This is a genomic window from Stenotrophomonas sp. YJH_SMC_54 (genome assembly GCF_059368435.1).
On the sequence record NZ_JCAFRS010000002.1, the window covers coordinates 53,917 to 169,259 of the forward strand.

94 protein-coding genes, 3 tRNA genes and 1 pseudogene (1 of these 98 running past the window's edge) are annotated in these 115,343 nt (G+C 66.1%); 33 read left to right on the plus strand and 65 right to left on the minus strand.

The genetic code is table 11. The features are described 5' to 3' along the window. Together AC5P5S_RS02610 and AC5P5S_RS02615 are read left to right on the plus strand one after the other, a co-directional pair. Positions 1 to 114, plus strand: partial view of a hypothetical protein gene (locus AC5P5S_RS02610; RefSeq protein ID WP_033835141.1) — the final stretch only. The gene continues 150 nt to the left of window position 1, outside the view; 114 of the gene's 264 nt are visible here — the last part of the coding sequence; its start codon lies off the left edge, out of view; the stop codon is at positions 112 to 114. A gap of 10 nt (positions 115 to 124) precedes the next feature. After that, complete coding sequence (locus tag AC5P5S_RS02615) at positions 125 to 1,684, plus strand: PepSY-associated TM helix domain-containing protein (protein WP_005414066.1); 1,560 nt, start codon at positions 125 to 127, stop codon at positions 1,682 to 1,684. Between the two features lie 129 nt (positions 1,685 to 1,813). Here AC5P5S_RS02615 and AC5P5S_RS02620 read toward each other — a convergent pair whose 3' ends face one another. Then, the gene (locus tag AC5P5S_RS02620) at positions 1,814 to 2,206 is read right to left on the minus strand and encodes a VOC family protein (protein ID WP_005410442.1); all 393 of its coding nucleotides are present in this window, start codon (positions 2,204 to 2,206) and stop codon (positions 1,814 to 1,816) included. 90 nt (positions 2,207 to 2,296) lie between these two features. Then, a complete protein-coding gene (locus tag AC5P5S_RS02625) occupies positions 2,297 to 3,487 on the minus strand; it encodes a glycoside hydrolase family 18 protein (RefSeq protein WP_005410443.1) in 1,191 nt (396 codons plus the stop codon). A gap of 397 nt (positions 3,488 to 3,884) precedes the next feature. Here AC5P5S_RS02625 and AC5P5S_RS02630 point away from each other — a divergent pair, with 397 nt between their 5' ends. Continuing rightward, on the plus strand, positions 3,885 to 4,691 hold the full coding sequence (locus AC5P5S_RS02630) for a hypothetical protein (protein ID WP_495276287.1): 807 nt from the start codon (positions 3,885 to 3,887) through the stop codon (positions 4,689 to 4,691). 127 nt (positions 4,692 to 4,818) lie between these two features. Here the strand turns inward: AC5P5S_RS02630 and pnp are convergent, their stop codons facing one another. The 27 genes from pnp to AC5P5S_RS02765 all read right to left on the minus strand — a co-directional run bounded on the left by pnp (position 4,819) and on the right by AC5P5S_RS02765 (position 32,797). Beyond that, on the minus strand, positions 4,819 to 6,927 hold the full coding sequence (gene pnp / locus AC5P5S_RS02635; RefSeq protein WP_005410444.1) for a polyribonucleotide nucleotidyltransferase: 2,109 nt from the start codon (positions 6,925 to 6,927) through the stop codon (positions 4,819 to 4,821). 151 nt (positions 6,928 to 7,078) lie between these two features. After that, the gene (rpsO, locus tag AC5P5S_RS02640) at positions 7,079 to 7,339 is read right to left on the minus strand and encodes a 30S ribosomal protein S15 (RefSeq protein WP_005410445.1); all 261 of its coding nucleotides are present in this window, start codon (positions 7,337 to 7,339) and stop codon (positions 7,079 to 7,081) included. A gap of 172 nt (positions 7,340 to 7,511) precedes the next feature. After that, positions 7,512 to 8,420: a tRNA pseudouridine(55) synthase TruB gene (gene truB / locus AC5P5S_RS02645; RefSeq protein WP_005410446.1), complete on the minus strand. Its 909-nt coding sequence runs from the start codon at positions 8,418 to 8,420 to the stop codon at positions 7,512 to 7,514. A gap of 107 nt (positions 8,421 to 8,527) precedes the next feature. After that, the gene (rbfA, locus tag AC5P5S_RS02650) at positions 8,528 to 8,911 is read right to left on the minus strand and encodes a 30S ribosome-binding factor RbfA (RefSeq protein WP_005410447.1); all 384 of its coding nucleotides are present in this window, start codon (positions 8,909 to 8,911) and stop codon (positions 8,528 to 8,530) included. 172 nt (positions 8,912 to 9,083) lie between these two features. Beyond that, positions 9,084 to 11,729: a translation initiation factor IF-2 gene (gene infB, locus AC5P5S_RS02655; RefSeq protein ID WP_062606468.1), complete on the minus strand. Its 2,646-nt coding sequence runs from the start codon at positions 11,727 to 11,729 to the stop codon at positions 9,084 to 9,086. A gap of 92 nt (positions 11,730 to 11,821) precedes the next feature. After that, positions 11,822 to 13,333 carry a transcription termination factor NusA gene (gene nusA / locus AC5P5S_RS02660; RefSeq protein ID WP_005410449.1) on the minus strand — a complete coding sequence of 504 codons (1,512 nt, stop codon included), beginning with the start codon at positions 13,331 to 13,333 and terminating at the stop codon, positions 11,822 to 11,824. A gap of 4 nt (positions 13,334 to 13,337) precedes the next feature. Further along, on the minus strand, positions 13,338 to 13,928 hold the full coding sequence (gene rimP / locus AC5P5S_RS02665) for a ribosome maturation factor RimP (RefSeq protein WP_005410450.1): 591 nt from the start codon (positions 13,926 to 13,928) through the stop codon (positions 13,338 to 13,340). A 366-nt stretch (positions 13,929 to 14,294) separates the two neighbouring features. Further along, positions 14,295 to 14,371: transfer RNA gene (locus tag AC5P5S_RS02670), tRNA-Met, on the minus strand. Between the two features lie 82 nt (positions 14,372 to 14,453). Then, positions 14,454 to 14,530 (minus strand) — tRNA-Met (locus AC5P5S_RS02675). Positions 14,531 to 14,659: 129 nt separating this feature from the next. After that, positions 14,660 to 16,120: an NADH-quinone oxidoreductase subunit NuoN gene (nuoN, locus tag AC5P5S_RS02680; RefSeq protein WP_049397768.1), complete on the minus strand. Its 1,461-nt coding sequence runs from the start codon at positions 16,118 to 16,120 to the stop codon at positions 14,660 to 14,662. Between the two features lie 15 nt (positions 16,121 to 16,135). Beyond that, complete coding sequence (locus AC5P5S_RS02685) at positions 16,136 to 17,644, minus strand: NADH-quinone oxidoreductase subunit M (RefSeq protein WP_005410452.1); 1,509 nt, start codon at positions 17,642 to 17,644, stop codon at positions 16,136 to 16,138. 23 nt (positions 17,645 to 17,667) lie between these two features. Next, positions 17,668 to 19,827, minus strand: coding sequence for an NADH-quinone oxidoreductase subunit L (gene nuoL / locus AC5P5S_RS02690; protein WP_005414069.1), 2,160 nt, complete (start codon positions 19,825 to 19,827; stop codon positions 17,668 to 17,670). A gap of 7 nt (positions 19,828 to 19,834) precedes the next feature. Beyond that, complete coding sequence (nuoK, locus tag AC5P5S_RS02695) at positions 19,835 to 20,140, minus strand: NADH-quinone oxidoreductase subunit NuoK (protein ID WP_005410454.1); 306 nt, start codon at positions 20,138 to 20,140, stop codon at positions 19,835 to 19,837. Then, a complete protein-coding gene (locus AC5P5S_RS02700; protein WP_010486441.1) occupies positions 20,137 to 20,793 on the minus strand; it encodes an NADH-quinone oxidoreductase subunit J in 657 nt (218 codons plus the stop codon). The genes nuoK and AC5P5S_RS02700 overlap by 4 nt, the downstream gene beginning before the upstream one ends. Positions 20,794 to 20,802: 9 nt before the next feature. After that, positions 20,803 to 21,291, minus strand: a complete 489-nt coding sequence (gene nuoI / locus AC5P5S_RS02705; RefSeq protein ID WP_005410456.1) for an NADH-quinone oxidoreductase subunit NuoI — start codon at positions 21,289 to 21,291, stop codon at positions 20,803 to 20,805. Between the two features lie 4 nt (positions 21,292 to 21,295). Continuing rightward, positions 21,296 to 22,390 (minus strand): NADH-quinone oxidoreductase subunit NuoH, encoded by a 1,095-nt coding sequence (nuoH, locus tag AC5P5S_RS02710; protein ID WP_005410457.1) that lies wholly within the window; start codon positions 22,388 to 22,390, stop codon positions 21,296 to 21,298. Beyond that, on the minus strand, positions 22,387 to 24,621 hold the full coding sequence (nuoG, locus tag AC5P5S_RS02715) for an NADH-quinone oxidoreductase subunit NuoG (protein ID WP_062606465.1): 2,235 nt from the start codon (positions 24,619 to 24,621) through the stop codon (positions 22,387 to 22,389). Before nuoG ends, nuoH begins: the two co-directional genes overlap by 4 nt. Then, on the minus strand, positions 24,618 to 25,958 hold the full coding sequence (gene nuoF / locus AC5P5S_RS02720) for an NADH-quinone oxidoreductase subunit NuoF (protein ID WP_062606463.1): 1,341 nt from the start codon (positions 25,956 to 25,958) through the stop codon (positions 24,618 to 24,620). Before nuoF ends, nuoG begins: the two co-directional genes overlap by 4 nt. A gap of 4 nt (positions 25,959 to 25,962) precedes the next feature. Beyond that, complete coding sequence (gene nuoE / locus AC5P5S_RS02725) at positions 25,963 to 26,490, minus strand: NADH-quinone oxidoreductase subunit NuoE (RefSeq protein ID WP_005410460.1); 528 nt, start codon at positions 26,488 to 26,490, stop codon at positions 25,963 to 25,965. A gap of 97 nt (positions 26,491 to 26,587) precedes the next feature. Then, positions 26,588 to 27,895: an NADH-quinone oxidoreductase subunit D gene (locus AC5P5S_RS02730; protein ID WP_005410461.1), complete on the minus strand. Its 1,308-nt coding sequence runs from the start codon at positions 27,893 to 27,895 to the stop codon at positions 26,588 to 26,590. Then, positions 27,892 to 28,641, minus strand: coding sequence for an NADH-quinone oxidoreductase subunit C (locus tag AC5P5S_RS02735; protein ID WP_005410462.1), 750 nt, complete (start codon positions 28,639 to 28,641; stop codon positions 27,892 to 27,894). Before AC5P5S_RS02735 ends, AC5P5S_RS02730 begins: the two co-directional genes overlap by 4 nt. 33 nt (positions 28,642 to 28,674) lie before the next feature. After that, positions 28,675 to 29,229 carry a NuoB/complex I 20 kDa subunit family protein gene (locus tag AC5P5S_RS02740; RefSeq protein ID WP_005410463.1) on the minus strand — a complete coding sequence of 185 codons (555 nt, stop codon included), beginning with the start codon at positions 29,227 to 29,229 and terminating at the stop codon, positions 28,675 to 28,677. Then, positions 29,220 to 29,576 carry an NADH-quinone oxidoreductase subunit A gene (locus AC5P5S_RS02745; RefSeq protein WP_005414075.1) on the minus strand — a complete coding sequence of 119 codons (357 nt, stop codon included), beginning with the start codon at positions 29,574 to 29,576 and terminating at the stop codon, positions 29,220 to 29,222. Before AC5P5S_RS02745 ends, AC5P5S_RS02740 begins: the two co-directional genes overlap by 10 nt. A gap of 111 nt (positions 29,577 to 29,687) precedes the next feature. Continuing rightward, positions 29,688 to 29,772, minus strand: a tRNA-Leu gene (locus AC5P5S_RS02750). Positions 29,773 to 29,823: 51 nt separating this feature from the next. Beyond that, entirely contained in the window at positions 29,824 to 30,261 is a 438-nt protein-coding gene (gene secG / locus AC5P5S_RS02755; RefSeq protein WP_005410465.1) for a preprotein translocase subunit SecG, read from the minus strand. A 31-nt stretch (positions 30,262 to 30,292) separates the two neighbouring features. Next, positions 30,293 to 31,048 carry a triose-phosphate isomerase gene (tpiA, locus tag AC5P5S_RS02760; protein WP_005410466.1) on the minus strand — a complete coding sequence of 252 codons (756 nt, stop codon included), beginning with the start codon at positions 31,046 to 31,048 and terminating at the stop codon, positions 30,293 to 30,295. 771 nt (positions 31,049 to 31,819) lie between these two features. After that, entirely contained in the window at positions 31,820 to 32,797 is a 978-nt protein-coding gene (locus AC5P5S_RS02765; RefSeq protein WP_049459874.1) for an isopenicillin N synthase family dioxygenase, read from the minus strand. Between the two features lie 152 nt (positions 32,798 to 32,949). Between AC5P5S_RS02765 and AC5P5S_RS02770 the strand changes: the two genes are divergently transcribed. The 4 genes from AC5P5S_RS02770 to galE all read left to right on the plus strand — a co-directional run bounded on the left by AC5P5S_RS02770 (position 32,950) and on the right by galE (position 37,954). Next, positions 32,950 to 34,833, plus strand: coding sequence for a DUF3413 domain-containing protein (locus tag AC5P5S_RS02770; RefSeq protein WP_062606185.1), 1,884 nt, complete (start codon positions 32,950 to 32,952; stop codon positions 34,831 to 34,833). Positions 34,834 to 34,850: 17 nt separating this feature from the next. Continuing rightward, positions 34,851 to 35,996, plus strand: coding sequence for a glycosyltransferase family 4 protein (locus AC5P5S_RS02775; RefSeq protein WP_005410469.1), 1,146 nt, complete (start codon positions 34,851 to 34,853; stop codon positions 35,994 to 35,996). Then, on the plus strand, positions 35,989 to 36,846 hold the full coding sequence (locus AC5P5S_RS02780; RefSeq protein ID WP_005410470.1) for a polysaccharide deacetylase family protein: 858 nt from the start codon (positions 35,989 to 35,991) through the stop codon (positions 36,844 to 36,846). The genes AC5P5S_RS02775 and AC5P5S_RS02780 overlap by 8 nt, the downstream gene beginning before the upstream one ends. Before the next feature lie 67 nt (positions 36,847 to 36,913). After that, on the plus strand, positions 36,914 to 37,954 hold the full coding sequence (galE, locus tag AC5P5S_RS02785) for a UDP-glucose 4-epimerase GalE (RefSeq protein WP_062606183.1): 1,041 nt from the start codon (positions 36,914 to 36,916) through the stop codon (positions 37,952 to 37,954). 168 nt (positions 37,955 to 38,122) lie between these two features. On the opposite strand, the gene glmM is transcribed toward galE, so the two are convergent. From glmM to trpB, 5 genes are all read right to left on the minus strand, one after another. Continuing rightward, a complete protein-coding gene (gene glmM, locus AC5P5S_RS02790; protein ID WP_005414080.1) occupies positions 38,123 to 39,484 on the minus strand; it encodes a phosphoglucosamine mutase in 1,362 nt (453 codons plus the stop codon). Next, complete coding sequence (accD, locus tag AC5P5S_RS02795; RefSeq protein WP_005410473.1) at positions 39,484 to 40,359, minus strand: acetyl-CoA carboxylase, carboxyltransferase subunit beta; 876 nt, start codon at positions 40,357 to 40,359, stop codon at positions 39,484 to 39,486. The genes glmM and accD overlap by 1 nt, the downstream gene beginning before the upstream one ends. A 396-nt stretch (positions 40,360 to 40,755) precedes the next feature. Next, complete coding sequence (gene trpA, locus AC5P5S_RS02800) at positions 40,756 to 41,565, minus strand: tryptophan synthase subunit alpha (protein WP_024958316.1); 810 nt, start codon at positions 41,563 to 41,565, stop codon at positions 40,756 to 40,758. Position 41,566: 1 nt separating this feature from the next. Beyond that, complete coding sequence (locus AC5P5S_RS02805) at positions 41,567 to 42,247, minus strand: hypothetical protein (RefSeq protein WP_062606181.1); 681 nt, start codon at positions 42,245 to 42,247, stop codon at positions 41,567 to 41,569. Next, entirely contained in the window at positions 42,244 to 43,461 is a 1,218-nt protein-coding gene (gene trpB, locus AC5P5S_RS02810; RefSeq protein ID WP_005410476.1) for a tryptophan synthase subunit beta, read from the minus strand. The genes AC5P5S_RS02805 and trpB overlap by 4 nt, the downstream gene beginning before the upstream one ends. A gap of 96 nt (positions 43,462 to 43,557) precedes the next feature. Between trpB and AC5P5S_RS02815 the strand changes: the two genes are divergently transcribed. After that, the gene (locus AC5P5S_RS02815) at positions 43,558 to 44,445 is read left to right on the plus strand and encodes a LysR family transcriptional regulator (RefSeq protein WP_062606178.1); all 888 of its coding nucleotides are present in this window, start codon (positions 43,558 to 43,560) and stop codon (positions 44,443 to 44,445) included. A 47-nt stretch (positions 44,446 to 44,492) separates the two neighbouring features. On the opposite strand, the pseudogene AC5P5S_RS02820 reads toward AC5P5S_RS02815, so the two are convergent. From AC5P5S_RS02820 to prmB, 10 genes and pseudogenes are all read right to left on the minus strand, one after another. Further along, a pseudogene (locus AC5P5S_RS02820) lies at positions 44,493 to 44,702 on the minus strand (peptidoglycan-binding protein); the annotation flags it as partial. A gap of 4 nt (positions 44,703 to 44,706) precedes the next feature. Then, complete coding sequence (locus AC5P5S_RS02825) at positions 44,707 to 45,396, minus strand: hypothetical protein (protein WP_081113743.1); 690 nt, start codon at positions 45,394 to 45,396, stop codon at positions 44,707 to 44,709. 280 nt (positions 45,397 to 45,676) lie between these two features. Beyond that, positions 45,677 to 46,333: a phosphoribosylanthranilate isomerase gene (locus AC5P5S_RS02830; RefSeq protein ID WP_005410480.1), complete on the minus strand. Its 657-nt coding sequence runs from the start codon at positions 46,331 to 46,333 to the stop codon at positions 45,677 to 45,679. Beyond that, positions 46,330 to 47,100 (minus strand): tRNA pseudouridine(38-40) synthase TruA, encoded by a 771-nt coding sequence (truA, locus tag AC5P5S_RS02835; RefSeq protein WP_012480891.1) that lies wholly within the window; start codon positions 47,098 to 47,100, stop codon positions 46,330 to 46,332. The genes AC5P5S_RS02830 and truA overlap by 4 nt, the downstream gene beginning before the upstream one ends. A gap of 32 nt (positions 47,101 to 47,132) precedes the next feature. Next, positions 47,133 to 47,495, minus strand: a complete 363-nt coding sequence (locus AC5P5S_RS02840; RefSeq protein WP_005410482.1) for a VOC family protein — start codon at positions 47,493 to 47,495, stop codon at positions 47,133 to 47,135. Positions 47,496 to 47,521: 26 nt separating this feature from the next. Then, on the minus strand, positions 47,522 to 49,582 hold the full coding sequence (locus tag AC5P5S_RS02845; RefSeq protein ID WP_024958310.1) for a FimV/HubP family polar landmark protein: 2,061 nt from the start codon (positions 49,580 to 49,582) through the stop codon (positions 47,522 to 47,524). Between the two features lie 150 nt (positions 49,583 to 49,732). Continuing rightward, a complete protein-coding gene (locus AC5P5S_RS02850) occupies positions 49,733 to 50,761 on the minus strand; it encodes an aspartate-semialdehyde dehydrogenase (protein ID WP_062606177.1) in 1,029 nt (342 codons plus the stop codon). A 91-nt stretch (positions 50,762 to 50,852) separates the two neighbouring features. Then, on the minus strand, positions 50,853 to 51,890 hold the full coding sequence (locus AC5P5S_RS02855; protein ID WP_062606175.1) for a 2-hydroxyacid dehydrogenase: 1,038 nt from the start codon (positions 51,888 to 51,890) through the stop codon (positions 50,853 to 50,855). Next, on the minus strand, positions 51,883 to 52,986 hold the full coding sequence (gene aroC / locus AC5P5S_RS02860) for a chorismate synthase (RefSeq protein ID WP_005410486.1): 1,104 nt from the start codon (positions 52,984 to 52,986) through the stop codon (positions 51,883 to 51,885). Before aroC ends, AC5P5S_RS02855 begins: the two co-directional genes overlap by 8 nt. After that, a complete protein-coding gene (gene prmB, locus AC5P5S_RS02865; protein WP_005410487.1) occupies positions 52,983 to 53,912 on the minus strand; it encodes a 50S ribosomal protein L3 N(5)-glutamine methyltransferase in 930 nt (309 codons plus the stop codon). Before prmB ends, aroC begins: the two co-directional genes overlap by 4 nt. A gap of 123 nt (positions 53,913 to 54,035) precedes the next feature. Between prmB and AC5P5S_RS02870 the strand changes: the two genes are divergently transcribed. Beyond that, positions 54,036 to 54,686, plus strand: coding sequence for an SCO family protein (locus tag AC5P5S_RS02870; RefSeq protein WP_062606173.1), 651 nt, complete (start codon positions 54,036 to 54,038; stop codon positions 54,684 to 54,686). Continuing rightward, positions 54,683 to 55,525, plus strand: a complete 843-nt coding sequence (gene asd / locus AC5P5S_RS02875) for an archaetidylserine decarboxylase (protein ID WP_005410489.1) — start codon at positions 54,683 to 54,685, stop codon at positions 55,523 to 55,525. The genes AC5P5S_RS02870 and asd overlap by 4 nt, the downstream gene beginning before the upstream one ends. A 91-nt stretch (positions 55,526 to 55,616) precedes the next feature. On the opposite strand, the gene AC5P5S_RS02880 is transcribed toward asd, so the two are convergent. Then, the gene (locus AC5P5S_RS02880) at positions 55,617 to 55,964 is read right to left on the minus strand and encodes a ribonuclease E inhibitor RraB (protein WP_005410490.1); all 348 of its coding nucleotides are present in this window, start codon (positions 55,962 to 55,964) and stop codon (positions 55,617 to 55,619) included. A gap of 22 nt (positions 55,965 to 55,986) precedes the next feature. Beyond that, the gene (locus AC5P5S_RS02885) at positions 55,987 to 57,591 is read right to left on the minus strand and encodes a transglycosylase SLT domain-containing protein (RefSeq protein WP_062606171.1); all 1,605 of its coding nucleotides are present in this window, start codon (positions 57,589 to 57,591) and stop codon (positions 55,987 to 55,989) included. 122 nt (positions 57,592 to 57,713) lie between these two features. Here AC5P5S_RS02885 and AC5P5S_RS02890 point away from each other — a divergent pair, with 122 nt between their 5' ends. Then, positions 57,714 to 59,219 carry a helicase HerA-like domain-containing protein gene (locus AC5P5S_RS02890; protein WP_012480897.1) on the plus strand — a complete coding sequence of 502 codons (1,506 nt, stop codon included), beginning with the start codon at positions 57,714 to 57,716 and terminating at the stop codon, positions 59,217 to 59,219. A 79-nt stretch (positions 59,220 to 59,298) separates the two neighbouring features. After that, positions 59,299 to 59,805 (plus strand): transcription elongation factor GreB, encoded by a 507-nt coding sequence (gene greB / locus AC5P5S_RS02895; RefSeq protein ID WP_062606169.1) that lies wholly within the window; start codon positions 59,299 to 59,301, stop codon positions 59,803 to 59,805. A 157-nt stretch (positions 59,806 to 59,962) separates the two neighbouring features. Here the strand turns inward: greB and AC5P5S_RS02900 are convergent, their stop codons facing one another. Beyond that, positions 59,963 to 60,799: a DUF3025 domain-containing protein gene (locus AC5P5S_RS02900; protein ID WP_062606166.1), complete on the minus strand. Its 837-nt coding sequence runs from the start codon at positions 60,797 to 60,799 to the stop codon at positions 59,963 to 59,965. Further along, positions 60,796 to 62,157 carry a 30S ribosomal protein S12 methylthiotransferase RimO gene (gene rimO / locus AC5P5S_RS02905; RefSeq protein ID WP_062606164.1) on the minus strand — a complete coding sequence of 454 codons (1,362 nt, stop codon included), beginning with the start codon at positions 62,155 to 62,157 and terminating at the stop codon, positions 60,796 to 60,798. Before rimO ends, AC5P5S_RS02900 begins: the two co-directional genes overlap by 4 nt. A 204-nt stretch (positions 62,158 to 62,361) precedes the next feature. Here rimO and AC5P5S_RS02910 point away from each other — a divergent pair, with 204 nt between their 5' ends. From AC5P5S_RS02910 to AC5P5S_RS02920, 3 genes are read left to right on the plus strand one after another with little or no spacing between them, the layout of a single operon-like run. Further along, a complete protein-coding gene (locus AC5P5S_RS02910) occupies positions 62,362 to 63,033 on the plus strand; it encodes a dienelactone hydrolase family protein (protein ID WP_024956336.1) in 672 nt (223 codons plus the stop codon). Then, positions 63,030 to 63,452 carry an HIT domain-containing protein gene (locus AC5P5S_RS02915; RefSeq protein ID WP_005410497.1) on the plus strand — a complete coding sequence of 141 codons (423 nt, stop codon included), beginning with the start codon at positions 63,030 to 63,032 and terminating at the stop codon, positions 63,450 to 63,452. The genes AC5P5S_RS02910 and AC5P5S_RS02915 overlap by 4 nt, the downstream gene beginning before the upstream one ends. Positions 63,453 to 63,467: 15 nt before the next feature. After that, positions 63,468 to 63,635 (plus strand): LiaI-LiaF-like domain-containing protein, encoded by a 168-nt coding sequence (locus AC5P5S_RS02920; protein WP_005410498.1) that lies wholly within the window; start codon positions 63,468 to 63,470, stop codon positions 63,633 to 63,635. Positions 63,636 to 63,741: 106 nt separating this feature from the next. On the opposite strand, the gene dcd is transcribed toward AC5P5S_RS02920, so the two are convergent. Both dcd and apbC read right to left on the minus strand, forming a co-directional pair. Beyond that, positions 63,742 to 64,314 (minus strand): dCTP deaminase, encoded by a 573-nt coding sequence (gene dcd / locus AC5P5S_RS02925; protein ID WP_005410499.1) that lies wholly within the window; start codon positions 64,312 to 64,314, stop codon positions 63,742 to 63,744. Positions 64,315 to 64,392: 78 nt separating this feature from the next. Continuing rightward, complete coding sequence (gene apbC, locus AC5P5S_RS02930) at positions 64,393 to 65,247, minus strand: iron-sulfur cluster carrier protein ApbC (protein WP_005414099.1); 855 nt, start codon at positions 65,245 to 65,247, stop codon at positions 64,393 to 64,395. 213 nt (positions 65,248 to 65,460) lie between these two features. On the opposite strand from apbC, the gene AC5P5S_RS02935 reads away from it, so the two are divergent. The 5 genes from AC5P5S_RS02935 (at position 65,461) to AC5P5S_RS02955 (ending at position 79,479) form a co-directional block, all read left to right on the plus strand. Continuing rightward, a complete protein-coding gene (locus AC5P5S_RS02935) occupies positions 65,461 to 68,268 on the plus strand; it encodes a TonB-dependent receptor plug domain-containing protein (RefSeq protein WP_049451980.1) in 2,808 nt (935 codons plus the stop codon). 361 nt (positions 68,269 to 68,629) lie between these two features. Further along, entirely contained in the window at positions 68,630 to 71,452 is a 2,823-nt protein-coding gene (locus AC5P5S_RS02940; RefSeq protein ID WP_062606161.1) for a TonB-dependent receptor domain-containing protein, read from the plus strand. A gap of 403 nt (positions 71,453 to 71,855) precedes the next feature. Beyond that, the gene (locus tag AC5P5S_RS02945) at positions 71,856 to 74,942 is read left to right on the plus strand and encodes a TonB-dependent receptor (RefSeq protein WP_024956339.1); all 3,087 of its coding nucleotides are present in this window, start codon (positions 71,856 to 71,858) and stop codon (positions 74,940 to 74,942) included. A 202-nt stretch (positions 74,943 to 75,144) separates the two neighbouring features. Further along, the gene (locus tag AC5P5S_RS02950) at positions 75,145 to 77,247 is read left to right on the plus strand and encodes a M13 family metallopeptidase (RefSeq protein ID WP_062606190.1); all 2,103 of its coding nucleotides are present in this window, start codon (positions 75,145 to 75,147) and stop codon (positions 77,245 to 77,247) included. A gap of 222 nt (positions 77,248 to 77,469) precedes the next feature. After that, positions 77,470 to 79,479 (plus strand): M13 family metallopeptidase, encoded by a 2,010-nt coding sequence (locus AC5P5S_RS02955; RefSeq protein WP_005414105.1) that lies wholly within the window; start codon positions 77,470 to 77,472, stop codon positions 79,477 to 79,479. 130 nt (positions 79,480 to 79,609) lie between these two features. Here the strand turns inward: AC5P5S_RS02955 and AC5P5S_RS02960 are convergent, their stop codons facing one another. Then, a complete protein-coding gene (locus AC5P5S_RS02960; protein ID WP_049459373.1) occupies positions 79,610 to 82,633 on the minus strand; it encodes a TonB-dependent receptor in 3,024 nt (1,007 codons plus the stop codon). 318 nt (positions 82,634 to 82,951) lie between these two features. Here AC5P5S_RS02960 and AC5P5S_RS02965 point away from each other — a divergent pair, with 318 nt between their 5' ends. After that, positions 82,952 to 83,446, plus strand: coding sequence for a VOC family protein (locus AC5P5S_RS02965; protein WP_049459374.1), 495 nt, complete (start codon positions 82,952 to 82,954; stop codon positions 83,444 to 83,446). 76 nt (positions 83,447 to 83,522) lie between these two features. Continuing rightward, on the plus strand, positions 83,523 to 85,106 hold the full coding sequence (locus AC5P5S_RS02970; RefSeq protein ID WP_062606189.1) for a phytoene desaturase family protein: 1,584 nt from the start codon (positions 83,523 to 83,525) through the stop codon (positions 85,104 to 85,106). Between the two features lie 139 nt (positions 85,107 to 85,245). On the opposite strand, the gene AC5P5S_RS02975 is transcribed toward AC5P5S_RS02970, so the two are convergent. The 7 genes from AC5P5S_RS02975 to AC5P5S_RS03005 form a co-directional block, all read right to left on the minus strand. Beyond that, positions 85,246 to 85,920, minus strand: a complete 675-nt coding sequence (locus AC5P5S_RS02975) for a rhomboid family intramembrane serine protease (protein ID WP_005410509.1) — start codon at positions 85,918 to 85,920, stop codon at positions 85,246 to 85,248. A 93-nt stretch (positions 85,921 to 86,013) separates the two neighbouring features. After that, entirely contained in the window at positions 86,014 to 86,442 is a 429-nt protein-coding gene (locus AC5P5S_RS02980) for an MGMT family protein (protein WP_371105605.1), read from the minus strand. Continuing rightward, positions 86,349 to 87,269 carry a DMT family transporter gene (locus tag AC5P5S_RS02985; protein WP_012480911.1) on the minus strand — a complete coding sequence of 307 codons (921 nt, stop codon included), beginning with the start codon at positions 87,267 to 87,269 and terminating at the stop codon, positions 86,349 to 86,351. The genes AC5P5S_RS02980 and AC5P5S_RS02985 overlap by 94 nt, the downstream gene beginning before the upstream one ends. Before the next feature lie 118 nt (positions 87,270 to 87,387). Then, positions 87,388 to 88,746 carry a glutathione-disulfide reductase gene (gorA, locus tag AC5P5S_RS02990; protein WP_005410512.1) on the minus strand — a complete coding sequence of 453 codons (1,359 nt, stop codon included), beginning with the start codon at positions 88,744 to 88,746 and terminating at the stop codon, positions 87,388 to 87,390. Next, on the minus strand, positions 88,743 to 89,993 hold the full coding sequence (locus AC5P5S_RS02995; RefSeq protein ID WP_012480913.1) for an NAD(P)/FAD-dependent oxidoreductase: 1,251 nt from the start codon (positions 89,991 to 89,993) through the stop codon (positions 88,743 to 88,745). The genes gorA and AC5P5S_RS02995 overlap by 4 nt, the downstream gene beginning before the upstream one ends. Before the next feature lie 3 nt (positions 89,994 to 89,996). Further along, entirely contained in the window at positions 89,997 to 91,241 is a 1,245-nt protein-coding gene (locus AC5P5S_RS03000) for a DUF418 domain-containing protein (RefSeq protein ID WP_024956344.1), read from the minus strand. A gap of 99 nt (positions 91,242 to 91,340) precedes the next feature. Further along, positions 91,341 to 91,823, minus strand: a complete 483-nt coding sequence (locus tag AC5P5S_RS03005; RefSeq protein WP_012480915.1) for an FKBP-type peptidyl-prolyl cis-trans isomerase — start codon at positions 91,821 to 91,823, stop codon at positions 91,341 to 91,343. A gap of 73 nt (positions 91,824 to 91,896) precedes the next feature. On the opposite strand from AC5P5S_RS03005, the gene AC5P5S_RS03010 reads away from it, so the two are divergent. Next, positions 91,897 to 92,475 carry a C40 family peptidase gene (locus tag AC5P5S_RS03010; RefSeq protein ID WP_012480916.1) on the plus strand — a complete coding sequence of 193 codons (579 nt, stop codon included), beginning with the start codon at positions 91,897 to 91,899 and terminating at the stop codon, positions 92,473 to 92,475. Between the two features lie 131 nt (positions 92,476 to 92,606). Continuing rightward, on the plus strand, positions 92,607 to 93,380 hold the full coding sequence (locus tag AC5P5S_RS03015; protein WP_005410517.1) for a C40 family peptidase: 774 nt from the start codon (positions 92,607 to 92,609) through the stop codon (positions 93,378 to 93,380). 341 nt (positions 93,381 to 93,721) lie between these two features. Here AC5P5S_RS03015 and AC5P5S_RS03020 read toward each other — a convergent pair whose 3' ends face one another. Further along, a complete protein-coding gene (locus tag AC5P5S_RS03020; protein WP_005410518.1) occupies positions 93,722 to 95,056 on the minus strand; it encodes a dicarboxylate/amino acid:cation symporter in 1,335 nt (444 codons plus the stop codon). A gap of 153 nt (positions 95,057 to 95,209) precedes the next feature. Here AC5P5S_RS03020 and AC5P5S_RS03025 point away from each other — a divergent pair, with 153 nt between their 5' ends. From AC5P5S_RS03025 to AC5P5S_RS03045, 5 genes are all read left to right on the plus strand, one after another. After that, entirely contained in the window at positions 95,210 to 96,916 is a 1,707-nt protein-coding gene (locus AC5P5S_RS03025; protein ID WP_062606158.1) for an alkaline phosphatase, read from the plus strand. After that, complete coding sequence (locus AC5P5S_RS03030) at positions 96,913 to 97,458, plus strand: WG repeat-containing protein (protein WP_062606151.1); 546 nt, start codon at positions 96,913 to 96,915, stop codon at positions 97,456 to 97,458. The genes AC5P5S_RS03025 and AC5P5S_RS03030 overlap by 4 nt, the downstream gene beginning before the upstream one ends. 540 nt (positions 97,459 to 97,998) lie before the next feature. Continuing rightward, complete coding sequence (gene tilS / locus AC5P5S_RS03035; protein ID WP_171956661.1) at positions 97,999 to 99,285, plus strand: tRNA lysidine(34) synthetase TilS; 1,287 nt, start codon at positions 97,999 to 98,001, stop codon at positions 99,283 to 99,285. A 36-nt stretch (positions 99,286 to 99,321) separates the two neighbouring features. Continuing rightward, on the plus strand, positions 99,322 to 99,582 hold the full coding sequence (locus tag AC5P5S_RS03040) for an exodeoxyribonuclease VII small subunit (protein ID WP_005410522.1): 261 nt from the start codon (positions 99,322 to 99,324) through the stop codon (positions 99,580 to 99,582). Then, positions 99,572 to 100,450: a polyprenyl synthetase family protein gene (locus AC5P5S_RS03045; protein WP_005410523.1), complete on the plus strand. Its 879-nt coding sequence runs from the start codon at positions 99,572 to 99,574 to the stop codon at positions 100,448 to 100,450. The genes AC5P5S_RS03040 and AC5P5S_RS03045 overlap by 11 nt, the downstream gene beginning before the upstream one ends. Before the next feature lie 81 nt (positions 100,451 to 100,531). On the opposite strand, the gene AC5P5S_RS03050 is transcribed toward AC5P5S_RS03045, so the two are convergent. Together AC5P5S_RS03050 and pmbA are read right to left on the minus strand one after the other, a co-directional pair. Then, positions 100,532 to 100,906: a DUF4870 domain-containing protein gene (locus tag AC5P5S_RS03050; protein WP_005410524.1), complete on the minus strand. Its 375-nt coding sequence runs from the start codon at positions 100,904 to 100,906 to the stop codon at positions 100,532 to 100,534. Positions 100,907 to 100,993: 87 nt separating this feature from the next. Then, positions 100,994 to 102,361: a metalloprotease PmbA gene (pmbA, locus tag AC5P5S_RS03055; protein WP_062606147.1), complete on the minus strand. Its 1,368-nt coding sequence runs from the start codon at positions 102,359 to 102,361 to the stop codon at positions 100,994 to 100,996. Between the two features lie 68 nt (positions 102,362 to 102,429). On the opposite strand from pmbA, the gene yjgA reads away from it, so the two are divergent. Continuing rightward, a complete protein-coding gene (yjgA, locus tag AC5P5S_RS03060) occupies positions 102,430 to 103,017 on the plus strand; it encodes a ribosome biogenesis factor YjgA (RefSeq protein ID WP_062606145.1) in 588 nt (195 codons plus the stop codon). Between the two features lie 41 nt (positions 103,018 to 103,058). Here the strand turns inward: yjgA and tldD are convergent, their stop codons facing one another. From tldD to AC5P5S_RS03080, 4 genes are read right to left on the minus strand one after another with little or no spacing between them, the layout of a single operon-like run. Next, positions 103,059 to 104,504, minus strand: a complete 1,446-nt coding sequence (gene tldD / locus AC5P5S_RS03065; RefSeq protein ID WP_062606143.1) for a metalloprotease TldD — start codon at positions 104,502 to 104,504, stop codon at positions 103,059 to 103,061. Positions 104,505 to 104,564: 60 nt separating this feature from the next. Further along, positions 104,565 to 108,425, minus strand: a complete 3,861-nt coding sequence (locus AC5P5S_RS03070) for a YhdP family protein (RefSeq protein WP_062606141.1) — start codon at positions 108,423 to 108,425, stop codon at positions 104,565 to 104,567. 30 nt (positions 108,426 to 108,455) lie between these two features. Further along, a complete protein-coding gene (gene rng, locus AC5P5S_RS03075; RefSeq protein WP_005410529.1) occupies positions 108,456 to 109,943 on the minus strand; it encodes a ribonuclease G in 1,488 nt (495 codons plus the stop codon). Next, positions 109,936 to 110,544: a Maf family nucleotide pyrophosphatase gene (locus tag AC5P5S_RS03080; RefSeq protein WP_005410530.1), complete on the minus strand. Its 609-nt coding sequence runs from the start codon at positions 110,542 to 110,544 to the stop codon at positions 109,936 to 109,938. The genes rng and AC5P5S_RS03080 overlap by 8 nt, the downstream gene beginning before the upstream one ends. Positions 110,545 to 110,675: 131 nt before the next feature. Here AC5P5S_RS03080 and AC5P5S_RS03085 point away from each other — a divergent pair, with 131 nt between their 5' ends. The 3 genes from AC5P5S_RS03085 (at position 110,676) to AC5P5S_RS03095 (ending at position 115,312) form a co-directional block, all read left to right on the plus strand. Continuing rightward, positions 110,676 to 111,413, plus strand: a complete 738-nt coding sequence (locus AC5P5S_RS03085) for an SIMPL domain-containing protein (RefSeq protein WP_005410531.1) — start codon at positions 110,676 to 110,678, stop codon at positions 111,411 to 111,413. 213 nt (positions 111,414 to 111,626) lie between these two features. Then, a complete protein-coding gene (locus AC5P5S_RS03090) occupies positions 111,627 to 112,277 on the plus strand; it encodes an energy transducer TonB (RefSeq protein WP_062606139.1) in 651 nt (216 codons plus the stop codon). Between the two features lie 197 nt (positions 112,278 to 112,474). Further along, positions 112,475 to 115,312 carry a TonB-dependent receptor gene (locus AC5P5S_RS03095; RefSeq protein ID WP_005410533.1) on the plus strand — a complete coding sequence of 946 codons (2,838 nt, stop codon included), beginning with the start codon at positions 112,475 to 112,477 and terminating at the stop codon, positions 115,310 to 115,312. Positions 115,313 to 115,343: the final 31 nt, after the last annotated feature.

Consider the following 115,343-nt stretch of genomic DNA (forward strand, 5'->3'; position numbering starts at 1 on the left):
CTGTGGGCGTTCAGTTTCCGCAGCGCGCTGCGCGCCTGGCTGGTGCTGGGTGGCAGCGCCGCTGCCGGCTTCGCCATGCTCGGGCTGCTGCGCCTGACCGGCGCGGTGCAATGAGACCTCTCCCATGAAGTTCAGTTCGCAGACCCTGCGCACGTTCACCACCCTGCATACCTGGGTCGGCCTGGTGGCCGGCTTCGGCCTGTTCGTGGCCTTCTACGCAGGTGCGCTGACCCTGTTCCATCACGACCTGCCACTGTGGCAGACCCCGGGAGCCGCCACCGCACTGCCCGCCGGGCTGGACGATGCGCAGTACCTGCTGGAAGACGTGCTGGCTGCGCATCCGGAGGCACGCCGCCACGTCGGCATGACCTTCCCCGGCGCCGAACACCCGCAGCCGCTTGCGTACTGGCAGGCCGATGACGGCAGCTGGCGCTATGCCTGGCCCGGCCAGATCGCCGGCAGCCCCACACCACCGCAGACCGGACTGGCCGAACTGGTCAACGAGCTCCATTACAGCCTCGGCCTGCCCGTGGCCGGGATCTACGTGATGGGCATTGTCAGCCTGCTGTACGGCATGGCACTGCTCAGCGGCCTGGTGATCCATCTGCCGAAGCTGCTCGGCGACCTGTTCGCGCTGCGTCCGGGCCGCAACCTGAAGCAGCTGTGGCAGGACGCGCACAACGTGATCGGCGTGCTCAGCCTGCCTTTCCACCTGATGTTCGCGGTGACCGGTGCCCTGCTCTGCCTGGTGTTCGTGCAGATGGCCCTGCTCAACCCGTTGATCTACGACGGCAAGGCGCTGCAGGCGGTGCCGACGGCGATGGACACCGCGCCCGTGCGCGATGCCAGTGGCATTCCGGCACCGCCGGGCAGCCTGCGCGTGCTGCATGCGCGCGCGCTTGAAGTCGCCCGCGCACAGGGCGTGGCCAACTTCGAGCCGGCCTACCTGAAGCTGGCCAATGCCGGCGATGCCAATGCCACCATCGAGATCACCGGCGAATCCACCGGTACGCTCGGCCCGCTTGGCGCGGTGGCGCTGGACGTGGCCACCGGCGACGTTCTGGCCTCGCAGCTGCCGGGCCAGCGCGACGCCAACCACGCCACGCTCAGCGCCGCCTACGCGCTGCACTTCGGCGAATTCGGCAACGGCGTGGTGGTCTGGCTGTACTTCCTGCTCGGCCTTGGCGGTGCGTTCCTGTTCTATTCGGGCAACCTGCTGTGGATCGAGTCGCGGCGCAAGCGTCGCCAGCCGCAGCAGCCGCGCGCCGGGGTGAACATGGCGCGGGCGACGGTCGGCGTGTGCATCGGCCTGTGCGTGGCGATCTCGGTCGCGTTCGTCACCGCGCTGGTGCTGGAGCGGCTGGCGCCGACGGCGGTCGATCGCGGCATCCGCTGGGCCTGCTTCGGCAGTTGGGCGGCCTGTGCGCTGTGGGCCGCGCTGCGACGCCCGGCGCAGGCCGCACGCGAGTTGCTGTGGGCGGCGGCGATCAGTACCGCGCTGGTACCGGTGCTGCACGGCGCACTCAATGGTGACTGGCTCTGGCGCGCCGCCGCGCGTGGCCACTGGCCGCTGTTCTGGGTCGACGCCATCGCGCTGGCCATGGCCTTCGGCTTTGCCCGCCTGGCAGTGGCCAGCCAGCGCCGCGCCCGCAACGGCGATCCCAACAGCGTCTGGGCCAACTGAACCTTCGCCGGGCATGCCCCGGCGCTACCTACCGTTGCGCGCAACGCCCCCTGTAGCGTCGAGCTTGCTCGACAGCTGTTGATTTCGCGCCAAGCACCGTCGAGCAAGCTCGACGCTACCCAAGCAGGATCATGCCTCGCCGGGGTAACGACTCACTTCGATCAGGTTGCCATCCGGGTCGCGGAAATACACCGATTCGATCGGCCCCAGCGCGCCGGTGCGCGCAACCGGCCCCTCCTCCACTGCAACGGACTGCGCCTGCAGGTGGGACAGCACATCGACTGTCGCCATGCGCGTGACCAGGCACAGGTCGGCACTGCCCGGCGTGGGCCGCAGCGCATGCGGCTGCAGCGGAGCACTGGCCGCATGCAGATTGATCTTCTGCTGGCCGAACTGCAGCGCGGTACGACCCGCGCCGAAGCGCACGACCTGCATGCCGAGCACGCGCTGGTAGAAATCACAGCTGCGGTCGATGTCGGCGACGGTGAGGACCAGGTGGTCCAGGCGTTCAAGATGGATCATGCCCGCAGCGTAACGCTGCGGGCGTGGCCATGCTGTGCGGGGTTGGGCCAATGGCGTTGCGGCATTGCGCCGGGCATCGCCTGATGCAGCTCAATCGCCGATGCGCGCCTTCTGCCACGGGCCCAGCATGGCGTTGAGCAGGCTGGCCTGTTCGTCGTCGCCGGTCAGCTCCCACATGAACACCCCGGCCAGGCCCTGCTCGCGGGCGAACTGCGCACGCAGGCCGATCGAGCGCGGGTCTTCATAGCTGATGAAGATCTTCTGCCCGGCGTTGTACAGCCACGGGCTCTGCGCCTGCGGCTGCCAGTGTTTCGTCCAACCCGGCTGATCGAGATAGCGCGCCTTGATCACCCGCCAGTCGCCGGCATCGGCCGGCGCACTGTAGGACTGGTACAGACCATCCGCTGCATCGCCGGTGACCTTGAAGCCGCGCCCGTAGAACGGTACGCCCAGCACCAGCTTCTCGGCCGGCACGCCGTGCTCGCGGTAGTACTGCACCGCGCCGGCCACGTTGTTCCAGCGCCGCAGCTCCGGGGCCAGCGGATCGGCCGGCACTTCATGCAGCGGCGCATTGAAGGTCGACACCGCCGAGAAACCGGTGCCCATGTCGTAGCTCATCAGGTTGATGAAATCGAACACCTTGGCCAACGCCGGCAGGTCGTAGCTCGCTGCTGGATCGTAGGGGCCATCGGTCTGCAGGCGACCGGCGGCCAGCGCGGCGGTCAGCAGCATCGGCTGTCGCTCCTTGCGCCCGTGCGCGTCGAGTGCCACGCGGAACGCCTGCGCGAGCCGGGTCAGGTTGGCGCGATCCTGCGGGCGGTGCGCCAGCTCCTTCGGTCCGCCACTGACCGGGAACTCCCAGTCGATGTCCACGCCATCGAAGCTGCCGGCATGGCGGTCGAAGAACAGCGCCATGCACGAGTCGACCAACCGCTTGCGGCTGGCCTCGGTCAGCGCTGCATCGGAGAATCCACCTGCGCCCCATCCGCCAATTGAGATCAGCGTGCGCAGATGCGGGTGCGCCTTCTTCAGCTCGGCCAGCGCAGCAAAATTCTTCGGCGCTTCGGCGCCGACCGTGCAGCGGCCGTCCTCGATGGTGGAGAACGCGTAGAACAGGTGGGTGAGGCGCTCGGCCGGAATGCTCGACACCGGGTAGCGCGCGGCCGAGCCGCCGGGGTAGTAGGCACCGAAGATCGGCGGCTGTGCGGGCGCGGCATGCAAGGCAATGGGCAGGGCGCCGGCAATCAGCACGGCAAGGACGGCCACGGTCTGGCGGAACATGGGATCTCCCGGTTCGAAGGCGCAGCCACGTTAGCAAACGGATGGGGCTGTGGGACGGTTGTCGCGGCATGTCGTCCAGTGGACAGGCACGCCGCATCCCTTGACGACATCGGGGCAGACATGCGATTGCCGTCATGCACTGCAGCAGGACACACACCGACGCCGGTCTCCCATGCATCGGCTAAGGTAGCCGCGGACCTCCAACCGTGCATGGACATGAGCACCGACCACAACGACATTGACGACGGCGACCTGCTGGACGACGAAATCCTCGACGAACACCAGGCACTGGAGGCACGCGCCTACGCCGTCTTCCGCGAGGGCGACCTGCAGCAGGCAGTGGCCGCTGTTCGGCGAGCTGATCGCACTCGCTCCCGAAGTGCCGTATCTGCATTACATGCGCGGATTGGCGCACAAATACCTGCGCGACTGGGCTGCCTCGCTGCAGGACAACCGGCAATCAGAACAGCTGCGCGGCGAGTTCGATGAAGCCACCGCGTGGAATGCCGGTATCGCCGCCACCGGCGCCGGTGACTGGGCCGAAGCGCGCCACCAATGGGCCCGCTGTGGCATCACCCTGCCCGAGGGCGAAGGTCCGATCGAGGGCAACTTCGGCGTGGCCTGTGTGCGCTTGGCACCGTGGTCCGATGCCGAAGTGGTGTATATGAGCCGCATTGATCCGGTGCGTGCACGCATCGACAACGTACCGCTGCCCGAAAGCGGCTTCCGCTTCGGCGACATCGTGCTGCACGACGGCGCATCAACCGGCCATCGCACCTACGGCGAGCGCCAGGTGCCGGTGTTCAACGCGATGCAGCGCCTGCAGGCATCGGACATGACGACCTTCACCGTGTTCGTGCAGTGTGATTCGGCCGATGACATCGCTGCCCTGGAGGCCATCACGCTGCCAGGCATCGGCATGGTCGAGGACTGGACGGCCACCGTGCGCCGGCTGTGCCGCCGCTGCAGCTACGGCACGCCGCACCAGCATGGTGATGAGGCGCTAGATGAAGACCAATGGAGACGCGAACGTGACCTCGGCGTGGCCGCACAGGGCCGGGCTGCGGTGGAAAAGCTCATGGCGGTGTGGGTCGCTGCAGCCCCCAGCCGGGTGCTGGAGGCCATCGAACAGCGCGAGCACCCGATGAGCGCCCCGGAGCCAGGCCAGGTCTGGTGGCTGGGGGAGGACGAAGAAGGCGCGTAAGTGCAAGGACCAACGGTCCTCATCCACAGGATTCCAGGCAAAGAAAAAGCGGGCCGAAGCCCGCTTTTTCATTTGCGAAAGCGTGAGGACCAACGGTCCTCACCCACCGCACAATCAGCAATACCGATTACTCGGCGCTGGCGGCGTCGCCTTCTTCCACGGCCTTCATCGACAGGCGGATACGGCCCTGCTTGTCGACTTCCAGCACCTTGACCTTGACCACATCGCCTTCCTTCAGCACGTCGCCGACCTTCTCGACGCGATCGCTGGAGATCTGCGACACGTGGACCAGACCGTCCTTGCCCGGCAGGATGGTGACGAACGCACCGAAGTCCATGATCTTGGCGACCTTGCCTTCATAGATGCGGCCCGGTTCGACGTCCGAGGTGATCTGCTCGATGCGGGCCTTGGCGGCCTGCGCAGCGATGGCGTTGACCGAAGCGATGACGATGGTGCCGTCGTCCTGGATGTCGATCTGGGTGCCGGTTTCCTTGGTGATGGCCTGGATGGTCGAACCACCCTTGCCGATCACTTCGCGGATCTTGTCCGGGTGGATCTTGATGGTCAGCAGGCGCGGCGCGTAGTCCGACAGCTCTTCACGCGGAGCGGTCAGGCCGTGGGCCATTTCGCCCAGGATGTGCAGACGGCCAGCCTTGGCCTGCTGCAGGGCCTGCTTCATGATCTCTTCGGTGATGCCTTCGATCTTGATGTCCATCTGCAGGGCGGAAATGCCCTCAGCGGTACCGGCGACCTTGAAGTCCATGTCGCCCAGGTGATCTTCGTCACCCAGGATGTCGGACAGGACGACGAAGCGCTCGCCTTCCTTGACCAGGCCCATGGCGATACCGGCCACCGGAGCCTTCACCGGCACGCCGGCGTCCATCAGGGCCAGCGACGAGCCGCAGACCGAGGCCATCGACGAGGAACCGTTCGACTCGGTGATTTCCGAGACGACGCGGATGGTGTACGGGAAGGCTTCCAGCGACGGCATGACAGCCAGCACGCCGCGCTTGGCCAGGCGACCGTGGCCGATTTCGCGGCGCTTCGGGCCCATCATGCGGCCGCACTCACCCACCGAGAACGGGGGGAAGTTGTAGTGGAACAGGAAGTTTTCCTTGTACTCACCGGCAACGGCGTCGATGACCTGGCCGTCACGGGCGGTGCCCAGGGTGATGGTCACGATGGCCTGGGTTTCGCCACGGGTGAACAGCGAGGAACCGTGGGTACGCGGCAGCACGCCGGTCTTCACGGCGATCGGGCGGACGGTGTCCAGCGCACGGCCGTCGATACGGACCTTGGTGTCCAGCACCGAGTCACGCATGGTGCGGTATTCCAGCTCGCCGAATTCCTTCGACAGCTCGGCCGGGTTCCAGCCTTCAGCGGCCACGCGGCCAGCCAGGGTTTCGAACACGTCCTTCTTGATTGCCGAGATGGCGTCGCGGCGCTGCAGCTTGTCACGCACCTGGAAGGCTTCGCCCAGGCGCGGGCCGATGGCTTCCTTCAGGGCGGAGATCAGCGCGTCGTTCTTGGCCGGGGCTTCCCAGGTCGACGGCTTGGTGCCGGCTTCGACGGTCAGCTCGTTGATCGCGTTGATGACCTTCTGCATCTCGCGGTGACCGAAGGTCACGGCGCCCAGCATCACTTCTTCGGACAGCAGCGCGGCTTCGGATTCAACCATCAGCACGGCGTTGGAGGTACCGGCGACGACCAGTTCCAGCTGCGAGTCAGCCAGTTCGCTGACGGTCGGGTTCAGGATGTACTCGCCGTTCTTGTAACCGACCTTGGCAGCGCCGATCGGACCCATGAACGGGGTGCCGGCCAGGGCCAGGGCAGCCGAGGCACCGATCAGGGCCGGGATGTCGCCGTCCACGTCCGGGTTCAACGACATGACCGTGGCGATGATCTGCACTTCGTTCTTGTAGTCTTCCGGGAACAGCGGACGGATCGGACGGTCGATCAGACGCGAGATCAGGGTTTCCTTCTCGGTCGCACGGCCTTCACGCTTGAAGAAACCACCCGGGATACGGCCGCCGGCGTAGAACTTTTCCTGATAATCGACGGTCAGCGGGAAGAAGTCCTGGCCTTCGCGCGCGCTCTTGGCGGCGACGGCGGTGACCAGCAGTACGGTGTCGTCCATCTTGACGATGACGGCGCCGCTGGCCTGACGGGCAACTTCGCCGGTCTCAAGCGTGACGGTGTGCTTGCCGTACTGGAAGGTTTTGGTGATTTTTGCCACGGAGGGTGTCCTTGGGGATGCTGTCTGCGAATTTGGACCGTCGGCGACCCTTGCCGCCAGCGGGTGGCCGGATCGTTCCGGCCTGAATCGGGGATTGCGGTACTACAAAACAAAACCGCGGCGCATCGCTGCGCCGCGGGGGATTCGTTGCTTAGCGACGCAGGCCAAGCTTCTCGATCAGGGCCTTGTAGCGCTCGACGTCCTTCTTCTTCAGGTAGTCGAGCAGGCTGCGACGGCGGTTGACCATCTGCAGCAGGCCGCGGCGGCTGTGGTGGTCCTTCTTGTGGGTCTTGAAGTGGCCGGTCAGCAGTTCGATGCGGGCGGTCAGCAGCGCAACCTGGACTTCCGGGGAGCCGGTGTCAGCCGAGCTGCGCTTGTTGTCTTCAATGACCTTCTGGGTGTCGATCGACATTTCTTTTTCTCTGTGATGCGTGGCCGGCAGGAACGCGCTTCGCGCACCGCCAGGCTCGCCGTGGACTACGAGGATGAAACCTGCGCCAGGCAGGCTGCCGGAAAACGGCCGCGAAATTGTAACGGTCGGGGGCTTCCGGGACAAGGACCGGGGCTGAACCGCCCGGGCCCGGTCAGAGGTTGAAACGACGCTGCGGGGCCAGCAGGCCGCTTTCGTCGACCTGGCCCAGGCCCTGGACAGCGTCGTCCGGACCAAACACCGCCACCAGGCCACGCGGCCAGGACAGATCGCGCTGGCGCTGGCCGACGCAGAAGCGGTGGGCCTGGTCGGCATCCAGGTCGACCCGCGGGTACTCGGCCAGGCCGGCCGCCAGCGGCAGCAGCAGCGCGTCCATGCCCGCCTCGTCACCCGCCTCGACCATCGCCCGCAACTGGTCCAGGGTGACCATCACCGGCTCACGGAACGGCTCGACCCAGAGCCGACGCAGTGCGCTGATGTGGGCACCACAGCCCAGCGCCTCGCCCAGGTCGCGGGCCAGGCTGCGGATGTAGGTGCCGGAGCCGCAGGTCACGCGCAGCCGCAACCGTTCCGGCTGCTGCTCCAGCACCTCGATGGCGTGTACCTGCACCTCGCGTTCGGGCGCTTCGATGACATCGCCGCGGCGGGCCTTCACATACAGCGGCTCACCGCCCTGCTTCAGCGCCGAATAGATCGGGGCACGCTGGCGGATGTTGCCGGTCAGCGCCGCCAGTGCGGCCTGCAGCGCTTCGGCACTGATGGCCGGCACCGGGCGCTGCAGCAGCACCTGGCCTTCGGCATCGTCGGTATCGGTGGTCTGGCCCAGCACGATCTCGGCGTCGTAGGCCTTGGCCGAGCCGAGCAGCAGGCCGGCGATCTTGGTTGCCTCGCCGAAGCACAGCGGCAGCAGGCCGGTGGCCAGCGGGTCAAGGCTGCCGGTGTGCCCCCCTTTCTCGGCGCGGAACAGGCGGCGGGCTACCTGCAGGGCGGCGTTGGAACTCATGCCGGTCGACTTGTCGAGCAGCAGGATGCCATCCAGGCGGCGGAACTGAATTCGGGTCATGGCAGAATTTTGTAGGGTCGAGCCATGCTCGACTGCCGCAGCGCGGTCTGCATCAGACATCGCGCAGCCGGAATGCAACAACGCCGGGCATGCCCGGCGCCACGCGGTTATTCTTCGTCGCTCTCGCGACGCTTCTCCGCGGCCAGCGTATCGGGCAGGTCGCGCAGGATGTTGTCGATGTGCTCACCACGGTCGACCGAGTCGTCGTAGTGGAAATGCAGCTCCGGCACGTGGCGCAGCTTCATCGCGCGTGCCAGGTCCATGCGCAGGCGGTAGCCCAGCTCCTTCAGGCCGGCCACGGCTTCGGCCGAACGTTCCGGCATCAGCGCGGTGACGAACACCTTGGCATGGGCCATGTCGCGGGTGATTTCCACGTCGGACACGCTCACCGAGGGCAACCCATGCTCGCGCACGGCGTTGTGCACCAGGGTGCCGAGTTCACGGCGCAGCTGGGCGGAGACACGGTCGGTTCGATGGAAAGTCTTGGGCACGAGGAGCTCTTGGTTCAGTTGTCGCCCGACCAACGGTCGGGCGCTACCTTTAATTCGATTGTCGCCCGACCAACGGTCGGGCGCTACCTTTAATTCGATTGTCGCCCGACCAACGGTCGGGCGCTACAGGTCCATGGTGGGGCCCGACCGTTGGTCGAGCCACCTTGCAGCATTACAGGGTGCGCGGCACTTCGATACGCTCGAAGCACTCGATCTGGTCACCCGGCTTGACGTCGTTGTAGGCCTTCACCGCGATACCGCACTCGGTACCGTTGCGGACTTCCTCGACGTTCTCCTTGAAGCGACGCAGCGATTCCAGCTCGCCCTCGAAGATCACCACGCTGTCGCGCAGCACGCGGATCGGCTTGTTGCGCCTGACCACGCCCTCGATGACCATCGAGCCGGCAACGGCGCCCAGCTTGGAGCTGCGGAACACGTCGCGGACCTCGGCGATACCGATGATCTCTTCGCGGATCTCCACGCCCAGCAGACCGGAGGCCACCTGCTTCACCTGATCGATCACGTCATAGATGATCGAGAAGTAGCGCAGGTCCACGCCGTTGGATTCGATGATGCGACGGGCCGAAGCATCCGCACGCACGTTGAAGCCGATGACGGTGGCCTTCGAAGCGGCCGCCGAGTTGGCGTCCGATTCGGTGATGCCGCCCACGCCGGAGTGGATCACGTTGATGCGGATGTCTTCGTTGGACAGCGCCACCAGCGCCTGGCTGAGGGCCTGCACCGAACCCTGCACGTCGGCCTTGATGACCAGGTTGAGGACCTGCTGGCCCTCGCCCTTGCCCAGGGTCGCCATGATGTCTTCCATGCGGCTGCCGGCGGTGGCGACCAGGCGCGATTCACGGCGCTTGGTCTCACGCTGCTGGGCAACGTCCTTGGCCAGGCGCTCGTCCTCGACCACCACGAAGTCGTCACCGGCTTCCGGCACGCCGGACAGGCCCAGGACCTGCACCGGGATGGACGGGCCGGCGAATTCCGGCTGCTTGCCGGTTTCGTCGAACAGCGCACGCACGCGGCCGTACTGGATGCCGCACACCAGGTAGTCGCCCTTCTTCAGGCGGCCCTGCTGCACCAGCACGGTAGCGACCGGGCCGCGGCCCTTGTCCAGCGACGATTCGATCACCACGCCCGAGGCGCGGCCTTCGTCGACGGCCTTCAGTTCCAGCAGTTCGGCCTGGATCGAGATGGCGTCCAGCAGGTCGTCGATGCCCAGGCCGGTCTTGGCCGAGATCTCCACCATCTGGGTGTCACCACCGAAATCTTCGGCCACGACCTGCTCGGACAGCAGTTCGTTCTTGACCCGCATCGGGTCGGCGTCGGACTTGTCGATCTTGTTGATCGCCACGATCAGCGGCACACCCGCCGAACGGGCGTGCTGGATCGCTTCCTTGGTCTGCGGCATGACGCCGTCATCGGCGGCCACGACCAGCACCACGATATCGGTCAGCTTGGCGCCGCGGGCACGCATCGAGGTGAAGGCAGCATGGCCCGGGGTATCCAGGAAGCTGATCACGCCCTTCGGCGTATCCACGTGGTAGGCACCGATGTGCTGGGTGATGCCGCCGGCTTCGCCGGTGGCGACCTTGGTGCGGCGGATGTAATCCAGCAGCGAGGTCTTGCCGTGGTCGACGTGGCCCATGATGGTGACCACCGGCGGACGCTGGGTGGCTTCGCCCTGGTTTTCACCGGTCGAGGCCAGCAGTGCGTCCTCGGCGTCGTTGTCGTTGGCACGGATCGCCTTGTGGCCGAGTTCTTCGGTCACCAGCGCGGCGGTGTCGTGGTCGATGGACTGGGTGATGGTGGCCATCACGCCCATCTTGAACAGCGCCTTGACCACCTCGCCGCCCTTCAGCGCGAGCTTCTGCGCCAGGTCGGCCACGGTGATCGTGTCGCCGATCGCCACTTCACGCACCACCGGTGCGGTCGGACGCTCGAAGGCGTGCGGGCCGGCATTGTTGCCACCGCGCGACATGTCGCGACGGCCACCGGCCTGGTTACGGCCGCCCGGCCGACCACGGGTGTTGCTGTTGTTGCTGTTGCCACGACGCGCACGGTCGGCAGCCGACAGGTGCATCTGGCCGGCGAAACGGTCGCCCGGGCCACGCTCGTTGCGCGGCGCGCTGCGGTTGTTGCGGTCGTCGTTGCGCGGCGGCGGCGGCGCACTGCGCGGCGCAGCCGGAGCGCCGGCCGGCGTGCGCGGCGGACGCGGCGCGGTTTCATCGATCGGAGCGCGCTTGGGCTTGGCGGCCGCCAGTGCCTCGGCAGCCTTGGCGGCGGCCGCAGCTTCCTCGGCAGCCTTCTTCTCGGCCTCTGCGCGTTCCTTGGCCGCAATCTCTTCCTCACGGGCACGGACGATGGCTTCGTCGCGCAGACGATCCTTCTCGGCCAGGGCCTGCTGTTCGGCGAGGTTGCGGGCGCGCGACTCTTCCAGCTTGCGCAGGATGTCGGCGCGCTCTTCGTCCGGCGTCATGGCGCGCGCACCATCCTTGACGTAGGTGCGCTTCTGGCGCACCTCGACATTCACGGTCGTCTTGCTGCGACCGGAATTGACCGTCACTTCCTGCTGCTTCCGGCGGTTGAGCGTGATCTTCTTTGCAGACTGATCGCTCTCTTCCGGGGCCTGCTCGGGCTTGCCGTGCGAACGACGAAGGAAGCCCAGGAGCTTCACCTTCTCGGAGCTGGTCACGACCTGGTCGGGACCGCTGAACTTCATGCCGGCACCGGCCAGCTGTTCCAGCAGTTTTTCGACCGGCGTGTTGACCAGTTCGGCAAGCTTGCGGATGGTGGTTTGCTGCGACATTCGGATCCTATGATCTTGTGGGCGCCCCCCCGCATCTGGAGGTGGCGCGGATTCTACGCCCTGAGCGGCTCAGGGCCCTGTTCATTGCCGGCTCATTCGCCGCGTTCCAGTCGGGCGATCTCTTCGGCACGGGCGGCCAGGATCAGCGCAGCGGCGCGCGCCTGATCCAGTCCTTCGATGCCGAAGTCCATGACCTCGTCGGCGGCCAGGTCGGACAGGTCCTCGCTGGTACGCACGCCGTGGCCGGCCAGCGCATATGCGGTGGCTTCGTCCATGCCCTTCAGGGACAGCAGGTCCTGCGCCGGCTGGCCGTCTTCAAGGCCTTCTTCGACTGCCAGGGCCTCATTGAGCAGCGCATCGCGGGCACGAGCGCGCAGCTCTTCGACGATGTCTTCGTCGAAACCTTCCACGGCCAGCAGTTCGCCGACCGGGACATACGCGATTTCCTCGACAGTGCCGAAGCCTTCGCTGACCAGGATGCCGGCGATTTCCTCGTCCACTTCCAGCTTGTCCATGAACAGCTGGCGGGCCGAAGCCTGCTCGGCCTCCGACTTGGCGGTGACCTGGTCCTGGGTCATCACGTTGAGCTGCCAGCCGGTCAGGCGGCTGGCCAAGCGCACGTTCTGGCCGCCCTTGCCGATCGCCTGGGCCAGGCGGTCTTCGGCAACGGCCAGGTCCATCGAGTGCTTGTCTTCATCGACGATGATCGACTGCACTTCGGCCGGCGCCATCGCGTTGATGACGAAGTTGGCCGGGTTGTCGTTCCACAGCACGATGTCCACGCGCTCGCCATTGAGCTCGTTGGACACGGCCTGCACGCGCGAACCGCGCATGCCGATGCAGGCACCGATCGGATCGGTGCGCTGGTCGTGGGCGAGCACGGCGATCTTGGCGCGGTCGCCCGGATCACGGGCGCAGGCCTTGATTTCCACCAGGCCCTGGCCGACTTCCGGCACTTCCAGCTTGAACAGCTCGATCATGAATTCCGGGGCGGCGCGGCTGATGAACAGCTGCGGGCCACGGGGTTCCGAACGGACTTCGGCCAGGTAGCCGCGCACGCGGTCACCGGCGCGCAGCACGTCGCGCGGAATGCCCTTGTCCTTCGGAATGAAGCCTTCGGCATTGCCACCGAGGTCGACATAGATGTTGCCGCGCTCGGCGCGCTTGACCACACCGGTGATCAGTTCGCCGACGCGATCCTTCCACGCATCCACGACCTGCTGGCGCTCGGCTTCGCGCACGCGCTGGACGATGACCTGCTTGGCGGCCTGGGCGGCGATGCGGCCGAAGTCCGGGTTCTCGATCTGCTCTTCGATGTAGTCGCCGACGTCCACGCCTTCGGCTTCGTCGACGGCGTCCATCAGGCGGATCTGGCGGTCCGGCGATTCCATGACCACGTCGTCGGCCACCACTTCCCAGCGGCGGAAGGTTTCGTAGCTGCCATCCTTGTGGTCGATGACCACGCGGGTCAGCACTTCCTCGTCGGGATAGCGCTTCTTCGCTGCCGAGGCCAGGGCGGCCTCGATGGCATCGAAGATCACTTCACGCGGCACGCCCTTCTCGTTGGCGACCGCGTCGACTACCAGCAACAGTTCCTTGCTCATTGGCTCACTCCGCGCGCGGCTTCTTTGCCGCCGGCTCGTTGGAAGAAGAATTCGTGTTCGGCTTCGGACGCTTCGGCGCCGGACCGGTCGGCTTGCTCGGGGCCAGCCCCAGCGCCACCCAGTCGGGCATGATCCGTGCCTTGTCGATGTTGTCGGCCGACACCACCACTTCGGTCTTGTCGACGATGAAGGTGATGGTGCCTGCGGCCTCGTCGGTTGCCTCGATACGGCCCTGCAGGCGACGACGGTTGTCCTGCGGCAGCTTCAGCGTGACCTTGGCCGATTCACCCTGGTGGCGAGCGAACTGCTCCAGGTTGAACAGCGGGCGATCCACGCCCGGCGAGGACACTTCCAGCGTGTAATTGCCGCTGATCGGGTCTTCGACGTCCAGCTGCGCCGACACTTCGCGGCTGACCCGCTCGCAGTCGTCGACATTGATGATGCGCTCGGGCTGTTCAGCCAGCGGCACGTCGATGTAAAGGCGCAGGGTCGCACCGCCGGGGGCCGGCAGATACTCAACGCCCAGCAGCTCCAGGCCCAGCGACACAACGGTCGGGGCGAGCAGATTCGCGATGTCGGTTGCCTTGTCGCTCACAGCCTGCCTTGATCTCTTGGTTGGGTGCCGGCTTTGGCCGGCGTGAAAACATGACGCCCCGGAAACGACAAAGGGCCCGCTGGGCCCCTTTTCCGGAAAGACTCCGGTGACTGGATTCCGGTTGCAACCTGCAGTGCCTGCCGGTTGCGGCCCTCCTTCCGGGTCCGGACTCCCGCCGGGAGGCCGCCTTCAGGGGTACTGCTAGGCCGCTGATGATAGCGGCTGCACCGCGCTGGTGCAAGGTGCGGACCTGGGGTCAGATCCCTTTCCCGCGGAAAAGGGATCTGACCCCGATCACGCAGAAACGACGCAGCCACCCAAAGAAAAACGCCTTCGAAGCAGGACTTCGAAGGCGATCTCTTTACTTGGTAGCGGGGGCAGGATTTGAACCTGCGACCTTCGGGTTATGAGCCCGACGAGCTGCCAGACTGCTCCACCCCGCATCAGAAGCGGAATTATGAGCGTTGGCTCCAAAAAATGCAAGCTTTCCCTCATTCATCAAACCGGTTGGCGCCGATCTGAAGCTGGTAGCGGGGGCAGGATTTGAACCTGCGACCTTCGGGTTATGAGCCCGACGAGCTGCCAGACTGCTCCACCCCGCACCGGAAGTGTTTGAACTGTTGCCCTGCTCTCTTTCGAGGAGGGCTACCGCAACGATGTTCTGGCTGAACCGCTGCAGTGACAACTCAGGCTGCGCATATTACACGAATCGCGCAGCTTTGTGTCAACTTTTATGCAAGATGCGCAAATGCCTGCTGGCACCAGACCATGATCGGGTTCCAGGCCAGGCCCAGCGCCAGCAGCGCCAGCGCGTTCACGCCCAGCACCAGGCCCAGCACGCGGTCGTTGCTGCGCGGCATGGCCTCGCCCACCGGCTCATCGAAGTACATGACCTTGATGACGCGCAGGTAGTAGAAGCAGCCGACCACTGCACACAGCACGCCGAGGATGGCCAGCCACAGCAGGCCCCCGTTGACGGCCGCGCCCAGCACCGCCAGCTTGGTCCAGAAGCCCAGGAACGGCGGAATGCCGGCCAGCGACGCCATGATGCACAGCACCAGGCCGGCCATCCACGGGTTGCGGGCATTGAGGCCCTTGAAGTCCTCGATGTTCTCGGCTTCGAAACCGGCACGCGACAGCGCGATGATCGCGCCGAAGGCGGCGGTGGACATGATGGCGTAGGCCAGTGCGTAGAACAGCGCGGCGGCATAGCCCTGCGCGCCACCACCGGCGATGCCCATCAGCAGGAAGCCGATGTGCGAGACGGTGGAGAACGCCAGCATGCGCTTGAGGTTGCTCTGCGCGATGGCCATCAGGTTGCCGATGACCAGCGAGACCGCGGCCAGGCCGGCGATCAGCAGCTGCAGTTCAGTCGACAGCGGACCCACGCCCATTTCCAGCAGGCGGTAGGCCATGCCGAAGGCGGCCAGCTTCGGCGCCGAGCTGATGAACAGCGCGATCGGTGCCGGGGCACCCTGGTACACGTCCGGCAGCCACATGTGGAACGGTGCGGCACCCAGCTTGAAGGCGACGCCGGCGATCATGAACACCGCACCGGTGATCAGCAGCACGCGCTCTTCCGAGTGCGGGATGGCGTCACGGATGACGTCCAGGTGCAGGCTGCCGGTGGAGCCGTAGATCAGCGACATGCCGTACAGCAGCAGGCCCGAGGCCAGCGAACCCAGCACGATGTACTTCATCGCCGCTTCCGAGGCCAGACCGTTCTCACGGTTGCTGGCAACCAGTGCGTAGGAGCACAGCGCCAGCAGTTCCAGGCCCAGGTAGACCATCAGCAGGCTGCCGGCCGAGACCAGAATCATCATGCCGGCGGTGCCGAACAGGATCAGCACCGGGATCTCGCCCTGGAACAGGTTGCGGTCACGCAGGTAGCGCCAGCCGTAGACCAGGGTCAGGCCGCTGAGCAGCACGATCCCGGTCTTCATCACGTCCGCGGCGGTATCGCGCACGAACATGCCATGGAAGACCTCGCCCTGCCCGCCCACGCCGGTGGCCAGCATGAACAGCACCACGGCCAGCGCAGCGAGCGAGAACAGGTGGGTGAAGATCTTGTTCCGGTTGCTGACGAACAGGTCGAGGATCATCAGGGCGAAGGCGCTGCCGATCAGCACCAGCTCGGGAGCGAGCGGTGGCAGGTCAGCGGCGGTCAATGGCAGCAGCGGCGAGGTGGTCATCATCAAATCCTGGAATTACAGCAGCTTGCTGGATGCGATCTGCATCGCCAGCTTCGCGATCGAGGGCTCCATCAGGTCGGTCAGCGGCTTGGGGTAGATGCCCAGGGCCAGCACGCCGATGGCGAACACGCCCAGCACCAGCCATTCGCGGCCGTTGATGTCCTTCAGTTCGGCCACGTGGCTATTGGCCACTTCGCCGAAGAAGATGCGCTTGTACAGCCACAGGGTGTAGGCGGCGCCGATGATCAGGGTGGTGGCCGCGCCCAGTGCGATCCACGGATTACGCTGGAAGGCCGACAGGATGACCATGAACTCGCCGACGAAACCGCTGGTGCCCGGCAGGCCCGCATTGGCCATGAAGAACAGCATGGCGAAGGTGGCGAACCACGGCATCACATTGACCACGCCGCCGTAATCGGCGATGCGGCGGCTGTGCATGCGGTCGTACAGCACGCCGACACAGGAGAACATCGCACCGGACACGAAGCCGTGCGAGATCATCTGCACCATGGCGCCCTGCAGGCCCAGGCGGGCAGCATCGGCGTTGCCGGCTTCACGCACCAGCCACAGGGCGATGAAGGTGCCCAGGGTGACGAAGCCCATGTGCGCGATCGACGAATAGGCGATCAGCTTCTTCATGTCGTCCTGCACCAGGGCGACCAGGCCGACGTAGATCACCGCGATCAGCGACAGCGCGATCACCAGCCAGGCCCATTCCTGCGACGCGTCCGGGACGATCGGCAGGTTGAAGCGCAGGAAGCCGTAGCCACCGATCTTCAGGGCGATGGCGGCCAGGATCACCGAACCGGCGGTCGGCGCTTCCACGTGGGCGTCCGGCAGCCAGGTGTGGACCGGGAACATCGGCACCTTGACCGCGAAGGCGATCAGGAAGGCGAAGAAGATCCAGGTCTGTTCTTTGGCCGACAGCGGCAGCGCGTACAGGTCGGCCAGCTGGAAGCTGCCGCCCTTCATGTACAGGTAGATCAGCGCCACCAGCATCAGCACCGAGCCGAGGAAGGTGTACAGGAAGAACTTCAGTGCTGCGTAGATGCGGCGCGGGCCACCCCAGACACCGATGATCAGGAACATCGGGATCAGCATGGCTTCGAAGAACACGTAGAACAGCATCGCGTCCGTCGCGGCGAAGATGCCGACGGTGACGCCTTCCAGGATCAGGAAGGCCGCCACGTACTGGTTGACGCGCTTGTCGATGGCGCTCCAGGCGCCGATCAGGGCAAGCACGCTGACCAGGGTGGTCAGCAGGATCAGCGCCACGGCAATGCCGTCCACGCCCAGGTTGTAGCCGATCTTGTACGCCGGGATCCAGGCATGGGTCTCGACGAACTGCAGGCCGTCGATGCCCGCGTTGTAGCCGCTCAGCAGCGAGAGGCTTGCAACGAAGGTGAGCACCGCGACGCCCAGCGACGCCCAGCGGGCAGTCTGTGCATCACGGATCGCAAGGATCAGGGCGCCACCGATGATCGGCAGCCAGATGAGGACACTGAGTAGAGGCCAGTTCGACACGTCTTCTTATTCCGTACAGGTCATCAACGCAGGTAATGCATCAGCACGCCCAGCAGGGCAATCAGGCCGATGATCATCGCGAAGGCGTAGTGATAGAGGAAACCGGATTGGGTACGACGCAGCACGCCGGCTGCAACGTCCACAACACGTGCCGAGAGATTGACCACACCGTCGACGATGTTGCTGTCGATCCAGCGCGAGACCTTGCCCAGCTTGACGCTGCCACCGGCAAAGCCATCGATCCACAGCTTGTCGAAGCCGTACTTGTTTTCCAGCACCGAAACGATCGGGGCGAAGGTCTTGCGTGCCTTGCCCGACAGGTCCGGCTTCCACAGGTAGAACAGCGCAGCCAGCAGGAAGCCCGCCAGGGTCAGCCAGAACGGCGGCAGCATCATGCCGTGCAGCGCGAACGCGACCGGGCCATGGAACTCTTCACCCAGGAACGCGACGGTGTTCTTGGCCGGATCGTAGAAGTCGACGATGCCGGTGAAGAACGTCTGTGCCTGGCCCTTGATCGCCTCGTGCGCATGGTTGCCGGCCCAGTCGGTGCCGTGCAGCATCGGACCGATGCTGAAGAAACCGATGGCGATCGACGGGATGGCCAGCAGGATCAGCGGCAGGGTCACCACCCACGGGGTTTCATGCGGCTCATGCGGACCGTGGCCATGGCCGTGGTCGTCATGGGCATCGCCATGGTGGGCATCGGCGGCGTGGTGATCGTCATGGCCGTGGCCATGATCGTCGTGCGCGTCGCGGAAACGCTCCTTGCCGTGGAAGGTCATGAACAGCAGGCGGAAGCTGTAGAAGCTGGTAACCAGCACGCCACCCAGCACCGCCCAGTAGCCATAGGTGGCCACCCAGCTGTTCTGCATGTGGGCGTGGATCTCGGCCGCCTCGATGATCGTGTCCTTCGAGTAGAAGCCGGAGAAGAACGGCGTACCAACCAGGGCCAGCGTACCGATCCACATGGTGATGAAGGTGATCGGCATGTACTTGCGCAGGCCGCCCATCTTGCGCATGTCCTGCTCGTGGTGCATCGCGATGATGACCGAGCCGGCGCCCAGGAACAGCAGGGCCTTGAAGAAGGCGTGGGTCATCAGGTGGAACACGGCGGCCGAGTAGGCCGACACGCCCAGGGCGACGGTCATGTAGCCCAGCTGCGACAGCGTGGAGTACGCGACGACGCGCTTGATGTCGTTCTGCACGATGCCGATCAGGCCGGTGAAGAACGCGGTGGTGGCACCGATGAACAGCACGAAGTTCAGCGCCGTCTGCGACAGCTCGAACAGCGGCGACATGCGGGTGACCATGAAGATACCGGCGGTCACCATCGTCGCGGCGTGGATCAGTGCCGAGATCGGGGTCGGGCCTTCCATCGAGTCCGGCAGCCACACGTGCAGCGGGACCTGGGCCGACTTGCCCATGGCGCCGATGAACAGGCAGATGCAGATGACGGTGGCGATCGACCAGATCACCGGCTCGTTCAGCAGCTGCATGCCCAGGATCGTGCCGTCCCAGATCTGCAGCTGGGCGCGCGGGTCAGCCAGCATGCCGGCCTGCGAGAACACCTGCGAGTAGTCCAGGGTGCCGAACACCCACAGCACGCCGGCGATGCCCAGCAGGAAGCCGAAGTCACCGACACGGTTGACCAGGAACGCCTTCATGTTGGCGAAGATCGCGGTCGGGCGCTTGAACCAGAAGCCGATCAGCAGGTACGACACCAGGCCCACCGCTTCCCAGCCGAAGAACAGCTGCAGGAAGTTGTTGCTCATCACCAGGGTGAGCATCGAGAAGGTGAACAGCGAGATGTAGCTGAAGAACCGCTGGTAGCCCGGGTCGTCCTGCATGTAGCCGATCGTGTAGATGTGGACCAGCAGCGACACGAAGGTCACCACCACCATCATCATCGCGGTCAGCTTGTCGACCATGAAGCCGACGTGCGCCGAATACTGGCCGACTTCGAAGAACGTGTAGATGTTCTGGTTGAACGGCTGCGCGCCGCCCCACATCAGCTGGTAGAACGTGTACATCGACAGGCCGCAGGCTACCGCGACGCCGAGGATGGTGATGGTCTGCGCGCCGAAGCGCTTGACCTGGCGACCGAACAGGCCGGCGATGATGCTGCCGAACAGCGGTGCAAGCACCACTGCGATCAACAGACTCTTGGAGAGAGTGATTTCCATCTGTGGATCAGCCCTTCAACGAATCGACTTCGCCGACATTGATCGTGCGGCGGGTACGGAACAGGGTCACCAGGATCGCCAGGCCGATGGCGGCTTCCGCGGCGGCGACGGTCAGGATGAAGAACACGAACAGCTGGCCGGACGGATCGCCCAGCTGACGCGAGAAGCCGACGAAGTTGATGTTCACCGACAGCAGCATCAGCTCGATCGACATCAGCAGGACGATGACGTTCTTCCGGTTGAGGAAGATGCCGGCCAGGCTGATGGCGAACAGCACCGCGCCAAGCGCAAGCATGTGGCCAAGGGTAATCACGGCTGGGTCTCCTCGCCGGTGGCCGGCTTGCTGTTGCTGTGCACGACCGGTGCTTCGGCGCCCATCTTGACCATGCGCAGGCGCTGGCCGGCCTTGACCATGGTCTGCTCACCCGGGTTCTGGCTCTTCACGCCGGTACGGCGACGCAGGGTCAGCATCACGGCGGCGACCACGGCCACGGTCAGGATGACGGCGGCGAACTCGAACGGCAGCAGGTATTCGGTGAACAGCGTGCGCGCCAGCCAGGTGACGTTGGAGCTGTCGGCAGCGACCGCAGCGGCGTTGTCGGCCGGGAACGGAGTGACCGCCCTGCCCTTCACGCCGATCAGGATCAGCATCTGCACCAGCATCGCCACTGCCACGATCAGGCCGACCGGCAGGTAGCGCACCCAGCCCTCACGCATCTTGGTGGGATCGATGTCCAGCATCATCACCACGAACAGGAACAGCACCATCACCGCGCCGACGTAGACCAGCACCAGCGCCACGCCGAGGAACTCGGCGCCCACCAGCAGCCACACGCAGGCAATGGAGAAGAAGGTCAGCACCAGGCACAGCACTGCATGCACCGGGTTGCGCACGCTGATCACCGCACCGGCCGAAACCGTTGCCGCGATGGCGAACACCCAGAAAGCGATATTTACCCAATCCATCTCTCGACCTCAGCGGTAAGCGGCATCGGCGGCACGACGCTCGGCGATCTCGTTTTCGAGACGATCGCCAAGGGCCAGCAGCTGCGGCTTGGTAACGATGTTTTCGCCACGGTTCTCGAAGTGGTACTCGAGGATGTGGGTTTCGACGATCGAGTCCACCGGGCAGCTTTCTTCGCAGAAGCCGCAGAAGATGCACTTGAACAGGTCGATGTCGTAGCGGGTGGTGCGGCGGGTGCCGTCCTCGCGCTTGGCCGAGTCGATGGTGATGGCCAGGGCCGGGCACACCGCTTCGCACAGCTTGCAGGCAATGCAGCGCTCTTCGCCGTTGGGGTAACGGCGCAGCGCGTGCAGGCCACGGAAGCGCGGCGACTGCGGGAACTTCTCCATCGGGTACATCATCGTGTACTTCGGCTTGAAGCTGTACTTCAGCGTCAGCCAGAGGCCCGCCAACAGTTCGAGCAGCAGCAGGCTCTTGAAGTAATGGGTAATCCTGTTCATCACTTTAGACGCCCTTTTGAATCACGCCGAAGAACACCATGACGGCGGTAACCGCGATCCACAGAATGGCCAGCGGGATGAAGACCTTCCAGCCCAGGCGCATGATCTGGTCGTAGCGGAAGCGCGGGAAGCTGGCACGGAACCAGATGTAGGCACTGGCGAAGAAGAACACCTTGACGAACAGCCACGGTGCACCGCCCTTCCAGATCCAGTCGACCAGCGGCGAGACATCGCCGAAGTTGACCCAGCCCTGGACCGGGCTCAGCCAGCCGCCGAGGAAGAAGATCGAGATCAGGAAGCTGATCAGGATCATGTTCGCGTATTCGGCCAGGAAGAACAGCGCGAAGGCACCGCCGGAGTATTCGACCATGTGGCCGGCGACGATTTCCGATTCGCCTTCCACCACGTCGAACGGCGCGCGGTTGGTTTCAGCCACGCCCGACACCCAGTAGATGACGAACAGCGGGAACAGCGGCAGCAGGAACCAGTCGAAGAAGCCGGAGCTGCCGGCCTGCGCCATCACGATATTGCTCAGGTTCAGGCTGCCAGCGGCGATCATCACGCCGACCAGGGCGAAGCCCATGGCGATTTCGTAGCTGATCATCTGCGCCGAGGCGCGCATGGCACCCAGGAACGCGTACTTCGAGTTGGACGCCCAACCGGCCAGGATGATGCCGTAGATGCCCAGCGAGGTCATCGCCAGCAGGTACAGCAGGCCGGCGTTGGCATTGGACAGCACGATCTGCGAATCGAAGGGGACCACCGACCAGGCCGCGAAGGCCGGGGCCAGGGTGATCAGCGGTGCCAGCAGGTAGATCGCCTTGTTGGCGCTGCTCGGCTGGACCACTTCCTTGAACAGCAGCTTGAAGACGTCGGCGAAGGCCTGGAAGATGCCCATGCCCACGTACATCGGGCCGTGGCGGACGTGCATCCAGCCGATCAGCTTGCGTTCCCAGACCACGTAGAAGGCCACCGAGATGATCACCGGAACGGTGATCACCAGGATCTTCAGGATGATCCAGATCAGCGCGCCGATGTCACCGAGGCCAAGCAGCCACTGGTGCAGCGGGTCGACCGCGTTCAACAGCAATTCGTTCATGCAGCCACCACCGTTACGCGAGCGGCACCCAGCGGCGCGGTCGCGCCGTGGCCCGATTCAATCCAGACCGAACCCGCAGCGACGCGGGCGTCGACCACCACCGGCAGGGTGGCCTTGCCGGCATCGGTGCCGACCTTGGCCATCTGCCCTTCCTGCAGCTGCAGGCGAGCGGCATCTTCAGCGTTCAGCACGATGCGCGGGGCGTTGTTGAGCGGATGCGACTGCAGCGCCGGGGCGCGACGGACCACCGCATCGGTGCGGTAGATCGCGGCGGTCGAAGCCACTTCCAGGCCTTCGCCGGCAATCACCGGCTGCGCCGAAGCGGCAACGGTGACCGACACCGGGGCCAGGCTGGCACGCAGGCCGGCCAGGTCGGTGAAGTCGAAACCGGCCAGCGCCATGTCGCCGCCCAGTGCGCGCAGCACACGCCAGCCTTCACGGGCCTCGCCCGGCAGCTTGCCGCCGGCACGGGCCGACTGCTCGCGACCATCGAGATTGGTCAGGGTGGCGTCGATTTCCGGCAGCGCACCGATCGGCAGGATCACGTCGGCGACGTCGCGGGTCGAGGCACAGGCGAACTGGCTGAAGGCCACCACCTGGGCACCGGCCAGCGCCTTGCGCGCGGCAGGTGCATCGGCGAAATCCAGGCCCGGCTCCAGGCCGTACACCACGTAGGCCTGGCGCGGCTGCGCCAGCATCGCGGCGACGTCCTTGCCGGCCGGCAGCACGCCGGCGCGGGTCAGGCCCACGGCGTTGGCGCCCTGCGGGATGCGGCACAGCTTGGCACCGGTGGCGGCGGCGAAGTCACGCGCGGCGGCGCGGATGGCGGCAGCCTGCGGGTGGTTTTCGGCGATGCCACCAACGATCAGCACGGTGTTGTTGCCGCCCTGCACGGCCGAACGCAGCTCGGCGTTGGCCAGCGCGTCGACGAACTTCGACGGTGCAACGATCTGCTTGCCGGCAATGCTGAAGGCGAAGTCGAAGTCCACCGGATTGACGACGTGGATCTTCGCGCCCTTGGTGGTCTGCGCCTTGCGCAGGCGGGCGTGCAGCAGCGGCAGTTCGTGGCGGATGTTGCTGCCCAGAACGACGATGCGGTCGGCGCCTTCGATTTCGGCCAGCGGCAGGCCGAACACTTCGGCGGTTGCGGCGTCGGAGAAATCACGGTTGTTGATGCGGTGGTCGATGTTGCTCGAGCCCAGGCCCTTGGCCAGGCGGGCCAGCAGCGCGCCTTCCTCGTTCGAGGTGGACGGATGCACCAGCACGCCCAGGTTGTCGCCCTGGTTGGCCTTGAGGATCTCGGCGGCCGCGGCCAGGCCTTCGGCCCAGCTCACTTCCTTCCACTCACCATTGACCTTGCGCAGCGGCTTGACCGCACGGTCTTCGCTGTACAGGCCCTGGTGCGAGTAGCGGTCACGGTCGGACAGCCAGCACTCGTTCACCGCTTCGTTGTCGCGCGGCACGGTGCGCAGCACTTCGCCGCGACGCACGTGCAGGAACAGGTTCGAACCCATCGCGTCGTGGTAGCCCAGGGACTCGCGCGCGGTCAGTTCCCACGGGCGGGCGCGGAACTGGAACACCTTGTTGGTCAGTGCGCCGACCGGGCAGACGTCGACGACGTTGCCGGACAGTTCGGTGGTCAGCGGCTTGCCGTCGAAGGTACCGATCTGCAGGTTCTCACCGCGGTACATGCCACCCAGTTCGTAGGTACCGGCGACGTCGGCGGTGAAGCGGACGCAGCGGGTGCACTGGATGCAGCGGGTCATCTCGGTGGCGACCAGCGGGCCCATGTCCTCGTCCGGCACCACGCGCTTGCGCTCGTTGAAGCGGCTGACCGATCGGCCATAGCCCAGCGACACGTCCTGCAGCTCGCACTCGCCGCCCTGATCGCAGATCGGGCAGTCAAGGGGGTGGTTGATGAGCAGGAACTCCATCACCGAGCGCTGGAACTTCAGTGCCTTCTCGCTGCGGGTGGCGACCTTCATGCCATCCATCACCGGAGTGGCGCAGGCCGGCGCCGGCTTCGGCGACTTTTCCACGTCCACCAGGCACATGCGGCAGTTGGCGGCGATCGGCAGCTTCTCGTGGTAGCAGAAGCGCGGAATCGAAATGCCGGCCTTGTCGGCCGCCTGGATGATCATCGAACCCTTGGGCACGACCAGGGACTTGCCATCGATTTCGATGGTCACGTGATCCGGTGGCACGTTCGGGTTTACGGGTTGCGCGCTCATGCGGCGGCTGCCTCCACCTTCTTGCCGTCAACCATCGAATGACCGTTGACGATGTAGTACTCGAATTCGTCCCAGAACTGGCGCAGGAAGCCCTGGATGGGCCATGCAGCCGCTTCACCGAACGCACAGATGGTGTGGCCTTCGATCTGGCCGGCCACCGCCTTCAGCTGGTGCAGGTCTTCCATCGTGGCCTTGCCGGCGACGATGCGCTCCAGCACGCGGTGCATCCAGCCGGTGCCTTCACGGCACGGGGTGCACTGGCCGCAGGATTCCTTGTGGAAGAACTGGCTGATGCGGCAGGCGAACTTGACGCAGCAGACGCTGTCGTCGAGCACCACGATCGCACCAGAACCCAGGCCGGAGCCCAGTGCGCGGATGGTGTCGTAGTCCATCGGCAAGTCCTTCAGCTCGGCCGCGGTCAGCACCGGCATCGACACGCCGCCCGGGATCGCACCCTTCAGCGTGCGGCCCGGACGCAGGCCACCGGCCATTTCCAGCAGGTCGTGGAATTTGGTGCCGAGCGGCACTTCGAAGTTGCCGCCATTCTGCACGCAGCCGGACACCGAGAAGCACTTCGGACCGCCGTTGGCGGTCAGGCTCAGGCCCTTGAACCACTCCGGACCGTTGCGGATGATCGCCGGCACCGAGCCATAGGTTTCGGTGTTGTTGATCGTCGACGGCATGCCGTACAGGCCGAAATTGGCCGGGAACGGCGGCTTGTAGCGCGGCTGGCCCTTCTTGCCCTCCAGCGATTCCATCAGCGCGGTTTCTTCGCCGCAGATGTACGCGCCGGCGCCCAGCGCGCCGTAGATGTCGATGTCCACGCCGCTGCCGAGGATGTTCTTGCCCAGCCAGCCGTTCGCATAGGCGTCGGCCAGGGCCTGCTCGAAGTGCTCGAACGGCTCGTGGTGGAACTCACCGCGCAGGTAGTTGTAACCCACGGTCGAACCGGTGGCGTAGCAGGCGATCGCCATGCCTTCCACCACCGAATGCGGGTTGTAGCGCAGGATGTCGCGGTCCTTGCAGGTGCCCGGCTCGGATTCGTCCGAGTTGCAGAGGATGTACTTCTGCATGTTGCCCTTGGGCATGAAGGACCACTTCAGGCCGGTCGGGAAGCCTGCGCCACCGCGGCCGCGCAGGCCCGAGGCCTTGACCATCTCGATGACCTGCTCCGGCGGGATCTTCTCTTCGAGGATCTTGCGCAGGGCGGCGTAGCCACCGGTCTTCAGGTAGCTTTCGTACGACCACGGGGTGTCGTAATGCAGGGTGGTATAGACCACCTGGTGCGGCAGCGGCGCGGGGCCGACCGGACCCTTGGATTCGTGGTGATGTGCCATGCCCTTACTCCAGCCCGTCCAGCAGCTCGTCGACCTTTTCCAGGGTCAGACGCTCATGGTAGTGACCGTTGATGACCATCATCGGCGCGCCGCCGCAGCCAGCCAGGCACTCTTCCTCGCGCTTGAGGTAGACGCGGCCGTCCGGGGTCGATTCACCGTGCTTGATGCCCAGCTTCTTCTCGCAATGGCGCACGATGTCCTCGGCGCCATTGAGCCAGCAGCTGATGTTGGTGCAGATGGCCACGTTGTTGCGGCCCACCTTCTCGGTCTCGAACATCGAGTAGAAGCTGGCGACCTCGTAGGCCCACACCGGCGGCAGATCAAGGTACTTGGCCACGCCGGCGATCAGCTCGTCGGTCAGCCAGCCCTGGTTCTGCTCCTGGGCCGCATGCAGGCCCTGCAGCACGGCAGAGCGCTTGCGGTCCGGCGGGAACTTGGACAGCCAGTGATCGATGTGAGCGCGGGTCTTGTCGCTCAGCACCACCATCGGGTCGACGTCGCGCGCCGCCTCGAAATTACCTGTCGCCTTCATCGGCCGACCTCAGCGAAATGCATAACGTGAAATTCCAGAAACTGCGGCGCCGGCTTGCGCCGGCTGCCTGCAGCGGGCGTTGGCGTGGCGGACGGCATTACCGGTCAACCTCGCCGAACACCAGGTCGTAGGTACCGATCATCGCCACCACGTCGGCCAGCATGTGGCCGCGCACGATCGAATCGATCGAGGACAGGTGGGCGAAGCCCGGCGCACGCAGGTGCACGCGGAACGGCTTGTTGGCGCCATCGGAGACCAGATAGCAGCCGAATTCGCCCTTCGGGGCTTCCACCGCCGAGTAGGTCTCGCCGGCCGGCACGCAGTAGCCTTCGCTGAACAGCTTGAAGTGGTGGATCAGCGCTTCCATGTCGTCCTTCATGTCCTCGCGCCTGGGCGGAGCGACCTTGAAGTTCTTCACCATCACCGGGCCCGGGTTGGCCTTCAGCCACGCCACGCACTGCTTGATGATGCGGTTGGACTCGCGCATTTCGGCAACGCGGACCAGGTAGCGGTCGTAGCAGTCGCCTTCCTTGCCCAGCGGGATGTCGAAATCGACGGCATCGTACTTGGCGTACGGGCGCTTCTTGCGCAGGTCCCAGGCCACGCCCGAGCCACGCAGCATCACGCCGGTCATGCCCCACTGGTGCGCCAGTTCCGGCGTCACCACGCCGATGCCGACGGTACGCTGCTTCCAGATACGGTTGTCGGTCAGCAGGGTTTCGTATTCGTCGATGCGCTTGGGGAACTCGACGGTGAAGTTCTCCAGGAAGTCCAGCAGCGAGCCCTCGCGCGAAGCATTGAGCTGCTTCAGCGCCTTGCCCTTGTGCCAGCGCGACTCCTTGTACTTCGGCATGTGGTCCGGCAGGTCGCGGTAGACACCGCCCGGACGGTAGTACGCCGCGTGCATGCGTGCGCCGGAGACTGCTTCATAGCAATCCATCAGCTCTTCGCGCTCGCGGAAGGCGTACAGCATCACCGCCATCGCACCCAGGTCGAGCGCGTTGGAGCCCAGCCACATCAGGTGGTTGAGGATGCGGGTGATCTCGTCGTACATGGTGCGGATGTACTGCGCACGCTCCGGCGCCTCGATGCCCATCAGGGTCTCGATCGCGCGCACGTAGGCGTGCTCGTTGCACATCATCGACACGTAATCCAGTCGATCCATGTAACCGATCGACTGGTTGAACGGCTTGGACTCGGCCAGCTTTTCGGTACCACGGTGCAGCAGACCCACGTGCGGGTCGGCGCGCATGATGGTTTCACCGTCCATTTCCAGGATCAGGCGCAGCACACCGTGAGCGGCCGGATGCTGCGGGCCGAAGTTCATGGTGTAGTTGCGGATTTCCTGCCGGCTTTCGGCGGCGTTGCTGGCGAATGCTTCGCCGGCCTGGTGTACGTGGCTCACTTCACTGCCTCCTGCGCGCGCTCACCTTCTGCGGTCTGCAGACGGGCGTCGTCGCGGATCACGCGCGGCACGCCGACACGCGGCTCCACCGAGGTGACCGGTTCGTAGATCACGCGCTTCTTTTCTTCGTCGTAGCGGACTTCGACATTGCCGATCAGCGGGAAGTCCTTGCGGAACGGATGGCCGACGAAACCGTAGTCGGTCAGGATCCGGCGCAGGTCCGGGTGGCCTTCGAAGATCACGCCGTACAGGTCGAACGCTTCGCGCTCGAACCAGTTCAGGCCCGGCCAGATGCCGGTCAGCGAGGACACCACCGGCAGTGCTTCGTCAGGGGCGAAGCAGCGCAGGTGCATCATCAGGTTGTGCTGGTACGAGCGCAGCTGGGCGACCACGGCGAAACGCTGGGTCGGCATGTGCTGCGGGCGGGCACCGTCGGCACCGTTTTCCTCGGTGGGGAACTCACCCCACGCGAAACGGCCCTGGGCCTTGCCTTCGACGCCACGGCTGAAGCCCTGCGAGGACACGTCGGCGGTGTCCCATTCGTCGGAGCCATAACCCAGGTAATCGACGCCGCAGAGATCCACGGCCTGCTCGAAACCAAACTCGTCACGCAGCGCCAGGGCGGTGGCGTGCCACTCGGCGGCAGGCACTTCCAGCGTCACTTCGCCGCGGGGTTCGACCACGATGACCTTCGCACCAGCGAAACGTGCGGAGAGTCGGTCGATGAAGGATGCTTGCTCTGCCATGGGGGCTTGGCGCGCTCTTGTCAGGTGAAGGGGTCAGCGGGCGATGGTCTGTGTACGCCAGATCTTCTTCTGCAGCTGCAGGATCCCGTACACCAGCGCCTCGGCGGTCGGCGGGCAACCCGGGACGTAGACGTCCACCGGCACCACGCGATCACAGCCGCGCACGACAGAATAGGAGTAGTGGTAATAGCCGCCACCATTGGCGCAGCTACCCATCGAGATGACCCACTTCGGGTCCGGCATCTGGTCGTAGACCTTGCGCAGCGCCGGGGCCATCTTGTTGACCAGGGTACCGGCCACGATCATCACGTCGGACTGGCGCGGCGACGGGCGGAACACCACGCCGTAGCGGTCAAGGTCCAGGCGCGCGGCGCCGGCGTGCATCATCTCGACCGCGCAGCAGGCCAGACCAAAGGTCATCGGCCACATCGAGCCGGTGCGCGCCCAGTTCAGCAGTGCATCGACGCTGGTGGTGACGAAGCCCTTTTCCAGCAGCGGGTTGTCGCCTTCCGGCCGCAGGATGTCATCAACCCGGCCTTCCGGCGTGGGGTTGTTCATGAGGCCATCGAGAGTCTGAATCACTCCCATTCCAGCGCTCCCTTCTTCCAGACGTAAATGAAACCGAGGAACAGCATGCCGACGAACAGGCCCATGGTGACGAGCGAACGCGCGCCCAGCTCCATGAAGACCTGGGTCCACGGCACGATGAAGATGATTTCCAGGTCGAAGACGATGAACTGGATCGCGATCAGGTAGTAGCGCACGTCGAACTTCATGCGCGCGTCTTCGAAGGCCTCGAAGCCGCACTCGTACGGCGACAGCTTTTCCAGATCGGGGCGGCGGGGACCGAGGAATCGACCAACCAGCATCAGCGTAATGCCGATACCGGTGGCAACGATCAGAAACAGCAGAGACGGCAAATATTCGGCCAGCACAGCGATTCTCTCTTGCCTCTGCCGCTGCGCCTGCAGGCGCTTTGGCATGGGGGAGTGGACGGGAATCTACCTGGCGCCTTGCGCGCCAGGCGAACCCGCTTTACTTACAAATGGTGCCCAAGAGGGGACTCGAACCCCTACGACCTAAGTCGCTACCACCTCAAGGTAGTGCGTCTACCAATTCCGCCACCTGGGCAAACGATCACATCAGACTATCTTCCCGATGCGCCGCGTATTGTAACCGGCTTCAGTGTTTCTGGGAGCCTTCCGAAGGCTTTTCTTCACCAGAAACCGAAGATTCCGCCTGAGCCGGCACATTCGCGGCCGGAACCGGGGCGGCCGGGACCGCATCAGCCTTCGGAACGGCCGGCAATTCGCCTGCCGGAGCCGCCGGAGCGACCGCCGCCGGGGCGGACATCAAGCCCAGATCCTGGTCGGCCGCCGGACGACTGCCATGACCGGCATACCAGGCCATGAAGAGGCTGATGCCGAAGAACACGACGGCCAGCCACTTGGTCGACTTGGACAGGAAGTTCGAGGCGCCACGCGCACCGAACACCGTACCCGAGGCGCCGGCACCAAAGCCCGAACCCGCCGCCGCACCCGAGCCACGCTGCATCAGGATCAGCGCGATCATGGCCACAGCGACCAGCACGTAGACGACATTGAGGATCAACATCAGCATTGGAAACCGCCCTCGGACAATACTTCTAGGATTAGTTCGCGGCCGCCGCCCTTGCGATGGCCAGGAAGTCCGCAGCCACCAGGGAGGCGCCGCCGACCAGCCCACCATCGACATCCGGCTGCGCGAACAGTTCCCCGGCATTGTCGGGCTTCACGCTACCGCCGTAAACAATGGGCAGTGAATCAGCGATTCTAGCATCGATACGCGCGACTTCGCCACGGATGAACGCGTGCACCTGCTGTGCCTGCTCCTTGGTGGCGGTACGGCCGGTACCGATGGCCCAGACCGGCTCATAGGCGACCACAGCCTGGGCGAAACCGGCCGCGCCAACCAGCTCCAGCACCGGTGCCAGCTGGCTGGCGATGACCGCTTCGGTCTGCCCGGCCTCGCGCTGTTCCAGGGTCTCGCCCACGCACAGCACCGGCACCAGGCCGGCGTGCTGGGCGGCGGCGAACTTGCGCGCGACCAGCTCGCTGCTCTCGTGGTGGTACTGGCGGCGCTCGGAATGGCCGACCAGGCCATAGCGGGCCCCGACCTCGACCAGCATGGCCGCGCAGACCTCGCCGGTGTAGGCGCCCTTCTCGTTGCTGCTCACGTCCTGCGCGCCAAAGGCCAGGCCGGTCTCGCCGAAGTCCTCGACCAGCTCGCCCAGGTACGGCAGCGGCGGCAGGATCACCACGTCCACCCCCTCCAGCGGCAGCCCGGCAGCCACCTGCCCCAGCAGTTCATTGGCGAATTGACGGCTGCCATGCAGCTTCCAGTTTCCGGCGACGATCTTGCGGCGCATGAGCGGGTGGCTCCTGTGTGAAGTCAGCCGGTCATGATACCCGCTGCGGCAAAAATCCGTTTCCTTGTAAGCGGTTACATGGATTTTCAGCCAACGGCGCAGCCCCTCGTGGCGGGGGGCGGGTTGGTCGCGTATCACCGGTTGGATTGGTGAGATTGGCCGGGCGGGTGAGGATGCCGGGGGACGCCGTAAACCCGTCCGTGGGGGCTTGGCCGCGGCATCCATGCCGCGGACACCCCCGTCATCCCCACCCGCCCGGCCTTTGACACATTCCGGCGGTTCCGCCCGCCACGGAAAGAAAAAAGAAGAGCAGGAGCAAAGGCAAAAGCTGCATTCCGGGTTGCTGCCGGCTGGACCAACCCCTACCCCACTTCGATCCGACAGATCTCATCCACGCAAGGCGTGGATCTACCGTGTCGACCAAGGTCGACACCCACCAACCGTCACCGGGAAACTGTCGAAGGCGGGGAGGTGTGGGTTGGCAGGACCGTTGGCGCCATGGATGGCGCCATCGAGCCCCCCCCCCCCCCCGGGGGGAGGGCGCTTTGCTTGCGAAGCACTGCTTCGCAAGCGCCCGAACGCACAGCCGCCAGCGGCTGGGCCGGTCTGGGGATTCACGGCGTGTCCTGCCAACCCACACCGCCCCGCCCAACACGCAGAAACCCAGAGCCGCTTTGGCTTTGGACTTGCCGGCCAGCGGCCGGCACTACGGCGGGTGCAGGGTGCAACCCTGCAAAGACAAAGGCCGCCTTTCGGCGGCCTCACTTTTCTTTACTTCAGCTTGATCTCGCGCAGGCGCTCCTCGAGGAAGCCGTGGGCGGTGATCGGCTCCGGGTACCGGCTCGGGTTCTCCGGGGTGATGCACGAGGGCAGCACGTCGATCAGGAAATCCGGGTTCGGGTGCAGGAAGAACGGCACCGAGTAGCGCGGCTGGCGGGCCAGCTCGCCCGGGGGGTTGACCACGCGATGGATCGTCGACGGGTACACATGGTTGGTCAGGCGCTGCAGCATGTCGCCGATGTTGACCACGATGGTGTCCGCGTCCGAGGTGAACGGCACCCACTCGCCTTCATGCGACTGCACCTCCAGGCCCGCGGCGCTGGCGCCGACCAGCAGGGTGATGAAGTTGATGTCGCCATGCGCGCCGGCACGCACGTTCGGGATGTCGTCGGTGGTGATCGGCGGGTAGTGGATCGGGCGCAGGATCGAGTTGCCGAAGTTGGTCTTGTCGGCGAAGAAGTCTTCCGGCAGGCCTATGTGCAGGGCCAGCGCGGACAGCACGCGCGAACCCAGGTTGTCCAGCGCCTGGTAAAGGCCGTAGCCGCGCTCACGGAAGCCCTCGACCTCGGTCGGCCACAGGTTCGGTGCCATCACGTCGCGGTACTTGGAGTCGTCGGCGATTTCACGACCGATGTGCCAGAACTCCTTCAGGTCGAAGTGCTTGGAGCCCTTGGCGGTTTCCACGCCGAACGGGGTATAGCCGCGGGCGCCGCCGCTGCCGGCCACGTGGTACTTGCGCTTGACCTCTTCCGGCAGGGCGAAGAAGGCCTTGAAGGCATCGTAGGCCGCGTCGATGTCGGCCTGCGGAATGCCGTGGTTGCGGATGCCCGCGAATCCCCATTGGCGGTAGGCCGCGCCCAGCTCGGCCACGAAGGCCTCGCGGTCGCTGTCGAAACGGGTGATGTCGAGGGTGGGGATCTGGCTCACAGCAATTCCTGGCTTGTCATTGGGTCTGGAGGGCCTGCGCATTCATGGCCCGCCTGAACATTGTGACAGATCACCCGGCGGACGCCACTCGATACGAAGAAACAAACCGATACAATGCGCAACCCGCGCGCGGATTAACGATTCCGTCACAACCGGGACTCCTGCCCCTGTATCACCTGCCGCCTCCGTCCTTCATGCACCCTGCTGCTCCTTCCGCCAACACCTCCCCGCCCTCCGGCCCGGCACATCATTGGCGCCGACTGGCTTGGTGGTCGCTGTTCGTCGCCGGCAATGCGCTGCTGGCCATGGCGATCACGCTTGGCAACGTGCCGTTGGCCGACAACCCCGGTGGCAGCGCGGGCCTGGCCTATCTGGCCGTCGCCCTGCCCGGTCACCTGCTGGCGTTCGGCGCCCTTGCCGGTCTGCTGCCGCTGCTGTTGGGCCTGTGGTCGCGCAGCGCGCGCACGCTGAGCATCTGCGCCGTGCTTCTGCAGGGCCTGTGGCTGTGCCTGTTGCTGGTTGACGCGAAAGTTTTCACTCTGTATCGGTTCCACCTCAATGCGATGGTGGTGAACATGGTGTTCGGCGGCGCGCTACAGGACCAGGTCGCGCTGTCGTGGAAAACCTGGCTGCAGGCCGGACTGCTGGTGGCCGCCATCTTCGCTGCCGAAGGATTGTTGGCCTGGGCCTGCTGGAAGCTGCTGCCTGCCCTGCCGCGCCGCCGCCGGGTCCTGCAGGCCTGGACCGTGGTTGCACTGCTGATGGCCGGCGGCCAGGTCGCTACGGCCTACTACGATGCCCGCGGCGACCGCGACGTCATCGCACAGTGGAACTACCTGCCCTGGGCACAGCCGATCACCGCCAAGAGCTTCATGCGCAGGCTCGGGGTCATCAGCGAACAGCAAGCAGGCCTGCCCGACCCGCGCCATGCGCAGCTGCTGTATCCGCTGCGCCCCCTGCGCTGCCAGAACCCACACCGGCCGAATGTGCTGATGGTGGTACTGGAGTCGCTGCGCCACGACGCCATGACGCCACAGCTGATGCCCAACACGACTGCACTGGCACAGGCCGCGCGCGCGTACGACCACCATTTCAGCACCGGCAATGCCACCCGCTACGGCCTGTTCGGCCTGCTCTACGGCCTGCCAGGCGGCTACTGGCAGAGCATGCTGGACGAACAGCGCGGCTCGCAGCTGTTCCAGGTGCTGGGTCAGCAGGGCTACGACCTGCACCTGTACGGCAGTGCGCCGCTGTACAGCCCGGAGTTCGACCGCACGGCCTTCGCCGACGTGCGCGACCAGCTGCACCAGGGCCCCTCCGCCCTGACGCCGGACAAGCGTGACGCAGCCGTCGTCGCGGCGCTGCAGACCGACATCCGCACCAGCCAGGCCGCGCAACACCCGTGGTTCGGCTTCGTGTTCCTCGACTCCACCCACGCCGGCTACCACCTGCCCGCCGGCTACCCGCCGGTGGCCACACCGATGGCCAAAGAGATCGACTTCCTGTCCTTCGGCCCGGACCACGACCCGACGCCGGAGCTCAACCGCTACCGCACCGCCGTGCACTACGCCGACAGCCTGATCGGCTCGCTGCTGGACGACCTTCGCGCGCAAGGTCTGGCCGAGGACACCATCGTGCTGGTCACCGGTGACCATGCCGAAGAGTTCAACGACCTCAAGCTGAACTACTGGGGCCACAACGGCAACTTCTCCGACTACCAGCTGCAGGTGCCGTTCGTGCTGCACTGGCCCGGCCAGGCCAGCGGCCATGAGACACGCACCAGTTCGCATGAGGACTGGGTGCCAACCCTGATGCGCCACGCCCTGGGCTGCGAGAACGCACTGAGCGACTTCAGCACCGGCCAGGATCTGCTGGCCGAACCCGCAGGCGAGCGCGCACTGGTGGTGGAAAGCTGGTCACAACGCGCCGTCCGCCATGGCAATGCCATCTACGTGTTCGACAAGTTCGGCAACGCGACGGCGCTTGACCTGCACTACCGCCCGCTGCCGCGCCGGGCCCCGGATGCCGGCGCCGTCCGTACCGCATGGGAAGCGCTGACCCGCTTCCGCAACCGGTGACCACAAGGATGGATTCCATGAAACGCTCGCTGCGGATCCTGCATACCGAAGCTGCCCGGGGAATGGGCGGCCAGGAGATCTACATCTTCCGCCACATGCAGGTGATGCGTGCGCGAGGGCACCAGGTGTCGCTGCTGTGCCAGCCCGATGCCCGCCTGGCCCAACTCGCGCGCGACGATGGCTTCACTGTGCATACCCTGCGCATGGGCGGCCTGGCACGGCTGCTGCGCGGCATCTGGTCGGTGTCACGCCTGGTACGCCGCGAACGCTACGACGTGGTCAACACCACCAGCCGCCGCGACGCACTGATCGCCGCGGCCGGCGCACGCCTGGGCGGCACGCCACTGGTGGTGCGCTCGCGCCACCTGATGAGTCCGGTCAATTCGTTGCTGACCTATACCGGTCTTCCGCACCGGATCATCACCGTCAGCGATTTCGTCAAGCGACTGCTGGTCGACCGCGGCATTGCCGCCGAGCACATCGGCATCGTGCCCCCCATGGCGACGCCGCCGCGCTGGGGCATGACCGAGCAGGGCGATCCCTGGGAGAACCTGCAGGCCACCCGCGCACAGGTCCGCGCCGAACTCGGTTTCGCCGAGCGCGACATCGTGGTCGGCTGCGTGGCCGTGCTGCGCGAGCCCAAGGGCCATGCCGAGCTGCTGCGCGCCATGGCGCCACTATGCAAGACCAATCCCGACCTGCACCTGGCCGTGGTCGGCGACGGCGAGCCGGTCATGGGCCGCCTGCAGGCCCTGCGCAGCGAACTCGGGCTGGAGCGCCAGGTGCACCTGCTCGGCTTCCGCAGCGACGCACACCGGCTGATGGCCGGTTTCGACATCTTCGCCCTGGCCACCCACAAGGAAGCCTCGGGGACCGTGTTCCTCGAGGCGGCGCAGGCGGCACTGCCGATCGTCTCGCATCGCGTTGGCGGCGTGCCTGAAATGCTGGTGGAAGGCAGCAATGCCATCCTCACCCGGCTGGGTGATGACGCCGCCCTCACTGGTGCGTTGCGGCTGCTGGTGGATGATCAGGAACGTCGCCGGCAGATGGGCCGCGCCGGTTGGGACTGGATCCGCAGCGCCAAGCAGTTCAGCGCGGCCGGTCACGGAGAGGCCACTGAAAACTACTACCTCCAATGGTTGAAGGAGCTGGGTCATGGCTAACGCCAGAACCGTACCGGTGCTGATGCACCACCATGTCAGCAACTCGCCGGGAATGATCACCGTATCCCCGGAGAACTTCGAGAGCCAGATCGCCTGGCTCGCACGGACCGGCTGGACCTCGCTGACGCTGGACCAGTACGCCGGCTTTCTCGCCGGGAAGCCGGTGCCGCGCAAATCGATCGTGATCACGTTCGACGACGGCTACCTGGACAACTGGGTCTACGCCCATCCGATCCTGCAGAAATACGGCATGCATGCGGTGGTGTTCGTGGTCACCGGCTGGATGCACGAAGGTCCGATCCGCCCGCATGCAGGCATCGAAGGCGCCGAGCTGCCGGCCACGCCGGAACATCGCGCCTGCGAAGACCTGATCTACAAGCAGGGCCGCAGCGACGAAGTGATGATGCGCTGGAGCGAAGCGCGTGCGGCAATCGAAGCCGGCACGTTTGAGGTCCACTGCCATACCCACAGCCACACCCGTTGGCTCAAGCGCGATGACCTGGACCGTGCGCAGCGCCGCGAAGGCATCAGCGGCGACCTGGCCATGGCGAAGCAGACGCTGCTGGAGAAGCTCGGCGAAGTCTCCGATACGCTGTGCTGGCCCTATGGTGACTTCGACGATGACTACATCGAAGTGGCACGCGAACAGGGCTTCCGCTACCTGCACACCACCCATCCCTTCGGCCGCAACGTGATTGGCGGCGATCCGGAGCGGATCTATCGCTTCGCGATCCGCAACCGGCCGGCCAGCTGGCTGCGCAAGCGCATCGCATGGAGCTACAACCCGTTGATCGCGCCGATCTTCAACGGCTTCAAGGCGCGGCAGAAGAAGATGGTGCCTGGCCCGTAGGAGGCCACGTTCATCTTGATCGCGGCAGCACCCGTTTTCGAATGGACTCAAAGGAACAGTGAAGGCAATGAACGTACTGGTGACCGGCGGTGCTGGCTACATCGGCTCGCATGCATGCGTGGAGCTGCAGCAGCAGGGGCACGGCGTGGTCATCGTGGACTCGCTGTGCAACAGCGACGCCAGCGTGGTCGAGCGCATCGGACGGATCACCGGCACGGCACCGGTGTTTGTGCAGGCTGACATCCGGGACCGGCCGCGCATGGCCGCCTTGATGCAGGAGCACGCGATCGATGCCGTACTGCACTTCGCAGCGCTCAAGTCCGTGGGCGAATCCCAGAAGATTCCACTGCAGTATTTCGACAGCAACATCAGCGGTTCGATTGCCCTGCTCGGTGCCATGCAGGATGCAGGCGTGCAGTTGCTGGTCTTCAGCTCTTCGGCAACGGTGTACGGCAACCAGGACCACTGCCCGGTGGCCGAGACCGCTTCAACCTGTGCGATGACGCCCTATGGGCGCACCAAGCTGGTGGTCGAGCAGCTGCTTGCCGACCTGGCGGCAACGGGCCAGGACCTGCATATCGCGAGGCTGCGCTACTTCAACCCGGTCGGCGCCCACGCCAGCGCGCTGATCGGCGAGCTGCCGCATGGCACGCCGAGCAACCTGATGCCCTACATCGCGCAGGTCGCAGCCGGGCTGCTGCCGGAGGTCCAGGTCTTCGGGGACGACTATCCGACCCATGATGGTACCGGCGTGCGCGACTACATCCATGTGCAGGACGTCGCCAGCGCCCACGTACTGGCCCTGCAGTTCCTTCGCGACCAGCGGCGCAGCATCACCCTCAACCTTGGCACCGGCCAGGGCCACAGCGTGCTGGAACTGATCCAGGCCTTCGAGCTCACCACCGGCGTAAGGGTTCCGTTCCGCATCGTACCGCGGCGCGATGGCGACATCGCGGTCAGCTTCGCCGATGCCTCGCTGGCGCTGCGCGAGCTGGGCTGGAAGGCGCGTCACGATCTCACCGACATGTGCCGGGACACCTGGAAGTGGCAGCGGGCGATGTCACGCACCGCACACGGTGCAATGCCAGAGCACCTGCCCGCGCGCTGATGCGGGCAGGACCCAGCGGTCGGAAACGCCCGTACACGACGCGTCACAAGGTGCGCAGCCGCAGCTGAACGCGATCGCGGGCCGCGCACGGTTGAGTCCCCCTCCCAGAAAAAAACATGGCCGCAAACGCGGCCATGTCGGGTGCAACACGCGGTATTGCCACGCTGCTCAGGCAGCGGCTTCGCGCACCGCAGCGGACAAGCGATCGAGTGTCTCCTGCATCAGCGTGGCGTCATCGGCTTCGACGGTAACCCGCACCACCGGCTCGGTACCCGACGGGCGCAGGAACGCGCGACCGCGGCCGGCCACCGACTGCTGCGCGGCCGCCAGCGCGGCCTGCACACTGTCGGCCTGCACCGTGGCCTTGGCCGAGACATTGCCCAACCGCACGTTGACCGTTTTCTGCGGCACCCGCTCCAAACCCTTCAGCGCCTGGCGCAGGGTCTGGCCGCCGTTGCGCAGTGCCACCAGTACCTGCAGGGCACTGACAATACCGTCGCCGGTGGTCGCCCGGTCCAGGCACAGCAGGTGGCCTGAGGCCTCACCGCCAAGCACGCCCCCGCCTTCGACCAGCGCCTGGTGCACGTATCGATCACCAACGTTGCTGCGCACGAACGGGATCTGCAGATCGGCGAAAGCTCTCTCCACGCCGTAGTTGCTCATCAGCGTGCCGACCACCGGGCCGCGCAGGCGGCCTTCGTCCTTCCAGGCGCGGGCCAGGATGTACAGCAGGTCATCGCCGTCGACCGGGTTGCCCTGGTCGTCGGCCATCAGCACACGGTCGCCATCACCATCGAAGGCGATGCCGAGATCGGCGCGGGTCTCGCGGACCTTGGCCGCCAGGTTGTCGATATGGGTGGAACCCACACCGGCGTTGATGTTGACGCCGTTGGGCTCGGCACCGATGCCGATCACCTCGGCGCCCAGTTCGCGGAACAGCAGCGGTGCGATCTGGTAGGTGGCGCCGTGTGCGCAATCCAGCACCAGGCGCACGCCACGCAGGTCGAACGCGCGCGGCACGCTGGCCTTGCAGAACTCGATGTAGCGGCCGACCGCTTCGCGCGCGCGCGACGCCTTGCCCAGCTTCTCCGATTCGGCGGTGGTGAACGGAACGTCCAGCGCCGCTTCCAGGGCCAGTTCGGTGGCGTCGTCGAGCTTCTCGCCCTGGGCGGAGAAGAACTTGATGCCGTTGTCGTAATGCGGGTTGTGCGAAGCGCTGATGACGATGCCGGCGTCCACGCCCAGCGTACGGGTCAGGAATGCCACGGCCGGGGTCGGCATCGGGCCGAGCAGCTGCACGTCGGCACCGGCGGCCACCAGCCCGGCTTCCAGCGCCGCTTCGAACATGTAGCCGGAAATGCGGGTGTCCTTGCCGATCACCACGATCGGCCGGCGCCCGTCCTGGCCGCGCTGGGCGACCAGGACACGGCCCAGGGCGTTGCCCAGGCGCAGCACGAAGTCGGCCGAGATCACGCCTTGGCCGACCCGCCCACGGATGCCGTCAGTTCCGAAGTACTTGCGGGCACCCATCAAGCCACCTCCGGCGCCGGCTGGCGACCCAGCATTGCCAGCAGATCGGACAGACGGTCGCGCATCTCGCGACGGTCACAGATCTGGTCGATGGCACCGTGCTCCAGCAGGAACTCCGAACGCTGGAAGCCTTCCGGCAGCTTCTCGCGCACGGTCTGCTCGATCACGCGCGGACCCGCAAAGCCGATCAGTGCCTGCGGCTCGGCGATATTGATGTCGCCCAGCATCGCGAACGAGGCCGACACGCCACCGGTGGTCGGGTGGGTCAGCACCGAGATGTACGGCAGGCCCGCTTCACGCAGCTTGCCCAGTGCGGCCGAGGTCTTGGCCATCTGCATCAGCGAGAACAGGCCTTCCTGCATGCGCGCGCCGCCGCTCTGCGAGAAGCACACGTACGGGGCACCGATCTCCACTGCGGTTTCGGCGGCCAGCGCGAAACGCTCACCCACCACCGAGCCCATCGAGCCGCCCATGAAGGCGAAGTCGAACGACGATGCGACCAGCGCACGGCCCTTGAGCAGGCCGCGCATGGCGATCAGCGCGTCGTACTCACCCGTGTTCTTCTGCGCGATCTTGATGCGCTCGCTGTACTTCTTCTGGTCCTTGAACTTGAGCAGGTCGGTCGGGCCCAGGCGCGCACCGATCTCGGTGGTGCTGTCGGCGTCGAACAGGGCGGCCAGGCGCGCACGCGCGCGGATCGCCATGTGGTGGCCGCACTTCGGGCAGACCTCCAGGTTCTCTTCCAGTTCCGGACGGTACAACGCGCTGCCGCAGTTGCTGCACTTTTCCCACAGGCCCTCGGGGACACTGCGCTTCTTGCTGGGGGTGTTGTCGGTGCGGATGCCGGACGGCATCAACTTGCTGAGCCAACTCATGCGGGAGGACACTTCCGTTCAGGGCGGCCCGAGGGCCGCAAAGGCGGACAGTCTAGCTCCGCTTTCCCTGCCCGTGCACCCCCTTGCCGGCCACGGAGCCGCCGGAAAAAACCATGCTGGGACGTACGTTTAGGTGCTGGGTCATGCCGGCCGCTGGCCGGCAGCCCCTACGTGCAGACCCATGGGTAGTGCCGGCCGCTGGCCGGCAGCCCCCTACGTGCAGACCCATGGGTAGTGCCGGCCGCTGGCCGGCAGCCCCCACGTGCAGACCCATGGGTAGTGCCGGCCGCTGGCCGGCAGCCCCTTACGTGCAGACCCAGGGGTAGTGCCGGCCGCTGGCCGGCAGCACTTGCATGTGGCCGTCAGGAAGATGCCGGCCGGCGGCCGGCACGACCGTTACGCGTCCAGCGCCTGCCGCAGCGGGGCCAGGAAAGCTCCAGCGCGCTGCGCGGCCTCTTCAGCCGAGCCCGCTTCGGCCAGCACCGCCACCAGTGCACTGCCAACCACCACGCCATCGGCCTGGCGCGCCATCGCCGCCGCACTGGCGGCGTCCTTGATGCCGAAGCCAGCAACCACCGGCACTGAAGCGCGCGCGCGCAGGGCCTGCAGGCGGGCACTGGCGGCATCGCTGTCCAGGCGTTCGGACGCGCCGGTGACACCGGCAAAGCTGACGTAGTAGAGATAGCCACGGGCCAGCGCCAGCAGCTTGTCGGCCCGCGCTTCGCTGGTGGTCGGCGACGCCAGCAGGACCAGTGCCAGGCCGGCTGCATCGAAGGCCTGCTGCGCTTCACCCGCTTCTTCCGGCGGCAGGTCGACCAGCAGTACGCCGTCCACGCCTGCGTCGACGGCGGCCTTAGCGAAGGCCGCGTAGCCATGGATCTCCACCGGGTTGAGGTAGCCCATCAGCACCACCGGGGTCTGCGCGTCGCGCTCGCGGAACTGCGCCACGGCCTGCAGGACGTAGCGGCTGCCAGCCCCCCGTGCCAGCGCGCGCTCGGAGCTGCGCTGGATGGTCGGGCCATCGGCCATCGGGTCGGAGAACGGCACGCCCAGCTCGATCACATCGGCACCGGCATCGACCAGCGCGTGCATGACCGGCACCGTGGCCTCCAGCGAGGGATCACCGGCGGTGACGAAGGGGATAAGTGCCTTGCGCTGCTGCTCGCGCAGGCGCTGGAAACAGGCATCGAGTCGGGATACGGGCATCTCAGGCACATCCTTCAATCAGTTCAATCGCATCGCTGGTCCCCCAGTACATCCGGGTGACCTTCCCTTCATAGAGTTCCAGGCGGATGCCCAGGTCCGAGCCCGGGTCCTGCCAGGTGAGGTACTCGCCCTGGTCGCCGTCATAGGCATGCGGACTGGACACCGGCGGATTCGGAAACTGCGCCATGGCCTGTGCGCGGGTCATGCCGACGCGCAGGCCAAACGGACCGGGCTGCTCAACCGGCAGCTCCGGGTCGTCACCCGGCTTCAGATCGAAACGCACCACGCGCTCGTCATCGGTCATCATCGACACGCCGGCCGGCAGCGCCTTGCCATCGTAGTACTCGCAGTCGCCTTCGAAGAACTCCTTCGCGCCCTGCGCTTTCCAGGGACCCAGGGCCTTCAGGTCACTCATGTGCTGGCCGACCAGCACCTCGCCGGCATGATCCAGCGCCACCGAGGCCACTGCAGGCACGTCGTCGCTGTCCGCGCCTTGCGCAGACGGTGGATCGACGATCGGCGTACGCGCCATCGGGTCGAGGTCATCATTGGCGGCCGGCTGCTGGGCCGGCTGCGTGGTGGCCTTGGCGGCCGGTGCCAGCACCGGCGGTTCCGGCGGCTGGCACGCGGCCAGGCCCAACGCCAGCAGAAGCACGCCGCTGTTGCGCAGCAGCGCGCTCACAGGACCAGCCCTTCGCGCGCGGCGATGGTGTGCACGTCCTTGTCACCGCGGCCGGATAGATTGCAGAGGACGATCTGGTCACGCGGTCGCTCACGCGCCAGCTTGATCGCCTGCGCCAACGCATGGCTGGACTCCAGTGCCGGCAGGATGCCTTCGGTATGCGCCAGCAGATGGAAAGCCTGCAGCGCTTCCTCGTCGGTGATGCCGAGGTACCGTGCGCGACCGGTATCGGCCAGGAATGCGTGCTCCGGGCCGACGCCCGGATAGTCCAGGCCGGCTGATACCGAGTGGGTCTCGATGATCTGGCCGTCGTCGTCGCACAGCACATAGGTGCGGTTGCCGTGCAGCACACCCGGGCGACCGGCAGCGATCGAAGCGGCGTGACGGCCGGTGTTGATGCCGTCACCGGCGGCTTCGGCGCCGACGATCTCGACCTGGCGGTCGTTGAGGAAGGCATGGAACAGGCCGATGGCATTGCTGCCGCCGCCCACGCAGGCGGTGATCGCATCGGGCAGGCGGCCGTATTCGGCCAGCATCTGCTCACGCGCTTCGCGGCCGACGATGGCGTTGAAGTCACGGACCATGCGCGGATACGGATCCGGACCGGCGACCGTACCGATGATGTAGAAGGTGTCCTGCACGTTGGTCACCCAGTCGCGCATGGCTTCGTTGAGTGCGTCCTTCAGGGTGGCCGAGCCGGAAGTGACCGGCACCACCGTCGCGCCCAGCAGCTTCATGCGGTAAACATTGATCTTCTGCCGCTCGATGTCGGTGGCGCCCATGTACACCACGCATTCCAGGCCCAGCCGCGCGGCAACCGTGGCACTGGCCACGCCATGCTGGCCGGCCCCGGTCTCGGCAATGATGCGCTTCTTGCCCATCCGCGCGGCCAGCAAGGCCTGGCCGATGGTGTTGTTGATCTTGTGCGCGCCGGTGTGGTTCAGGTCCTCGCGCTTGAGCAGGATCTGCGCGCCACCGACGTGATCGCTCAGGCGCTGGGCGTGATAGATCGGGCTCGGCCGGCCCACGTAGTGCGCCAGATCGCGGTCATAGGCCAGCTGGAATGCGGGATCCTGGCGCGCCTGGTCATAGGCCTGGGCCAGTTCCTGCAGCGGGCCGACCAGGGTTTCGGCAACGAAACTGCCGCCATAGCGGCCGAAGTGGCCCTGGGCATCCGGGAAGGCGTGATAGTCGGCAATGGGGGAGGCAGACATGGATACGACCGGTGGTTCAGACAGGTGGATACTCTAGCGCACGGGTCATGACCGGAAAATGGATATTATCTGGCGCATATCGTCAGGAAATCTCACATGAGCCGTTCCCTGCTGCCTCCCCTCAATGCGCTGCGCGCGTTCGAAGCGACGGCCCGCCTTGGCGGCGTTGGGCGCGCCGCGCAGGACCTGCACGTCACCCACGGCGCGGTCAGCCGGCAGTTGAAGCTGCTGGAGGATCACCTTGGCCTGGCGTTGTTCCAGCGGGCCGGCCGTGGCCTGCGCCTGACCGCTGCGGGCACGCGGCTGCAGGCAGCATGCAGCGAGGCCTTCAGCGGCATCGAAGACTGCGTGCGCGAACTGCGGCGGCCGACAGCAGCCCCGGCGCTGGTACTGGGCTGCAGTGGCAGCGTGCTGGCGCGCTGGATGATTCCACGACTGCCAGCATTGCAGGCTGCCCTGTCCGGCGTGCGCCTGCAGTGGTCGGCACTGGATGGCAGTTTCACCGAAGCGCAGGCGGCGCTGGACGCCGTGCTGCTGCTGGCGCAGGGCCCGTGGCCACGGGGCTGGCAGGTACGCGAGCTGGCGCCGGAACGGGTCGGCGTGGTGGTGGCGCCATCGCATCCGGCCGCGCAGCGCCTGCGGCATGCACCGCCGTCGGCGCTGCTGCAGGAGACGCTGCTGCACACCAGCTCACGGCCGCAGGCATGGCCGGCATGGGCACAGGCGCACGATCTGGACGTGTCGAAGCTGCAGCTGGGCACCGCCTTCGAGCACCTGTACTACCTGCTGGAAGCCGCGGTAGCCGGGCTGGGCCCGGCGATCGCACCGGAACCGCTGGTGGCCGAAGACCTGGCCGCAGGCCGGCTGGTCGCACCGTGGGGATTTACCGCCACCGGCGGCTTCTGGGTGCTGGCGCGGCCGGATGGCCCGGCCGATGCACGGGTGGACGCCCTGGCCGACTGGGCAGCAGCACAGCTGCGATGAGACAAGGCTCCGGGTGGCGTTCGCCCCCGAAGTCGGCAACACAAGCCTCAGCGACCGCCCATCGCGACCCGCTGCTGCTCCTCATGCACCCGCTGCTGGTGCGGCGGATCTGCCAGCAGCTTGGCACTGGTCTGCTCCAGCGGCGGTGGCGCCTGAGCCAGATCGATGGCGGTGCGGAAGCCCGGCGTCGTGCCCATCACGAACGCCTTGCCATCCTGCAACGTGATGCTCTGCAGCTTGTCGGCCGCATCGATACCGTAATTACATTCCGTTGGAAAACACGTCGAGCACGTCCGCACTGACCCAGCCCTGCGCGCAGTTCCCGGCGTAACGTCCCGGCGCCGCCACATGGCAGGCCTCGCCCCCCGTGTTCGCCAGGTCAGTGATCGGCCTGTCGCCATAGGTGTCACACAACGTGTTGCCCTTGCACTTGCCGACCGTTGCTGCGGGAACCGCCACGACGTAATAGAACAGCGGATTCTGTCCGGTACGCCCGATGCCCTGCACGCAGACCAGCTGCCCCTTCGACAGCTTTGCGGTCACGCTGGCCTTGCTGCCGGTGGATGGCACCGCATTCAACGTCTCCACGCCCTTGGCGTCGGCTACGCCCGCGAAGAAGCCCTGGTCGCCACAGTCCGGCGACAGTTCGACATCGTAGAAATCACCGCTGTCCACATCGCCGGCCGTGCAGCCGCTGCCCGTATTGGCGTTGCTGCATTTCACGCCACTGGCCTGGATCAGCGCCGCCAGGCTGTCGGCAGCCGGTGCTGCCGCCGGAACCGTCGCCGGTGCTGTGGCGGCTGCGCCTGCCGGTGTGGCAGCGGCCGGTGCCGATGCAGTCGGGGCGGAAGAGTCACCGCCCGCACACGCGCCCAATGCAAGCAGCAGGCCGGGCATGATCGTCAGGCGGGCCAGGCGGATACGGTGGGAAGAGAGATGGGGCATATCCATTGCGTCCTCGTTCGAAAGCCAAGGCGTATCTCAGGGGTGCGGCCAGCGACACGCACACCGCATCGCACCCAGCCAGGTCAGGCCGGGCCCATTGTGTCCGATCAGTTGCTCGGGGGTGTCGACTTCCTGGCGCTGGATCCTGAATTACCCGAAAGTGGGATGCTCACCGCATTCAGTAGACGTCCGCCTTCATGGCACGGCACGCGACAGGCAAGAACACAGACCCGGCGGAATGCACCGTCGGCGATGACGTTCCGGGTGCCCCCTCAGGGGGCGCGGATCACTCCAGGACCGTGCAGTCCGCGCGGCGCACTTCCTCGACGAAGGTGCGCATCCTGTAGCCGTCCTTGATACCCGGCTCCAGTTCGATGCCGCTGGACACGTCCACGCCCCAGGGAAGCGTGGCCAGCACAGCGTCGTAGACGTTTTCCGGGTTCAGACCACCGGCCAGCAGGAACGGCCGGTGCAGGCCGGTCGGGATACGGCCCCAGTCGAAGGCCACGCCGGTACCGCCGCCGCCGCCGGGAGCGTGGCTGTCGAACAGGAACCCCGCCGCGCTCGGGTAACGCAGCTGCAACGTGCGCGCATTGACCTCTTCCCGCCCCCCCATGGCGATCGCCTTCAGGTAGGGCATGTTGAAGCTGCGGCAGAAGCTCTCGTCTTCCTCGCCATGGAACTGCAGCAGGGTTGGCCGCACCGTGCGCAGCACCTCGCGCACCTCTTCCTTGCTGTTGTTGCGGAACAGGGCCACCACATCGACCATCGGCGCGATCGCCTGGCGCATCGCGCGTGCTTCGGCAGGCGCAACCCGGCGGCTGCTCTCGCGGGCAAAGATGAAACCCACTGCGTCCACGCCCAGCTCACCGGCCAGGCGGACATCGCCGGCACGGGTCATGCCACAGAACTTGATGCGCGTGCGGTAGTAGGAGCGGCTCATAGCGTGACCTCGGCGGGCAGATGCCAGTTGTCGGGGTACAGGGGCCCAAGGAACACCAGGCCCTGCGGCGGTGCGGTGGGACCGGCTACGGTGCGATCGCGCCCGGCCAGCAGTTCGGCGATCCATTCCACCGGCTTTTCACCGCTGCCCACCAGGATCAACGATCCGACGATATTGCGGACCATGTGATGAAGGAATGCATTGCCCTGCACGGCCACTTCAATCACTTCGCCCTGGCGGCTGACCTGCAGTGATTGCAGCTCACGCCGCGCATGCAGCGCCTGGCACTGCACGGAGCGGAACGCGCTGAAGTCATTTTCGCCGATCAGGGCCTGGCCGGCGGCGTGCATCAGCGTCTCGTCCAGCGCCCGGCGCTCCCAGCTGAGGGTCTGCCGGTCCAGCGCCGGCCGCACCTCGCGGTTGAGCAGGCGGTAGCGGTAGCGGCGCGCGCGTGCCGAGAAGCGGGCGTGGAAATCGTCGGCCACCGGCACGCACCAGCGCACCGCGATCGAGCGCGGCAGGCGGGTGGTGGTGCCCAGCATCCAGGCGCGCGGGTCGCGCACCACGTCGGTATCGAAATGGACGACCTGGCACTGGCCATGCACGCCGGCATCGGTGCGGCCGGCGCAGACCACCTGCAGCGGCGTATCGGCCACCGACGACAGGGCCTGCTCAAGGCTGGCCTGCACGCTGGGACCGCCCTCGCCCAGGTTCTGCCAGCCCCTGAAATCGCTGCCGTCGTATTCGACGCCAAGCGCGTAACGCATGTGCTACCTCGATATTGCGTATGGGGCGGCGCTCAGGCCGGATCGCGTTCGGACCAGACCGCCAGTTCGTTGCCACCGGGCTCGACGAACTGGAAGCGGCTGCCACCGGGGAAGGAAAACACCGGGCGCACGATCTCGCCGCCGGCGTCGCGCACGGCGGCCTCGACCGGTGCCAGTGCGTCGGCATACAGCACCAGCAGCGGTGCGCCGCTGTCGCTGGCCCGCTGCGGCTGGCCGCGGAAGAAGCCGCCCTGCAGGCGGCCATCGTCGAACGCCGTGTAGTCGCTGCCGTAATCGACGAACGACCAGCCGAACACCTTCTCGAAGAAGGCGCGGCTTGCGGCCGGGTCGCTGGAAGCGAATTCAACGTAGTCGATGCGACGCTCGCGGCTCATGGCAGGGTCCTTGTCGGCAGGTTCGGTCACGGCAGGCGGGCCAGCAGTTCGCGGGCCTGGGCCTGGCTGTGCAGGTCACCGCCTTCGGCGACTTCCAGCAACAGGGTGCGCGCGGTCTGCGCGTCGCCCAGATCGAGGTAGGCAATGGCCAGTTCCAGGCGCTCCTGGCCGGCACGCGGCGACCAGCCCGCGTCGCCGGCGGGCGCGGCCGCGCTCGGCGCGATATCGTCGGAATGAGAAGCGTCGACGCTGCCGTGGTCGATGCTGTCGATGGCCTCGGGATGTACGGTATCCGCCGGAGCCTCGTTCTCATGCGCGTCAGCCGGCAGATCGAACACTCCGCGGAACTGCGGCTGCTGTTCGGCATGCAGTGCGTAGTCCGGCACCGCCACTTCGGCCGGCGCCTGCGGTACAACGCGTTCGTCCTGCAGCGGCTCGGCGACGACAACCTCGTCGCCGGTGGTTGCGGAATCGTCCCAGCGCGGCAGATCGGTCACCGCTTCGGGCAATGCCACCGCGTCCTCGTCGCGCAGTGTCTCGGCCTGCCATTCGGCCCGCACCGCGTGCTCGGCAACGGGTTCGGCGACCACCACGTCGTGCACTTCGGTTTCGGTCGCCCAGGCAGGCATCGCCGGTTCCTGGCGGCCATTGTCGGCAACAGCCGACGACCACGAGGACTGCTCGGCCAGCGTATCCAGCGCCGCACCTGCCGGCACCGCTGCGGCCAGGCCGGCGGCATCGTCTTCCTCACGCAGCGGCGGCAGCGGCGACGGCTTGCGACGACGCAGCAGCCAGGCCGCGCCCGCCGCCAACAGCAGCACCGGCAGCCCCAGCCAGTACCACGGCGTTGCCGCATCACGGGAACCCGGCGCCTGTGCCAGGCGCTGCTGCGCGGCGGCCAGGTCGTTGTCCTTCATCGCGATCAGCGACTGCTGCTGTTCCTTCAGCTTCTCCAGATCGGCCACGCGCTGCTTCAGTTCACCGATCTCGGCATCGCGGGTGGCGATGTCCTCACGCGCCTGGCGCAGTTGTTCATTGCCCAGCATGTCACCCTCGCTGCCGGCAGCGGTGCCGGTGGTTGTGCCCGCATGCGCGGCGTCGGACGCCAGCGCCGGAGCGATCTCAAGTCGTGCCCCGTTGGCGGCAGCCGGGGAAGAAGCGTTCGCGGTTGCCGCCCTGGCGGCCGGCGCGACCGCACCCGCCGGTTGCGGCACGGTACGCGCCTGCCGCCATTGCGCAGCGTGCTCGCGCACCAGCGCGGTGGCCTCGGCGGCATCGACAGCGGCAAGCGCATCGCTGCCCGGCACGCGCAGCACCGCGCCCTGCTTGAGCAGATTGACGTTGCCACGGATGAAGGCTTCGGGATTGGCGCGCAGCAGGGCGATCATCGCGCGGTCGCGGCTGACCTGGTTGCCACGCGCCACCGCGCTGGCGATCTGCGACAGGGTCTGACCGCGCTGTACGGTGACGCTGCCATCGGCCGCCGGTGCAGCGACCGGCGCGGAGGCCGCACGCGGGCGTGCCGGTGCAGGCGCCACCGCAGGTGGCGGCGTAGTGGGCGCCTCTGCCGCTGGCACCGTTGCCGAAGCCGGTGCAGGTTCGCGCACGATGGTATTGGAGAGCGTGCCTGCCGGCGCGACGATCTCCGGCTCGGCCACGGCCAGCGCGCTGGACGGCGCGTCGACCAGCGCGGAGTACTCGCGCACCAGGCGGCCCTGGCCCCAGTCAGCTTCGATCAGGAAGCTCAGCGATGGCGTCTCCACCGGGGCCTGCGAGGTGACGCGCACCACCGCCCTGCCCTGCGCATTGCGGGTCAGCTCGAACTGCAGCTCGCTGACCAGCCCGGTCGGCCGTTGCAGGCCGACGCGTTCGAAGGTGACCGGCGAGGCCAGCGCCACGCGCAGGTTTTCCAGTTCGGACGGGTCCGCCGACACCACCGGGATTTCGGCCAGCAATGGCTGCCCCGGCTTGGACAGGACACGGATGTCTCCCAGGCCCAATGCGAGTGCCGAACTGCTGGCCAGGGCCAGCAGCGCGGTGGAAAGATAGAGGAGCGGGCGCTTTGCGCCCCTGGCCCGTTTATTCATGGGCGACACTATAAAGCGTGCGGACCGGGGTCCGCACCCACCGGAAAGACCCTTGAGGTAGTGCCGGCCGCTGGCCGGCATGCACTCCGGCACATGGATCACGGCAATGCCGGCCAGCGGCCGGCACTACCGGTGAGGCAACCGCTGTGATCAGCGCTGCTCGGCGGCGACCAGCTCGGCCAGCTGCACGGCATTCAACGCCGCGCCCTTGCGCACGTTGTCCGACACGATCCACAGGTTCAGGCCGCGCGGGTGCGAGAAGTCCTCGCGGATGCGGCCGACGTACACCGCGTCCGTGCCCGAGGCGTGGGTGACCGGGGTTGGGTAACCACCGGCTTCGTGACGATCCACCACTTCGATGCCCGGCGACTGCTCCAGCAGCGCGCGCGCTTCGGCGACGGTGACCTTGTCGCGGGTCTCGATCGCCACCGACTCGGAGTGGCCGTAGAACACCGGCACGCGCACCGCAGTCGGGTTCACCAGGATGCTGTCGTCGCCGAGGATCTTGCGGGTTTCCCAGATCAGCTTCATTTCTTCCTTGGTGAAGCCATTGTCCTGGAAGTCGTCGATGTGCGGGATCAGGTTGAAGGCGATCTGCACCGGGAAGCGCTGCGGATCGATTTCCTGGAAGCTCAGCAGCTGGCCGGTCTGCTTGCCCAGTTCCTCGGTAGCCGAACGGCCGCCGCCGGACACCGACTGGTAGGTGGAGACGTTGATACGCTCGATGCCGTACTTGCGGTGCAGTGGCGCCAGCGCCACCAGCATCTGCATGGTCGAGCAGTTCGGGTTGGCGATGATGCCGCGCGGACGGTTGGCCACCTGTTCCGGATTGACCTCGGACACCACCAGCGGCACGTCATCGTCGTAACGGAAGGCCGAAGAGTTGTCGATCACCACCGCACCGGCAGCGGCGAACTTCGGTGCGTATTCCTTGGACACACTGCCACCGGCCGAGAACAGCGCGATCTCGACGCCGCTCGGATCGAAGGTGGCCAGGTCCTGGACCGTGACCTTCTGGCCGTTGAATTCGATCTCGCCGCCGGCCGAACGCTCGGAAGCCAGGACGCTCAGGGTACCGACCGGGAAACCACGCTCGGCCAGGATCGACAACATGGTCTCGCCGACCGCACCGGTGGCACCGACGACGGCGACGTGGAAACTGCGCTGTGCATTGCTCATGGGGGAACTCTCACGAAAACGGGAATGGGGAAGAAACACGCACAACAGCTGGGTTCGGGGAACCTCCTCAAGCGGGGCGCGCGGAGGTTCCCTATCGTTTCCCGGTTTTTTTGCCCAGCGTCACGCGCGCGGCCATCGCCGCATCAGCGTTGATCGCGCTCGGCATGCGCGACGGGCCGCCGTCCAGGCCGAGCCCGGCAACCAGACTATCCACGGCCAGCTGTACCATCGCCGTGCGCGTGGCCAGCGAGGCGCTGCCGATGTGCGGCGTGAGCACGACATTGCGCAGCGCCAGCAGTTCGGGGCGCACCGCCGGCTCACCCTCGTAGACATCCAGGCCGGCAGCGGCCAGACGGCCTCGGGCAAGCGCGTCGGCCAACGCCAGTTCGTCGACGATGCCGCCGCGGGCGATGTTCACCAGGGTGGCTGAGGGCCTCATCTTCGCCAGCGCAGCCGCATCGATGATGTGATGCGAGGCCGGCGTGTAGGGCAGCACGGTGACCAGGTGGTCGGACTGCGCCAGCAGCGTGTCCAGGTCGACGTAGGTCGCGCCGAGCGCAGCCTCGGTCTCGGCCGGAAGGCGCGAACGGTTGTGGTACAGCACCTTCATGCCGAAACCATGCGCGCCGCGGCGGGCGATGCCCTGGCCGATGCGGCCCATGCCGAGGATGCCCAGCGTGCTGCCATGGATGTCTGCGCCAAGCATGGTCTGGAACGACCATTGCTGCCACTGGCCTTCGCGCAGCCAGCGCTCGGATTCGGTGATCCGGCGCGCGGTCGCCATCAACAGGGCGAAACCGAGATCGGCGGTGGTTTCGGTCAGGACGTCCGGCGTGTTGCTGGCGAGGATGCCGGCTGCGCTGAGCGCATCGACATCCAGGTTGTTGTAGCCGACGCCGACATTGGCGATCACCTGCAGCTGCGCGGCGTCGGCCACCTGGGCCGCACCGATGCGCTCGTTGAGGGTGATGATCGCGCCGTCGACGCCGTCCAGCTGTTCGGCGACCTGCTCGGGCGACCAGGCGGTGACCGCATCGGTGCTGCGCAGCTGCACGCGATCGCGCAGCGGCGCGATGGCCGCGTCGATCAGCGGCTGGCTCACCCACACGGTCGGCCGCGTGTCAGCCATCGATCTGCCCGGGAATGCGCGGGGTGATCGTGCCGACATCGCCGCACTGCGCGCGATGGCGCAGCGCCTGGTCCATCAGCACCATCGCCACCATCGCCTCGGCGATCGGGGTGGCGCGGATGCCGACGCAGGGATCGTGGCGACCGGTGGTGACCACCTCGACCACGTTGCCGGCGGTGTCCAGCGACGGGCCCGGCAGGCGCAGGCTGGAGGTCGGCTTCAGGGCGATCGAGGCGACCACCGGCTGGCCGGTGGAGATGCCACCGAGGATGCCGCCGGCGTGATTGCTGGCGAAGCCCTGCGGGGTCAGCAGGTCACGGTGTTCGGTGCCCTTCTGTGCGGCGCTGGCGAAACCGTCGCCGATCTCAACGCCCTTCACCGCGTTGATGCTCATCAGCGCGGCGGCCAGTTCGCCATCGAGCTTGCCGTAGATCGGCTCGCCCCAGCCCGGCGGCACGTTGTCGGCGACCACGTCCACGCGCGCGCCGACCGAATCACCGGACTTGCGCAGCGCATCCATGTACGCCTCCAGCTCGGGCACCTGTGCGGCATGCGGCCAGAAGAACGGATTGTCTTCCACCGCCGACCAGTCGAAACCAGCCGGGGTGATGTCGCCCAGCTGCGACAGGTAGCCGCGCACGGTCACGCCGAAGCGTTCGGCCAGCCACTTCTTGGCGACCACGCCGGCGGCCACGCGCATGGTGGTCTCGCGCGCCGAGGAACGGCCGCCACCGCGCGGGTCGCGGATGCCGTACTTGTGCCAGTAGCTGTAGTCGGCATGACCCGGCCGGAACTGCTGGCCGATGTTCGCGTAATCCTTGCTGCGCTGGTCGGTGTTGCGGATCAGCAGCGCGATCGGGGTGCCGGTGGTCAGGCCCTCGTACACGCCGGACAGGATCTCGACCTCATCGGCCTCGCGGCGGGCCGAGGTGTGCCGGCTCTTGCCGGTCGCGCGACGCTGCAGGTCATGGGCGAATTCGGCCGCGTCCAGCGCCAGCCCCGGAGGGCAGCCATCGATCACGCAGCCGATGGCCGGCCCGTGCGACTCACCGAACGTGGTGACGGTGAACAGCTTGCCGAACGAATTGGAGCTCACGGGCGCTGCGCCGCCAGTTCGGTGATGCGCGCGCTGTGCGCGATCAGCTCGCGGCACTCGACCGCGAAGATGCCCATCTGGCCGACCTTGAACTCGATCCAGGCGAAGTCGACTTCCGGCAGCAGCTTGATCAGGTGCTGCTCGGATTCGCCCACTTCGCAGATCAGCAGGCCGTCCTCGCTCAGGTGCAGCGGGGCGTCGCGCAGGATCTTCAGCACCAGGTCCAGGCCGTCGTCGCCGGCACGCAGGCCCATTTCCGGCTCGTAGGAGTATTCCTGCGGCAGGGCATCGGTTTCATCGTTGGTGACGTACGGCGGATTGGTGACGATCAGGTCGTAGTGGCGGCCGGTCAGGCCGTTGAACAGGTCCGACTTGAGCAGGGTGACGTTGTGCGCCTGCAGGCGCTCCTTGTTTTCTTCGGCCAGCGACAGTGCATCGTCGCTCAGGTCGACGCCGTCCACTTCCCAGTTCGGGTAGTAGTGGCCCATGGCAATGGCGATGCAGCCCGAACCGGTGCACAGGTCCAACGCACGGCTGACATCGCGGCCGGCCAGCCACGGCTCGAAGCCGCATTCGATCAGTTCGGCGATCGGCGAGCGCGGCACCAGGGCGCGCTTGTCGCTCTTGAAGCTCAGGCCAGCGAACCAGGCCTCACCGGTCAGGTAGGCGGCCGGGATGCGTTCGTCGATGCGACGCTGGAACAGCTCCAGCACGCGCAGCTTCTCGGCCTGCAGCAGGCGCGCCTGGCCATAGGCCGGGCCGAGGTCATGCGGCAGGTGCAGGCTGTGCAGCACCAGCTGGGTGGCCTCGTCCAGCGCGTTGTCGTAGCTGTGCCCGAAGGTCAGTCCGGCTTCGTTGAAACGGCTGGTGCCGTAGCGGATCAGATCGATGATCGTGTGGAGTTCGGCGGCCGTTTCAGCGGTCATGGCGGTACTGCGGGCAAAGTGGCCCCCGATTATAGGGGCTGGCGCCCGTGGCGGCATCCGTTGCGGCGGAAACGATTCGGGCCACAGCCGGTATGATGGGGCCCACTTCGCGCGGGAGCCCCCATGTTCAATCGCAACGCCGGCATCATCCTGCTGATCGCCCTGGCGGCGGGTCTCGGCCTGCTGGCCGCCCAGCAGCTGTTCGCGCCGAAGCCGCCGGCCAATGCCCCGGCCACCGAAGCGATCACGCTGTACCCGCAGCCGCGCGAACTGCCCGACTTCAACCTGGCCCAGTCCGACGGCACCCGCCTGATCCCGGGCGAACTGAAGGGCCACTGGACCCTGGTATTCCTGGGCTTCACCTTCTGCCCGGACGTCTGCCCGACCACCCTGGCCGAGCTGGCCGGCGCGCAGAACCAGTGGGAAGCCCTGCCCGACAGCCTGCGCCCACGCGTGCTGTTCATCTCGGTCGACCCCGACCGCGACAGCGCCACCCGCCTCGGCGAGTACGTGCACGGTTTCCACAAGGACACCCTGGCCGCCACCGCTGACGTTCCCTCGCTGGAGCGCTTCGCCACCTCGTTGGGCTTCGTGTTCCAGAAGGTGCCGGGCAAGCATTTCGACGAGAACCCCGAGGATTACGCCGTCGAGCATTCGGCCAGCCTGGCCGTGCTCGACCCGCAGGGCCGCCTTGCCGGCCTGGTACGCCCCCCGTTCAACGCGCCGGCCATTGCCCGCGACCTGCAGAAGCTGACCGAGAAAACCGCCCCATGAGCCTCACCACCGCCCTGACGTACGCCCTGCCACACCGCCTGCTGTCCTCGATGGCGCGTTCGCTGGCGTACTCGGACGATCCGCGCGTATCGCGCTGGCTGATCGACACGGTCACCCGCAAGTTCAACGTCAACCTGGACGAAGCGGCCAACCCGGACCCGCGCAGCTATGCGACCTTCAACCAGTTCTTCACCCGTGCGCTGAAGCCGGGTGCGCGCGTGGCTGACGCCGATCCGCGCAGCCTGGTGATGCCGGCCGACGGCCGCATCAGCCAGCTGGGGAAGATCGAGGCCGGCCGCATCTTCCAGGCCAAGGGCCAGTCATTCACCGCTGCCGAACTGCTGGGCAGTGACGAGGACGCCAAGCCATACAACGATGGCCTCTACGCCACGGTGTACCTGTCGCCGCGCGATTACCACCGCGTGCACATGCCATGGACCGGAACCCTGCGTGAGACCGTGCACGTGCCGGGGCGCCTGTTCAGCGTTGGTCCGGCGGCAGTGAACGGCGTACCGCGCCTGTTCGCCCGCAACGAGCGCCTGGTCTGCCACTTCGACACCAGCTTCGGGCCGATGGTCAGCGTGATGGTCGGTGCGCTGCTGGTGTCCGGGGTGGAAACCGTGTGGAGCGGCGAAGAGATTCCGCACTATGGCGACCGCATCACCCGCAAGGACTACCGCGGCCAGGGCATCAGGCTGGAGCGCTTTGCCGAGATGGCGCGCTTCAACTACGGCTCCACCGTGATCGTGCTGCTGCCGCCGGGCGTGGCTGACTTCGCCCCGCAGTTGGGCGCTGAAAGCCCGGTGCAGCTGGGCCAGGCGCTGGCGAAGCTGCGCTGAGGCTTCGGTAGTGCCGGCCGCTGGCCGGCATCTCCGCTGATCCAACGCGTCGAGCATTGCCGGCCAGCGGCCGGCACTACCGGTACGCGCGTTACTGCAGGGACGGGGCCGGACCGACGTCCATGCCGTCGTAGTCTTCCACGCCCTTCTCCGCGGCCAGCGCTGCGAATTCCTGGTTGCGGCGGTCAAGCGAGGCTTCGTCGTGGATCTCCACGCGCTCCACATGCAACACGTGGAACGGCGCGTCGCCCTCTTCCGGATCCTGTTCGAACAATTCCACGAAGGTGTAACCCTGCGCCTGCAGGTGCTGCGCCAGTGCCTGCAACGGCTCGGCAGTGGAGTGCACGAAGAAGTACCCCCACAGCAACGGGCCGGTGATGTCCCAGTCGGTGTTTTCGCGGAGGTTGGCGAACAGGTTGCGGGTGTCTTCGAGGTCCATGCGGATTCCAGGGTCGGGGGGATTACTTGTCGCAGCCCTGCAGCTTCAGCGTCTGGCCGTGGCGCAGGCTGTAGGCCGGGGCCTTCAGGCCATTGGCGCGGGCCAGGGTGGGCACGTCGCACTGGAACTTGGCCGCGATGGCGCCCAGGGTTTCACCCCGGCCCACCTTGTGACTGCGCACCGGCTTCGGCCGCGCCGCCGGGCGTGGCGTGGCCACCGGAGCGACCGGCGTGGTCGGCACGCTGGCGGACGCGGCCGCATCGGCCACCGGCACCACGCCGCCCACGGCCACGCTCCCGGTGTAGCTGGTCGCGGCCGGGCGCTTGATTGCTGCGTTCAGATCGGCGGTGATCAGCGTGCGGGCCAGGTCGGCACGCGGGCCACTGACGCAGTTGCGCTGGTACAGGCCGGCGATGCGGGTGGTGGCATTGATCAGCGTGCCGGCCGGGATCCAGCCATCGGCCTCATAGCGCGGGTTGAGGTTGCGCAGCGCGCGCATGTAGCCATCGCGGGTGCCGTGGCTGCCCAGGCAGATGGTCAGTTCGTAGATGGTGGTCGACTTGGCCAGGCGCAGCGTGGCCGGCTGCGCGCTGATCTTCGGGAACTCCACGCCGTACTGCTGCGGGTGCAGGAAGATCCAGGCCGCGGCGATCACCATCGGCACGTAGTCCTTGGTCTCGCCGGGGAACTGGTTGTAGACGCTGTCGGTCCAGAAGCTCTGCCCGGCGCTCTGCTTGAACACGCGCGCGGCGCGGCCTTCGCCACCATTGTAGGCGGCCACCGACATTTCCACGTTGTTGTTCAGTTCGCGCAGGCGTTCGTTGAGGTAGCTGGCGCTGGCCTCGGCCGCACTGCGTGCATCGAAGCGGGTGTCGAAGCCGGTGCCGTCCGGGCCGAGGCCGAAGCGGCGGCCGGTGGCCGGCATGAACTGCATCAACCCGGCGGCGCCAGCGCGCGATGAAGCATGCACGCGGCCGTTGGATTCCTTGGCCATGATGCCGAACAGCAGCGCTTCAGGCAGGCCACGCTTCTCCCACTCCGGCCACATCACCGCACGCAGGTTCTGGTAGTTCTCGTAGCTGGTCAGCAACGCCGGGCGCATGTCGGTCAGCCAGCGGCGGATGCCGGCCTGCACCGCCGGGTTGTATTCGACCATGCTGTCGAAGGCGTGCCGCTTGTCGTTCAGCAGCGCGGCAGCGCGCGCGGCCTCCGGTACGTCGGCGGTAAGCGGGCCGATGTGGTCGGGGTCGGCTTCCAGGCGATCACCGCCCTCGTCGGCCACGTCATCGCTGGCGGCCGCGTCGGCGTCGTGCTTGAGCAGGCGCTTGTAGCTGGCCAGCAGGGTGCCCATCTGGCAGCCCTTCTGCTTCACGCAGTCGTTGAGGACATCTTCCATGTCCTCCAGCGCGGCGTCGGCTTCGTTGCTGCCCTTGGGGTCGGCATTGGCGACCAGCAGCAGCGCATCGCTGTAACGCTTCTCGGCGACGGTCATGCGCTGCTGCAGCGCATCCACCTTCGCCTTGTCCCGGGCCGAAACCCGCTGCGCATGGGCGTCGGGCGCCAGGGAAACCAGGCCGGCCAGGGCCAGCAGCGGCCAACCGCGGGAAATCAGGACAGGAACGGGCATTGATGGCACTGTGTGCGAAACAGGCAGGCAGAGTAGCGGCGCCGCCAAGGTCCGGGCAAGCCGACCTTCGGACCGTCACCGCCGGCGGTTAACATTGGGCTATTCACCACAAGGGCTGGACCATGGATCCGATTCTGCTCGGCAAAGGCATCACCGACGATGTGGCCGTCACCCTGCTGCCGAAACTCGGCAACCGCCACGGCCTGGTGGCCGGCGCCACCGGTACCGGCAAGACCGTGACCCTGATGACCCTGGCCGAGGGCTTCTCGCGGCTGGGCGTGCCGGTGTTCCTGGCCGATGTGAAGGGCGATGTGTCCGGCCTGGCGGTGCCCGGCACCGGCGCCGAGAACCTGCTCAAGCGCGCCGCCGAGATCGGCGTGGCCGACTACGCACCGGCCGCCAGCCCGACCATTTTCTGGGACCTGTACGGCAAGCTGGGTCACCCGGTGCGCACCACGGTCAGCGAGATGGGCCCGACCCTGCTGGCGCGCATCCTCGAGTTGAACGACACCCAGTCCGGCGTGCTCGACATCGTGTTCAAGCTGGCCGACGACCGTGGCCTGCTGCTGCTGGACATGGACGACCTGCGCGCCCTGCTCGGCCTGGTGGCCGAGGAGCGCAAGGACATCTCCACCGAGTACGGCCTGGTCAGCGCGCAGTCCATCGCTGCGATCCAGCGGTCGGTGCTGCGCCTGGCGCAGGATGGCGGCGAGAACTTCTTCGGTGAGCCGGCCCTGGAACTGGCCGACATCATGCGGGTCAATCACGACGGCCGCGGCATGATCGGCATCCTTGCCGCCGACCAGCTGGTGCTCAAGCCGAAGCTGTATTCCACCTTCCTGTTGTGGCTGCTGTCGGAGCTGTTCGAGCAGCTGCCGGAGGTGGGCGACCTGGACAAGCCGAAGCTGGTCTTCATCTTCGACGAAGCGCACCTGCTGTTCGACGATGCACCGCCGTCGCTGGTGCAGCGCATCGAGCAGGTGGTGCGACTGATCCGCTCCAAGGGCGTGGGCGTTTACTTCTGCTCGCAGTTCCCTGATGACGTGCCGGGCAACATCCTCGGCCAGCTCGGCAATCGCGTGCAGCATGCGCTGCGTGCATTCACCCCGCGCGACCAGAAGGCAGTGAAGACTGCTGCCGAAACCTTCGTGCCGAACCCGAAGCTGGACGTGGCCAAGGTGCTCAGCCAGCTCGGTACCGGCGAAGCGCTGGTGTCCACGCTGCAGGACAAGGGTGTGCCGATGCCGGTGCAGCAGACGATGATCGCGCCGCCGCGCTGCCGGATGGGGCCGATCACCGACGCCGAGCGTGCCCAGGTGCGTGCCGGCAGCCCGGTCGGCAGCCGCTACGACACCGCGATCAACCGCGAATCGGCCGCCGAACTGCTGGCCCAGCGTGCGCAGAAGACCGTCGAACAGGCGCAGGCACCGGCCGCGCGCAGCCGCGAGCAGGACGAAGCGCAGGAAGGCGGTTTCGGCCAGGCGATCAAGGACGCGATCTTCGGCACCAAGCGCCGCCAGGGCATGATCGAAACCATGGCCAAGCAGACCACGCGCACCGTCGGCACCAAACTGGGCAACCAGATCGTGCGTGGCATCCTGGGTGGCATCTTCGGCGGCAAGCGCTGATCTGCCACTACTGGGGTCGGATCCCTTTCCTGCGGAAAGGATCCGACCCCATCGTTCCCCTGAAAAGAAGTCGCACCACATGTCGCGTTGGCGTCCCCCTGCAGAAAAGAGTACCGCCCTGATCACCGCCTCCGGCCACGCCCGGCTGAAGGCCGAGCTGGATGACCTGTGGCGTGTGCGCCGCCCCGATGTGGTGAAGGCACTGGCCGCGGCTGCTGCGGAAGGCGACCGTTCGGAAAACGCCGAGTACACCTATCGCAAGAAGCAGCTGGGCGAGATCGACCGTCGTGTGCGCTACCTGACCAAGCGGTTGGAATCGCTACGCGTGGTCGATACCACGCCGACCGATCCGCTGGCGGTGTTCTTCGGCGCGTGGGTGGAACTGGAGAACGTGGACAGTGGCGACACCAGCCGCTATCGCATTGTCGGCCCGGATGAGACCGACGCAGGCCTGGGCTGGATCAGCATCGATTCGCCGCTGGCGCGTGCGCTGCTGAAGAAGCGGCTGGATGATGAATTTTCGGTGGAACTGCCCGGCGGCCAGTTCACCTTCGCGGTGATCAGCGTGGAATACGAACCGCTGTAGCGTCGACTGTCAGTCGACTACCGCGCCAAGCGCGGCACAAACCTCCGCAGCCGGACGGTAAGCGCACCGCGCTCCTCATCGCGGTTGATGACTCGCCGAAGCCACCTGTCGGGCGTTCACGGCCTCGGAACGAAGAGCAGTCGACTGACAGTCGACTCTACATAGCCCTGTGCAACGGCGGCGGGTACTGGCGGCCGGCCCGCAGCGGGCGGAAGTACGCGGCATCTGCATAGAAGGCGGCATCCTGTCCCTGGTGCCAGCCCGGGATTCCCGCCAGCGGCAGCGGACGCAACTGCAGGGGATCGGCCACTGCCCTGCCCTCGGCGATGGCCGCGGTCACTGCGTCAACGCAGGCATCATCGACTTCACCGTGCACCACCACGCACTTGCCGACCAGCAGGCGCCCCGGTAGCAGCGCCTGCTCCATCAGCGCGTGCCCGAATATCGCAGCGATAGCGATGTCACCACTCTGCCAGCGCGCAGGCTCGAACAACGCCGGCCAATCATGCACGTCCCATGCGGCCAACACGTCCTCATCGCGCACACGCACGATCACACCGGTTTCGTCGAACTGGGTCAGCGCGGCCTGCGCGCGATTGCGCTGCCCCGGCGGCATGGATGCGATATGCCTGCACTGCTGCACATTGAGCACCTGCTTGAGCTGCGGGTAACGGGCCCACACCAGTGCATTGAACAGGTCATGCCAGTTGTCGGCGCGGGTGGCGATGCGCCCCTGTGCGATGCGGGCTTCGTAGTGCAGGCCGTCGGCCAGCAGCGCGGCATCCTGCTCGACCAGGTGCTTGCCGGGCAGCGTGAGGCGTGTCTCGAGCGCTGCAATGGACGGCCACTCAGGGCTGGCCAGCAGGTCATGGACGTCGCGCAACCCGGCAAACACCGGGTGCGCGAACACCTGCGGATCGACCGCCGCACGCGGCGGCGGCACGAAGCGGCGCACACCGCTGCCGTCACCGGCGGCGGTCGTCGCTGCGGTCACAGCATCTTGAGATCGAATGCCGGGCGGGTAGCGGCCGGCAGCGCATCACCGTACAGGTCGTGCTCATCGCTCTCGGTGATTTCCACGTCGACGAACTCACCCACGCGCAGCGGCACCTGGTCGGCATTCTGGATGTGCACCAGGCCGTCGATCTCCGGCGCATCGGCCTTGGAACGGGCCACGGCGATGTCACCTTCGATGGCATCGACCAGGCACTGCTGCACGGTACCGATCTTGGCTTCCAGGCGCGCGGCGGAAATCTGCGCCTGCTTCTCCATGAAACGGGCCAGGCGTTCCTGCTTCACTTCTTCCGGCACGGCATCGGGCAAGTCATTGGCGGTGGCGCCCTCGACCGGCGAGTAGGCGAACGCACCGACGCGATCCAGCTGTGCCTCGTCCAGGAACGACAGCAGTTCTTCGAACTCGGCCTCGGTCTCGCCCGGGAAGCCGACGATGAAAGTCGAACGCACGGTGATGTCCGGGGCGATGCGGCGCCAGTTCTGCACACGCTCCAGGGTCTTCTCGACCGCACCCGGACGCTTCATCAGGCGCAGGATGCGCGGGCTGGCATGCTGGAACGGAATGTCCAGGTACGGCAGGATGCGGTTCTCGGCCATCAGCGGCACCACCTCGTCCACGTGCGGGTACGGGTAGACGTAGTGCATGCGAACCCACGCATCCAGCTCGGACAGACCTTCGCACAGTGCCTTCAGGCGGGTCTGGTAGGCCTTGTTGCGCCACATCTTCTCGGCGTACTTCACGTCCACGCCATAGGCCGAGGTGTCCTGCGACACCACCAGCAGCTCGCGCACGCCACCACGCACCAGGCGCTCGGCCTCACGCAGCACCTCGTCGACCGGGCGCGAGACCAGCTTGCCGCGCATCGACGGGATGATGCAGAAGCTGCACTTGTGGTTGCAGCCTTCGGAAATCTTCAGGTAGGCATAGTGGCGCGGGGTCAGCTTGATGCCGTAGTCAGGCACCAGGTCCACGAACGGATCGTGCTTGGGCGGCAGTGCTTCATGCACCGCTTCCATCACGCTGTGGTAGTCCTGCGGGCCGGACACCGCCAGCACGTTCGGATACGCCTCGCGGATCTGCTCCGGGCGCTTGCCCAGGCAGCCGGTGACGATGACCTTGCCGTTCTGGTTCATCGCCTCGCCAATCGCGTCCAGCGACTCGGTCACCGCCGAATCGATGAAGCCGCAGGTGTTGACCACCACCACATCGGCCGAATCGTAGGACGGGACGATGTCGTAACCTTCCGAGCGGAGCTGGGTGAGGATGCGCTCGGAATCGACAAGGGCCTTCGGGCAGCCAAGGCTGACGAAGCCGACTTTGGGGTTCAGCTGGGACATGGAATCGCGGGACTCTGGGGGCCTGGGCCCCTGCCGGCATGGCAGGGGTTCCTGGGGGCCGGGGCCTGAAAGGGCGCCAGTATACCGGGGTTGGCGGCCGGGCTCTGAATGGCCAGCCGCCCGATCACGCACAGCCGCTGACACCGCGCTAACCCGCGCAGCACCGACAATGCAGTCCTGTCCCTGCAACGAGAGTAGATGACGATGGCCGAGTGGATCACCCTGGATACGCACCACGGCGCGGTACGGGCCTGGCAGGCACTCCCCGAGGGCACCGCGCGAGGCGGGCTGGTGGTGGTGCAGGAAATCTTCGGCGCGAACCCGCACATCCGCGGCGTGGCCGAACGCTTCGCCGCCGAGGGCTATGCGGTGCTGGCACCGTCGTTCTTTGACCTGATTGATGGCCCCGATGCCGACCCGGATGCCCTGCCCTACGACGCCGACGGCGTGAAGCAGGGCCTGGAACGGGTCAGCGCGCTGGGCATGGAGAAGGCGCTGGAGGTGGTCCGCGCGGCAGCCACCCGGCTGGCCCCCTACGGCAAGGTCGGCACCGTCGGCTACTGCTGGGGCGGTACGGTAGCGATGCTGTCCGCAGTGCGCCTGGGCCTGCCCTCTGTCAGCTACTACGGCGCGCGCAACGTCCAGTTCCTCGATGAGACGCCGAAGGCGCCGGTGATCTTCCACTTCGGCGCCCAGGACCGCAGCATCCCGCCGGAAGCGGTCCAGGCCCATCGCGAGAAGCTGCCGCAGATGGCCACCTTCGTCTATCCGGCCGACCACGCCTTCAACCGGGAGGTCGGACATGCGTATGATCCAGACAGCGCCGCCCTGGCGCTGCAACGCACCCTGGACTTCTTCTCGGAGCATCTTGGATGAGCGAATTCGAACTCGATTCACGCCTGGCCACCGATAGCGTGCTGGTGGCCGAAGGACCGTTGTCGCAAGTGCGGCTGATGAACGACGAACGATTCCCGTGGCTGGTACTGGTACCGCGCCTGGCCGGGGTCACCGAGTGGATCGAGCTGGACGGCGAGCAGCAGGACAAGCTGCGCACCGAGCTCAATCGCGCCTGCAAGGCCCTGAAGGGCGCCGACGGGGTGGAGAAGATCAACATCGGCGCGTTGGGCAACATCGTGCGCCAGCTGCACTTCCACGTGATCGGCCGCCATGACGGTGATCCGGCCTGGCCGGGCCCGGTCTGGGGCAGCGGTCCCGCGCACCGCTACGAAGCGGCCGCACTGGACCAGCATGTCGCCTACTGGAAGGAACGGCTAGGATATCCGGCCCACACCTGAGCCTTCGCCGACCCGATGCGATTCAACCTCGTTGCCGCCATCCTGCTGATCCTGATCGGCCTGTTCATGCTCGCCAGCAACCTCGGCTGGACGCACCTGAACCTGTCCAAGCTGCTGCTGACCTGGTGGCCGGTGGCGCTGGTGGGTGTCGGGATCGCGATGCTGTTCGGGCGCGGAAAATAACGAAGGCGGCGCATTGCGCCGCCCTCGTTCATGCAGAGCCGAGCCATGCTCGGCTGCCCCGCCTTGAAGCCGAGCATGGCTCGGCTCCACAAACCGCCTGCAATCTTCAGGTCCGCGGCAGGGTCACACCGGTCTGGCCCTGGTACTTGCCGCCACGATCGCGGTACGACGTCTCGCAGATATCATCAGCCGCGGCCTGGAAGAACAGCATCTGTGCAACGCCTTCGTTGGCGTAGATGCGCGCCGGCAGCGGCGTGGTGTTGCTGAATTCCAGGGTGACGTGGCCTTCCCATTCCGGCTCCAGCGGCGTCACGTTGACGATGATGCCGCAGCGCGCATAGGTGCTCTTGCCCAGGCACACCACCAGGGTGTCGCGGGGGATGCGGAAATACTCCACGGTACGCGCCAGCGCGAAGCTGTTCGGCGGAATGATGCACTCGTCGGCGGTGATGTCGACGAAGCTGCCCGAGTCGAAATGCTTGGGATCGACGATGGTCGAGTTGATGTTGGTGAACACCTTGAACTCGCGCGAGCAGCGCACGTCGTAGCCATAGCTGGACGTGCCGTAGCTGACGATGCGCTCGCCGTTGGCCTGCTTGACCTGCCCGGCCTCGAACGGCTCGATCATGCCGTGCTGCTCGGACATGCGGCGGATCCAACGGTCACTCTTGATGCTCATGCTTTGTCCTGGGGGATACGAGGGGCGCGAGGATTCTAGCAGGGGGCCGGGCATCGCCGACGGCCCCGGCCGAGGTGCTTACAGCAGCGAAGACAGGATCGGAATCGACGCCCGCGGGCGCTTGCCCACTTCCTCGATCAGGCGCTGCGCGGCATGGCGGTAGGCCTGCGCCGGCACCGAATCGGGCTGCGCCACGGTGATCGGGGTACCGCTATCGCCCTGCTCGCGGATGCCGATCTGCAGCGGCAGCGATCCCAGCAGCGGCACGCCGTACTGCGCGGCCATGCGCTCGCCACCGCCCTCGCCGAACAGATGCTCGACATGCCCGCAGTTGCTGCAGGTGTGCACGGCCATGTTCTCGACAATGCCCAGCACCGGCACCTCGACCTTCTCGAACATCTTCAGCGCCTTCTTCGCATCCAGCGTGGCGATGTCCTGCGGCGTGGTGACGATCACCGCACCGGCCAGCGGGATCTTCTGGGTCAGGGTCAGCTGGATGTCGCCGGTGCCCGGCGGCAGGTCGATCAGCAGGAAATCCAGGTCATCCCACAGCGTGTCGTTGAACAGCTGGGTCATTGCCGAGGTGGCCATCGGACCGCGCCAGATCATCGGCGTGTCCTCTTCGATCAGGTAACCGATCGACATCGTGTCCACGCCGAACGCGCGCAGGGGCTCGATGCTCTTGTTGTCGGGACTTTCCGGCCGCCCGGACAAGCCCAGCATGGCGGGCACGCTGGGGCCGTAGATGTCCGCGTCCAGCACACCGACACGTGCGCCCAGCTGCTGCAGCGCCACGGCCAGATTGACCGCGGTGGTCGACTTGCCCACGCCGCCCTTGCCGGAGCCGACCGCGATGACATTGCGGATGCGGGCATGTGGCGTCAGTCCCTTCTGGACCTGGCTGGCATGGGGGCGGCGGGGGGAACTGTTCACAACGGGCACCAGCTGTATCAGGGGGAATAACCCAACATCATACAAGCTGGACGTAGCCTGACTGAAATTCAGGATTGCTACAGATTCGTGCACAGATTGTTAAGTTCATGTTACGTTCCTGAAGCACTGTTTTGGGCTGCGGAGCTGGTTTCCAGCGCGCACGATGGCGCATGCGCAGTGCCGATTTTTGTTTTTGCTCTCTATTGGAACTACATGAAATACGCAAGCAACACCGCACGTCGCAACACGCTCGCCGTCGCCCTGATTTCCGCCCTGATGGCCGCCGCCCCGGCAATGGCCCAGGACAAGGCGACCAACCTGGACAAGATCACCGTCACCGGTTCGCTGATCCCGCAGACCCAGGTTGAAACCCAGACCCCGGTGATGTCCATCACCGCCGAAGACATCCAGACCCGCGGCTTCAGCAGCGTTGCTGAAGTGCTGCAGCAGTCCTCGCTGACCACCGGCGGCCTGCAGGGTGGCCAGACCTCGGGTTCGTTCACCCAGGGCGCCGAAGCAGCCGGCATGTTCGGCCTGAACCCGGGTTACACCAAGTACCTGATCAACGGCCGCCCGATGCTCTCGTATCCGGCGCTGTACAACGGTAGCGACACCTTCAACAACATCAGCGGCATTCCGATCGACATCGTCGAGCGCATCGAAGTGCTGCCCGGTGGCCAGTCCTCGCTGTACGGCTCGGACGCGATCGCCGGTGTGGTCAACATCATCCTGAAGGAGCGCATGGACGGCGGTACGATGACCGTCCGTGGCGGCACCTACACCGAAGGCGGCGGCAGCAATATCCGCTTCAGCGCAGCCAAGGGCTTCAACGCGTTCGACGACCGCTTCCACGCGCTGGTCAACGTGCAGATCGAGAACGGCAGCCCGATCTGGGGCTACCAGCGTGACATCACCAAGCAGAACAACCCGGTCGGCTACACCGCGCAGGTGCCGTCGAACGACTTCGCCGTCATCACCAATGCAGACAACAAGCTGCTGATGATGGACCCGAGCCGCTGCGCCAACGTGGCGGGCCTGTACGACGGCACCACCGTCGTCGGCAAGCGCGCGTCGGGCGAGTCCTGCGGTTCGGTGTACAGCGCCGGCTACAAGACCCTGAAGAACGGCAAGAACAGCGGCCAGTTCTACTCGTCGATGACCTTCGACGTGAACGACAACTTCCAGCTGTTCGCCGACGTGCTGTACAGCAAGGAAAAGACCGAGTTCACCTCCGGCTCCAGCGCCCTGTGGTGGGGCACGAAGTCGGTCATGGGTGGCTTCTACGACCAGGGCGCAGGCAAGGTCGTGAACCTGCAGCGCGCCTTCGCGCCGGAGGAGATCGGCGCGGGCGACTACAACAACATCCTGAACTCCGATGAGAGCCGCGCCTACCAGGTCACCCTGGGCGGCAAGGGCATGGTCGGCGACTGGGATTACAGCGCCAGCTTCACCCGTGGCGAGTACCGCCTGGACCAGAACCGCTTCGTGCGCTGGAAGGACAAGATCGAGGACTTCTTCGGCCAGACCGTGCTGGGCCCGCGCCTGGGCACCTACACCGACCCGAAGGACCCGACCGCCACGTTCGGCATCTACAACCCGAACTACGCTGCCTTCTACTCGCCGATCACCCCGGACCAGTTCGCCAGCTTCACCGGCTACGGCACCCACCGCAGCAAGACCTGGCAGAACCTGGGTCGCGTGCAGGTGACCAACGGCTCGCTGTTCAGCCTGCCGGGCGGTGACGCCGGCCTGGCCGTCGTGCTGGAAGGTGGCAGCGAAGGTTGGGACTACTCGCCGGACCAGGCCTTCGTCGACGGCAACGTGTGGGGCACCACCGCCGTCGCGGGCGCCGGCCACCGCAGCAACTACGCGGTCACCAGCGAACTGCGCATGCCGCTGCTGGAGAAGCTGACCGTCAGCGCCTCTGGCCGCTATGACGCGTTCAAGATCGCAGACAAGACCGTCGACAAGGCCACCTACAGCATCGGTCTGGAATTCCGCCCGATCGAGAGCCTGCTGCTGCGCGGCAAGTACGGCACCGCCTTCCGTGCACCGACCCTGTCCGATGCCTTCCAGGGCATGAGCGGCTCGTACTCGTCCGGCCAGAACGACTACTACCGTTGCAGCCAGCTGGGCTACGGCCTGCGCGACGAGAAGTGCGCGTTCTACAAGAACACCTCGGTGTACAGCGAAAAGTCCGGCAACCCGGACCTGAAGCCGATCACCGCCGACGTGTGGAGCGCAGGCGTGGTGTGGGCCCCGGTGAGCAACTTCTCGCTGTCGGCCGACTACTACAACTGGAAGATCAAGAACGAGGTCAAGACCCTCAGCACCGACCAGCTGCTGCTGGCCGAGTACCAGTGCCACAACGGCCTGCCGAACAACACCTCGGCCAGCTGCCAGAACGTCACCGACTGGGTGTCGCGCGATGCCGGCGGCAACCTGACCCGCGTGTACACGCCGAAGCTCAACGTCGCCAGCCAGAACCTGGAAGCGGTGACGGTGGCGGCCAAGTACCAGCAGGATATCGGTCGCTTCGGCTCGCTGATGTTCTCCGGCAACTACACGAACATGCTGAAGCGTGAAGTGCAGCCGATGCCGGGCGCCGCCAAGCTCGACCTGCTGAGCGATCCGTACAACATGTGGTACTACGACAACTTCGCCAAGGTCCGTGGCGATCTGTCGGTGGCCTGGAACATCGCCAAGTTCACCACCACCGTGTACGCCAACTACGTCGGCAGCACCCCGAACTACCTGGCCTACACCGGCCGCAGCTACGGCTATGTCCACTCTTCCGGTGCCAAGGCCGGCAAGTGGGGTTCGTACACCACGTACAACCTGAGCATGAACTACCAGGCACAGGACGATCTGGTCCTGTCGCTGATGGTCAACAACGTGTTCAACAAGCTGCCGGAAGGCCAGCGCTACAACTACCCGGGCAACGAATCGACCCCGTTCAATGACGGCTTCTACAGCGTCTACGGCCGCCAGATCTCGGCCCAGGTCAAGTACAACTTCTGATCCCGTCGTTTCCCGGACTTCGTGTCTGGACCAGGCCCCGCTTCGGCGGGGCCTTTTTTTTCCTTCTATGCGGCATGGGGAAAGCCCGCGACGTATCGATTGTTAATGTCAGTTGAATTTATCAAATATTCATTTTCCCTGCTTTCCGATAATCCGGAAAAGGGCAGAAATGCCTGTGGAGAAGGGGCTTTTCACCAAGCGCGCAACCGTCCGTCACCGACCGTTACAGAACTGCGCAAGGCACGTTAAGCGTGTGTTACGTTGAGGCCACGCCGCTAAACCGCATAGGCAAAGCAGCTGAACAGAATCGAAATCCCAGGAAAGGGATACACGCGTCATCACGATCACACGGAGTAATCGCATGTCTCGTCGTCGCTTCGCATTCTCGCACCACCCGCTCACCCACGCCGTCGCCTGCGGCTTGTTGCTGGCCGGCAGCAGCGCCACCGTACTCGCCCAGGACAGCAGCAAGGCCGCGACCAACCTCGACCGGGTCACGGTCACCGGCTCGCTGATCCCGCAGACGCAGATCGAAAACCAGACGCCGGTGCTGACCATCAGCGCCGAGGCGATTCAGGCGCGCGGTTTCTCCAGCGTTGCCGAAGTGTTGCAGCAGTCCTCGTTGACCACCGGCGGCCTGCAAGGCGGCCAGACCTCGGCATCCTTCACCCAGGGTGCTGAAGCGGCTGGCATGTTCGGCTTGAACCCGGGCTACACCAAGTACCTGATCAATGGCCGCCCGATGCTCTCGTATCCGGCGCTGTACAACGGCAGCGACGCGTTCAACAACATCAGCGGCATCCCCATCGACATCGTCGACCGCATCGAGGTGCTGCCCGGTGGCCAGTCATCCCTGTACGGTTCGGACGCGATCGCCGGCGTGGTCAACATCATCCTCAAGGAACGCATGGACGGCGGCACGCTGAACGTGCGCGGCGGCGCCTATTCCGATGGCGGTGGCGCCAGCTTCCGCGTGAGCGGCGCCAATGGCTTCAACAGCAAGGACGATCGCTTCCGCGCCCTGGTCAATGTGCAGTATGAAAAGACCAACCCGATCTGGGGTTACCAGCGCGACATCACCAAGCAGAACAATCCGCATGGCTACACGCGCCAGCTGCCCTCGAACGACTTCCTGGTCTTCGACGCGGATACCAATGATTTCCTGATGATGGATCCGAACAACTGCGCCGGCGTTTCCGGCCAGTTCGGCGGCACCACCATCCTCGGTACGCGCCGCGCTGGACAATCCTGCGGCTCCGCGTTCGGCGCGGGTTACAAGACGATCAAGAACAGCAAGGAAAGCAGCCAGTTCTATTCGTCGCTGACCTACGATGTGAATGACAACCTGCAGCTGTTCGGCGATGTCCTCTACAGCTACGAAACCGTCAAGTACAACACCGGTGCCGGCTACAACTACTGGGGCACGGACATCAGCATGGGTCCGTTCTTCGATCAGTCCAGTGGTCGCTATCTGGGGCTGCAACGCGTGTTCGCACCCGAAGACATCGGCGGCATTGGCTACCGCGACATCATGAATACCGACCGCAGCAAGTCCTATCAGGTCACGCTCGGTGCACGCGGCGCGATCGGCAGCAACTGGGACTACGAGGCCAGCGTCACCCGCGGCGAGTACAAGCTCAACGAGCGTGGCTATGCACGCTGGAACGACCCGATCAACAACTGGTTCGCCGACAACGTGCTGGGACCGGTGCTGGGCCAGACCGACGACGGCTACAACATCTACAACCCGAACTGGGGTGCTTTCTATTCCCAGCTGCCGCAAGGGGCCTTCCAGAGCTTCACCGGCTTCACCACCAGCCGCAGCCGCACCTGGCAGACCCAGACCCGCGCGCAGATCACCAACAGCTCGCTGTTCAAGCTGCCCGGTGGCGACGCCGGCTTTGCCGCCGTGGTTGAAGGCGGCAGCGAAGGGTGGAACTACACGCCGGACGTGCGCCTGACCGACGGCACAGTGTTCGGTACCACCTCGGTGGCGGGCAACGGCCATCGCAGCAACTACGCTGTCACCAGCGAACTGCGTCTGCCGTTGCATGACATGCTGACGGTCACCGCTTCCGGCCGCTACGACAACTTCAAGATCGCCGGCCATACCGTAGACAAGCCCACCTACAGCATCGGCCTCGAGTTCCGCCCCTTCGAAAGCCTGCTGGTCCGCGGCAAGTACGGCACCGCGTTCCGCGCCCCGTCCCTGCCCGATGCCTTCCAGGGCAAGAGCGGCTACTACGCCAATGGGTCCAAGGATTACTACCGCTGTGGCCAGCTCGGGTTCGATCCGTCCAACACGGTCGACTGCCGCTACGGCAGCGTGTCGGTGTTCGGCACCCAGTCGGGCAATCCGGAGCTGAAGCCGATTACCGCCGATGTGTGGAACGCGGGCCTGGTGTGGGCGCCGATCAACAACCTGTCGGTGTCCCTGGACTACTACAACTGGAAGATCAAGAACGAGGTCAACACCCTCAGCTCCGACCAGTTGCTGCTCGCCGAGTACTACTGCCGCAACGGCCTGACCAACACCGCTGGCGCCACCTGCGAGGAAGTGGCCAACTGGGTCACCCGTGATGCCACCGGCGCGCTGGAGGAGATCTACACGCCGAAGCTGAACGTGGCACGGCAGAACCTCGAGGCGGTCACTGCCAGCTTCAAGTACGTACAGGACATCGGTCGCTTCGGTTCGCTGCAGTTCTCCAGCAACTACACCAACATGCTCAAGCGTGAACTGCAGCCGCAGCTCAACGACCCGTTCCTGGATCTGCTGAGCAACCCGTACGCAATGTGGGTGTACGACTCCTACGCCAAGGTCCGGGCTGACGGCTCGATCGGCTGGGCGATCGACAAGTTCACCACCACGCTGTACTTCAATTACATCGGCCGCACGCCGAACTACCTGTCCTACCTGGGCCGTGGCTATGACTATGTCGATCCGACGTCCGGCTACAAGGCTGGCAAGTGGGGCTCTTACACGACGTACAACCTGAGCGTGAACTACCGCGCGATGGACAACCTGACGTTCTCGCTGATGGTCAACAACCTGTTCAACAAGGTGCCGGACAACCAGCAGCACTCCTACGCGGGCAACATCGACGTGCCGTACAACAACTCCCTGTACAACGCCTACGGACGGGCGATCTACGTCCAGGCCCAGTACGACTTCGGCAGGAAGTAAGCGCAGCCAAGCGCACATGGAAGCAGAAGCCCCGCTCCGGCGGGGCTTTTTTTTGCCTGCGTGGGTCTTCCACCGCATCTCTCCGGATGCTGCGCGTCGGTGACCATCCCCGATCGTTCGCGGCTGGATTCATGAATGTCAGAAAAATATGACAATTCCACCTCATGCGGCGATCGCGTCGCCCATTACAAGACAATTATTTTAGATGCATTTTCCCAGAACTTAGCTCCAGTATGGCGAATTTTACCAACCCAGGGCTTTTCCAAGTCTTTTCACCTGAAAAATTTCATTCAGGATTCATTGCATTTTTGTTCACGAGGCATTTATAAATGAGGCACGCCGTTTGTGACCGCGTTCCTGTTTGGCCACGAGGCGCACCCACTACACCCCGGAGAGAGTCCTGATGCAAACGAAGTTCTGGCGCCGCGCGGCGCTGGCTACCGCCCTGTCTGGTTGCCTTTTCTCGATCGCTCACGCTCAGTCCGTGACCGGTTACATCTACGGCCAGGCGCCGGCCGGCACGGGTTCGAGCGTGGTTGTCCGCAACCTGGGGACCGGCGCCACGCGCACCCTGCCGGTTGATGCCAATGGTCGTTACCGCGTGTCCGACCTGCCCAACGGCCGCTACTCGGTGGAACTGCGCCGTGACGGCGCCACGGTCACGACACAGAATGACGTGGCGGTCAACATCGCCTCCGGCACCGAGGTTTCCTTCGCCGGCGGCAAGGCGACTGATCTGGACGGCATCGTGGTGCGCGCCGCGTCGATGGCATCGATCGACGTTTCGCAGGTCGATACCCGGACCGTCTTCAGCTACGAAGACCTGCGCAGCCTTCCGCTGCCGCGCGACATCACTGCTGTTGCCCTGCTGGCACCCGGTGCGATCGCCAGCAACAGCTACAGCGGCGTACCCAGCTTCGGCGGTTCTGCTGCGTCGGAGAATGCCTATTACATCAACGGCTTTGCGGTAACCAACCCGCTGACCAGCATCGGCTCGACCACACTGCCCTTTGAGGCCATCGCCCAGGAACAGGTCCTCACCGGCGGCTATGGCGCGGACTTTGGGCGCTCCACCGGTGGCGTGGTCAACATCGTGACCCGTCGCGGCACCAACGAATGGAAGGCCGGTGCGTACGAGATCTGGAGCCCGGAATCGCTGCGCGCATCTCCGCGCAACATGTATTACGCCAACACCGGCCACTTCACCGCCAATGATCCGCGCGGCGCGGCTTACCAGACCGATGGCAAGCTGTATCAGTACCGCAACAAGAACAACTCCTGGCAGAACACCACCGGTGCCTATGTCGGCGGCCCGATCGTCCAGGACAAGCTGTTCTTCTTCGTCAACGGCGAGTTCACCAAGACTGACGGCACCAGCGCCCGCTACGCGACCAACACCAGCCCGGCCAACCTGACCCGCGGTTGGAACGAGTACACCTATGAATATCCGCGCTGGACGGCGAAGATCGACTGGAACATCACCGACAACCACGTCATCGAGCTGACAGGTGTGTCTGACGTTACCAAGTACGACGCCGAGTACTACTCGTTCGACTACAACAAGTTCACACATGGCGACGTGCAGACCGGCGGCATCAGCACCAAGGAAGACTCCAAACTCTACATCGGCAAGTACACCGGCTACCTGACCGACAACCTGACCCTGTCGGCGCTGTACGGTCGCCAGAAGATCGAACACTCGCAGGGCCTGTACAACTACGACGCAAGCTGCCCGTACATCAGTGCCGGAACCACTGCACGCGTGCCGGGCCTGAACTACAGCGGCTGCCAGAGCACGACCTCGCTGGTCAACGCCGACGGCGCCTTCGACGAGACCAAGGGCGGGCGTATCGACCTGACCTGGCGTCTGGGCAACCATGAACTCCGCTTCGGCTTCGACCGCCAGGATGCAGAGTCGCTGACCGGCACCGAGTATCCCGGCGGCTACGGCTGGATCTATCGTCGCTCCACCAACCCGAACACCCCGATCGATGCATCGCACGGCGTGAGCTCGGCAGCTTCCGGTGGCGGCCTGGGCGCACAGGGCTACTACGTCTATCGCCTGTACAGCACCAAGCTGGCACAGCCGAAGACCGAGCAGGCCTCGCAGTACATCGAAGACCGCTGGCAGGTTTCGGACAACGTTTTGCTATCGCTGGGTCTGCGCAACGAACAGTTCACCAACTACACCGGCACGGGCGAGAAGTATGCGAGCCAGAAGACGCAGCTGGCACCGCGTCTGGGCGTGGCCTGGGACGTTCATGGCGACTCGTCGCTGAAGTTGTTCGCCAATGCCGGTCGCTACCACCTGGCCATGCCGAACAACGTGGCAGTGCGTGCAGCCTCCGGCTCGCTCAACACCAACGAGTACTTCACCTACACCGGCGTCGATCCGACCACCGGTGCACCGACGGGGCTCAATTCCATTCCGGTCGATGCCTCGAAGGGGTACCTGTGCCCGGGCACCAACGCTGTCGCCAGCAACCTGGAATGCGGCAGTGCGCCGAATCCGCGCACCTTGGCCGCAGTGGACATGAAGTCGCACTACCAGGACGAGTACATCATTGGCATGGAGCAGCAGCTTGCGGCTGATACCGTCTGGGGCGCGAAGTTCACCTACCGCGAACTGAAGAGCGCGATCGACGACACCTGCACCCCCGCGCTGGGCGGCGCATGCTTCCTGTTCAACCCCGGCGTGGGCAACACCTTCTGGGAAGAACAGGCCGATGGCAGCTACGAGAAGGTGCACTATTCGGCAGCTGACCTTGGCCTGCCCAAGCTCAAGCGCAAGTACTACGCGCTGGACCTGTTCCTGGAGAAGCGTACGGACAACTGGTACGGCAAGGTCATGTACACCTTCAGCCGCAACTACGGCAATACCGAAGGCCAGCTGAACTCCGACCTGGATACCGGTACCGGTGGCCAGGAAGATGTGTCGGTCACCCAGGACTGGGATCTGCCGCAGCTGATGCAGGGCGCCAATGGGCTGCTGCCGAACCACCGTGGCCATGTGCTCAAGGCGTTCGGCTACATGAAGCTGACCCCCGAGTGGCGCGTGGGTGGCAGCCTGACCGTTGCCGAAGGTCGTCCGAACAACTGCACCAGCATGTACCCGACCCCAGACAAGGGCCTCTACGATGGCTCCTACTATTGGTACTGCGGCCTGCCGGGCAGCGGCACCACACCGGGCACGGCCGGTTACGTGCCGCCGTCGGCGGACTACGGTTCGTCGCCGCGCGGTTCGCACGGCAAGGCGCCGTGGCAGTTCAACCTGGGGCTGAATGTCGCATACACGCCGGATTGGGCGAAGGGCCTGACCCTGCAGGCCGATGTGATCAACCTGCTGAATCGCCAGGTGGCTGGCAGCACTTACTCGCGTTACGCCGCCTCGCCGTACCGCGGCGCAGCGGACTACAACCCGGAGTACGGTCGTGACCTGAACTACTCGACCCCGCGCTACTTCCGCTTCACTGCCCGATACGATTTCTGATCATCCGGCAGCATCGTTGACCCGGAGGGCCCGTGCGATCCGCACGGGCCCTTCTTTTTTCCTTTCGTGGCGCGTCGCCGTCGGCCCCTTGCGCCCGGCCATGACCTTCGACACCCTTGCAGGGCAGGCCGGCGGCGTATCGTTCGGCCCACGGCCGTCCCTGCGGCCCTTCCCTGACTCACTCGGCCTGGAGGCCATCAAAGTGACCCGTACTCCCAAGATCGTGCTGCTGACCCTGGCCGTTTCGGCCGCGCTGGTTGGCTGCGGCAAGAACGAAACCCCGGCCAAGGACGCCACCGCCTCCACGCCGGCTGCGGCCGAAGCCACAAACTACACGCTGGACGAGAGCAAGCTGCCGGCCTACAACGCCTTCCAGCCCAGCGACCTCGATACCAGCAAGGACGCCTGCGGCGCCTTCGGCGACTACGTGAACAGCAAGTGGCTGGCCGCCAATGAAATCCCGGGCGACCGCACCAGCTGGGGCGCGTTCACCATCCTCGACGAGCGCTCGGTGGCCGTGCAGCACCAGCTGGCCGAGCAGGTGGCACAGGTGAAGACTCCGAACCACATCGAGAAGATCGTCGGCGACCTGTGGGCCACCGGCATGGACGAGGCCAAGATCAACGCTCAGGGCATCGAGCCGCTGAAGGCCGACCTGACCGCGATCGATGGCCTGCAGGACAAGGCGGCCATCGCCAACTACCTGCGCAGCAGCGCCGCCAAGGGTGACAACGTCCTGTTCGGCTTCGGCGCCGAAGCCGACTTCAAGAACTCGGCCGTGAACATGGCCTACGCCAGCCAGGGCGGCCTGGGCCTGCCGGACAGCACCTACTACACCGATGCCAAGAACGCCGACAAGCTGAAGGCCTACCAGGCGCACGTCGCCCAGGTGCTGGAGTTGTCCGGCGTCGCTGCTGCCGACGCTGCCAAGCAGGCCGAGGACGTGGTCAAGTTCGAAACCCGCCTGGCCAAGGCGTCCAAGTCGCGCGTCGAACTGTCGCGCAACGTCGAGCTGTACTACAACCCGGTCACCGTGGCCGACGCGGACAAGCTGACCCCGAACTTCAGCTGGACCGAGTTCTTCAAGTCGCAGGGCGTGGCCGCACCGGAGAAGTTCTCGCTGGCCATGCCGGCCTTCCATGAGGAAGTGAGCAAGGCGCTGGGCGACACCGATCCGTCGGTGTGGCGTGCCTACCTGCGCTTCCACACCGTGGACAGCGCCTCGCCGTACCTGGCCGATGCCTTCGTGCAGGAGAACTACGAGTTCTACGGCAAGACCCTCAACGGCCAGAAGGAGCAGAAGCCGCGCTGGAAGCGTGTGCTGGGCACCATCGAGAATGACGCCGGTGAAGCCTTCGGCCAGCTGTACGTGAAGGTGGCCTTCTCGCCGGAAGCCAAGGCGAAGATGGAAGAACTGGTGAAGAACCTGGCCGCCTCGCTGAAGGACCGCATCCAGGGCCTGAGCTGGATGAGCGATGAAACCAAGGCCAAGGCCATCGCCAAGTGGGAAACCTTCACCCCGAAGATCGGCTACCCGGACAAGTGGCGTGACTGGTCGGGCCTGCAGACCCAGCGCGACAGCTTCCTGGGCAACGTGCGCGCGGCCAACGAATTCAACTACAAGTTCAACCTGTCCAAGATCGGCAAGCCGGTGGACAAGACCGAGTGGGGCATGACCCCGCAGACGGTCAACGCCTACTACAACCCGCTGCAGAACGAGATCGTGTTCCCGGCCGCCATCCTGCAACCGCCGTTCTTCGATCCGAAGGCCGACGACGCACTGAACTACGGCGGCATCGGCGCGGTGATCGGCCACGAAATGACCCACGGTTACGACGACCAGGGCGCACGTTTCGGGCCGACCGGCAACATGGAAGACTGGTGGACCGCCGCTGACAAGAAGAACTTCGAAGGCCTGACCGGCAAGCTGGTCAAGCAGTTCGACCAGTACAAGGTCGACGGCCAGGCGGTGAACGGCCACCTGACCCTGGGTGAGAACATCGCCGACCTGGGCGGCCTGGCCACTGCTTACGATGCCCTGCAGAAGGCCAGCGCCGGCAAGGAAGACCCGAAGGTGGACGGCTTCACCCGCGACCAGCGCTTCTTCTTCAACTGGGCCACCGTGTGGCGCACCAAGTACACCTCGGAGAACGCCAAGGTCCGCCTGGCGACCGACCCGCACGCCCCGGCGCAGTTCCGCGCCATGGGTGCGCCGTCGAACCTGCCGACCTTCGCGGCCGCGTTCCAGTGCAAGGCCGGTTCGCCGATGGCCCGCAGCGGCGACCAGCAGGTGGTGATCTGGTAAGCCACGGCTGACGCCGCGGCAGACCTGCAGAGGCCCGGGAATTCCCGGGCCTTTGTTTTTCCGGGGTGTTTTTCATCCACGCATGGTGTGGATCCAATGATCTCGGCGCTCCCCGCTAGCGGCCGCCCCTGGTCGGCGAAAGCAGCGTGATGCGTGCATGCCGCGTCGATGCGCGGCTTGCTATAGTGCGCGCGCCCTCAATCCATCACGGATTCGTTCCACATGCCCAATTTCCGTCCGCTTGCCATCGCCCTGGGCATCAGCCTGGCGACCCTGGTCCCGACCCATGATGCGTTCGCCGCCGCCAAGAAGAAGGCCGCGCGCGCCCCGGCCGTCAGCGCCCAGTGCAGCGACTTCTATGACGCCACCAACGCAGGCTGGCTGAAGGCCAACCCCGTGCCACAGACCGGTGCCACCACCGCGCTGGGCCAGCTGGTCGACCGCAGCCGCCAGCAGCAGCGTGAACTGCTCGACGCAGCGATGAAGGCGCCGCAGGGCAACGTGCAGAAACTGCTGGGCGACTTCTGGGCCAGCGGCCTGGACGAAGCCGCCGTGGAAGCCGACGGATCCAATCCGATCGCCCCGCTGCTGACCCGCATCAACGCCATCAAGAAGGCCAAGGATGTGCCGGCCTCGATCGCCGCGCTGCACCAGGTCGGCATCCCGGTGGCCTTCAACTTCGGCCCGGACGTGGACCTGAAGGCGCTGGACCGCCACATCGGTTACTTCATGCAGGGCGGCATGGGCCTGCCGGACCCGGCGTTCTATACCCGCACCGACGCCGACACCGTTGCGCTGATGGGCCGCTACCGCAATTACGTCAAGCAGATCCTGGCACTGACCGGCACTCCGGCCGCCAAGCTGGATGCCGAGTCGCAATCGGTGATCGCACTGGAAACCGAACTGGCGCGCAACGCGCAGTCGCTGGCCGGCATCAACAATCCGTTCAACAACTACGCGCCGATCTCCACCAAGGAGCTCAACAGCCGCTACCGCAACCTGCAGCTGGATGCCTTCCTGAAGGCCCAGGGCGTGGACGACGATCTGGTCTCGCTGGCCGACCCGGGCCTGTTCAAGCAGCTCGATGGCATGGTCACCAAGCTCAAGCCGGACCAGTGGAAGGCCTACCTGCGCTGGCGCGTGGGCGACTCGATGGCGCCCTACCTGTCCAAGGCCTACCGCGACGCCGAATTCGAATTCCGCGGCCGCGTGCTGCGTGGCGAAACCCTGCCGCCGCAGCGCTGGGAAGACGTGCTGGAGGCGATCAACGTGGCCGCCGGCCCGATGCTCGGTCGCGAATACGCCGCCCGTTACCTGTCGGCCGAAGACCGTCGCCAGGCCGCATGGATCGTCGACAAGGTGCGCGAAGTGCAGATCGAAGCGGTCAAGAACAGCAGCTGGATGAGTGCCGAAGCCAAGACCGAAGCGCAGGCCAAGCTGGCCGCGCTGAAGATCGAGATCGGTACCCCGCTGCGTGATCTCGACTACAGCGTGCAGCCGATGGGCCGTGGTTCGTTTGGCGGCAACATGCTGATCGCGTCGACCTGGCGCCACCGTGAGGAAATGAAGCGCATCGGCAAGGGCAACGCCGACCGCCGCTGGGACGTGCTGCCGCAGCAGCCGTCGCTGGCCTATGACCTGGCGCAGAACCGCCTGATCGTCACCGCTGCGATCCTGCAGGGGCCGGTGTTCAACGCCAAGGCCGACGCTGCCGACAAGTTCGGCAGCTTCGGTGGCCTGGTCGGCCACGAGCTGACCCGTGCGATCGATGCCAAGGGCGCACTGGTCGATGCCAAGGGCGAACTGCGCAGCTGGTGGACGCCGGCCGACAAGACCGCCTGGACCCTGCTCGGCAACCGCGTCGCCGCGCAGTACGGCGCCTACGATTTCCCGGGCGTGAAGGGTGCCAAGGTCAACGGCACGCTCACCCAGGAAGAGAACCTGGCCGACATCGCCGGTCTGGAACTGGCCTGGGCCGCGTACACCGCGCAGGAGCCGAAGGCCAAGCAGGCACAGCAACAGGGCTTCTTCCGCGCCTGGTCGGCACTGTGGGCGCAGCAGCTGTCGCCGAACGAGGCCGTGCGTCGCCTGACCGCCGACATCCGTGCACCGGGCCTGTGGCGCAGCAACGGCACGCTGGCCAACCTGCCGGCGTTCGGTGCCACCTTCAGCTGCAAGGCCGGCCAGCCGATGCAGCGCAGCGAAGCCGAGCAGATCAAGGTCTGGCGCTGAGCCAACTGCTGCAACTGGTAATGCAGAGGGCGCCTTCGGGCGCCCTTTTTTCGCTTGGCGACCCAAAAAAGGGACCCCGGCATGGCCGGGGTCCAGGTCGTTTTCTGGAGAGATCGATCAGGTGCTGCGATCAGAAGTCGTAGGACGCACTGACACGAACCGAACGAGGCGCGCTGAAGTAGGTACCCATGCCGTAGGTGTTGGACACCGTGTAGGGGCCATCTTCATAGACCGCGTCAGACTGCACGGCGCGACGCTGGTTCAGCACATTGAAAACATCCAGGCTGAAAGCCAGCTTGTGATCGGCAAACGAAGGGCGATACATCACGCCCAGATCCAGGCGGGTCGTCCAGGGCTGCCGGCCGGCGTCACCCGGACGCGACGGCTTGCCACCGCAATAGTGATAGGCCGCGTCGTAGCCCAGCGGATCACTCTCATCGGTGCCGTAGTAGCCCAGGCAGCTCTTCGGCGCCCCCGACATGATCCGCAGGGTGGCCGACGCCGACCACTCGTCGTTGAACATATAGGCGCCATAGCCCTTCAGCTGGTGACGGCGGTCGTTCGCCAGATAGCCACCGGCGTATTCCATCAGTGCCGCGGCATCCCAGTCCTGGGTCTTGGAGACGTCATCCTGGCCGATATCCGACTTCACCTGGCCTTCGGTATTGCCGAAGCTGCGCGACCAGGTGTAATCCAGACGTCCGTACCACTTGTCGCTCAGCGGGTGCTCGATGAACAGATCGACGGCGATGTAGTCACGCTTGGCCTTCTTGTTGCCGTAACCCCAGTCGGCGGAGCTCATCTGCACCGGCGTGTAACCCGAGCCATCCGCGTGTCGGATCATGAAGGTGTTGGTCTTGCCCGGATTGAAGATCACACAGCCCGGGACATCGAGATTGCTGTCGTCGACGCCCATCGCGGCAAGCTTGTCGTGGATGCGATCGGAGTCACAGGTATCGTCGATGGCCGTCTGCAGGCGACGATAGGTGAACTTGGCACCGGAGCTCCAGCGCTCGCCCAGCGTCTTCTCGAAGCCAAGGATCAGCTCGTCCTGGTACTGCGACTTCAGGTCGGTCGGCGCAATCGACAACGGATCAGGGGTCTGGCCATATTCATTGTTGGCTGACACCGGGCCCGGGCCCAGAGCGGTCAACCCGGTCGGGTTGCCGTTGGCATCAATTCCGCTATAGGTGAAGTACTCGCGGGTGAACGTCGAGGCGGAAGCACCACGAATGGCAACGCTGTTGGGCAACGCCAGGTAGTAGCGGCCCAGGTTGGCGAACACCTTGAGCGACGAATCGCCAAACACATCCCAGCTCGCGCCCAGGCGCGGCGCCCACTGGTCACCGCTGTCGACGTAAGGCTTGGCCGCACTGTTGTAGTTGGTGAACTTGTCATTGCGGATGCCGAGGGTCACCAACCAGTTCGGCGTGACCTGCCAGCGGTCCTCCAGATAGTAGGCCTTCTGCTTGACCGACATGCTGGTGGTCGTGGAGAAGATGTACTTCTGCACGAAGTAGCCATTGCCGCCCGGCGGGGTGATATCAAAGCCCGGATTCGGCGACGAGGCCGGATCAACACGACCATAGATCCAGGCATACCCCGGCCCGGTCATCGCCTGACCTTCGTTATGCCCCTGGAAGTACATGTTATCGATACCACCGGTCAGCTCGTGGTTGCCGATACGGTACTGCAGGTCTACACGCAGGCCTCGGGTCTTGCTGCCCGCATCTGACGACTTGGTATAGAGCGCCGACTGGTCGTTGCGGATGGGGCGGCCACCGGTAATGGACGGATCCTGATTGCCCGGGCTGCTGAGATAGGGGTTGGCCGTATCCAGCGGATTCGACTCCAGATTGCTCTCCTTGCTGCGACCCCAAACCGCACTCAGGGTCAGGTCATCGTTCAGGTAGCCGGTGTACTTGAAGATGTCAAAGTCGTCCTTGAGCTTCGTGGTGTTCGGGAACGTGCCGGTGCGATCACCTTCGGCCAGGTCCTCGTAGTCGAACGATCGGTAGTAGCCACCGTTGCGATCGGTGTTCTGCACGCGGGTGTATTCCAGCGTGTTGCTATCGTTGATGTTCCAGTCGATCTTTCCATAGAACTTCGGCGCATCAATGGTGTAGTGGTTGCGCACCTGCTGCGTTGCTGCAGAGCTGTTCGTGGACACACCTTCGGTGCGGTCCTTTTCCGCAGCCAAGTGAATGAACAGACGATCCTCGATCAGCGGGCCACTGGCATAGCCACTGTAGGTGGTACGCGTGGCGACATCGTCCTTGCGATAGCGATAGAGCGAACCAGGCAACGAGTCATCGGTGTAGCTGTATCCATCTGGCAGCTGGCGATTGGGATAGATGACAGTGGCCGCAGAAGCCGACAGCGAGTCCGGGGCCCAGGTGGCCTGCACGCCGAAATGCCATTCATTGGTGCCGCGCTTGCCGAGCTGGTTGATCACACCACCGGTGGAGCGCCCGTATCCCGCTCCGTAGCCGCCCATGAACGTTTCCTGCTGGTCGATCGACCCATAGGGCAGGCTGATACCACCCAGGTTGCTGAGCGGATTGTTGGCCAGGAAGCCATTCAGATAGTAGGCATTCTCAGTAACACTGGAACCACCGAAAGACAGCACCGAACGCGAGCCATTGCTGAACGCGCCACTGCCTGCGACAACACCTGGCGCGAGCAATGCGATGGCTTCGGCGCTGCGCCCCAGTGGCAACACATCCAGTTGCTCGGACGTAATGACCGACTTGGACACCGTATTGGTGACATCGATCTTCGGCACATTCGCCGCGACGACGTTCACGGCCTCCAGCGTGGTGGCGGCACTGCTGCCACCGGCAAACGATACCTCGGTGCCAACGCCGACCTTCAGCAGAACATTCTCGCGCTGATCGACGGTCCGGCCGTCACGCTGCTGGATGATGGTGTACTTGCCCACCGGCAACGAGCCGAGGTTGTAGCGGCCATTGCTGTCGACGGTCGCCGAGCGTTTCAGGCCCGTATCGCTCTGCACGACGATGGTCGTGCCGGCAGGCGCACTGCCGTACAACGAACCGGTCGTGCTCTGCGCGGCTGCGGCGCCGATGAAAGAAGTCAGGACGACCGCCAAGGCGGTGCGCTTCAACCTTGCGACGTGCTTGCTGCTGGTCATGGAGTTTCCTTGATTCGGTGAAGATCAGGCTGCAGTTGCAGAATTGCTGCACGGAAGCGACAGCCCCATGTAGCTGAACCGAATATTAATTTCATCAATTCTTAATTTGCAATGGCAGCTGAACAAAAATAACCAATTGAAATTGAAAGAAAAGTTTTGATACAAACATGAACTTTGTTCAAGTTTTGTTTATTAATCAGCCGCTTGCAGCCCGCTCCACCCGTTACCGCCCCCCCAGTCTCCGCTCACCGTGATACCCATCCCGGCTTAACACCCGGCGTGCTATCGCTGCGGCTTCGTCCATCGCGGAGCCCCGACATGGCACACAAGAACACCATCTGTGTCTGGTACGACAACGGCGCGCTCGAGGCCGCCACCTTCTATGCCAGCCTCCTGCCCGACAGCGCGGTCACCGCCGTGCATCACGCGCCGGGCGACTACCCGGATGGCAAGGAAGGCAACGTGCTGACCGTCGAATTCACCGTCTGCGGCATTCCCTGCGTCGGCCTCAACGGCGGCAGCGCGTTCAAGCACAGCGAAGCGTTCTCCTTCCAGATCCAGACCGAGGACCAGGCCGAGACCGACCGCCTGTGGAATGCGATCGTCGGCAACGGTGGCCAGGAGAGCCAATGCGGCTGGTGCAAGGATCGCTGGGGCATCTCCTGGCAGATCAGCCCGCGCATGCTCATCGAAGCGGTGACCAGCAAGGACAAGGCACTGGCCAAGCGCGCCTTCAACGCGATGATGCCGATGAAGAAGATCGACATCGCCACCATCGAAGCGGCAATAAAAGAAGGGGACGGAGGGGATTAAGTCGTTTCTTCCCATCGCCGCTGGTCCCGTGCCAATTGCGACTTAATCCCCTCCGTCCCTTTTTTCAGAGGTGCTGATGTCCTGGGATGCAATCATCATCGGGGGTGGCCACAACGGTCTGGTCTGCGCGGCCTATCTGGCGAAGGCCGGAAAGAACGTGCTGGTCCTTGAACGGCGCGGCGTGCTCGGCGGAGCGGCGGTCACCGAGGAGTTCCATCCCGGCTTCCGCAACTCGGTGGCGTCGTACACGGTGTCGCTGTTGCAACCGAAGGTGATCGAAGACCTGCAACTGCATGCGCATGGGCTGCGCATTGTCACGCGCCCGGCCAACAACTTCCTGCCATTGCCCGACGACCGCTACCTGTTGTCGGCACCTGGCCGCACCCAGGCCGAAGTCGCTGGATTCTCCGCTCGGGATGCACAGCGCCTGCCAGCGTACGAAGCACGCCTGGAGATCTTCGCCGATGTACTGCGCGCGTGGGCTCTCCGCGCGCCACCGGACATCGGCGTCGCCGGCGGCTGGCGCGGCCTGCCCGCACTTTGGCAGATGGGGAAGCTCGGCCGCGAACTGGCGGCGCTGGATGCACCGCTGCGGCAGGAGCTGCTGGACCTGTTCACTCTGTCGGCGGCGGAATACCTGGACCGCTGGTTCGAGAGCGAGCCGATCAAGGCGCTGTTCGGCTTCGATGGCATCGTCGGCAACTATGCCAGTCCATACACACCGGGCAGCGCCTACGTGTTGCTGCATCACGTGTTCGGCCAGTGCAATGGCGTGAAGGGTGCATGGGGCCATGCGATGGGTGGCATGGGCGCGATCAGCCAGGCCATCGCCAGCGCCGCGCGCGAGGCCGGGGCCGAACTGCGCGTGGATGCCGGCGTGCGACGGATACTGACCGAACAGGGCCGCACCGTGGGGGTGGAACTGGCCAACGGCGAAACCCTGCGTGCACGCGCGGTGGTCGCCAACGTCAATCCGAAGCTGCTGTACGAACAGCTGCTGGAGCCGGCGCAGGTACCGGCTGCCACACGCGAACGCATGACGAACTGGCGCTGCGGTTCCGGCACCTTCCGGATGAACGTGGCGCTGTCGCGGCTGCCGGAGTTCCGCGCCCTGCCCGGTCCGGGCGATCACCTCAGCGCCGGCATCATCATGGCACCCAGCCTGGACTACATGGATCGCGCCTGGCTGGATGCGCGCCGCGACGGTTGGTCGCGCGAACCGATCGTGGAAATGCTGATACCCAGTACGCTGGACGATTCACTGGCACCGCCCGGGCAGCATGTGGCCAGCCTGTTCTGCCAGCATGTGGCGCCGGTACTTCCTGATGGGCGTCACTGGGATGACCACCGCGAGACGGTAGCCGACCTGATGATCGCTACCGTTGAACGCTATGCGCCCGGCTTCGCTGACAGCGTGCTCGGTCGTCAGGTGCTGTCCCCGCTCGATCTGGAACGCACCTTCGGCCTGGTCGGCGGCGACATCTTCCACGGCGCACTGAGCGCCAACCAGTTGTTCTCGGCGCGGCCGATGGTCGGCCAGGCCGGCTATCGCGGCGCCCTTCCCGGCCTGTATCTGTGTGGGTCGGGTACCCATCCCGGCGGTGGTGTTACCGGTGCACCGGGGCACAATGCGGCGCAGGTGGTGCTGCGGGACCTGTAGCGGTGTGCCGACCAACGGTCGGCACCTGGGCGTCAAGTGATCCCATTCAAAGCGTGCCAACCAAGGTTGGCACCTACCCGCGTGGGAAAAGGTGTGCCGACCAACGGTCGGCACCTACGGCGTCAAATGATCCTTCGGATCATTTGACGCTGCGCAGATGGTTCGGGCGCTTCGGTGGGCCGGGCGGGCGGCGCTTGTTGAACGGCGGCTGCCCGCGCCAGTAACGGATCAGCAACCAGCCGAACAGCATGCCGCCCAGGTGCGCGAAATGGGCCACGCCCGGCTGCCAGCCGGTCATGCCCAGCACCAGTTCGCCCACGCCGAACAGGATCACGAAGGTCCGCGCCTTCATCGGGATCGGCGGGAACAGCAGCATCACCCGCTGGTTGGGAAACAGCATGCCGTAGGCCAGCAGCAGGCCAAACACGCCACCGGAGGCGCCCAGCACCGTCGCCGGGTTTTCCAGCAGCGTGCCCACCAGCAGCTGGCAGACGCCTGCACCAGCCACGCACACCAGGTAATACAGCAGGAAGCGCTTCTCGCCCCAGGTCTGCTCCAGCGGCGCGCCGAACATGAAGACCGCCAGCATGTTGAAGAACAGGTGGCCGAAGCTGCCATGCAGGAAGCCATAGGTCAGCAGCTGCCACGGCTGGAAGTTGCCGCCCGGCGAGAACGCATCGAAGCCCTGCTGCAGCGGTTGCAGCATGAACGGCTCGAAGGTCTGCATGCCGAGCAGGAACGGCTGCTGCAGCAGGAACAGGATCGCATTGGCGATCAGCAGGGCCTTGGTGACGGTTGGCAGTCGCGGGAACATGGGAGTACCGGCATGGAACGGCCTCCATCATAGCCGCAGCACCGTGTCTTGTTGGCGGCCCTCAGGTCCGGCCTGTTCAGTCGCCAGCGGTGCTCAGCCCGGGCCCCACACAGCGGCATCCAGTGCCGCTGCCGGATCAGCCGCCGGCATCCGCACCCGGCCGTTCTCCACCACCACGCCCTCCGCGCGCAACCGCTGTGACTGCTCGCGCCATCCGGCCGACCCTTCTTCCATGGCGATGCGCCCATCCGAGCGCAGCACGCGGTGCCAGGGCAGGTCCGGGTCGTCGTTCTGGCCCAGGATGCGCGCGGTCAGGCGTGCACGCCCGGGCAGGCCCGCGCGCATCGCCACCTGGCCGTAGCCCATCACCTGCCCCACGGGGATCGCGCGGATCACCGCCAGGATGCGCGCACGCGCCTGCTCCGGCGTCAGCGCCGCAGGCGGGTCACCAGCAGAACGCCGATCAGCACCAGCACGGTGCCGGCGATCTGCGCCGGCCCCATCGGTTCGTCGAGCAGCCATAGGCTCATCACGATGGTGGAAACAGGGCCCAGCATACCGACCTGCGCGGCCAGCGACGAACCCACGCGCTGCACCGCCAGCATGATCGCCAGCACCGGCAGCACCGTGCACACGGTGGCATTGACCAGCGACAGCCATTGCACTGGCGCCGGTGCCTGCCACAGCAACGGCAGCGGATGGGTCACCGCGAAATGCAGCAGCACCAGCACGCTGGCCACGCAGCTGGCATAGGCGGTCAACCGCACCGCGCCGATGCGTGCGACTACCTGCCCACTGCCGAACAGGTACAGCGCGTAGCTGAGCGCACTGCCCAGTACCAGCAGGCTGCCGACGATGATCTGCCCGCCCTCGCGCTGCAGATCGTGGCCGAAGGCGAGCAGCACGCCGAGGTAACTCAGCACCAGCGCGCCGATCTGCCACCGACCCGGCCGCTGGCGCGTCAGCAGCACGTTGATCAGCAGCACCAGGGTCGGGTTCAAGTAAAGAATCAGGCGCTCAAGGGTCACGCTGATGTACTGCAGGCCCTGGAAGTCGAGCAGACTGGACAGGTAGTAGCCGGTGAAGCCCAGCCACAAAACGCGGGCACGGTCGGCCCAGGTCAGCGGCTCGGCCCGGCGCGCGGCCCACAGTGCCATCAGTACGAACAGCGGTAGCGCCATCAGCATGCGCAGGGCGAGCAGCGTGGTGGCATCCACGCCGTGACGCAGTCCGAGCTTGACGATGATGGCCTTGCCGGAGGCGGCGATGGCGCCGATGGCGGCCAGGCCGATGCCTCCCAGCGCGATGCGTGGGGAAGCGGTGGCGATACGGGAAGCGGGGCTGGACATCAGGACGACGGCGGGCCGCACGGGGCGGCCAGGGAAGGCGTAAGGGCGTCCATTGTCGCATGGGTACGCCTGGTGACCTGGAGAGCCGAGCCTGCGCTCGGCTCTAAAACCGTCCAGCTCAGCGCATCAGCACGACTTCCTCGGCCGAGGTCGGGTGGATCGCCACGGTGTCGTCGAACTGGGCCTTGGTCGCGCCCATCTTCACCGCCACCGCAAACCCCTGCAGGATCTCGTCGGCCGCTTCGCCCAGCAGGTGGATGCCCACCACCCGTTCTTCCGGACCAGCACAGACCATCTTGAACAGGCTGCGCTGGGTGCCATTGGCCAGCCCCTGCAGCATCGGACGGAAACGGCTGTGGTAGACGCTCACCTGATCGAACCGCGCGCGCGCCTCTTCTTCGCTCATGCCCACCGCGCCCAGCGGTGGATGCGAGAACACCACGCTGGCCACGTTCTCGTAATCCATCTTCGACTGCGGGCGGCCACCGAACAGGCGGTCCATCAGCCGCCGCGAAGCGGCCACCGCCACCGGGGTCAGGCCGACCTTGCCAGCGATGTCGCCCACCGCGTGCACGCTCGGCACACACGTGGTCTGCCATTCGTCCACCTGCACCTGCTGGTGTTCGCCGATACCGATGCCGAGCGCTTCCAGGCCCAGATCGCGGCTGTTGCCACGGCGGCCGGTGGCAAAGAACACCGCGTCGAACACGCTGTCGAGCGGGCCATCATGGCCGAATGCACGTACGCGTTCGCCATCGCGCTGCAGTTCGCGCAGGCGATAGCCGAAATGGATGCGCACGCCCTGCTGCTTCAGGTTCTCGGCCAGCTGATCGGTCAGCTCGTAATCGAAGCGATCCAGCAGCCGCTGGCCACGCACCAGCAGGCTCACCTTGCTGCCCAGTGCCTGCAGCAGGCCGGCCAGCTCCACCGCGATGTAACCGCCACCGATGATCGCCACCTCGGCCGGTGCCGCGCGCAGATCGAAGAAATCATCGGAGACCAGGCCCAGTTCGGCACCGGGGATGTCAGGCCGCAGCGGGTGCGCGCCGGTGGCGATCAGGATGTGTTCAGCGCTGTAACGCACGCCATCGCTGCAGGCCACGGTATGCGCATCGAGCAGATGACCGCGCGCCGGAATGCGCACCACGCCGGTTTCGTCCAGGCGCTTGTGGTAGCTGGTGTGGATGTTGCTGATGTAGGCCTGGCGATGGATCACCAGCTCCTTCCACGACAATGCCGGGCGTGCCTTGACATCGAAACCCATCGCACTGGCCAGGCCGATGCGCTCGTGCAGGTCGGCCGCCAGCCACATGGCCTTCTTCGGCACGCAGCCGACGTTGACGCAGGTCCCGCCCAGTTCACCAGGCTCCAGCAGCGCCACGCGCTTGCCGTGCTGCGCGGCGCGGATCGCGCCAGCCAGGCCGGCGGAACCACCGCCAAGGACGATCAGGTCGTAATCATAGGGTGCAGTGCTCATCGGAATCGCTCGGGTCGGTAAGGGGCAGGATCGATCGCCGGCGTGCGGCCGCAGACGAGATCGGCGATCAGCTGGCCGGTGCCGGCGCTCATGCTGATGCCGAGCATGCCATGCCCCGCTGCAAGCCAGACGTGAGGATGCGCGGGCGCGCGGCCGATCAACGGCACGTCGTCCACGCTCATGGGGCGCCACCCGCACCACTGCTCCTGCAGCCGCGCACCACGTGGCGCGCGCAGGTAGTGGTCGGCGGCCTGCTGCAAGGCCTGCAGGCGGGTCGTGCGCAGCTGCGGATCGGCACCGGCGAATTCCATGGTGCCGCCCAGCCGCAGCGCTTCGCGCCAGGCGATCACGAACACGGAATGGTCCTTCAGCACGACTGGACGCTGCGGCACCTGCGCCGGTCGTGACCAGGTCAGCGAGTAGCCCTTGCCGGGTTGGATCGGCACGCGCAGATCCAGTTGCCGCGCCCAGCGCGGTGACCACGGCCCGGTCGCCAGCACCAGCTCGCGCGCCTGCAGCATGCGTTCACCGGCACGCACGCGCACACCCTGCGCGTCGGCGCTGAAAACCTCCACGTCCGACTGTTCTTCGATCACCACGCCCTGTGCGCGCAGCACGCGCGCCAGTTCGGCGGTGTAGCGGTCCGGACGCAGCTGGGCATCGCCGGGGAAGTGGATCGCACCGGCAAGGCGATCATGGAACGCCGGATTGTCGCGCGCGTAGTCGGTGCCATCGATGCGCGCCGAGGCAATGCCCTGTGCGTTCAGCGCCTCACACTCGGCAGCGTGGTGATCGAAATTGCGGGCGTCACCGAACACATAGTCCAGACCGCGCGCCTCGAACTCGCAGTCCAGCGCATGCGTCTGCACCCACTGCGCCAGGCGCAGCCGTGAATCATTCAACAATGCGCCGCGTGCCCGCGTGGCGTGCAGCCAGTCGCGTGCGTTGCAGCGCGCCCCGAACTGCAGCAGCCAGCGCCACAATGCTGGGTCCAGGCGTGTACGCACGTACAGCGGCGCACGCGGATCGAGCATCCAGCGCAGCGCGCGCAACGGCACGCCGGGCGCTGCCAGCGGTGGCGCGTGGCTGGGGGTGATGGTGCCGCAGTTGCCATGCGAAGTCGCGCCGCCGACACGCCCACGGTCGATCACGCGTACCTGCCGGCCCTGTGCACGCAGCGCGAGTGCGGCAGCCAGTCCAATGGCACCGGCGCCGACCACGATCACATCCTCGCGCGCGCCCTGCATCGATCAGCCCTGGCCGGCCTCGCGCCGCATCGGCGGCCACTGCCGATAGGTCATCGCGCGCCACAGCCATTCCATCGGCCCAAAGCGGAAGCGGCGCAGCCATACGTGCGAGATGCCCACCTGCACGGTGAACAGCAGCAGCGCGAACATCAACTGCACGCTGCGTGGCATCGTTTCGAACGCGCCCAGGCCGTAGTGGTAGAACAGCCAGGTGCACAGCAGCGACTGGCCGAGGTAATGGGTCAACGCCATGCGCCCGACCGGCGCCAGCCAGCCCAGCCGCGCGCGGCAGTGTACGATCCAGGCCAGGTAACCCAGGCACATCGGCAGGCCGCCGATCGTCACCAACGCCATCGCCGCCGTAACCGGCAGATCGTAAGCGCCCGGCGCCAGATACGGCTTCCAGGCAACACCCAGCAGCGTGACCAGCAGGCCGAAGGGCAGCGCCCCCCAACGCAACACCGCATACAGCCGCGGGAAGCGATCCGGCGTGGCCAGCGCGCCGCTGCCGGCAAACCAGCTGCCGATCAGGAACATGCCCAGCACTTCCGGGCCGGTGATCAGCATCGCCCCCATCGACGTGCCGAACTCGCTCAGCCGCTGCGCATTGGCCTGCATCCAGCTGCCCTGCCCGTACACCAGGCGCTGCAGATCGATGCTCTGCTGCGCGTCGGTGAGCATCTTCCGCACGTCCTCCGCCGAAGCCATCGACACCATCGCGCCGACCAGCAGCATCATCGCCACACCGCCGAGATAGACCGTTACACCCATCCACGGCAGCCAGCTGCGCGGCGCCTCGCGGCAGGCCAGCAACGGCAACGAGACCAACGCGTACATCACCAGGATGTCGCCGGACCAGACCAGCAGCGCGTGGCACAGGCCGATCAGCAGCAGGCCAGCGCTGCGGCGCAGGTAGAACGGGGTGAAGTCACGCCCGGCCGCCTCGGCGCGCTGCGCCATCACCGCGAAGCCGGCGCCGAAGAGCAACGAGAACAGGGTGAAGAACTTCCCCTGCACGAATACGTAGACAAAGGCATCGGCCCAGTAGTCGATACCCTGCCAATGCACGTCGATGCCGGTGAAGGCCAGGTCCAGCGGTCCGCTGAAGGCCTCGATGTTCATCAGCAGGATGCCCAGCAGCGCAGCACCGCGCAGCACGTCCAGCACGGCGATGCGTTCGCCGGAAGCCACCGGCTGCAGGGAAGGAGAAGCGGCGTTCACGGGGCGTCCGTCGGGCAGGTCCGCCATTATGCCGCCGGCCCGCGTGCCATGGATGGCCGCGCCGTGTTCCAGAAACGCAATGGCCCGCCGAAGCGGGCCGTTGCTGCCATCATGATCGCGCTGCGATCAGTGGTGGTGACCGCCGTCGCCGTGGACGTGGCCGTGGTCGATCTCTTCCTTGCCGGCTTCGCGCACATCGACGATTTCCACGTCGAAGTGCAGGTCCTTGCCAGCCATCGGATGGTTCAGGTCGACGTCGACGACGCTCATGCCGACCTTCTGCACGGTCACCGCACGCGGGCCGAAGTTGGTCTGCAGCACGACCTGCTGGCCCGGAGCCAGCTTGGTGTTGCCGAAATGCTTCTTCGGCACGCGCTGGGACAGACCCTCGCGGCGCTCGCCGTAGGCATCGGCTGCGTTGACGTCAACGCTGAAGGTCGCGCCGGCTTCCTTGTCCATCATGGCGTTTTCCAGGCCCGGGATGATGTTGCCGTGGCCGATCAGGATCGCCAGCGGCTCGCCGCGGTCCTTGGACGATTCGATCGGCTCCTGGCCGACTTCGGAAACGGTGTAGTGGAAGCGGACAACGCGGTCTTTTTCGATCTTCATGCGCAACTCTGTCTGGATCTGCCGGAGGCAGGCGGGTTGGGGCGGGTTGTCGCCCGGCGGGGACGCCGCCATCATGACGGCCAATCCCAAGGTGGCGCATTATCCGGAGAACATGCACATCACGCCAGTTTCGTCCGGCCTGCGCCGGCTCCTCGCCCCGGCCCTGCTGCTGGCCCTGCCCGTGCTGATGACCGCCTGCGGCGGCGGCAAGGCCACCCGCCCCGCTCCGCCCCCGCCGACCGCGAACTGGCCGAAGACCGTGCCGGACAACCCCGAGGCGGCCAACTCGGTGCTGATGCGTGCCATCAGCCTGGTCGGCACCCCCTACCGCTATGGCGGCAACACCCCGGATTCCGGCTTCGACTGCAGCGGCCTGGTGGCCTATGTCTATCGCGAGATGCTGGACCTGAAACTGCCGCGTACCTCGCGCGACCTGGCGGCGGTACAGGGTCCGAAGATCGATCCGCAGCGCCTGGCCACCGGCGACCTGGTGTTCTTCGGCAGCCGCGGCAGCGTCACCCATGTCGGTATCTATGTCGGTGAAGGGCGTTTCGTGCATGCGCCGAGCACCGGCGGCACCGTGCGCCTCGACTCGATCAGCGGTCCCTACTGGAAGGACCACTACACAGGGGCGAAACGCGTCCTTCGCTAAAATGAACAGGCGATATGTTCAAAACTGTGACGAACATCACCATGCAACTAACGAATTACTAACGGAATTTTTAACTTATCCGCGCTTTTACAGGGCATGATGCCCCATCGTTTTTTTCCTGTGACCGACGCGTGACGACTGACGACCTGAAAAGCGAAGGCCAGACTTCCGTATCTTCACGTAGTGCCCGCCCGCTGTTGCTTGGCCTGGCACTGTGTCTGACCAGCCTTCCGGCCTGGTCGCAGACTGCTCCGAACCGTTCCGATGTGAGCCCGGCCCCGGTGGCCGAGAGCACCGCCCGACCGGCCGCCAAGGCCGAGGCTGCCGCTCCGCAACGCAGCCGCGTCGACGCCGCCGCCAGCGCTACCCTGGCCGCCCTGCTGCCTCACCTGGCCGCCAACGACACCATTCCGCTGATGGACCGCTCGGCCGTGGTGGCCGGTGACCTCAGCCGCCTCCTCGCCAACTACGACACCAGCAGCGCTGCCAATGGCAGCGTTGTCGGCACCGCGGCCGACAATGGCAAGGTGCAGTCGCTGCTGCGTCGCGCGATGACCCTGCTGGGCACCCCATACCGTTGGGGCGGCAGCAACCCGGACAGCGGCTTCGACTGCAGTGGTCTGGTCGGCTACGTGTTCCGCTCGGCCCTGGGCATTGAGCTGCCGCGCGTCTCGCGCGAAATGGCACATGACGACAACGCCGAACTGATCAACGACCGCACCGCGCTGGCCGCCGGTGACCTGGTGTTCTTCGGCCGCAAGGGCCGCGTCGATCACGTCGGCATCTATGTGGGTGATGGCCGCTTCCTGCACGCACCGAGCTCGGGCAAGGACGTGCGCGTGGACACCCTGCTCAGCGGCTACTGGGGCAACAAGTTCATGCAGGCCCGCCGGGTCGATCTCTGATCTGGCCGGTTGGCGCTACCACGCCGCCTGACACGAGAAAGCCGCTGCCCTGCAGCGTCTTTTTTGTTAGGCCCGCGCAATGGTGGGTAGCTGCCGATCTTGGTCGGCACCGCCTTCATCCACGCATGGCGTGGATCTACCGACCTCTGGTGGGTACTGACCTCTGGTGGGTACTGACCTCTGGTGGGTACTGACCTTTGGTGGGGGCCGACCGTTGGTCGGCACCGCCTCCATCCACGCATGGCGTGGATCTACCAGGCCCGGCTTGACCGCCACCGCGCCAGCCAGCTCCCAAACAAAAAGCCCGCCGTTCAGGGCGGGCCTTTCGTCTCCACACACCCTCAGCCGCGTGGCGGCGTCGGATCGGGGTCGTCCACACCCACATTGCTGGACGGATTGTCATACACCGCCTGGTCGAGCAGCCCGGTTTCCTTGGCCACGATCACCGGCACCAGCATCTGGCCGGTCACGTTCGTCATCGTGCGCATCATGTCGAGGATGCGGTCGATGGCATACAGGTAGCCGATCGTCTCCAACGGCAGGTTGGCCGCGCTCAGCACCACCGTAGCCATGATCACCGCGGTACCCGGAACACCGGCCGTACCGAAGCTGCCCAGCACCGAAGCAATCAGCACCACCACGTACTGTTCAGGGGTCAGCGGCACACCGCTGTACTGCGCGATGAACACCGCGCACAGCGCCGGGTAGATGGCACCGCAGCCGTCCATCTTGATGCTGGCGCCCAGCGGCACCGCAAACGAACCGTAATCCTTGTTCACGCCCAGGTTGTGGGTGATCGAACGCAGTGCCACCGGCATCGCCGCGAAGCTGGAAGAGCTGACGAACGCAACCTGCATGCCCGGCGCCGCACCACGGAAGAACTTCAGCGGGTTCAGTCCGTGCGCCAACAACAGTGCGCTGTAGACCACCACGATGTGCAGGGCGCAGGCCACGTACAGGGCCAGCACGAAATGCCCCAGCGGCAGCAGCTTCTCGAACCCGTAGCTGCCGACCAGGCCGGCGATCAGGCCAAAGGTGCCGATCGGGGTGACTTCCAGCACGAAGCGGGTCACCTGGATCATGATGTCGCTCATCTGGCCGACCAGCTTGCGCGCCTCGGTCACCTTCTCGCCGAGCTTGACGATGGCGAAGCCGACCAGGCCAGCGAAGAAGATGACCGGCAGGATCGAGCCACGGCCGGCGGCCAGCACGGTTTCGCCGGCCGCGTTGACCTTGGTGCCGATACCAGACAGCGCATAGAAGACATTGGCCGGTACCACGTCCAGCAGCACCTGCACCACGCTGGGCACTTCGCGCGGCACGTAATTGCTGGCCATCGTCAGCTGCAGGCCACCGGCGCCGGGCTGCAGCACGGTGCCCACGCCCAGTCCGACGCACACCGCCAACGCAGCGGTGATCACGAACCACAGGAAGGTGCGGCCACTGAGCGCGGCAACCGACTTCTGGCCGTGCAGCGACGAGATCGCATTGATCACCGCGAAGAACACCAGCGGCACCGCGATCATCTTGATCAGGGTGACGTACAGCTCGCCAAGCGGGCCGAACCACGTTTCCGCGGCCGGGCCGAGCGCCCAGCCGGCCAGCGCGCCGAGCACGAAGCCACCGACCACGCGCTGCCAGAATGGAATCCGCAGCCAGGCAGAGACCAGCTTCATAGGCAATCCAGAGGGAAGGAAGGGATGCTGGCACGATAGCCCATCAACGGCTGGGGAACGACCGCCCGACCGGCAAATCAGTGTGTCATCGGCGTGCCTTGCGAGGGCGGGCATAATGAACGTCCCGTTACAGTTTGTGAGATCCCAGCGTCCATGCGCCGTTCCGTCTCCCTGTTGGCCGCCTGCGCCACCACCCTGCTGCTGGGCGCCTGCGCCAGCACCCCCCCCGCCACTGCCCCGGCCAGCCTCAAGGTCGCCGTCGACCCCGTCGCCCACCCGGCCGGCGAGACCCCGCAGTGGTGGTACCGCAGTGGCGCCGCCCAGGCCGCCGCCAACGGTGCGATGTCCGGCAAGGCCAAGAACGTCATCCTGTTCCTCGGCGACGGCATGAGCCTGACCACCGTGGCCGCCTCGCGCATCTACGAGGGCCAGCAGAAGGGTGGCTCCGGTGAAGAGAACCTGTTGTCCTGGGAGCGCTTCCCGGCCACGGCATTCAGCAAGACCTACAACACCGATTCGCAGACGCCCGATTCGGCCGGCACCATGACCGCCATCACCACCGGCGTGAAGACCCACATGGGTGCGATCGGCGTCAGCGCCGGCAGCCGCACCGACTGTGCCGACAGCCTGTCCAAGGGCCTGCTGACCTGGCTGCAGCTGGCCGACAGCGCCGGTCTGGCTACCGGCGTGGTCTCCACCGCGCGCCTGACCCATGCCACCCCGGCCGCCACCTACGCGCACTCGCCCGAGCGCAACTGGGAAAACGACACCGACCTGACCGAAGCGGCCAAGGCGGCCGGCTGCAAGGACATCGCCCAGCAGCTGCTGTCGACCTCACGCTATGGTCGCGGCCCCCTGGTCGCCCTCGGTGGCGGCCGCGGTGAATTCACCACCGTGGAAGAGCGCGATCCGGAATACGACGACAAGGTCGGCCAGCGCCTGGATGGCCGCAGCCTGGTGCAGGAATGGCAGCAGGCGCACCCGCAGGGTGCCTACGTGTGGAACAGCAAGCAGCTGGCCGCCGCCGCCAACGCACCGGCCATCCTCGGCCTGTTCGAGCCGGACCACATGCGCTACGAGTACGAGCGCCCGCAGGATCCGGGCGGCGAGCCGAGCCTGGCCGAACTGACTGCCGCAGCGATCAAGAATCTGTCGAAGCACCAGGAAGGCTACGTGCTGATGATCGAAGGCGCGCGCATCGATCACGCCAACCACAGCGGCAATGCCTACCGTGCACTGACCGAGACCGTGGCCCTGTCCGACGCAGTGCGCGTGGCCAACGAACTGACCTCCGCCGACGACACCCTGATCATCGTCACCGCCGACCACTCGCACACGCTGAATTTCGTCGGCTACCCGGCACGTGGCAACCCGATCCTGGGCAAGGTCAAGGACAAGGGCGGCGAAGACGGCGCCGGCAAGCTGGACTACGCCCTGGACGGCACCGGCCAGCCGTACACCACGCTGAGCTACGCCAACGGCCCGGGCCATACCGGCAGCAGCAACCAGCAGCCGGCCGGCCCGAAGCGTTACCCGCACAACCCGAGCAGCTTCGAACCGGCCAACGGCCGCCCGAACCTGCGCGAGGTCGACACCGAGCATCCGGACTACATGCAGGAAGCGCTGGTGCCGATGAAGTCCGAATCGCACGGTGGCGAGGACGTCGGCATCTGGGCACGCGGCCCGGGCAGCAAGGCGATCCGCGGCACGCTGGAACAGAACGCGATCTATCACATGATCGTGCAGGCCACCCCGGCCCTGCGCGAGCGCCTGTGCCAGGCCGGCACCTGCGATGACAAGGGCGTGCCGGTGCAGCTGCCGGCACCGACCGCGTTCGAGCGCAAGGCCGAGGCCAAGTGATCGCACGGGAGGCCCGCCCTGACGCTGCCAGCGGCCGCTTCGCGCGGTCGCTGGCCCTGCTTGGCATGCTGGTCAGCGCCACTGCAGCGGCACAGGCACCGGCATGCAAGCTGCTGACCGACGAACACGGGTTGTGGCCACTGCCCAACTGCGAGGTGATCGATCACCGGCCGAAGATCAGTGCCGACACGCTGAAGGCCCTGAATTACGACGACCACGGCCTGGCAGTGGTGTACGCCGACCAGGGTTTCCACTACGTCGACCGCAAGGGCCGCAGCCTGCCGGTGCTGACCTGGGACAACGGCCCGGAAACGCCGCAGGAAGGCCTGCTGCGCGCCCGCGTAGGCAACCGCGTGGGTTACTTCGACCTGACGTTCCGCCAGGTGGTGCCCGGCACCTTCGATTTCGCATGGCCGTTCCAGGACGGCGTGGCCGAGGTCTGCAATGGTTGCCGTCGTGGTACGCCGGATGCCGATGGCCACACGCCGATGGAAGGCGGAGAGTGGTTCCGCATCGACCGTTCGGGTCGTCGGGTGAAGTAGGGTTTTCGGCAGGGCTGCCCCCTGCACCTGCAGACGCCAAAGCAAGATCAAAAGCGGCTCTGGTTTTCTGTGAGTTGGGTGGGGCGGTGTGGGTGGGCAGGACACGCCGTAAACCCATCCCTGGGGGCTCGATGGCGCCATCCATGGCGCCAACGGTCCTGCCCACCCACACCGCCCCACCCCCGACAGTTTTCCGGTGACGGTTGGACCATCCACGCTTTGCGTGGATCGTATCTGTCAGATATCGAATTGAATCCGGGGTCAGATCCGTTTTCCGCAGGAAAACGGATCTGACCCCATGAGCAACCCGACAGTTCGCAGGAAACTGTCGAAGGCGGGGTGGGTCCGGTTGCGGGAGTGTCCGCGGCATGGATGCCGCGGCCAAGCCCCCAGGGACGGGTTTACGGCGTCTCCCGCAACCGGACCCACCCCGCCAACCTTCAGGAAACCAGCTTCTGCCGTTGCTGTTGCTGTTGCTCTGGCTCGTAGCGGGTGCAGGGCGCAGCCCTGCCAAGTAAACCCCACCCTATACTTGCCACCGTGACTGCCTTCCCTGCCCTCGTTCCGCTGGATGCGCCGCTGCTGGTGGGCTACAGCGGTGGCGTCGACTCCACCGTGCTGCTGCACTGGCTGTGGCGCTGCGCGCAGACTTCCGGCACCGCCCTGCGCGCGGTGCACGTGCATCACGGCCTGCAACCCGATGCGGATGACTGGGTGCTGCACTGCCGGCAGCAATGCGACGCCTGGGGCATTGAGCTGGCCGTGCACCGCGTGCAGGTCGAGAACGGCACAGGCCTGGGCACCGAAGGTGCCGCGCGACAGGCACGACGCGCCGCGTTCGCGGCTGAGCTGCGCGAAGGCGAAACGCTGGCGCTGGCGCAGCACCAGGACGACCAGGCCGAGACCTTCCTGTTGCGCGCCCTGCGCGCTTCTGGCGTCGATGGCCTGGCGGCGATGTCCACGCACAGCCGCCTTGGCGAACATCCCTTCTGGCGCCCGCTGCTGGCGGTACCACGCAGTGCACTGCTCGACTACGCGCGCCAGCACGTGCTGCGCTGGATCGAAGACCCCAGCAACGCGGAAGACCACGCCGATCGCAACTTCCTGCGCCTGCAGGTGTTGCCGTTGCTGCGCCAGCGCTGGCCGCATGCGGCTGCAGCATTGGCGGGCAGCGCGACGCATTGCCGGCAGACCCGCGAACTGCTGGACGAGGAAGACGCCGAGCTGATCGCGCATCTGGAAGTGGCACCGCGCGTGCTGTCACTGGAACTGCTGCGCCAGATGTCGCCGCGCCGCGCAGCACGCGTGCTGCGCGCGTGGGTGCTGGGCCATGATGCGGCACCGTTGCCGGCCTCGGTGTTGCAGCAGGCGCTGGAGGAGCTATTGCCGGCCGACACCGACCGCCAGGCGCGTGTGCGCTGGCAGCAGCACGTGATCCAGCAATGGCGCGACCACGCCTATCTGCTGCCGGCCCGGCTGCCCTCGCTGCCCCTCGACTGGCAGGCCGAGTGGGATGGCCGTGCACCGCTGCCATTGCCCGACGGTGGCCAGCTGAGCCTGCTGGGCGCCGGCGCTTTCGAACAGCCACTGCAGGTCCGTGCACGCGTGGGCGGCGAGCGCATCCTGCTGCAGGGTCGCCAGCATTCGCACGCGCTGAAGGACTGCCTGCAGCGCGAGCACCTCGCCCCCTGGCGACGCGCGCAGCTGCCGTTGATCTTCGATGGCCCGCAGTTGCTGGCCGCCGCCGACGTGGTCATCGCCGCGCCGCTGCAGGCCTGGTTGCAGGCGCATGACGCGCAGTTGCAGTGGCGCCCGGGCGGCTGGTGAATTGACCCCCGCGCGCGGCCCGTCCACACTTGCCGCATGGCCAAGAAGTCCCCCGAAAACGCCTCCCCCGTCGCCCAGTTCGAGCAGTCGCTCGAATCGCTGGAGCAGCTGGTGGAGCAGATGGAAACCGGCGAGCTGAGCCTGGAAGCTTCGCTCAGTGCTTACGAGCGTGGTGTCGGTCTGTACCGCCAGTGCCAGCAGGCACTGGAGCAGGCCGAACTGCGCGTGCGCCTGCTCAGTGATCCGGCGCAGCCGGAAGCCTCCGAGCCCTTCGACCCGCCCAGCCATGACGGCTGAGGTTCTGTTCGCGCGCTGGCGCGACCGTATCGAAAGCCAGCTCGATGCCGCCCTGCCCTCGCCTGCCGAGGCGCCGCAGCGCCTGCATCAGGCCATGCGCTATTCGGTGCTTGGTGGCGGCAAGCGCATGCGGCCCCTGCTGGTCTACGCCAGTGGTCACCTGTTCGGTGCGCAGCCGGAAAGCCTGGATGCGGCGGCCATGTCCGTCGAGCTGATCCATGCCTATTCGCTGGTGCATGACGACCTTCCGGCGATGGATGACGACGCCCTGCGTCGCGGCAAGCCCACCACCCACATCGCCTTCGACGAAGCCACCGCGATCCTTGCTGGCGACGCCCTGCAGACCCGCGCCTTCGGCCTGCTGGCCGATGCGCCGCTGCCGGCCACGTTGCGCGTGGCCTGCCTGCAGACCCTGGCCCACGCCTCAGGCGCGTCCGGCATGTGTGGCGGCCAGGCGCTGGACATCGATGCCACCGGCCAGCAGCAGACGCTGGCGGCGCTGACCCGCATGCACGCGCTGAAGACCGGCGCGCTGATCCGCGCGGCAGTGCGCATGGGCGCGCTGTGCGGCCAGGCCCACGAACCGCAGCTGGCCCAGCTCGACAGTTTCGCCGATGCACTCGGCCTGGCCTTCCAGGTCCGCGATGACATCCTCGATGTCGAAGCCAGTTCCGAACAGCTGGGCAAGACTGCCGGCAAGGACCAGGCGCAGGACAAGAGCACCTTCCCCGCCCTGCTTGGCATGGACGGCGCAAAGGCCCAGCTGCACGAGCTCGCAGCGCGCATGCAGTCGATCCTGGCCGGGTATGGCGAGGAAGCCGACGCGCTGCGCGCGCTGGCGACGCTGGCGGTGGAACGCGATCACTGATCGCTGCACGCGGCCCGGCATTCCCCGCACACGAAAACGCCCGGCAGTGCCGGGCGTTTTCAGTTCCGCGTGCGGACGATCCTACTTGATCAGGCGCAGCGCGAACGGGTAGCGATAGGCTTCGCCGTTGTTGGCCTTGACCGCAGCGATGATGCTGAACACCAGGCTGATGATGCCGACGATCGGGGCCAGGAACACGCCGATGATCACGATGGTGAGGATCATGCTGATGACCATGGCGATGGTCACGGTGATCTGGAAGTTCAGGGCTTCCTTGGCCTGGTCGGTCACGAAGGCCTTGCCAGCATCGTCCTTGTTGATCAGCCAGATGATCAGCGCGCCGATGAAGCCGGTGAAGATGCCCAGCAGGTGCGCGGCCAGGGCCATGGTGCGCTGGTCGGCCGGAACGTCGGCGGTGGCCGGTGGCGGCGGCGGGACGTTATCGAATTCACTCACGACAAAACTCCTTTTCATTGGGTGGTCTTGACCAACCAGCACCCAGCTGATTGCGTCAGGCGGGCATAGCTTACGCCATCGACGGCATCAATCATTACCTGCGATGGTCATCCGCCCCAACAGGATCGAACCGGTCCGGATGTGCGAACGGGGATCGACGTCGCTGCCGACCGCCTCGATGCTGCTGAACATCTCGCGCAGGTTGCCGGCGATGGTGATGCCGTCCACCGGATACTGGATCTCGCCGTTCTCGACCCGGAAGCCACCCGCGCCACGCGAATAGTCGCCGGTCACGCCGTTCACGCCCTGCCCCATCAGCTCGGTCACCAGCAGGCCATCGCCCATCTGCCGGGCGATGTCGTGCAGCGGGCCGGCATTGGCCGCCAACTGCAGGTTGTGCACGCCACCGGCATTGGCAGTGGTGTGCAGGCCCAGCTTGCGTGCCGAGTAGCTGCCCAGCACATAGCGCTGCAGCACGCCGTCGCGGACCAGAGCCGAGGCCCGGGTGGCCACGCCGTCGCCGTCGAAGGCGGCCGAGCGCAGGCCACGGCGCAGGTGCGGCAGCTCCTCGATCTGCATCCATTCCGGGAACAGGCGTTGGCCAACGCTGTCCAGCAGGAAGCTGGCCTGGCGATATAGAGCACCGCCGGACACCGCCGACAGCAGGTGCCCGACCAGGCTGCGCGCCACTTCCGGGGCGAACAGCACCGGCATGCTGCCGGTGGCCAGCGATCGTGGCTGCAGGCGGGCGACAGTGCGCTCGGCGGCACGACGTCCGACCAGGTCGACGTCCTCCAGGTCCTCGCGAGCCAGCGCACTGGTGTACCAGCCGTCACGCTGCATGCCATCGCCCTGCCCGGCGATCAGCGCACAACCGACCGAATGGTGGGTGCCGCGCTCACGGCCGATGAAACCATGCGAATTGGCATAGACCGACAGGCTCTGCATGCTCGACACCGAGGCGCCGTCGGAATTGCGGATCTGCGCATCGGCCTCACGGCCTGCGGCTTCGCAAGCCAAGGCCAGGTCCACCGCCTCGTCGGCCTGCAGCGCCCACGGGTGCCAGCCGTCCAGGTCCGGGAAGTGGGTGGCCATCAGGGCCGCCTCGGCCAGACCGGCGGCCGCGTCATCTTCGGTATGCCGGGCGATGGCGCAGGCCTGCTCGACCGTGGCCGCCAGGCTGGCCTCGTTCAGGTCGCCGGTGCTGGCGCTGCCCTTGCGTTGGCCGAAATACACAGTGACGGCGATGCCGCGGTCGCGGGTGGACTGCACGGTTTCGACCTCGCCGAGGCGGACATTCACCTCCAGCCCGCGGTCTTCGCTGCAGCTGACTTCAGCCTGGCTGGCGCCCAGCGCGCGGGCGCGGTCGAGCAGCTGCTGGGAGAGGTCGGCCAGCCGTTCCAGCCGGGCCGGGCTGTCGTCGCCGACGGCGGCTTCAGGGGCGATCACGTTCAATGCTTTATCCTGTACGGGTTGGGCCCGGCATCACGCCGGGCGACTTTTTTTGAAATCAGGTATGGACGATGCGCGGACGCGACGAAGAAACCGGTGAATTCCACGACAAGAGCCGCAGCCAGAACCGGCGCGACGCGCTCGACGTCCTGGCCCTGGGCGAAAAACTGGTGTCGCTGACACCGGCCCAGCTGGCGCGCCTGCCGATCCCGGAAGACCTGCTGCCGCACATCGCCGAGTGCAAGCGCATCACCGCGCACATCGCCCACAAGCGCCAGCTGGCGTTCCTGGCCAAGCACATGCGCCGCGAAGAAGAAGCCACGCTGGATGCGATCCGCGATGCGCTGGATGCCAACAGCGAAACCGGCCGTCGCGAAGTGGCGATGATGCACCGCGTGGAAGACTGGCGCGAGCGCCTGCTGGCCGAAGGTGACAAGGCGCTGGCCGCCCTGCTGGACGATTACCCGCAGGCCGACCGCCAGCAGCTGCGCACGCTGGTGCGCAATGCGCAGGCCGAGAAGGCGAAGAACAAGCCGCCGCGTGCCTATCGCGAGATCTACCAGGTGCTGCGCGCACTGATGCTGCCGGCGGCGCTCGGCCTGAAGGCCAGCGCCGAAGACGCCGACCACGTCGAGACCGACGAGGCCGACGAGGACTGAGTCCGCGCTGGAGCGGGCGGTGGCGCTGGCCATCGCCCGGCTCAGGCCTGGGTACCGCCGACGGTGATGCCCTCGATCAACAGCGACGGCTGGCCGACACCCACCGGCACGCTCTGCCCGTCCTTGCCACAGATACCCACGCCCTCGTCCAGGGCCAGGTCGTTGCCGACCATGCGCACCTTCTGCATGGTTTCCGGACCGTTGCCGATCAGGGTCGCCCCCTTCACCGGCGCGGTGATGCGGCCATCCTCGATCAGGTAGGCCTCGGTGGCCGAGAACACGTACTTGCCGCTGGTGATGTCGACCTGGCCGCCGCCGAAGTTCACTGCATACAGGCCCTTCTTCACCGAGCGGATCATTTCCTGCGGGTCGTGCTGGCCGGCGCGCATGTAGGTATTGGTCATGCGCGGCATGGTCAGGTGCGCGAACGATTCGCGACGCCCGTTGCCGGTCGGTGCCATGCCCATCAGGCGTGCATTGAGGCTGTCCTGCATGTAGCCGACCAGGATGCCGTCCTCGATCAGCGTGGTGCACTGGCTCGGGTGGCCTTCGTCGTCGATGTTGAGCGAACCGCGACGCCCGTCCAGGGTTCCATCGTCGACGATGGTCACGCCCGGTGCCGCCACGCGTTCGCCGATGCGGCCGGCATACACGCTGGTGCCCTTGCGGTTGAAGTCGCCTTCCAGGCCGTGGCCGACCGCTTCATGCAGCAGCACGCCGGGCCAGCCAGGTCCCAGTACCACCGGCATCACGCCGGCCGGCGCCGGCACGGCGTCCAGGTTCACCAGCGCCTGGCGCAGGGCCTCGCGCGCAAACGCTTCCGGGCGGCCATCAGCGAACAGTTCCCCGTAGCCATAGCGGCCACCGCCACCGGCATAGCCGGACTCGCGGCGGCCGTTGTGTTCGACGATCACCTGCACGTTCAGGCGCACCAGCGGGCGCACGTCAGCGCCCAGCACGCCGTCGCTGCGCGCGATGAGCACCGTGTCCACGCCGCCGGACAGGCTCACCATCACCTGCTTCACGCGCGGGTCGGCGGCACGCAGGTAGCCGTCGAGGCGCTTCAGCACCTCGACCTTTGCCTCGTTGCCGACGCCATCGATGGGATCCAGCGCCGGATACAGCGCGCGTGAATTGCCACGCAGCAGCGAGCGCCCGGACTGCGCGCCACCCTCGCGCGAAATCGCACGCGCCGACTGCGCCGCGGCCAGCAGCGCGTCGGCATGGATGTCGTCGGAGTAGGCGAATCCGGTCTTCTCGCCGGACATCGCCCGTACGCCCACGCCTTGCTCGATGGAATGGGCACCGTCCTTGACGATGCCGTCTTCCACGCTCCAGCTCTCGCGGCGGGCGTGCTGGAAATAGAGGTCGCCGAAGTCCACACCGGGGCCGAGCAGCTGGCCGAAGGTGCGCTCCAGGCCGTTGGTATCCAGCCCGCCGGGGCGCAGCAGGCGATCTTGGGCAAGCGTCAGGGCGATATCAGTCATGGTTCTCGATCTGGGGGTGCTGGGGCGCTCAGGCAAGCCCCGTGAACAGGAGGTCCACGCTCAGCGTGAGCGTGGCAGGTCGGTAACGGGCGGCGGAACGGCCGGGGCCGGGCGCGGCGCGGGCGCTGGCGCTGGCGGGGTCTTGTCGCGGCTGCGTTCGATCACTTCCACCTTCGGCTCCTTCCATGGACCGGTCACCTTGTAGGTGCGGGCGCCGATCTCGCCGAGCGGTTTGGACAGTACCGCATTGGTGGCCGCGCCGAGCGCCGCGCCCACCGGGCCACCGGCCACCGCGCCGACCACCGTCAGCAGGTTGCCGGCGCGCGGGTTGACATCGATGGTCTGGTCGAACCGCTGGTTGCGCAGGTCGGCCTGGCCGCGGATGGTGATGTTCGCCGCCGGGCCCTCGATCAGTACCTTGTCGGTGCGGGCCATGCCCTGCCCGAACTGCACGCTGCCGTCGACCTGGTTGAACGCGAAGCCCTTGGAGAAGAAGTCGCGGAAGTCGAACATCAGGCGCCGCGGCAGCTGGGTCACGCTGAGCAGGCCCAGCACACGGCCAGCGCCCGGCTCCAGCTCCAGCAGCTGGCCATTACGCGCGTGCAGATCAAGGCTGCCCTGCAGATTGGCCAGCTGGAAGTCCGACGGCCCCCCGCTCCAGGAGGCCTGCAGCTGCGCCTGGCCAGAGCCGCCACGCAGCTGGCCGCCGTAGTCGAGGTTCTGCATCAGGCCGCCCAGGTCCTCGCTGCGCACCTGCGCGGTCAGCTCGGTGCGGGCACCACCGGTGCGACCCAGCCAGCGACCGCTGATGTCGATCTCCTGATCGGGCGCGCGGAAGCGCAGCTCGTCCACGTTCAGGCCATTGGCCAGCGGCCGCGTACGCAGCACCGCCTGGCCCAGCACCACCTTGCCGAACTTCAGGTCGGCGATGTCCAGCGCGAACGGCGGCAACTTGGCCGGGTCCATGTCGTTGGCGCCGGCCTGCACCCGGGCTGGCGCGGCCGCGCCCGGCGCCGGCGGCAGCGACTGCCAGTGCACACGGTCGAGTCGGCCACTGATGGTGCCTCCTTCGGCGTTGGGTACGGTCAGGCGACCGGCCAGCGAAGGTCCATCCAGGCGCACGTCCAGCGCCTGCGGTCCCGGCTGCAGCTGCAACCGGGTCTGCTCAAAGACGCCGCCGATCAGCATCAGCTTGCCGACCTGCACGTCCACTGCACGCAGCGGCATGCCGTCATCGTCGTTGCCACCACGGGCCAGACTGATCCACTCCAGCGCATCCAGAGTCGGGCTGCGGCCATTGACGGACAGTCCGCTGGGCGGCGGCTCGCGATCGGCATGGTCGCTGCCCAGGGTGACCTGCACACCGGTGCGGTTGTTGTGGCTGCGCGCGGCCAGGGCCAGACGCTGGCCAAAGGCCACATCGATGCGACCAGCGCCCATCGGCAGCTGCGCGGCCACCGTGGTCGCCAGCGGCTCGGTGGCCGGCTTGTCCAGCGGTGCCGGCAAGTCCAGGCGGGTTCCCACCAGATCCGAACTCAGGCGCAGTTCGCTGGGCGGTGCGGGCGCTCCCGGTGCGACTTTGGGCAGGTTGACCGCGATGGTCCAGGGCGAGTTACCCGCGATATAGGGCTTGAGCCACGCCATTTCCGGGGCGCGGTCAATCAGCACACCGGCGTCGAGGTTGGCCGTCAGCTGCGACTCGAACGCCAGCCTGCTGTCGTGCACGTAGCCGCCGGCACGCAGGCTCAGGCGGCCGTCCTGGCCGAGGTGGCGCACCGCCAGTTCCTCGGCACCGAAGCCGCCATTGCTGTAGCGCGCCTGCCCATGCATGTTGTCGAAGGCCAGCTGGAAGCGCTTGTCCACCAGTTTCACACCATTGAGGTCGACCGTGCCCTGCAGGTGACCGCCGCCTTCATCGTGGTGCAGCGGCTGCAGCAGGTCGAAGGTCACATGCGCCGGGCCCGCAGCCGTGAGGTTGTCCAGGGTGTCGCCATAGTCCTTGTGCAATGGGCTCTGCCGCAGCATTGCCAGCAGTCTGCCGGCCTCGCTCTGCGCATCGGCACGCACGTACAGCGGCTGCTGCCCGAAGTCCTGGATGCCCGCCTCGAATTTCTGCACCGCTACACCGGCCAGGTCCCCGCGCCCATGCATGTCGAAGCCGGGGCCGATGAAGGCGATATCGGCGTCGACCTGGCGCATCAGCGGCCAGTCGTGCTGGAAGCGGATGTCGCCGTTGGTGATATGGCCGGTGGCCTCGAAACGGCCATCGTTGTTGTCGAACGGCCAGTCGTCCAGGTCACCGCTGACCAGGCCGATGCCATTGCGCACCTGGCCGCCGGCCAGCGCCATGTCCAGCCAGTCGGTGGCGCCCTTGCTCATCTTGGAGTGGATCCAGAAGCGCTTGGCCGCCGTCATCGGCACATCGTCCAGCTTGGCCGCCAACTGCAGCCAGGGCCGCGTGCCGTCGCCCTGGAACCAGACACCACCGCGCACATCGGCCGCGTAGTCGGTGCCTTCCACGCGCATCGCCGCAGTGCCGATACGCCAGCCACCGCCCTCGTCACGCCAGCCCACCACTTGGCCCGCCAGGTGCAGGTCATGCCGCACGCCAAAGCCGGTGGGCCAATCGAACTGCAGCTGCCGTTGCGGTTGCAGCTGCAGGCTGAAGCCATCGGCGTCGCCCTCGAAATGTCCCCCCAGGCCGCGCAGACCCGGAGAATTGCCAACGCTGGCAAAGCCCAGCGACTGCAGCTCGCCCTGTGCCCGCAACGGGCCATCACGCTCGCCGGCCAGTTGCAGCTCTCGCACATCCAGCTGCGGTTTGGACAGGAACAACCAATGGCGCAGGCCTGCCTCGAGGCGATCACTCAGCGCCAGCGCACGCAGCGCCGTACCGGCCTGTACTTCGCCGGAACTCACCCGCAGCTGCCTGCCAACCTGCAACTGCAGGCCATCGAGCTGTTGTTCGCCGTCTTCGGTCTTCAAACGAAGGCGCGGTACCTGCAGCGCCCAACCATCGGCCTGGCGCTGCCAGCGCAGGCGCGCCTGCAAGCGCTGCAGCTGCAACCGCGGCGTTGCCACGTCGGGCATCGGTGCACCGTCGACGCGCACGTCACGCAGGTCCGAATCGGTGGTCAGCGCCACCGGCGCGAAGTCGCGCAGGGTCAGCCACAGGTTCAGCTCACCCTTGCCTTCGCGCAGGCGCACGCCACCAGCTGCCAGCAACGGCGACCAGGCATGGAAATCAACAGGATCGGCACCCAGCCAGGCCTGCCCGTTGCCGCGCGCGCGGTCCACGTCCAGCACTGCGGTCAGCGGCAGGGCATCGGTCTGCGCCCAGGCACGCACGCCCACACGCAGGCGGTCGCCATTGACGCGCAGGCGCAGATCGATACGCGGCAGGGTGGTATCGATACCCAGTCCCGGTGCATGCACACCCAAGCGGCCATCGATCACCTGCAGCTCGCCCAGCCGGCGCAGCGCGTCCAGCGGGTCACCGCCCGTGTCTGACTTCGGCAGGCCACGCACCGACCAGCGGCCGTCCTTGCCCTGCTGCAGGTCCAGTGCCAGGCCACGCAGGCGCAGCTCGGTCAGCGAGCGACCAGGCAGCATCCCGCTGTACATTGACACCAGCACTTCGGCCTCGCCGATGGCCAGGCCCTGACCGGCGCCGATGCGCAGGCCCTTCAGCTGCAGCAGCGGACCACGCCGGGTCCAGGCCGTCTGCAGCTGGTCGAAATGCACCGGCTGGCCGGCACGCTCACTCAGCCAGGCGGCAATCCTGTCGGGGTGACGCTCGGCCAGCGGCAGCAGCTGGCTGAGGGTACCCACCAGCAGTGCCAGCCCGACCAGGCCTACCGCGCAGGCGGCAATGAAATGACGGCGGATCCTTCGCAGTCGCAGGCGCGGCGGCGCGCTCATCGGCCACCGCCGGCCTGCGGCCGGCGAGGATCAGAGCAGAACGACATCGAATTGCTCCTGCAGGTACTGCTCGTCCGCCTGGAAGCGGATGCTCTTGCCGAGGAATTCCTCCAGCTCGGCCACCGCCGAGGATTCCTCGTCGGTGATGCGCGCGACCACCTTGGTCGAGGCGATCACCAGCAGGCGTGCGGCATCGAACTGGCGCACGGCACGGGTGATCTCGCGGAAGATCTCGTAGGTCACCGTTTCGGTGGTCTTGATGCTGCCACGGCCACTGCACTGCGGGCACGTTTCCGACAGCTGGCGCTCCAGGCTTTCCACCGTGCGCTTGCGCGTCATCTCCACCAGCCCCAGCGGAGAGAAGTCGTACACCGTGGTCTTGGCATGGTCGCGGGCCAGCGCCTTTTCCAGGGTGCGCAGCACCTGGCGGCGATGCTCGGCATCGTCCATGTCGATGAAGTCGATGATGATGATGCCGCCCAGGTTGCGCAGGCGCAGCTGGCGGGCCACCGCCTGTGCCGCTTCCAGGTTGGTGCGGAACACCGTCTCTTCCAGGTTGCGCTGGCCGAGGAACGAACCGGTATTGACGTCGATGGTGGTCATCGCCTCGGTCTGGTCGATCACCAGGTAACCACCGGATTTAAGCGGCACCTGCTTGTCCAGCGCACGGCCGATCTCGTCCTCCACCCCGAACATGTCGAAGATCGGGCGATCGCCTGAATACAGTTCCAGCTTCTCGGCCAGCACCGGCATGTACTTGGCCACGAACGCCTGCAGCTGCGCGAAGGTTTCCTTCGAGTCCACCTTCACCTTGTCCACGTCCTTGCGGATCAGGTCGCGCACCGAACGCAGCGGCAGGCTCAGGTCTTCATAGATGTTGCTGCACGAGGCCGCTTCGCGGCCGCGGCGCTCGACCACGTTCCAGACCCGCGACAGGTAAGCGATGTCCTCGGCGATGGCCTCGGCCGGCTGGCCCTCGGCATTGGTACGCACGATGTAGCCGTAGCCGCCATGCTGCGCAGACAGCTCGGTCACCAAGGCCTTCAGGCGGGCGCGCTCGGCTTCATCCTCGATGCGCGCGGACACCCCCACCACCTTGGATTGCGGCAGCAGCACCATGTAGCGCGACGGGATGCTGATCTGGGTGGTCAGGCGTGCGCCCTTGGTGCCGATCGGGTCCTTCACCACCTGCACCACGATGTCCTGGCCGTCACGCAGCAGCTCGACGATGGGCACGCTGGCCGGCGGCGGAAGGGTCGTGTTCTCGGTGTCTGCACTGGCCACCGGGGCCGGGCGCACCACGTCGTTGGCGTGCAGGAACGCGGCGCGCTCCAGGCCTACCTCGACGAACGCGGCCTGCATGCCGGGCATGACCCGCTGCACCTTGCCCTTGTAGATGTTGCCGACCACACCCCGGCGCCAACCGCGCTCGATGTGCAGTTCCTGCAGCATGCCGTTCTCGATCACCGCGACCCGGGTCTCGCGCGGGGTCACATTGACCAGGATTTCCTCAGACATCGGCAGCCTCCCTGGCGGCATCGGCAGTGGGGGCCGGCACGCCACAGCGCGCCAGCAGACGATCGGTATGCAGCAATGGCAGCCCCATGACGCCGGAGTAGCTGCCGGAAAGATGTTCGATCCAGCGCTCGGCCCCGCCCTGGATGGCGTAGGCCCCGGCCTTGTCCAACGGCTCGCCGGTGGCGACATAGGCGGCGATGTCGGCGGCGGCGATCGGGGCGAAGGTCACTTCGGAAATGACCAGTTCGCTGTCCAGCCCGTCGGCGCCGACCACCACCACCGCAGTCATCACCTGGTGGGTGCGCCCGGCCAGGCGCGCCAGCATCGCGCGTGCGCCGGCGGCGTCGGCCGGCTTGCCGAAGACCTCGCCGTCCAGCACCACTTCGGTGTCCGAGCCGAGCACCCGCGCCTGCGGATCATTGGCCAGCACCCGGGCCAGGCCGGCGCGCGCCTTGTCGGCGGCGACCCGGCACACATACTGTTCGGCGCTTTCAGCGGGCGCGCGCTGCTCGACGACCTCCAGGTCCAGGGCCTGGAAGGGGCGTCCGAGTCGGGCCAGCAACTGGTTGCGTCGGGGGGAGCGGGAAGCAAGATAGAGCATCGGCACAGCATAACCTGAGGCCGCCACCTGAATCGTCGGCAACCCGTCCCGGAACGCGTTCAACCCCGAACGGGCTCACAGCGCGTTCATCGCTACGACACCACCCTCAACGGCACAACAAGGAGTTCTCCATGCGCCTGACCGCCACCCCGCTGCTGCTTGCCCTGTCCCTCGCCCTTGGAACCTCGATGACTGCCCATGCCGCCCCGTCGTCGCCGTCGATCGCCGCCGCGGCCGAAGGCACGCTGCTGAACATCTCGGCCAATGCCGAAGCCACCCGCGTACCGGACGTGGCCACCCTGTCGGCCGGCGTGGTCACCCAGGCTGCCGATGGCAACAGCGCCATGCGCCAGAACGCCCAGCAGATGGACAAGGTGCTGGCCGCGATCAAGGCCGCCGGCATCGCCGAGCGCGACGTGCAGACCAGCGGCGTCAGCCTCAACCCGCAGTACCGCTATGCCGACAACGAAGCGCCGAAGATCACCGGCTACCAGGCCAGCAACACGGTCAGCCTGAAGGTCCGTGACATCGCCAAGCTCGGCAAGGTGCTGGACGCGCTGGCCGCTCAGGGCGCCAACCAGATCAACGGCCCCAGCTTCGAGATCGACCAGCCGGAACCGGTCTATGACGAAGCGCGCCTGGCCGCGCTGAAGAAGGCCCAGGCCCGCGCCCAGACCTATGCCAAGTCGCTCGGCCTTCAGGTGCGCCGCATCGTCAGCATCTCCGAGAATGCCGGCGGTGGTTACCGCCCGATGCCGATGATGCGGACCATGGCCGCCGGCGCGGCGATGGACAAGGCCACGCCGGTCGCCCCGGGCGAATCCACTGTCTCGGTCAACCTGGACGTGGTGTTCGAGCTGGGTCGCTGATCCCATCCGTTCCGGTAGACGGAGGCGGGTCCCGCAGGGGCCCGCCTTTTTCATGGGCCAGGGCGGCTGGCTGAAGGCCAGCCCAACGATCCTGCCCCTGCCTCTAGGCAGTGGCCGGGGCCTGGCGCTAATGATTGGCTGCCAGCCGCGTGCGGCAACCCCGCCACGTGCCCTGGTGCGTTGAGGACTTCGTCACTGGCATGGAGGTGGACCATGGTTCGTACGTATCCCGTTGCATCCCCGCACTTCGACCCCGCCCGCGTTGCCGCTTGGAGCGCGGCCATCGCCCTGCACCTGCTCGCGTTCCTGTTGCTGCTGATCCCGGCGACCTACCAGGCCGTGCAGGTCCCGCGTGACAAGACCACGGTCAGGCTGATCGAGAAGATCCCGCCAACGCCGCCCCCACCGGTGCTGCAGGAACCGAAGGAAGTCGCCCGGGTCGTGCCGAAACCGCAGGCACAGCCGGCGACACCGCCACTGCCGGCCCCAACCGCGACCGTGGAGGAAACGCAGGGCATCACGCTGCCGGCCGCTGAACAGGCCCCACCGCAACTTGCGCCGAGCATCGACACCCATGCACCGCTGTCCGGCGCCCAGCTGCAGTACCGCAGTGCACCGCCACCGGCCTATCCAGTCGCCGCACTGCGCAACCATGAGCAGGGCACGGTGCTGCTGCGGGTGGAGGTCGACAACAGCGGTCAGCCGGTCGCGGTCAGCATCGAGCGCAGCAGTGGCTCGCGCCACCTGGACCAGGCCGCACGCCAGCAGGTGCTCAAGCGCTGGCGCTTTGAACCGGCCCAGCGTGATGGCGTAGCGGTACCGGCCATCGGCCTAGTGCCGGTGCAGTTCTCGTTGCCGGACTGACGATCCGGGGCCGGTCCGACCACCTGTCGGACCGGCCTTCGGGACCGAACTGCCAAACTCGGCAAAGTTCCAGTTCAAGCGTTACGGATTAAGCAAAATTTCACGACTTCGTCACCCGTCGGAAACCTAGATTGGCCCGTCCCGGACACTCCGGAGACAGCCCTCAACGCTACGGTTTTCCAGTTAGGAGAGAAGCTGTGAAACACCTGATCCAACGGCCCGCCAGCCGCCGCCGCTGCACCCTGGCATCGTCCATCACCCACATCCTTACCGGCGGCACATTGCTGCTGGTTGGCGCCGTGGCTTCCACCTCCGCCTTCGCGCAGGAGAAGGCCACCAACCTGGACCGCATCACGGTTACCGGTTCGAACATTCCGCGCACCAACACCGAAACACCGTCCCCGGTGCAGGTGGTGACCCGCCAGGAAATCGACCGCACCGGCAAGACCACGGTCGCCGAATACCTGCAGACCATCACCGCCAACGGCGCCGGCTCGATTCCCAAATCATTCGGCAACGGCTTCGCCGGCGGTGGCGCCGGCATCTCCCTGCGCGGTCTTGGCGCGGGCTCGACCCTGGTCCTGTTGAACGGCCGCCGCATGGCGACCTATGGCCTGGCCGATGATGGACAGAAGGTCTTCACCGACCTGAGCACCATCCCCCTCGACGCCGTTGAACGCGTGGAAGTGCTGAAGGACGGCGCCTCGGCGATCTATGGCTCCGATGCCATCGCCGGCGTGGTCAACATCATCCTGCGCAGTGATTTCCAGGGCGCCATTCTGCGTGGCTCCTATGGCGTCTCCGGCGACGGCGACGGCGATACCCGCAAGGCGACCCTGACCGCCGGTACCGGCGACATGGCCACCGACGGCTGGAACGCCTTCTTCAGCCTGGACGTCGGCAAGAGCGACGCGATCAAGATCAGCGACCGCAAGAACCGCAAGTGGATCGGCACCGGCGACACCCGCCAGTGGGGCTACGGCAACAATGCGCAGTTCCTGGGCGGCGCCTTCCTCAGCGGCAGGACCCGTGGCGGTGTCGGACCGAACGGTTCGGTGTATGACGACCGCAATGTCACCGAGACCAATCCGGCGACGCTGGTACCGCTGCCGGGCTGCCAGGGCCTGACCACCATTGGTGGCCAGACCGATGCTTCGGTGGCCGCGCAGGGCTGCCTGTGGGATCCGGCGCAGCTGTACCGCGACATTTCGCCGGAAGAGAAGTACGTCAACGTGTTCGGACGTGCCAGCTTCGCCTTCGGCGAGGGCGGCGAGATCTACACCGAGATCGGCTACTCGAAGAAGGAAACCACCTTCAGCAACACGCCGTCCGGTGTTTCCGGCGGCTGGGGCTACCCGGGTGGCCCGGTCAACGCCAACAGCGGCGACGGTGCCGTGGTGCTCGGCCCGAATCATCCTGACCGGCCTGCCGGCCTGGGCAACGGCCCGTTGCGCCTGCGCTACAGCGCCTGGGATGTCGGCCCGCGCGTGACCGACAACACCAACGAGTTCAACCGCTTCCTGGTCGGCGTCAAGGGCAACTGGGGCGACTGGAGTTATGACACCGCCTACCTGCATTCGGGCACCGACCTGGTCAACGAGCGCACCGGCTTCCTGCGCTACAGCGCCGTGAAGTGCGCGCTGGGCGACGCGAACTGTGCCGGTGGCGTGTGGCGCATCGGTGACAATGCCAACCTGAACTCCAAGGCACTGTACGACTACATCTCGCCGAAGATCAGCGCACGCGCCAAGTCCAGCCTGGACATGTTCGACTTCACCGTGTCGCGCAGCCTGATGGATCTGAAGGGGGGGCCGCTGGGCCTGGCGATCGGTACCGAATGGCGCAAGACCAGCAACAGCCTGACCCCGCAGACCTACACCGACACGGGTGACATCATCGGCCTGGGCTACTCGGCCTATGACGGCACGCAGAACGTCTACGCCGGTTACGTCGAACTGTCGGCACCGGTGCTGGAGCAGTTGGAACTGTCCGCTGCACTGCGCTACGACAAGTATGAAAGCGGTGAAGGCAAGGCCACGCCGAAGCTGGGCGTGAAGTGGACGCCGGCCGACTGGATCGCCTTGCGCGCCAGCTACGCCGAAGGCTTCCGTGCACCGAACCCGGCCGAGAACGGAGACGGTGGCCTGGCCGCCTTCTCCACGGCCTCGGATCCGATCCGTTGCCCGGACGGTGAAAACCCGGCCCCGGGTGCTTCGCCGGACGACTGCGGCTCGCAGTCGGTTGCGATCATCACCCGTCCGAACAAGGACCTGAAGCCGGAAGAGTCTAAGAGCTACTCGGTGGGCATCGTATTGCAGCCCACCAGCTCCACCTCGCTGACCGTCGATGCCTGGGAAATCAAGCGCACCAACGAGATCGCCCAGGGCGATACCGATGACGCGATCCGTGCCGGCAATGTCCTGCGCGACAACAACCTGCTCAACGGCGTCGCAGGCACCGGCAGCATCCTGGCCGTCAATACCGCCTACATCAACGCAAGCTCCTCGCGCGTTCGCGGCATCGACACCGACATCCGCCAGACCTTCGACATCGGTCCGGGCCAGCTGGAGATGGATCTGCAGTGGAGCCACCTGCTGAAATTCGAGCGCACCAGCGGTGGCAGCACCGATGACTTCCTGGGCACGCACGGCAACTGCGACGTGACCAACTGCATCGGTACGCCGAAGGATCGCATCAACTTCGGTACCACCTGGAAACAGGGTCCTTGGAGCGTGAGCGGCGTTGCCAATTACATCTCCAGCATGGACAACACCGACAAGCGTGGCGGCAAGTACCAGTTCTTCTACTTCGACGGCACGCCGGTGAAGAAGATCTCCTCGTTCACCACCTTCGATCTGTCCGGCCGTTGGGCTGTTACCGACGAGTTCGAGCTGAGCGCTTCGGTCGAAAACGTGTTCGATCGCATCGCTCCGCTGGATCCGCTGACCTATGGCGGCGTGAACTACAACCCGATGCACTTCAGCGGCGCCATCGGCCGTTACTTCACTGTCGGCGCCAAGTACACCTTCAAGTAATACCGTTCAACGCACCACCTTCGAAGGCCCG

What these genes read in the sequence shown, in the direction of transcription:
- tpiA (WP_005410466.1), bottom strand. Translation starts at nt 31,048, where the DNA reads ATGCGCCGCAAGATCGTCGCCGGAAACTGGAAGCTGCATGGCAGCCGT.
- AC5P5S_RS02965 (WP_049459374.1), top strand. Translation starts at nt 82,952, where the DNA reads ATGGCACACAAGAACACCATCTGTGTCTGGTACGACAACGGCGCGCTC.
- accD (WP_005410473.1), bottom strand. Translation starts at nt 40,359, where the DNA reads ATGAGTTGGCTCAGCAAGTTGATGCCGTCCGGCATCCGCACCGACAAC.
- AC5P5S_RS02870 (WP_062606173.1), top strand. Translation starts at nt 54,036, where the DNA reads ATGTTCAATCGCAACGCCGGCATCATCCTGCTGATCGCCCTGGCGGCG.
- AC5P5S_RS02970 (WP_062606189.1), top strand. Translation starts at nt 83,523, where the DNA reads ATGTCCTGGGATGCAATCATCATCGGGGGTGGCCACAACGGTCTGGTC.
- AC5P5S_RS02935 (WP_049451980.1), top strand. Translation starts at nt 65,461, where the DNA reads ATGAAATACGCAAGCAACACCGCACGTCGCAACACGCTCGCCGTCGCC.
- AC5P5S_RS02765 (WP_049459874.1), bottom strand. Translation starts at nt 32,797, where the DNA reads ATGCGCAGGCCCTCCAGACCCAATGACAAGCCAGGAATTGCTGTGAGC.
- AC5P5S_RS02940 (WP_062606161.1), top strand. Translation starts at nt 68,630, where the DNA reads ATGTCTCGTCGTCGCTTCGCATTCTCGCACCACCCGCTCACCCACGCC.
- AC5P5S_RS02960 (WP_049459373.1), bottom strand. Translation starts at nt 82,633, where the DNA reads ATGACCAGCAGCAAGCACGTCGCAAGGTTGAAGCGCACCGCCTTGGCG.
- AC5P5S_RS03085 (WP_005410531.1), top strand. Translation starts at nt 110,676, where the DNA reads ATGCGCCTGACCGCCACCCCGCTGCTGCTTGCCCTGTCCCTCGCCCTT.
- AC5P5S_RS02625 (WP_005410443.1), bottom strand. Translation starts at nt 3,487, where the DNA reads ATGTTCCGCCAGACCGTGGCCGTCCTTGCCGTGCTGATTGCCGGCGCC.
- AC5P5S_RS02915 (WP_005410497.1), top strand. Translation starts at nt 63,030, where the DNA reads ATGAGCGAATTCGAACTCGATTCACGCCTGGCCACCGATAGCGTGCTG.
- nuoH (WP_005410457.1), bottom strand. Translation starts at nt 22,390, where the DNA reads ATGAACGAATTGCTGTTGAACGCGGTCGACCCGCTGCACCAGTGGCTG.
- nuoF (WP_062606463.1), bottom strand. Translation starts at nt 25,958, where the DNA reads ATGGCACATCACCACGAATCCAAGGGTCCGGTCGGCCCCGCGCCGCTG.
- AC5P5S_RS02735 (WP_005410462.1), bottom strand. Translation starts at nt 28,641, where the DNA reads ATGGCAGAGCAAGCATCCTTCATCGACCGACTCTCCGCACGTTTCGCT.
- yjgA (WP_062606145.1), top strand. Translation starts at nt 102,430, where the DNA reads ATGCGCGGACGCGACGAAGAAACCGGTGAATTCCACGACAAGAGCCGC.
- AC5P5S_RS02880 (WP_005410490.1), bottom strand. Translation starts at nt 55,964, where the DNA reads ATGGACCTCGAAGACACCCGCAACCTGTTCGCCAACCTCCGCGAAAAC.
- AC5P5S_RS02910 (WP_024956336.1), top strand. Translation starts at nt 62,362, where the DNA reads ATGGCCGAGTGGATCACCCTGGATACGCACCACGGCGCGGTACGGGCC.
- AC5P5S_RS02945 (WP_024956339.1), top strand. Translation starts at nt 71,856, where the DNA reads ATGCAAACGAAGTTCTGGCGCCGCGCGGCGCTGGCTACCGCCCTGTCT.
- AC5P5S_RS03010 (WP_012480916.1), top strand. Translation starts at nt 91,897, where the DNA reads ATGACGGCCAATCCCAAGGTGGCGCATTATCCGGAGAACATGCACATC.
- galE (WP_062606183.1), top strand. Translation starts at nt 36,914, where the DNA reads ATGAACGTACTGGTGACCGGCGGTGCTGGCTACATCGGCTCGCATGCA.
- AC5P5S_RS02980 (WP_371105605.1), bottom strand. Translation starts at nt 86,442, where the DNA reads ATGGCTGCTCGACGAACCGATGGGGCCGGCGCAGATCGCCGGCACCGT.
- rpsO (WP_005410445.1), bottom strand. Translation starts at nt 7,339, where the DNA reads ATGTCGATCGACACCCAGAAGGTCATTGAAGACAACAAGCGCAGCTCG.
- rng (WP_005410529.1), bottom strand. Translation starts at nt 109,943, where the DNA reads ATGTCTGAGGAAATCCTGGTCAATGTGACCCCGCGCGAGACCCGGGTC.
- truB (WP_005410446.1), bottom strand. Translation starts at nt 8,420, where the DNA reads ATGACCCGAATTCAGTTCCGCCGCCTGGATGGCATCCTGCTGCTCGAC.
- rimO (WP_062606164.1), bottom strand. Translation starts at nt 62,157, where the DNA reads ATGTCCCAGCTGAACCCCAAAGTCGGCTTCGTCAGCCTTGGCTGCCCG.
- AC5P5S_RS02825 (WP_081113743.1), bottom strand. Translation starts at nt 45,396, where the DNA reads ATGGATATGCCCCATCTCTCTTCCCACCGTATCCGCCTGGCCCGCCTG.
- AC5P5S_RS02830 (WP_005410480.1), bottom strand. Translation starts at nt 46,333, where the DNA reads ATGAGCCGCTCCTACTACCGCACGCGCATCAAGTTCTGTGGCATGACC.
- AC5P5S_RS03080 (WP_005410530.1), bottom strand. Translation starts at nt 110,544, where the DNA reads ATGCTCTATCTTGCTTCCCGCTCCCCCCGACGCAACCAGTTGCTGGCC.
- AC5P5S_RS03070 (WP_062606141.1), bottom strand. Translation starts at nt 108,425, where the DNA reads ATGAGCGCGCCGCCGCGCCTGCGACTGCGAAGGATCCGCCGTCATTTC.
- AC5P5S_RS02620 (WP_005410442.1), bottom strand. Translation starts at nt 2,206, where the DNA reads ATGATCCATCTTGAACGCCTGGACCACCTGGTCCTCACCGTCGCCGAC.
- truA (WP_012480891.1), bottom strand. Translation starts at nt 47,100, where the DNA reads ATGCGTTACGCGCTTGGCGTCGAATACGACGGCAGCGATTTCAGGGGC.
- AC5P5S_RS03040 (WP_005410522.1), top strand. Translation starts at nt 99,322, where the DNA reads ATGGCCAAGAAGTCCCCCGAAAACGCCTCCCCCGTCGCCCAGTTCGAG.
- AC5P5S_RS02770 (WP_062606185.1), top strand. Translation starts at nt 32,950, where the DNA reads ATGCACCCTGCTGCTCCTTCCGCCAACACCTCCCCGCCCTCCGGCCCG.
- AC5P5S_RS03025 (WP_062606158.1), top strand. Translation starts at nt 95,210, where the DNA reads ATGCGCCGTTCCGTCTCCCTGTTGGCCGCCTGCGCCACCACCCTGCTG.
- AC5P5S_RS02975 (WP_005410509.1), bottom strand. Translation starts at nt 85,920, where the DNA reads ATGTTCCCGCGACTGCCAACCGTCACCAAGGCCCTGCTGATCGCCAAT.
- AC5P5S_RS02955 (WP_005414105.1), top strand. Translation starts at nt 77,470, where the DNA reads ATGCCCAATTTCCGTCCGCTTGCCATCGCCCTGGGCATCAGCCTGGCG.
- AC5P5S_RS02855 (WP_062606175.1), bottom strand. Translation starts at nt 51,890, where the DNA reads ATGGCTGACACGCGGCCGACCGTGTGGGTGAGCCAGCCGCTGATCGAC.
- greB (WP_062606169.1), top strand. Translation starts at nt 59,299, where the DNA reads ATGTCGCGTTGGCGTCCCCCTGCAGAAAAGAGTACCGCCCTGATCACC.
- AC5P5S_RS02995 (WP_012480913.1), bottom strand. Translation starts at nt 89,993, where the DNA reads ATGCAGGGCGCGCGCGAGGATGTGATCGTGGTCGGCGCCGGTGCCATT.
- dcd (WP_005410499.1), bottom strand. Translation starts at nt 64,314, where the DNA reads ATGAGCATCAAGAGTGACCGTTGGATCCGCCGCATGTCCGAGCAGCAC.
- AC5P5S_RS02890 (WP_012480897.1), top strand. Translation starts at nt 57,714, where the DNA reads ATGGATCCGATTCTGCTCGGCAAAGGCATCACCGACGATGTGGCCGTC.
- AC5P5S_RS02700 (WP_010486441.1), bottom strand. Translation starts at nt 20,793, where the DNA reads ATGGATTGGGTAAATATCGCTTTCTGGGTGTTCGCCATCGCGGCAACG.
- AC5P5S_RS02815 (WP_062606178.1), top strand. Translation starts at nt 43,558, where the DNA reads ATGAGCCGTTCCCTGCTGCCTCCCCTCAATGCGCTGCGCGCGTTCGAA.
- AC5P5S_RS02630 (WP_495276287.1), top strand. Translation starts at nt 3,885, where the DNA reads ATGCGCGGATTGGCGCACAAATACCTGCGCGACTGGGCTGCCTCGCTG.
- AC5P5S_RS03005 (WP_012480915.1), bottom strand. Translation starts at nt 91,823, where the DNA reads ATGAAGATCGAAAAAGACCGCGTTGTCCGCTTCCACTACACCGTTTCC.
- AC5P5S_RS02985 (WP_012480911.1), bottom strand. Translation starts at nt 87,269, where the DNA reads ATGTCCAGCCCCGCTTCCCGTATCGCCACCGCTTCCCCACGCATCGCG.
- AC5P5S_RS02615 (WP_005414066.1), top strand. Translation starts at nt 125, where the DNA reads ATGAAGTTCAGTTCGCAGACCCTGCGCACGTTCACCACCCTGCATACC.
- secG (WP_005410465.1), bottom strand. Translation starts at nt 30,261, where the DNA reads ATGCTGATGTTGATCCTCAATGTCGTCTACGTGCTGGTCGCTGTGGCC.
- glmM (WP_005414080.1), bottom strand. Translation starts at nt 39,484, where the DNA reads ATGGGTGCCCGCAAGTACTTCGGAACTGACGGCATCCGTGGGCGGGTC.
- AC5P5S_RS03000 (WP_024956344.1), bottom strand. Translation starts at nt 91,241, where the DNA reads ATGGCGGACCTGCCCGACGGACGCCCCGTGAACGCCGCTTCTCCTTCC.
- AC5P5S_RS02740 (WP_005410463.1), bottom strand. Translation starts at nt 29,229, where the DNA reads ATGGGAGTGATTCAGACTCTCGATGGCCTCATGAACAACCCCACGCCG.
- nuoI (WP_005410456.1), bottom strand. Translation starts at nt 21,291, where the DNA reads ATGAACAGGATTACCCATTACTTCAAGAGCCTGCTGCTGCTCGAACTG.
- AC5P5S_RS02775 (WP_005410469.1), top strand. Translation starts at nt 34,851, where the DNA reads ATGAAACGCTCGCTGCGGATCCTGCATACCGAAGCTGCCCGGGGAATG.
- prmB (WP_005410487.1), bottom strand. Translation starts at nt 53,912, where the DNA reads ATGACCGCTGAAACGGCCGCCGAACTCCACACGATCATCGATCTGATC.
- nuoG (WP_062606465.1), bottom strand. Translation starts at nt 24,621, where the DNA reads ATGAGCGCGCAACCCGTAAACCCGAACGTGCCACCGGATCACGTGACC.
- nuoL (WP_005414069.1), bottom strand. Translation starts at nt 19,827, where the DNA reads ATGGAAATCACTCTCTCCAAGAGTCTGTTGATCGCAGTGGTGCTTGCA.
- AC5P5S_RS02850 (WP_062606177.1), bottom strand. Translation starts at nt 50,761, where the DNA reads ATGAGCAATGCACAGCGCAGTTTCCACGTCGCCGTCGTCGGTGCCACC.
- gorA (WP_005410512.1), bottom strand. Translation starts at nt 88,746, where the DNA reads ATGAGCACTGCACCCTATGATTACGACCTGATCGTCCTTGGCGGTGGT.
- AC5P5S_RS02920 (WP_005410498.1), top strand. Translation starts at nt 63,468, where the DNA reads ATGCGATTCAACCTCGTTGCCGCCATCCTGCTGATCCTGATCGGCCTG.
- nuoN (WP_049397768.1), bottom strand. Translation starts at nt 16,120, where the DNA reads ATGACCACCTCGCCGCTGCTGCCATTGACCGCCGCTGACCTGCCACCG.
- nusA (WP_005410449.1), bottom strand. Translation starts at nt 13,333, where the DNA reads ATGAGCAAGGAACTGTTGCTGGTAGTCGACGCGGTCGCCAACGAGAAG.
- nuoE (WP_005410460.1), bottom strand. Translation starts at nt 26,490, where the DNA reads ATGAAGGCGACAGGTAATTTCGAGGCGGCGCGCGACGTCGACCCGATG.
- trpB (WP_005410476.1), bottom strand. Translation starts at nt 43,461, where the DNA reads ATGTCTGCCTCCCCCATTGCCGACTATCACGCCTTCCCGGATGCCCAG.
- AC5P5S_RS02780 (WP_005410470.1), top strand. Translation starts at nt 35,989, where the DNA reads ATGGCTAACGCCAGAACCGTACCGGTGCTGATGCACCACCATGTCAGC.
- AC5P5S_RS03090 (WP_062606139.1), top strand. Translation starts at nt 111,627, where the DNA reads ATGGTTCGTACGTATCCCGTTGCATCCCCGCACTTCGACCCCGCCCGC.
- AC5P5S_RS02885 (WP_062606171.1), bottom strand. Translation starts at nt 57,591, where the DNA reads ATGCCCGTTCCTGTCCTGATTTCCCGCGGTTGGCCGCTGCTGGCCCTG.
- infB (WP_062606468.1), bottom strand. Translation starts at nt 11,729, where the DNA reads ATGTCGCAGCAAACCACCATCCGCAAGCTTGCCGAACTGGTCAACACG.
- asd (WP_005410489.1), top strand. Translation starts at nt 54,683, where the DNA reads ATGAGCCTCACCACCGCCCTGACGTACGCCCTGCCACACCGCCTGCTG.
- AC5P5S_RS02840 (WP_005410482.1), bottom strand. Translation starts at nt 47,495, where the DNA reads ATGAGCCGCGAGCGTCGCATCGACTACGTTGAATTCGCTTCCAGCGAC.
- AC5P5S_RS03045 (WP_005410523.1), top strand. Translation starts at nt 99,572, where the DNA reads ATGACGGCTGAGGTTCTGTTCGCGCGCTGGCGCGACCGTATCGAAAGC.
- AC5P5S_RS03020 (WP_005410518.1), bottom strand. Translation starts at nt 95,056, where the DNA reads ATGAAGCTGGTCTCTGCCTGGCTGCGGATTCCATTCTGGCAGCGCGTG.
- tldD (WP_062606143.1), bottom strand. Translation starts at nt 104,504, where the DNA reads ATGACTGATATCGCCCTGACGCTTGCCCAAGATCGCCTGCTGCGCCCC.
- trpA (WP_024958316.1), bottom strand. Translation starts at nt 41,565, where the DNA reads ATGCCCGTATCCCGACTCGATGCCTGTTTCCAGCGCCTGCGCGAGCAG.
- AC5P5S_RS02845 (WP_024958310.1), bottom strand. Translation starts at nt 49,582, where the DNA reads ATGAATAAACGGGCCAGGGGCGCAAAGCGCCCGCTCCTCTATCTTTCC.